107 protein-coding genes and 1 pseudogene (1 of these 108 running past the window's edge) are annotated in these 113,891 nt (G+C 66.6%); 51 read left to right on the top strand and 57 right to left on the bottom strand.

Annotated elements, in window-relative coordinates:
* The 9 genes from N825_RS21470 to N825_RS21430 form a co-directional block, all read right to left on the bottom strand.
* Positions 1–276: the start of an ABC transporter ATP-binding protein gene (locus N825_RS21470; RefSeq protein WP_037456768.1), read on the bottom strand. 435 nt of this gene lie to the left of the window's left edge; the window shows 276 of its 711 coding nt (coding positions 1–276); its start codon is at positions 274–276; its stop codon lies beyond the left edge, outside the window.
* Positions 263–979, bottom strand: coding sequence for an ABC transporter ATP-binding protein (locus N825_RS21465; protein WP_037456767.1), 717 nt, complete (start codon positions 977–979; stop codon positions 263–265). Before N825_RS21465 ends, N825_RS21470 begins: the two co-directional genes overlap by 14 nt.
* A complete protein-coding gene (locus tag N825_RS21460; protein WP_051512727.1) occupies positions 976–1,983 on the bottom strand; it encodes a branched-chain amino acid ABC transporter permease in 1,008 nt (335 codons plus the stop codon). The genes N825_RS21465 and N825_RS21460 overlap by 4 nt, the downstream gene beginning before the upstream one ends.
* The gene (locus N825_RS21455) at positions 1,980–2,879 is read right to left on the bottom strand and encodes a branched-chain amino acid ABC transporter permease (RefSeq protein ID WP_198038811.1); all 900 of its coding nucleotides are present in this window, start codon (positions 2,877–2,879) and stop codon (positions 1,980–1,982) included. Before N825_RS21455 ends, N825_RS21460 begins: the two co-directional genes overlap by 4 nt.
* 80 nt (positions 2,880–2,959) lie before the next feature.
* Positions 2,960–4,147: an ABC transporter substrate-binding protein gene (locus tag N825_RS21450; protein WP_198038810.1), complete on the bottom strand. Its 1,188-nt coding sequence runs from the start codon at positions 4,145–4,147 to the stop codon at positions 2,960–2,962.
* 66 nt (positions 4,148–4,213) lie between these two features.
* Complete coding sequence (locus tag N825_RS21445; RefSeq protein WP_198038809.1) at positions 4,214–5,797, bottom strand: class I adenylate-forming enzyme family protein; 1,584 nt, start codon at positions 5,795–5,797, stop codon at positions 4,214–4,216.
* Positions 5,787–6,542: an SDR family NAD(P)-dependent oxidoreductase gene (locus N825_RS21440; RefSeq protein WP_198038808.1), complete on the bottom strand. Its 756-nt coding sequence runs from the start codon at positions 6,540–6,542 to the stop codon at positions 5,787–5,789. The genes N825_RS21445 and N825_RS21440 overlap by 11 nt, the downstream gene beginning before the upstream one ends.
* Positions 6,503–7,198 (bottom strand): TetR/AcrR family transcriptional regulator, encoded by a 696-nt coding sequence (locus N825_RS21435; RefSeq protein ID WP_063833899.1) that lies wholly within the window; start codon positions 7,196–7,198, stop codon positions 6,503–6,505. The genes N825_RS21440 and N825_RS21435 overlap by 40 nt, the downstream gene beginning before the upstream one ends.
* 103 nt (positions 7,199–7,301) lie before the next feature.
* The gene (locus tag N825_RS21430; RefSeq protein ID WP_037456763.1) at positions 7,302–7,838 is read right to left on the bottom strand and encodes a hypothetical protein; all 537 of its coding nucleotides are present in this window, start codon (positions 7,836–7,838) and stop codon (positions 7,302–7,304) included.
* Between the two features lie 421 nt (positions 7,839–8,259).
* Here N825_RS21430 and N825_RS21425 point away from each other — a divergent pair, with 421 nt between their 5' ends.
* Positions 8,260–9,936, top strand: a complete 1,677-nt coding sequence (locus N825_RS21425; RefSeq protein ID WP_037456761.1) for a methyl-accepting chemotaxis protein — start codon at positions 8,260–8,262, stop codon at positions 9,934–9,936.
* A gap of 72 nt (positions 9,937–10,008) precedes the next feature.
* Here N825_RS21425 and N825_RS21420 read toward each other — a convergent pair whose 3' ends face one another.
* Positions 10,009–11,043, bottom strand: a complete 1,035-nt coding sequence (locus tag N825_RS21420) for an aldo/keto reductase (protein WP_037456760.1) — start codon at positions 11,041–11,043, stop codon at positions 10,009–10,011.
* Positions 11,044–11,154: 111 nt separating this feature from the next.
* On the opposite strand from N825_RS21420, the gene N825_RS21415 reads away from it, so the two are divergent.
* Positions 11,155–11,778, top strand: a complete 624-nt coding sequence (locus tag N825_RS21415) for a TetR/AcrR family transcriptional regulator (protein ID WP_245613192.1) — start codon at positions 11,155–11,157, stop codon at positions 11,776–11,778.
* A gap of 28 nt (positions 11,779–11,806) precedes the next feature.
* On the opposite strand, the gene N825_RS36755 is transcribed toward N825_RS21415, so the two are convergent.
* Positions 11,807–12,652, bottom strand: coding sequence for a FadR/GntR family transcriptional regulator (locus tag N825_RS36755; protein WP_051512724.1), 846 nt, complete (start codon positions 12,650–12,652; stop codon positions 11,807–11,809).
* A 330-nt stretch (positions 12,653–12,982) separates the two neighbouring features.
* Between N825_RS36755 and N825_RS21405 the strand changes: the two genes are divergently transcribed.
* The 5 genes from N825_RS21405 (at position 12,983) to N825_RS21385 (ending at position 17,990) form a co-directional block, all read left to right on the top strand.
* Positions 12,983–13,777 (top strand): SDR family NAD(P)-dependent oxidoreductase, encoded by a 795-nt coding sequence (locus N825_RS21405; RefSeq protein WP_037456756.1) that lies wholly within the window; start codon positions 12,983–12,985, stop codon positions 13,775–13,777.
* Between the two features lie 60 nt (positions 13,778–13,837).
* Complete coding sequence (locus tag N825_RS21400) at positions 13,838–14,803, top strand: TRAP transporter substrate-binding protein (protein WP_037456754.1); 966 nt, start codon at positions 13,838–13,840, stop codon at positions 14,801–14,803.
* Positions 14,800–15,372, top strand: coding sequence for a TRAP transporter small permease (locus tag N825_RS21395; RefSeq protein ID WP_051512723.1), 573 nt, complete (start codon positions 14,800–14,802; stop codon positions 15,370–15,372). The genes N825_RS21400 and N825_RS21395 overlap by 4 nt, the downstream gene beginning before the upstream one ends.
* 6 nt (positions 15,373–15,378) lie before the next feature.
* On the top strand, positions 15,379–16,665 hold the full coding sequence (locus tag N825_RS21390; protein ID WP_037456752.1) for a TRAP transporter large permease: 1,287 nt from the start codon (positions 15,379–15,381) through the stop codon (positions 16,663–16,665).
* 110 nt (positions 16,666–16,775) lie between these two features.
* Complete coding sequence (locus N825_RS21385; RefSeq protein WP_037456928.1) at positions 16,776–17,990, top strand: adenylate/guanylate cyclase domain-containing protein; 1,215 nt, start codon at positions 16,776–16,778, stop codon at positions 17,988–17,990.
* Here the strand turns inward: N825_RS21385 and N825_RS21380 are convergent.
* A complete protein-coding gene (locus N825_RS21380) occupies positions 17,972–18,703 on the bottom strand; it encodes a pyridoxamine 5'-phosphate oxidase family protein (RefSeq protein WP_037456749.1) in 732 nt (243 codons plus the stop codon). The genes N825_RS21385 and N825_RS21380 overlap by 19 nt on opposite strands.
* A gap of 72 nt (positions 18,704–18,775) precedes the next feature.
* Between N825_RS21380 and pdxR the strand changes: the two genes are divergently transcribed.
* Complete coding sequence (gene pdxR / locus N825_RS21375; protein ID WP_198038806.1) at positions 18,776–20,179, top strand: MocR-like pyridoxine biosynthesis transcription factor PdxR; 1,404 nt, start codon at positions 18,776–18,778, stop codon at positions 20,177–20,179.
* Here pdxR and N825_RS21370 read toward each other — a convergent pair.
* The 3 genes from N825_RS21370 to N825_RS21360 all read right to left on the bottom strand — a co-directional run bounded on the left by N825_RS21370 (position 20,172) and on the right by N825_RS21360 (position 23,175).
* A complete protein-coding gene (locus N825_RS21370; RefSeq protein WP_084164943.1) occupies positions 20,172–20,891 on the bottom strand; it encodes an SCO family protein in 720 nt (239 codons plus the stop codon). The two genes, pdxR and N825_RS21370, sit on opposite strands and share 8 nt — an antisense overlap.
* Positions 20,892–20,906: 15 nt before the next feature.
* On the bottom strand, positions 20,907–22,253 hold the full coding sequence (gene mtoX / locus N825_RS21365; protein WP_281174372.1) for a methanethiol oxidase: 1,347 nt from the start codon (positions 22,251–22,253) through the stop codon (positions 20,907–20,909).
* A gap of 109 nt (positions 22,254–22,362) precedes the next feature.
* Positions 22,363–23,175 (bottom strand): class I SAM-dependent methyltransferase, encoded by an 813-nt coding sequence (locus tag N825_RS21360; protein ID WP_037456741.1) that lies wholly within the window; start codon positions 23,173–23,175, stop codon positions 22,363–22,365.
* Between the two features lie 204 nt (positions 23,176–23,379).
* Here N825_RS21360 and N825_RS21355 point away from each other — a divergent pair, with 204 nt between their 5' ends.
* On the top strand, positions 23,380–25,362 hold the full coding sequence (locus tag N825_RS21355; protein WP_051512721.1) for a BTAD domain-containing putative transcriptional regulator: 1,983 nt from the start codon (positions 23,380–23,382) through the stop codon (positions 25,360–25,362).
* Between the two features lie 15 nt (positions 25,363–25,377).
* Here N825_RS21355 and N825_RS21350 read toward each other — a convergent pair whose 3' ends face one another.
* Positions 25,378–26,145 carry an SDR family NAD(P)-dependent oxidoreductase gene (locus tag N825_RS21350; protein WP_063833897.1) on the bottom strand — a complete coding sequence of 256 codons (768 nt, stop codon included), beginning with the start codon at positions 26,143–26,145 and terminating at the stop codon, positions 25,378–25,380.
* Positions 26,146–26,395: 250 nt separating this feature from the next.
* Between N825_RS21350 and N825_RS21345 the strand changes: the two genes are divergently transcribed.
* From N825_RS21345 to N825_RS21315, 7 genes are all read left to right on the top strand, one after another.
* Positions 26,396–27,547: an ABC transporter ATP-binding protein gene (locus tag N825_RS21345; protein ID WP_198038805.1), complete on the top strand. Its 1,152-nt coding sequence runs from the start codon at positions 26,396–26,398 to the stop codon at positions 27,545–27,547.
* A complete protein-coding gene (locus N825_RS21340; protein WP_037456738.1) occupies positions 27,544–29,295 on the top strand; it encodes an ABC transporter permease in 1,752 nt (583 codons plus the stop codon). The genes N825_RS21345 and N825_RS21340 overlap by 4 nt, the downstream gene beginning before the upstream one ends.
* Positions 29,296–29,359: 64 nt before the next feature.
* Positions 29,360–30,919, top strand: coding sequence for an FAD-dependent oxidoreductase (locus N825_RS21335; protein ID WP_198038804.1), 1,560 nt, complete (start codon positions 29,360–29,362; stop codon positions 30,917–30,919).
* Between the two features lie 22 nt (positions 30,920–30,941).
* Complete coding sequence (locus N825_RS21330; protein WP_051512719.1) at positions 30,942–31,901, top strand: TauD/TfdA dioxygenase family protein; 960 nt, start codon at positions 30,942–30,944, stop codon at positions 31,899–31,901.
* 50 nt (positions 31,902–31,951) lie between these two features.
* A complete protein-coding gene (locus N825_RS21325; RefSeq protein WP_198038803.1) occupies positions 31,952–33,301 on the top strand; it encodes an LLM class flavin-dependent oxidoreductase in 1,350 nt (449 codons plus the stop codon).
* Between the two features lie 52 nt (positions 33,302–33,353).
* Positions 33,354–34,415, top strand: coding sequence for an ABC transporter substrate-binding protein (locus N825_RS21320; RefSeq protein ID WP_037456732.1), 1,062 nt, complete (start codon positions 33,354–33,356; stop codon positions 34,413–34,415).
* Positions 34,416–34,489: 74 nt separating this feature from the next.
* Positions 34,490–36,085, top strand: a complete 1,596-nt coding sequence (locus tag N825_RS21315; protein WP_037456729.1) for a rhodanese-like domain-containing protein — start codon at positions 34,490–34,492, stop codon at positions 36,083–36,085.
* 4 nt (positions 36,086–36,089) lie between these two features.
* Here the strand turns inward: N825_RS21315 and N825_RS21310 are convergent, their stop codons facing one another.
* The 3 genes from N825_RS21310 to N825_RS21300 are packed head-to-tail and all read right to left on the bottom strand — an operon-like array spanning position 36,090 to position 38,691.
* Positions 36,090–36,461: a DUF6285 domain-containing protein gene (locus N825_RS21310; protein WP_037456726.1), complete on the bottom strand. Its 372-nt coding sequence runs from the start codon at positions 36,459–36,461 to the stop codon at positions 36,090–36,092.
* Positions 36,461–37,489, bottom strand: coding sequence for a phosphotransferase family protein (locus tag N825_RS21305; RefSeq protein ID WP_037456914.1), 1,029 nt, complete (start codon positions 37,487–37,489; stop codon positions 36,461–36,463). The genes N825_RS21310 and N825_RS21305 overlap by 1 nt, the downstream gene beginning before the upstream one ends.
* Entirely contained in the window at positions 37,489–38,691 is a 1,203-nt protein-coding gene (locus N825_RS21300) for an acyl-CoA dehydrogenase family protein (RefSeq protein ID WP_037456911.1), read from the bottom strand. The genes N825_RS21305 and N825_RS21300 overlap by 1 nt, the downstream gene beginning before the upstream one ends.
* 125 nt (positions 38,692–38,816) lie before the next feature.
* Here N825_RS21300 and N825_RS21295 point away from each other — a divergent pair, with 125 nt between their 5' ends.
* The 13 genes from N825_RS21295 (at position 38,817) to N825_RS21235 (ending at position 51,871) form a co-directional block, all read left to right on the top strand.
* On the top strand, positions 38,817–39,524 hold the full coding sequence (locus N825_RS21295) for a TetR/AcrR family transcriptional regulator (RefSeq protein ID WP_084164942.1): 708 nt from the start codon (positions 38,817–38,819) through the stop codon (positions 39,522–39,524).
* 101 nt (positions 39,525–39,625) lie between these two features.
* The gene (locus N825_RS21290; protein ID WP_037456723.1) at positions 39,626–40,048 is read left to right on the top strand and encodes a GFA family protein; all 423 of its coding nucleotides are present in this window, start codon (positions 39,626–39,628) and stop codon (positions 40,046–40,048) included.
* 144 nt (positions 40,049–40,192) lie between these two features.
* A complete protein-coding gene (locus tag N825_RS21285; RefSeq protein WP_051512718.1) occupies positions 40,193–41,260 on the top strand; it encodes a sensor histidine kinase in 1,068 nt (355 codons plus the stop codon).
* A gap of 213 nt (positions 41,261–41,473) precedes the next feature.
* Positions 41,474–42,031 carry a TRAP transporter small permease subunit gene (locus N825_RS21280; protein ID WP_063833896.1) on the top strand — a complete coding sequence of 186 codons (558 nt, stop codon included), beginning with the start codon at positions 41,474–41,476 and terminating at the stop codon, positions 42,029–42,031.
* Positions 42,028–43,353 (top strand): TRAP transporter large permease, encoded by a 1,326-nt coding sequence (locus tag N825_RS21275; RefSeq protein WP_037456721.1) that lies wholly within the window; start codon positions 42,028–42,030, stop codon positions 43,351–43,353. The genes N825_RS21280 and N825_RS21275 overlap by 4 nt, the downstream gene beginning before the upstream one ends.
* A gap of 69 nt (positions 43,354–43,422) precedes the next feature.
* The gene (locus N825_RS21270; RefSeq protein WP_037456898.1) at positions 43,423–44,511 is read left to right on the top strand and encodes a TRAP transporter substrate-binding protein; all 1,089 of its coding nucleotides are present in this window, start codon (positions 43,423–43,425) and stop codon (positions 44,509–44,511) included.
* A gap of 38 nt (positions 44,512–44,549) precedes the next feature.
* Entirely contained in the window at positions 44,550–46,337 is a 1,788-nt protein-coding gene (locus tag N825_RS21265) for a gamma-glutamyltransferase family protein (protein WP_051512717.1), read from the top strand.
* A gap of 84 nt (positions 46,338–46,421) precedes the next feature.
* On the top strand, positions 46,422–47,039 hold the full coding sequence (locus N825_RS21260; protein WP_063833895.1) for a DUF2062 domain-containing protein: 618 nt from the start codon (positions 46,422–46,424) through the stop codon (positions 47,037–47,039).
* A gap of 129 nt (positions 47,040–47,168) precedes the next feature.
* Positions 47,169–48,212, top strand: coding sequence for an SIS domain-containing protein (locus N825_RS21255; RefSeq protein ID WP_198038802.1), 1,044 nt, complete (start codon positions 47,169–47,171; stop codon positions 48,210–48,212).
* Positions 48,213–48,215: 3 nt separating this feature from the next.
* On the top strand, positions 48,216–49,049 hold the full coding sequence (locus tag N825_RS21250) for a PfkB family carbohydrate kinase (protein WP_245613191.1): 834 nt from the start codon (positions 48,216–48,218) through the stop codon (positions 49,047–49,049).
* Positions 49,050–49,097: 48 nt separating this feature from the next.
* Positions 49,098–50,186 (top strand): ABC transporter ATP-binding protein, encoded by a 1,089-nt coding sequence (locus N825_RS21245; RefSeq protein WP_037456718.1) that lies wholly within the window; start codon positions 49,098–49,100, stop codon positions 50,184–50,186.
* On the top strand, positions 50,183–51,043 hold the full coding sequence (locus N825_RS21240) for an ABC transporter permease (RefSeq protein ID WP_051512714.1): 861 nt from the start codon (positions 50,183–50,185) through the stop codon (positions 51,041–51,043). Before N825_RS21245 ends, N825_RS21240 begins: the two co-directional genes overlap by 4 nt.
* 12 nt (positions 51,044–51,055) lie before the next feature.
* Positions 51,056–51,871 carry an ABC transporter permease gene (locus tag N825_RS21235; protein ID WP_037456715.1) on the top strand — a complete coding sequence of 272 codons (816 nt, stop codon included), beginning with the start codon at positions 51,056–51,058 and terminating at the stop codon, positions 51,869–51,871.
* Positions 51,872–51,891: 20 nt separating this feature from the next.
* On the opposite strand, the gene N825_RS21230 is transcribed toward N825_RS21235, so the two are convergent.
* Positions 51,892–52,743: a sugar phosphate isomerase/epimerase family protein gene (locus N825_RS21230; RefSeq protein ID WP_198038801.1), complete on the bottom strand. Its 852-nt coding sequence runs from the start codon at positions 52,741–52,743 to the stop codon at positions 51,892–51,894.
* A 159-nt stretch (positions 52,744–52,902) separates the two neighbouring features.
* Here N825_RS21230 and N825_RS21225 point away from each other — a divergent pair, with 159 nt between their 5' ends.
* The 3 genes from N825_RS21225 to N825_RS21215 all read left to right on the top strand — a co-directional run bounded on the left by N825_RS21225 (position 52,903) and on the right by N825_RS21215 (position 56,566).
* Positions 52,903–53,958: an ABC transporter substrate-binding protein gene (locus N825_RS21225; RefSeq protein WP_063833903.1), complete on the top strand. Its 1,056-nt coding sequence runs from the start codon at positions 52,903–52,905 to the stop codon at positions 53,956–53,958.
* A gap of 58 nt (positions 53,959–54,016) precedes the next feature.
* A complete protein-coding gene (locus N825_RS21220; RefSeq protein ID WP_037456880.1) occupies positions 54,017–55,342 on the top strand; it encodes an NAD(P)/FAD-dependent oxidoreductase in 1,326 nt (441 codons plus the stop codon).
* A 123-nt stretch (positions 55,343–55,465) separates the two neighbouring features.
* Positions 55,466–56,566, top strand: coding sequence for a LacI family DNA-binding transcriptional regulator (locus N825_RS21215; RefSeq protein ID WP_051512712.1), 1,101 nt, complete (start codon positions 55,466–55,468; stop codon positions 56,564–56,566).
* A 19-nt stretch (positions 56,567–56,585) separates the two neighbouring features.
* Here the strand turns inward: N825_RS21215 and N825_RS21210 are convergent, their stop codons facing one another.
* The 8 genes from N825_RS21210 to N825_RS21175 are packed head-to-tail and all read right to left on the bottom strand — an operon-like array spanning position 56,586 to position 65,951.
* Positions 56,586–57,521, bottom strand: a complete 936-nt coding sequence (locus tag N825_RS21210; protein ID WP_037456712.1) for a phosphotransferase — start codon at positions 57,519–57,521, stop codon at positions 56,586–56,588.
* A 12-nt stretch (positions 57,522–57,533) separates the two neighbouring features.
* On the bottom strand, positions 57,534–58,499 hold the full coding sequence (locus N825_RS21205; protein WP_037456710.1) for a phosphotransferase: 966 nt from the start codon (positions 58,497–58,499) through the stop codon (positions 57,534–57,536).
* A complete protein-coding gene (locus N825_RS21200) occupies positions 58,496–59,791 on the bottom strand; it encodes a Zn-dependent hydrolase (RefSeq protein WP_037456709.1) in 1,296 nt (431 codons plus the stop codon). Before N825_RS21200 ends, N825_RS21205 begins: the two co-directional genes overlap by 4 nt.
* Positions 59,784–60,545: a DeoR/GlpR family DNA-binding transcription regulator gene (locus tag N825_RS21195; RefSeq protein ID WP_037456707.1), complete on the bottom strand. Its 762-nt coding sequence runs from the start codon at positions 60,543–60,545 to the stop codon at positions 59,784–59,786. Before N825_RS21195 ends, N825_RS21200 begins: the two co-directional genes overlap by 8 nt.
* Positions 60,542–62,449, bottom strand: coding sequence for an ABC transporter ATP-binding protein (locus N825_RS21190; RefSeq protein ID WP_084164939.1), 1,908 nt, complete (start codon positions 62,447–62,449; stop codon positions 60,542–60,544). Before N825_RS21190 ends, N825_RS21195 begins: the two co-directional genes overlap by 4 nt.
* The gene (locus tag N825_RS21185; protein ID WP_037456704.1) at positions 62,446–63,369 is read right to left on the bottom strand and encodes an ABC transporter permease; all 924 of its coding nucleotides are present in this window, start codon (positions 63,367–63,369) and stop codon (positions 62,446–62,448) included. Before N825_RS21185 ends, N825_RS21190 begins: the two co-directional genes overlap by 4 nt.
* A 13-nt stretch (positions 63,370–63,382) precedes the next feature.
* A complete protein-coding gene (locus N825_RS21180; RefSeq protein WP_037456701.1) occupies positions 63,383–64,363 on the bottom strand; it encodes an ABC transporter permease in 981 nt (326 codons plus the stop codon).
* A gap of 4 nt (positions 64,364–64,367) precedes the next feature.
* On the bottom strand, positions 64,368–65,951 hold the full coding sequence (locus N825_RS21175; RefSeq protein ID WP_037456700.1) for an ABC transporter substrate-binding protein: 1,584 nt from the start codon (positions 65,949–65,951) through the stop codon (positions 64,368–64,370).
* A 268-nt stretch (positions 65,952–66,219) separates the two neighbouring features.
* Here N825_RS21175 and N825_RS21170 point away from each other — a divergent pair, with 268 nt between their 5' ends.
* The 7 genes from N825_RS21170 (at position 66,220) to N825_RS21140 (ending at position 74,630) form a co-directional block, all read left to right on the top strand.
* Positions 66,220–67,410 (top strand): NnrS family protein, encoded by a 1,191-nt coding sequence (locus N825_RS21170; RefSeq protein ID WP_037456698.1) that lies wholly within the window; start codon positions 66,220–66,222, stop codon positions 67,408–67,410.
* A gap of 76 nt (positions 67,411–67,486) precedes the next feature.
* Positions 67,487–68,197 (top strand): Crp/Fnr family transcriptional regulator, encoded by a 711-nt coding sequence (locus tag N825_RS21165; RefSeq protein WP_051512711.1) that lies wholly within the window; start codon positions 67,487–67,489, stop codon positions 68,195–68,197.
* Positions 68,198–68,327: 130 nt separating this feature from the next.
* Positions 68,328–69,581, top strand: a complete 1,254-nt coding sequence (locus N825_RS21160; protein WP_051512710.1) for a paraquat-inducible protein A — start codon at positions 68,328–68,330, stop codon at positions 69,579–69,581.
* A 3-nt stretch (positions 69,582–69,584) separates the two neighbouring features.
* Positions 69,585–71,276, top strand: coding sequence for a PqiB family protein (locus N825_RS21155; RefSeq protein WP_063833894.1), 1,692 nt, complete (start codon positions 69,585–69,587; stop codon positions 71,274–71,276).
* A gap of 2 nt (positions 71,277–71,278) precedes the next feature.
* Entirely contained in the window at positions 71,279–71,878 is a 600-nt protein-coding gene (locus tag N825_RS21150) for a PqiC family protein (RefSeq protein ID WP_245613190.1), read from the top strand.
* Between the two features lie 89 nt (positions 71,879–71,967).
* The gene (locus N825_RS21145) at positions 71,968–73,683 is read left to right on the top strand and encodes an IlvD/Edd family dehydratase (RefSeq protein WP_037456692.1); all 1,716 of its coding nucleotides are present in this window, start codon (positions 71,968–71,970) and stop codon (positions 73,681–73,683) included.
* Between the two features lie 269 nt (positions 73,684–73,952).
* On the top strand, positions 73,953–74,630 hold the full coding sequence (locus N825_RS21140; protein ID WP_037456691.1) for a LuxR C-terminal-related transcriptional regulator: 678 nt from the start codon (positions 73,953–73,955) through the stop codon (positions 74,628–74,630).
* Positions 74,631–74,656: 26 nt separating this feature from the next.
* Here N825_RS21140 and N825_RS21135 read toward each other — a convergent pair whose 3' ends face one another.
* From N825_RS21135 to N825_RS21115, 5 genes are all read right to left on the bottom strand, one after another.
* Positions 74,657–75,415 (bottom strand): SDR family NAD(P)-dependent oxidoreductase, encoded by a 759-nt coding sequence (locus tag N825_RS21135; RefSeq protein ID WP_037456689.1) that lies wholly within the window; start codon positions 75,413–75,415, stop codon positions 74,657–74,659.
* Positions 75,412–76,308, bottom strand: a complete 897-nt coding sequence (locus N825_RS21130) for a PCC domain-containing protein (RefSeq protein ID WP_084164937.1) — start codon at positions 76,306–76,308, stop codon at positions 75,412–75,414. The genes N825_RS21135 and N825_RS21130 overlap by 4 nt, the downstream gene beginning before the upstream one ends.
* A 4-nt stretch (positions 76,309–76,312) precedes the next feature.
* On the bottom strand, positions 76,313–77,329 hold the full coding sequence (locus N825_RS21125) for a DctP family TRAP transporter solute-binding subunit (protein WP_198038800.1): 1,017 nt from the start codon (positions 77,327–77,329) through the stop codon (positions 76,313–76,315).
* A 66-nt stretch (positions 77,330–77,395) separates the two neighbouring features.
* A complete protein-coding gene (locus tag N825_RS21120; RefSeq protein ID WP_037456686.1) occupies positions 77,396–78,727 on the bottom strand; it encodes a TRAP transporter large permease in 1,332 nt (443 codons plus the stop codon).
* Positions 78,720–79,232, bottom strand: coding sequence for a TRAP transporter small permease (locus N825_RS21115; RefSeq protein WP_051512707.1), 513 nt, complete (start codon positions 79,230–79,232; stop codon positions 78,720–78,722). Before N825_RS21115 ends, N825_RS21120 begins: the two co-directional genes overlap by 8 nt.
* Before the next feature lie 232 nt (positions 79,233–79,464).
* On the opposite strand from N825_RS21115, the gene N825_RS21110 reads away from it, so the two are divergent.
* Genes N825_RS21110 through N825_RS21100 form a run of 3 tightly spaced genes read left to right on the top strand, consistent with a single transcriptional unit; the run spans position 79,465 to position 83,127 of the window.
* Entirely contained in the window at positions 79,465–80,349 is an 885-nt protein-coding gene (locus tag N825_RS21110) for an IclR family transcriptional regulator (RefSeq protein WP_063833893.1), read from the top strand.
* A 4-nt stretch (positions 80,350–80,353) separates the two neighbouring features.
* Positions 80,354–81,526: an acetyl-CoA acetyltransferase gene (locus N825_RS21105; RefSeq protein ID WP_037456683.1), complete on the top strand. Its 1,173-nt coding sequence runs from the start codon at positions 80,354–80,356 to the stop codon at positions 81,524–81,526.
* Positions 81,526–83,127: an acyl-CoA synthetase gene (locus N825_RS21100; RefSeq protein WP_037456680.1), complete on the top strand. Its 1,602-nt coding sequence runs from the start codon at positions 81,526–81,528 to the stop codon at positions 83,125–83,127. The genes N825_RS21105 and N825_RS21100 overlap by 1 nt, the downstream gene beginning before the upstream one ends.
* 7 nt (positions 83,128–83,134) lie before the next feature.
* On the opposite strand, the gene N825_RS21095 is transcribed toward N825_RS21100, so the two are convergent.
* The 5 genes from N825_RS21095 to N825_RS21075 all read right to left on the bottom strand — a co-directional run bounded on the left by N825_RS21095 (position 83,135) and on the right by N825_RS21075 (position 90,757).
* Positions 83,135–85,783 carry an MHYT domain-containing protein gene (locus tag N825_RS21095; protein WP_037456677.1) on the bottom strand — a complete coding sequence of 883 codons (2,649 nt, stop codon included), beginning with the start codon at positions 85,781–85,783 and terminating at the stop codon, positions 83,135–83,137.
* Positions 85,784–85,925: 142 nt separating this feature from the next.
* Complete coding sequence (locus N825_RS21090; protein ID WP_037456675.1) at positions 85,926–87,494, bottom strand: DHA2 family efflux MFS transporter permease subunit; 1,569 nt, start codon at positions 87,492–87,494, stop codon at positions 85,926–85,928.
* Complete coding sequence (locus N825_RS21085; protein ID WP_037456671.1) at positions 87,487–88,725, bottom strand: HlyD family secretion protein; 1,239 nt, start codon at positions 88,723–88,725, stop codon at positions 87,487–87,489. The genes N825_RS21090 and N825_RS21085 overlap by 8 nt, the downstream gene beginning before the upstream one ends.
* 132 nt (positions 88,726–88,857) lie before the next feature.
* Entirely contained in the window at positions 88,858–89,631 is a 774-nt protein-coding gene (locus N825_RS21080; protein ID WP_037456667.1) for a terminase small subunit, read from the bottom strand.
* A gap of 292 nt (positions 89,632–89,923) precedes the next feature.
* On the bottom strand, positions 89,924–90,757 hold the full coding sequence (locus tag N825_RS21075) for an alpha/beta fold hydrolase (RefSeq protein WP_063833901.1): 834 nt from the start codon (positions 90,755–90,757) through the stop codon (positions 89,924–89,926).
* Between the two features lie 607 nt (positions 90,758–91,364).
* On the opposite strand from N825_RS21075, the gene N825_RS21070 reads away from it, so the two are divergent.
* A complete protein-coding gene (locus tag N825_RS21070) occupies positions 91,365–91,748 on the top strand; it encodes a nuclear transport factor 2 family protein (RefSeq protein WP_037456852.1) in 384 nt (127 codons plus the stop codon).
* 591 nt (positions 91,749–92,339) lie between these two features.
* Here N825_RS21070 and N825_RS40415 read toward each other — a convergent pair.
* A pseudogene (locus N825_RS40415) lies at positions 92,340–92,489 on the bottom strand (zinc-binding dehydrogenase); the annotation flags it as partial.
* A gap of 15 nt (positions 92,490–92,504) precedes the next feature.
* Complete coding sequence (locus tag N825_RS21065; protein WP_245613188.1) at positions 92,505–93,353, bottom strand: NADP-dependent oxidoreductase; 849 nt, start codon at positions 93,351–93,353, stop codon at positions 92,505–92,507.
* A 90-nt stretch (positions 93,354–93,443) separates the two neighbouring features.
* On the opposite strand from N825_RS21065, the gene N825_RS21060 reads away from it, so the two are divergent.
* Both N825_RS21060 and N825_RS21055 read left to right on the top strand, forming a co-directional pair.
* Positions 93,444–93,995 carry a TetR/AcrR family transcriptional regulator gene (locus N825_RS21060; protein ID WP_037456665.1) on the top strand — a complete coding sequence of 184 codons (552 nt, stop codon included), beginning with the start codon at positions 93,444–93,446 and terminating at the stop codon, positions 93,993–93,995.
* Positions 93,996–94,186: 191 nt separating this feature from the next.
* Positions 94,187–94,738, top strand: coding sequence for a DUF2087 domain-containing protein (locus tag N825_RS21055; protein ID WP_037456663.1), 552 nt, complete (start codon positions 94,187–94,189; stop codon positions 94,736–94,738).
* A gap of 76 nt (positions 94,739–94,814) precedes the next feature.
* Here the strand turns inward: N825_RS21055 and N825_RS39055 are convergent, their stop codons facing one another.
* Positions 94,815–94,994, bottom strand: coding sequence for a hypothetical protein (locus tag N825_RS39055; protein ID WP_157619462.1), 180 nt, complete (start codon positions 94,992–94,994; stop codon positions 94,815–94,817).
* Positions 94,995–95,153: 159 nt separating this feature from the next.
* On the opposite strand from N825_RS39055, the gene N825_RS21050 reads away from it, so the two are divergent.
* Together N825_RS21050 and N825_RS21045 are read left to right on the top strand one after the other, a co-directional pair.
* Positions 95,154–96,281, top strand: a complete 1,128-nt coding sequence (locus tag N825_RS21050) for a THUMP domain-containing class I SAM-dependent RNA methyltransferase (protein WP_037456660.1) — start codon at positions 95,154–95,156, stop codon at positions 96,279–96,281.
* An 88-nt stretch (positions 96,282–96,369) separates the two neighbouring features.
* Positions 96,370–97,008, top strand: a complete 639-nt coding sequence (locus N825_RS21045; RefSeq protein WP_084164935.1) for a DUF1003 domain-containing protein — start codon at positions 96,370–96,372, stop codon at positions 97,006–97,008.
* 22 nt (positions 97,009–97,030) lie between these two features.
* Here N825_RS21045 and N825_RS21040 read toward each other — a convergent pair whose 3' ends face one another.
* From N825_RS21040 to N825_RS21020, 5 genes are all read right to left on the bottom strand, one after another.
* Positions 97,031–99,295 (bottom strand): xanthine dehydrogenase family protein molybdopterin-binding subunit, encoded by a 2,265-nt coding sequence (locus N825_RS21040; RefSeq protein WP_037456655.1) that lies wholly within the window; start codon positions 99,293–99,295, stop codon positions 97,031–97,033.
* 13 nt (positions 99,296–99,308) lie between these two features.
* Positions 99,309–99,755 carry a (2Fe-2S)-binding protein gene (locus N825_RS21035; RefSeq protein ID WP_037456653.1) on the bottom strand — a complete coding sequence of 149 codons (447 nt, stop codon included), beginning with the start codon at positions 99,753–99,755 and terminating at the stop codon, positions 99,309–99,311.
* A 105-nt stretch (positions 99,756–99,860) separates the two neighbouring features.
* On the bottom strand, positions 99,861–100,793 hold the full coding sequence (locus N825_RS21030) for a GlxA family transcriptional regulator (protein ID WP_037456652.1): 933 nt from the start codon (positions 100,791–100,793) through the stop codon (positions 99,861–99,863).
* A 132-nt stretch (positions 100,794–100,925) separates the two neighbouring features.
* Positions 100,926–101,138: a hypothetical protein gene (locus N825_RS21025; RefSeq protein WP_037456651.1), complete on the bottom strand. Its 213-nt coding sequence runs from the start codon at positions 101,136–101,138 to the stop codon at positions 100,926–100,928.
* A 2-nt stretch (positions 101,139–101,140) separates the two neighbouring features.
* Positions 101,141–101,332, bottom strand: a complete 192-nt coding sequence (locus N825_RS21020; RefSeq protein WP_037456649.1) for a hypothetical protein — start codon at positions 101,330–101,332, stop codon at positions 101,141–101,143.
* Between the two features lie 294 nt (positions 101,333–101,626).
* Between N825_RS21020 and N825_RS21015 the strand changes: the two genes are divergently transcribed.
* On the top strand, positions 101,627–101,992 hold the full coding sequence (locus N825_RS21015; protein ID WP_063833892.1) for an ArsR/SmtB family transcription factor: 366 nt from the start codon (positions 101,627–101,629) through the stop codon (positions 101,990–101,992).
* A 4-nt stretch (positions 101,993–101,996) separates the two neighbouring features.
* On the opposite strand, the gene N825_RS21010 is transcribed toward N825_RS21015, so the two are convergent.
* Together N825_RS21010 and N825_RS21005 are read right to left on the bottom strand one after the other, a co-directional pair.
* Entirely contained in the window at positions 101,997–103,103 is a 1,107-nt protein-coding gene (locus tag N825_RS21010; protein ID WP_037456646.1) for a sensor histidine kinase, read from the bottom strand.
* A 41-nt stretch (positions 103,104–103,144) separates the two neighbouring features.
* Positions 103,145–103,495 carry a hypothetical protein gene (locus N825_RS21005; protein ID WP_157619460.1) on the bottom strand — a complete coding sequence of 117 codons (351 nt, stop codon included), beginning with the start codon at positions 103,493–103,495 and terminating at the stop codon, positions 103,145–103,147.
* Positions 103,496–103,826: 331 nt separating this feature from the next.
* Here N825_RS21005 and N825_RS21000 point away from each other — a divergent pair, with 331 nt between their 5' ends.
* A complete protein-coding gene (locus tag N825_RS21000) occupies positions 103,827–104,141 on the top strand; it encodes a hypothetical protein (RefSeq protein ID WP_037456640.1) in 315 nt (104 codons plus the stop codon).
* A gap of 7 nt (positions 104,142–104,148) precedes the next feature.
* On the opposite strand, the gene N825_RS20995 is transcribed toward N825_RS21000, so the two are convergent.
* Complete coding sequence (locus N825_RS20995; RefSeq protein WP_037456637.1) at positions 104,149–104,718, bottom strand: hypothetical protein; 570 nt, start codon at positions 104,716–104,718, stop codon at positions 104,149–104,151.
* A gap of 65 nt (positions 104,719–104,783) precedes the next feature.
* On the bottom strand, positions 104,784–106,397 hold the full coding sequence (locus N825_RS20990) for a M20/M25/M40 family metallo-hydrolase (RefSeq protein WP_037456634.1): 1,614 nt from the start codon (positions 106,395–106,397) through the stop codon (positions 104,784–104,786).
* Between the two features lie 136 nt (positions 106,398–106,533).
* On the opposite strand from N825_RS20990, the gene N825_RS20985 reads away from it, so the two are divergent.
* Complete coding sequence (locus tag N825_RS20985) at positions 106,534–106,731, top strand: hypothetical protein (RefSeq protein WP_037456630.1); 198 nt, start codon at positions 106,534–106,536, stop codon at positions 106,729–106,731.
* A gap of 307 nt (positions 106,732–107,038) precedes the next feature.
* Here the strand turns inward: N825_RS20985 and N825_RS20980 are convergent, their stop codons facing one another.
* The 4 genes from N825_RS20980 to N825_RS20965 all read right to left on the bottom strand — a co-directional run bounded on the left by N825_RS20980 (position 107,039) and on the right by N825_RS20965 (position 109,845).
* Positions 107,039–107,707 (bottom strand): Crp/Fnr family transcriptional regulator, encoded by a 669-nt coding sequence (locus N825_RS20980; RefSeq protein ID WP_245613187.1) that lies wholly within the window; start codon positions 107,705–107,707, stop codon positions 107,039–107,041.
* Positions 107,708–107,865: 158 nt separating this feature from the next.
* Complete coding sequence (locus N825_RS20975) at positions 107,866–108,054, bottom strand: hypothetical protein (RefSeq protein WP_037456627.1); 189 nt, start codon at positions 108,052–108,054, stop codon at positions 107,866–107,868.
* Positions 108,055–108,184: 130 nt separating this feature from the next.
* Positions 108,185–109,084 carry an NAD(P)H-hydrate dehydratase gene (locus tag N825_RS20970; RefSeq protein WP_037456624.1) on the bottom strand — a complete coding sequence of 300 codons (900 nt, stop codon included), beginning with the start codon at positions 109,082–109,084 and terminating at the stop codon, positions 108,185–108,187.
* The gene (locus tag N825_RS20965) at positions 109,081–109,845 is read right to left on the bottom strand and encodes a histidine phosphatase family protein (protein ID WP_037456621.1); all 765 of its coding nucleotides are present in this window, start codon (positions 109,843–109,845) and stop codon (positions 109,081–109,083) included. Before N825_RS20965 ends, N825_RS20970 begins: the two co-directional genes overlap by 4 nt.
* A gap of 197 nt (positions 109,846–110,042) precedes the next feature.
* Between N825_RS20965 and N825_RS20960 the strand changes: the two genes are divergently transcribed.
* Complete coding sequence (locus tag N825_RS20960) at positions 110,043–110,312, top strand: hypothetical protein (RefSeq protein WP_037456617.1); 270 nt, start codon at positions 110,043–110,045, stop codon at positions 110,310–110,312.
* 29 nt (positions 110,313–110,341) lie between these two features.
* Here the strand turns inward: N825_RS20960 and N825_RS20955 are convergent, their stop codons facing one another.
* The 3 genes from N825_RS20955 to N825_RS20945 all read right to left on the bottom strand — a co-directional run bounded on the left by N825_RS20955 (position 110,342) and on the right by N825_RS20945 (position 113,815).
* Positions 110,342–112,018, bottom strand: a complete 1,677-nt coding sequence (locus N825_RS20955) for a methyl-accepting chemotaxis protein (protein WP_037456614.1) — start codon at positions 112,016–112,018, stop codon at positions 110,342–110,344.
* Positions 112,019–112,399: 381 nt separating this feature from the next.
* Positions 112,400–113,101 carry a transposase gene (locus N825_RS20950; RefSeq protein ID WP_037456611.1) on the bottom strand — a complete coding sequence of 234 codons (702 nt, stop codon included), beginning with the start codon at positions 113,099–113,101 and terminating at the stop codon, positions 112,400–112,402.
* An 87-nt stretch (positions 113,102–113,188) separates the two neighbouring features.
* A complete protein-coding gene (locus tag N825_RS20945) occupies positions 113,189–113,815 on the bottom strand; it encodes a TetR/AcrR family transcriptional regulator (protein ID WP_037456608.1) in 627 nt (208 codons plus the stop codon).
* Positions 113,816–113,891: the final 76 nt, after the last annotated feature.

The raw sequence follows: 113,891 nt of genomic DNA, 5'->3' as shown, positions 1-113,891 counted from the left end.
CGTCATGTCTGGAAAGACCTGACGGCCCTCGGGAACCAGCGCCACGCCACGCTTGACCCGTTCGGACGGATCGAGCCGGGTGATGTCGGCGCCATCCAGGAAGATGCCGCCGCCGCGCGCCGGGATCAGGCCGGTGATGACGCGGCACAGCGTCGTCTTGCCGGCGCCGTTGGCGCCCAGCATCACCGTCGGGGCGTCCCGCTCGACCGAGAAGCTGACGGCGTGCAGGACCTCGAGCCGGTCGTATCCGGCGCTCAGGTTGTCAATGCGCAGCATCGGCGTGCCTCCTGCCGAGATAGACGTCGATGACTTCCTGCCGCTCCTGGCATTCGGCGGGTGTGCCTTCGAACAGCACGGCACCCCGGTCCAGGACCGCGACCCGGTCCGACATCTCCATCAGGAACCGGACGTTGTGTTCGACCAGCAGGACGGTGATGCCGCTGGCGTGCCAGCGCCGGATCAAGGCGCCGAGCCGTTCGACCTGCGCCGCCTCCAGCCCGACGGCGGGTTCGTCGAGCAGCAGCAGACGCGGCTTCAACGCCAGTGCCAGCGCGATGCCAAGATGCCGGAGCGTCGCGTAGGGCAGATCGCCGGCGGTGCGGTCCAGGACGGGGCCAAGCCCGCAGGCGTCGACCAACTCCTCGATGCACGAGGGGTCGGGTGACGAGACGGCGGCGATGCGCAGGTTCTCCCGCACCGTCAGACCCAGGAACGCCCGCGTCTGCTGGAAGGTGCGGACGATGCCGCGCGACACCGACCGGGCGATCGGCCAGGGTCCGCCGTCCTCCCCGGCGAAGGTCACGCTTCCGGCGGTCGGCTTGACCAGACCGGACACGACGTTGATCAGCGTGGTCTTGCCGGCTCCATTGGGGCCGATCAGTCCGAAGATCACCCCTTCGGGGATGTCGAGCGTGACGCCCGCCAAGGCCACGACACCGCCGAACCTCGCCTCCACCCCCTTGATCTCGAGCAGGCTCATGATGTCACCTCCCGGCGCAGCGGTGTCGCGTCGGGCGCTGGTCGCGGCGCCTTGCGAAAGCTCTTCAACGCCGCCTTCAAGAGGCTGGCGATGCCCTTGGGCGCGAAGATCACGAAGACCAGCAGCAGCACACCGTAGGCCAGCAGGCTGTAGGTCGCCGCCACCCGCAGGGCTTCCGGCAGGGCGGTCAGCAGGATGGCGCCGACGATTGGCCCCCAGAGGGTTCCCATGCCGCCGACGACGACCAGCGCCACGAGTTGGAAGCCCGTGCCGAGCACCGTGAAGCTTTCAGGTGCTATGAAGTTGGACATCGAGGCGAACAGCGCCCCCGCCAATCCCGCGAAGACCGCGCTGAACGTGAAGGCCGCCAGACGCGCTCCGGCGACCCGGATGCCCAGGGCCCGCGCCAGCGTGATGTCCTCCCGGATCGCGAGGCACGCGGCCCCGAGTTTCGAGCGGACGAAGGCCGCCGCGGCGACGAAGGTGACCCAGAGCAGCCCCAGGGCCAGCAGCGCCGAATACGCGGTCGGCGATACCCTCAGCCAGTCCGGCTGTTCCGGTCCCGGAATTCCGACGAAGCCGCCGACCCCGCCGGTGACCTCGTCGAACACCAGGAACAGCTGGTGGCCTATCAACCCGATGCCGAGCGTCAGCACCGCGAAGTACAGGCCGCGCGTCCGGAACGACAGCAGGGCCACGATGGCTCCCACGGCGCCGGTGATCAGGCCCGCGATCGGCAAGGCCGTCCAGAAGCCGAAGCCGTGGTTGGCGGTCAGCACCGCGCAGGAATAGGCTCCCAGCCCATACAGCGCGCCATGGGCCAGCGACAGGTAGCCGGTGTAGCCGAGCAGCACGTCGAAGGAGACGGCGAGCACCGCGAAGATGGCGCCGATGGTGACGACGTAGAGGTAATAGTCGTTGAGCTGGAGCGCCACGGCGCAGGACGCGATGAACACGGCGGAAGCGGCGATCACCGTCCGGGGAAAGCTGTTGGAGCCCGTCATCGTTCCACCTGCGCCCGTCCGAAGAGCCCCTGTGGCCTGATCAGCAGGACGGCGACCAGGATCAGGAAGGTGCCGATGTCCTGGAACTGGCTGGAGCCGTAACCAGCCACCATGACTTCGACCATCCCCAGCACCAGACCGCCGACGATGGCCCCGGGCAGGCTGCCGATGCCGCCGATCACCAGGACGACGAAGGCCTTGAGCACGGGATTGACGCCCATCGACGGATATATGGGGAAGGTGGCGCCGAGCAGGGCTCCGGCGACGGCGCCGAGGGCGGCGCCGATGGCGAAGGTGGCCAAGCGGACCCGCGTCATGCTGATGCCCATCAGCAACGCCGCGTCCCGGTTCTGCGAGGTCGCCCGGATCGCCAGACCCAGCCGGGACCGGTGGAGCACCAGCCACACCGCGGTCCAGGCGACCGCCAGGGTGGCGATGATCGTGATCTGGAGATAGGTGATGGTGAACAGCGAGGTCCGGACCATGCCCGTCATCGGCGCCGGAATGGTGCGGGCCTCCGTCCCCCAGATGATCGTCGCGAGCTGCTGGAGGATGATCGATCCGGCCAAGGCCGAGATCATCAGGCTCAATCCGGAGCCATGCCCCCCCGAATCATGTCCAGGGGCCGCGGCGACCGGTTGGAAGACCACGCGATCCACGATCCAGCCGATCAGGACGACCAGCACCACGGCGGTGGCCATGGCGAGCCAGAAGTTGAGGCCCGTCGCCACCAGCGCGTAGGTGACGAAGGCGCCGAGCATGTAGAATTCGCCATGGGCGAAGTTGGGGATCAACAGGACCCCGAAGATCAGGGTCAGACCCAGCGCCACGAGGGCATAGGTGCTGCCGAGAGCGAGCCCGTTGGCAAGCTGTTGAGGCAGGAGTTCAAGCATCATGGCTCGTCTCCGATCATATGGAAGACTGGTCGGTCGGAAGGCTGGTCTTTCAGGCTGGGAGCGACGTCCGGTCCGTGCCCTCAGTCCGTGAGACGCGCCGGCTCCCAGGCCTCGCCGCGCCAGACGCTGACCTCGCCGCGCAGGTCGACCTGACCATCCGCCGCGAACAGGCGTCCGTCGGGCTGCGGCGTGTAGCGGGTGACCAGTTCGGGAATATCCGAGACCATGAGGGCGGCCATCGCCTTGTTGACGGCTGCGTTGTCCAGTGACCCGGCCTTCTCGAAGGCGGCCTTGAAGATGTATACGGCGTCGTGGCTGAGCGCCGTCAACTCGCCCGGACCTTCGTTGTGCTTGGCGCGATAGGCCTTATCGAGCGCTATCGCCTTCTCGTCGCCCAGCTTGACGTAATCCTCGGTGGTCGGCGGAATGCAATTGTACACGCCTTCCATCTCGGCGGCCGTGATGTTCTTCAACACGGTGGATGGCGGCGAGACCATCTCCCAGACCACTTGGCCGGTGAAGCCGAGCTGGCGGGCCTGCTTGGTGATCAGGGCGCCCTCGGCGGGATAGCCCCGGATCAGCAGCACCTCGGCGTTGCGGCCGCGCAGGTTGGTCAGCGCCGCCGAGAAGTCGGTGTCGCCCAGCTTGTAGTAATCCTCGCTGGCGATCGAGACGCCCAGTTCCTTGAGGTTCCCGGCGAGATCCTTTTGCGAGTTCATGAAACCGGCGTGGAAGCGGTCGGTCATCATGGCGACGGATGGATATTTCTTGGCCTTGAACAGCTCCGCGACGGCGACGTTATAGCCGCCGACGGTCGCCTGATTGCGGAAGATGTTCTTTCCGTTGGTCATGTTCTCGGCGATCGTGCCATCGATCAGCTGGGTCAGCTTGTCGTTTCGCTCCACGATCGGCTTCAGCGCGGGGGCGACGCCGCTGGCCAGCGGCCCGATGATGAAGCGAACATCGGCCGACACCAGCTTGCGGAGCGCCGCGACCCCCACGGTCGGGCTCGCCTGGTCATCCTCGGTCGCGATGCGGATCTGGTATTCCTTGCCGCCGACCTTGACGCCGCCGGCCTTGTTGATGTGCTCGGCGGCGAGTTGGACGCCGCGGCTCTCCGGCAGGCCGTAGAACGTGGCGGGGCCCGTGATGGGATGGATCTCGCCGATCACGATCTCGTCGGCCGCCTTGGCGCCGCCGCCGATCATCGGCAGGATGCCCAACCCCAGGATCAGACAGGTCGCGAGACTTGGACGCAAGTTCACCATTGCCGTTCCTCCCACTTGATTTTTTGGCGTTTGTTCTTCGCTTTGGGACGAGGTCTCGAAGGCCGCTCAAGCGGCTGGTTCGGCCAAGCTCTTCTTGATTTCGTGCTTCTTGATCTTGCCCGCCGGGGTCTTCGGCAACTCGTCCAGGAAGACCACCTGACGGGGAGCCTTGAAGCCGGCGATCTTCTTCCGGACATAGGCGGTGAGCGCCTCGCCGGTGATCTCGGAGGAGCCGTCACGGACGACGGCGGCCACGACACGCTCGCCATAGTCGACGTCCGGCAAGCCGAAGACCGCGCAGTCCCGCACCTCGGGATGGCCGATCAGGACCAGTTCGACCTCCTTGGCGAAGACGTTCTCGCCGGCCGAACGGATCATGTCCTTCTTGCGGTCGATCAGATGGACGAAGCCGTCCTCGTCGATCCGGCCGAGGTCGCCGGTGTGGAGCCAGCCGCCGGCGAAGGCTTCCGCCGTGGCCTCGGGCCGGTTGAGATATCCGCTCATCAGGGCGGGCCCGCGCACGCAGATCTCGCCAAGTTCGCCGCGCGGCACCTCCGCCATTTGGTCGTCAAGCAGGGCGACCTGCAGGCCCGGAACGGGAACCCCGATCGACAGCGGGCGTTTCAGGGCGTCCTCGGGCCGGTTGATGCAGATGTAGGGGCCACCCTCGGTCAAGCCATAGGCGTTGGCGATACCGAGGTTGGCGGCACCCCGCTCCCGGAAGGCGTCGACGATCCGCAGGATCAGGGTCGACGGGTCGTAGTTGGCGTAGGCGATCAGCCGCATCGACGACATGTCCGACGTGGACCACGCCTTGCTCTCGACCATCTGACGCAGGACGAGGGGAACGCCGAACATTCCGTTGCAGCGGTGCCGCTCGATCTGGGTGACGGCGCTTTCCGGCTCGAACCGTTCGGCGATGACGGCGCCGCCGCGTTGCATGAAATAGAGCTTCAAGTAATCCCAAGCGCCGGTGTGGAACAACGGCATGTAGCAGAAGAACCGCTCGAATTGCTTGATCCCGAAGACCGGCAGGGCGTTGAGGGCGTCCAGCACCGAACGCCGGTGCGATATGATGGCGCCCTTGGGCCGGCCCGTGGTGCCCGAGGTGTAGAGCACGAGATGGGCGTCGTCCCAGCTTTGGGCGCGGGAAACCTGCTTGCGGCGGGGTGCGTCCAGCAGTTCCGGCCACGCGACGCCGTCGCCGTCACCCGCCGTGGCGTTTCTCAAAACGAAACGCGGCTTCTCCTGTAGCGTCTCGACCGCCTCGCGGGCGGCGGCCAGGAACTCGGCGCCGACGACCAGCAGGAGCGGCTGGCAGTTGTTGAGGATATACGCGATCTCCGCCGGACGCAGCCACATGTTGACCGGCACCAGCACCGCTCCCATACCGGCCAAGGCGTAGCCCAGCAGGACGTAGTCGTCGGAGTTCCGGTCCAGGACGGCGACGCGGGTTCCCCGGACGACGCCCTGTTCGGCCAATCCTTGCTGGATCCTGGCGACCTTGTCGCCAAAGCCGGCCCAGGTCAGCGTCCGGTCGCCGAAGATCAGCGCCGGCTGGTCGGGCACCCATCGGACATTGTCGGCGACGACATCGGAGAGCAGGTACGGAAGCCCCGCCGTTTCAGGTTGTCCCCTGTCATGCGGCACTGAACCCTCCATCGACGACGACCGTCGAGGCGGTCGTGAAGCCGGAGAAATCGGAGCAAAGGAACGCCGCCGTGCCGGCGATGTCATCCGGCCTGCCGAGACGGCCGATCGGCAGGACGGCGGGCTTCGAGTACGCCAGCACCTTCTCGGTCATCGGCGTCTCGATCACGCCGGGGCAGATGCAATTGACGCGGATGTTCTTGGGTCCGCATTCGATGGCGAGCGCCCGGCTGAGCGACAGCACGCCGCCCTTGGACGCGGAATAGGCGTTGAGCTTTTCCCAGCCGGTGATGGCGACGACCGAGGCGATGGTGACGATGCTGCCGGACCCCTGCGCCTCCATCAGCCGGACGGCCGCCCGGCAGACATAGAAGGTGCCGGTGAGGTTGACCGAGATCACCTTGTCCCAGATGCCATCCTCGACCCGCGTGATCGGGCCGTCCTTGGTCGGATACCAGATGCCGGCGCAGTTGACGACCGCGTCGAGACCGCCGAAGGTTTCCGCCGCTTGGGCGAAGGCGGCATCCACCGAGGCGGATGACGAGACATCGCAGGGAATTGCCGTATGGGACGCTTCCCCGGCGGGCAGGCTTTCCGCCATCTTGGAGGCCGCGCCGCCGTTGAGGTCGGTGACCGCCACCCGGGCGCCCGCCGCCGCGCAGACCGCCGCGACGCTGGCGCCGATCCCGCTGGCGCCGCCGGTGACTAGGACTCTTTTTCCTTCGAGCAGTTTTGGAAATCGCACGTTTCTTCTCCCATGACGCGCCGTTCCGGCGCTTTTTCTTCCGTCATGCCGACCAGCAGCAGGTCGGCGATCTCGTCGGCCACATCCTCGGGCCGGCGTTCCGTGTAGGGTGCCCAGCGATGGACCGTGGACAGGAGGCCAAGGACGCCGAACGCGGCGGTCCTGGCGTCGGCCCGGCGGAACTCGCCCGACGCGATCCCCTCCTCGATGATGCGCATGACCCAGGCCTCGAACTCACGCTCGCGGATGGCCAAGGCGGTTCGCGACAGCTCGTCGAACTCGTGGCGCTCGCGCCAGAAGATGGTCAGGAACCGGCGGTTCTCGATGTTGTGGAGTGTCTGGAGCCTGATCAGCCGGCGTAGTCTCGCGTTGGCGTCGCCCGTGGAGTGGGCGAGCTTCTCCATCGTTCGGAAGAACTCGGACGTGATGGATTCATAGAGCATCTCCAGGAGATGCGACTTGTTGCGGAAGTAGTGGTAGATCGCGGGTTTGCTGACACCGCAGGCTTCGGCGATCTCGTTCATCGAGGTGCCGCGGAAGCCCTTGACGTCGAAAAGATCGATGGCCCGTTCGAAGATGATCTGGCGGATGTTGTCGGCGCGGCCTGGATCGCCGCCCCGGGGAACCGATTTGATCGCGACGCTCTTTCGAACCATTCCATCCTCCGTGAAACAGATTGTTACTTACCGGTCGGTAAGGTGTCAAGCGGTGAATCGGAGAGCGTCGTGGGAAACGCGGTGATGACGCCGTACGGGCGCGTCAGTCCGGGAGGGAGCCGGTCACCGCCGCCAGATCATCCACCCATTCGCTGCCGAAGCGCACCAAAGGCCGCATCATTCCGCCACGCTCTACCAGCAGGGTGACGAGGATATGCCGGTCGTCGGGACCGCGCGCACCGCAGACCATCGCGAAACGACGGTTGGCGACGACATGCTGGAATTTGGCGGCGAGCGCCTCCTGGGTCATGGGGGCGATGGTGGCCGGGAGCGTGGCGGTGGCGCTGCGGAAGGCGTAGCCATGCTCGCCCTTGTGGTTCTGGTGCTTGCCGAACCGTCCCAGTTCGGGGACCGCCAGCTTCAGCAGGTCGCCAAGGTCGGTCAGCGCCGCCGCGTCGAAGGGATCGCCGCAGGCGTGCCATAGTCCGCCCGCCCCTTCCAGCAGGGTCGCGGCGCCGGCCGCGTGGGCGGGATCGGTGGCGTCGACGCCGATCGCGAAGTGCTGCCCGGTCGCGGTGCCGGTGTATGAATTCGCCAGTTGGGCCGTGCTGACACGGATGTCGTGGTCGGTTTGCGTCATGGTCGTTCCTCCAGTTCCGCCTTGGCCGGCGGTGATGGGCCCATTGGGCGATTGTCGATGATGCGCCTGTTCCTTCCGGTTAGCCACCATCGTCGGATCTATCCGCCTTAGCACCAAGGGCATGGATGGGCATAAGTCCGGGAATTTCAATCCGATGAATTAGGCATAACTATCTTACTAACAAATTCAACTTCATTTATATCTGAATTTCTTTATATTGCTTAGTGGAAGCAATAAACCGCGAAGTCGGATTATCCGACCTGATGATACTTCGCTTCCCAAGATGAGCTGATATCGATTTTGCAAATATCCAGCCGCCCAAAACTGTCGAACCAGTCGGTGGCGAGATATCACTTCCTCGCCTGATCCGTCCTGGTGCGATCTGAAGACGAAACGGGGATTTCAGGTGGAGGTGGAGAGTATGATTCTTCGTAGACTGTCGCTGTCGACCAAAGTAGCCACCATGGTCATCGCCGCCCTGGCGACGCTTGGCTTCGTCATCTACCTATTCAATGACAAGGCGCAACGCGATTACGCCGAGGGCCTCGCACAAGACAGGCAGGAGTCGACCATGCGCGTGGCGTGGGACGTGCTGCGCCAGTATGGGAGCGAGTTCCAGGTCAAGGACGACAAGCTGCTGGCGGGTGACACCGCCTTGAATGGCTTCTTCGATCCGGTCGATCGCGTCAAGAGTTTGGTCGGCGGCACCGCCACGATCTTCCTGGGCGACACGCGGGTGGCGACCAATGTCCAGAAGTCCGACGGCACCCGGGCGGTCGGAACCAAGCTGGCTCCCGGTCCCGTTCATGACGCGGTGCTGAAGCGCGGTGTTCCCTTCCGGGGCGAGGCCGATATCCTGGGCACCGCCTATTTCACCGCCTACGACCCGATCAAGAACGCCAAGGGCGATGTGATCGGCGTGCTCTATGTCGGTCTGCCCAAGGCGGACTTCTTCGCCGAGGTCGACGCCACCAGCGAATGGGTGGCCGCCATAAGCGCCGTCGTCACGGTGGTGATGGCGTGCCTCTGCCTGTTGCTAGGACGCATCCTGTTCCGCCCCCTCAAGGCGATCGGCGTAGCGATGGAGCGGTTGTCGGAGGGTGATCTGACGGTCGATGTCGCGTGGACGGACCGGGCCGACGAGATCGGCGCCATGGCCCGTGCCGTACGGGTCTTCAAGGAGAATGGGCTCGACAAGCGGCGGATGGAGGCGGAGCGGGATTTGGCGAAGGCCGAGGCGGAGCGCGAGGGCAAGGCCGCGATGGCACGGATGGCCGATCGGTTCGAGGATAACGTGAAGGGCATCGTGGAGGCCGTGGCCTCCGCCGCGACCGAAATGCGGAACACCGCGACCGTGATGACCGACACCGCCGACACGACCAGCCACCAGGCGACGGCGGTGGCCGCGGCGTCGGGACAAGCCTCCGCCAATGTCCAGACCGTGGCGGCGGCGACCGAGGAATTGTCGTCCTCCATCGCGGAGATTGGCCGCCAGATCACCATATCCAGCCAAGTCGCCAGCGAGGCGGTGACGCGGGCCGAGCGGACCAATGGGACGATGGGGTCGCTGGTGCGGGCTGCGGATGAGATTGGTCAGGTGGTGGAGCTGATCAACAGCATCGCGGGCCAGACCAACCTGCTGGCGTTGAACGCCACGATCGAGGCCGCGCGCGCCGGAGAAGCCGGCAAGGGCTTCGCCATCGTCGCGAGCGAGGTCAAGACCTTGGCGACCCAGACCGCCAAGGCGACCGAGGATATCCAAGCGAAGGTCAAGGAGATCCAAGGCGCCACCGGCGGCGCCCAGGTGGCGATCGAGGGCATCGGCAAGGTCATCGGCCGGATGAACGAGATCACCACGACCATCGCCTCCGCGATCGAGGAGCAGGGTGCCGCCACGCGGGACATCTCGTCCAACATCGGCCAGGCGGCGCGCGGCACGGAGGAGGTCTCGGCCAATATCGGCGGCGTGACCGAAGCCGCCAGCGAGACCGGCACCGCGGCCTCCCAGGTCCTCGGGGCGTCCGAGGGACTGGCGCGGGAGGCGGAGAAGCTGCGGGCCGAGGTGGCCAACTTCATCGCCACCATCCGGGCCGCCTGAACTTCCGAAGCCGCGGCTTTCATCGGTGGCCTCGCGTGAGGGCGCCGAGGAAGTCGCGGCCATCCGCCCGCGTCAGGCGGCCGCCCGCTCCACGATCGGACGACGGCGTGATGCCGTCTGGATGATCGATGGCGGCGAGTAGGCCGCTCTCTCGAGCGGAGCCACATCGACACCCGGCGGCACGATCCCGTCAATCCGATCCAGGATCTCGTCCGTCAGCACCACCTCCGCGCCGGCCAGCAGGCCGTCGAGTTGCTCCAGGGTGCGCGGGCCGATGATCGCCGCGGTGAGCGCCGGATGCGATACCACGAAGGCCAGCGCCATGTGCATCAGTGAGATGCCAGCGCTTTCCGCCACTGGAATCAACTTCTCGACCGCGTTGAGGCTTCCTTCGTCGGACATCGCCTTCGGGAAGAACTTCACCCGCAGCGAGTCCGGCTGCCGCTCGCCCTTCCGGTACTTGCCGGTGAGCATGCCCTTCGCCAGCGGGCTCCAAGCCATCACGCCCATTCCGAAACGTTGGCAGGTCGGAAGCACCTCGCGCTCGATCGACCGGTTGAGGATCGAATAGGGCGGCTGTTCGGTACGGAAGCGCGCCAACCCACGGCGTTCGGCGATCCACTGTGCCTCCACGATGTCGGACGCGGGAAAGGTCGACGCCCCGAACGCGCGGATCTTGCCCGCCCGCGTCAGGTCGGTGAGCACCGACAGCGTTTCCTCCACATCGGTTTCCGGCGACGGCCGGTGGATCTGGTACACGTCGATATGATCCGTCTGGAGGCGTCGCAGCGAATCCTCGACGGCGCGCGTGATCCAGCGCCGCGAACCGCCGCACTGGTTCGGATCGTCGCCCATCGGCAGGGAAGCCTTGGTGGCGAGCACGACATGATCCCGCCGTCCCTTCAACGCCTTGCCGACGATGACCTCGGAATCACCCTGGCTATAGGCATCGGCGGTGTCGATGAAGTTGATGCCGAAGTCGAGGGCCTTGTGGACGATGCGAACGCACTCGTCATGATCGGCGTTGGCCACTTTCCCGAACATCATGGCGCCTAGGCAATAGGGGCTGACATGGATGCCGGTGCGGCCGAGCGGGCGGTGACGCATGGTCTTCTCCCTGGGGGCTGGCGGAGTTCCAGCAAACCCTCTATATGTGAAGCGGAACTAGCGTCCGTTTATATGGAACGTTGTTCCATTTAGCAAGGGATAGTTTTGGTGGTGGAAAAAGATTCCGAGTCTCCGGAGGCGCGGGACGAGCACGATCGACCGATGCGGGCCGATGCCCGCCGCAACGTCGATGCCCTGCTTCGGGCGGCCCTGACGGTGTTCGACAAGGTGGGAGTGGATGCGCCGATGCGGACGATCGCGGCCGAGGCGGGCGTCGGTGTCGGCACCCTGTACCGGCACTTTCCACAGCGCTCGGACCTGATCAAAGCCATCATCCAGCGCGAGGTCCACGACTGCGTGGAGGCGGCCGCGACGCTCGGCAAAACCCAGCCGCCGGGTGACGCGCTGGCGGCCTGGGTTCAGCGCCTCGTGGATCTCGTGGGCACGAAGCGCGGCCTGGGGTCAGCGCTCCACTCGGGCGACCCCGCTTACCAAGCGCTGCCGAACCATGTCCTGGGCCAGCTGACGCCCGCCTTGCGCGGGCTGCTCGACGCCGCGGTGTTGGCCGGAAAGATACGCTCCGACGTGGACGCCCGCGAGTTGCTGATGGCGGCGATGCGGCTGGCGGCGCCCGCGAGCGATGGTGACACCGCGGAGGCGCGGCGTATGGTGGCGTTGCTTGTCGATGGCCTGCGCTTCGGGGCGCGCGTGCCGGCGAAGTCCCCGGCCGGGTGAACACCACCTCGCTGGCGCGTCTTGTTCCTTAGGTCAGCGGAAGCCGTTGGCGTGTCCTCGGGGGGCGGCGTCCCGGCCGGGTGGCTTGGTCTTCCCCCAGGGTCGCCACTGGGGGTGCCACTGGGGGCGCCACTGTAGTCGAGGTGTCGAGGGTGAGTTGGAAGTCCTTCAGCCCGTCGGCCACGGCGCGGTCCGAGACCGCTTCCCGCGCGCCGTTCTGGTTGCGCGCCTCTATCATGCCTATGACGAGGTCATGGTTGCGCGCCGCGCGCTCGCCTCCGCCGCGCCGCAGGCTTTCCCGGATCCAGGGTGACGCCTCGGTCGTGACGAAGCGGCCAAGTGATGCCACGAGGTGGTTGCCGCAGATGTCGTAGACCGTGTGATGGAAGGCGAGGTCGGCGGCGAGCAGGTCATCCAGCGGGGCGGCGGGGTCGGCGGACTTCCGGCGCAGGGTGGCGTTGACCTCCTGGAGGCGCGCCAAGTCCGCCTCCGTGCGGTTGCGGGCAGCCAGCTCCGCGGCGGTGCGCTCCACCATCAGCCGGGTTTCCATCAACTCGGCCGGGGTGGTGGCGCGGAGATGCGATTGGAACACCAAAAGCTGTCCCAGCGCCCCCGCGGCTTGCGGCCGCATGAAGGTCCCGATCCCGCGCCGGATCTCCACGACGCCCACCGCCTCCAGGGCCTTGATCGCCTCGCGGACCGGCGTGCGGCTGACCCCCACCGCGGCCGCGATCTCACCTTCCGTCGGCAGCTGGGCGCTGGACGGCAGACTGCCGTTCCGGAGGCCGTCCTGGATGAAGGTTAGGACCGCCTGGACCGCCGAGCCTTTGCCAGTGACCGGTGTGGCCGAGGCCATGACGTCATCCACGCTCATCGTCGGCGTCCCGATTTCCTGGATTGATTGGGCTATCGAAGCATTAGTGATGCTGTAGAATCCGGCTTGACCCGCCACGAGGTATGATGTCTCTTGCCATTTAACGCCGTCAAGGCGAAAGGGCGGCACCAAGCCGAGGCATGGTGTCGCGCATGTGAGGGGAGGAAATAGCGGAATGGGCAGAATCATGCCTGCCGCGCGGCTGAACGGCACATTCACATCGCTTATGACATCATATGTCCAACCATATATTTGTCAGATGATCCATGCCGGAGTTCCGTCGCGCCAGCTCCTTCCCGCCCCTCGCGCATCCCAGGGAAAAGCGGAAAGATGACCAACAAACTTCAGGACAAGGTCGCGATCGTCTTCGGTGCCGGATCGGTCGGCGAAGGCTGGGGCAACGGCAAGGCGTCGGCGGTGGCGTATGCCAGGGCGGGCGCCAAGGTCGTCGCGGTGGACATCCAGCAAGCCGCCGCGGATGCGACGCGCGACATCATCGGCTCCGAAGGCGGCGAGGCGATCTCGGTCGGCGCCAACGTGACGGCGCTCGACGACGTGCGGCGGGCGGTGGACGAGGCGGTCAAGGCTTTCGGCCGCATCGACATCCTGCACAACAATGTCGGCATCACCTCGCAGGGTGGACCGGTCGAGACCAGCGAGGAGGTCTGGGACCGCGTCATGACGGTCAACGTCAAGAGCATGTTCCTGACCTGCAAGTGCGTGCTACCGCTGATGGAGGAGCAGGGCTCCGGCGTCATCACCAACATCTCGTCGCTGGCGAGCGTCAGGTGGACCGGCTACGCCTATAGCGCCTATTACGCGTCCAAGGGCGCGGTGAACATGTTCACCAAGGGGCTCGCGATCCAGTACGCGCCCAAGGGCATCCGGTCCAACTGCATCCTGCCCGGCCTGATGGACACGCCGCACATCTACCAGCAGATCTCCGGCTTCTACAAGGATGTCGGCGAGATGGTCGAGGCCCGGCACAAGCTGTCGCCAACCGGACGCATGGGCGACGGCTGGGACATCGCCAACGCCGCCGCGTTCCTGGCGTCCGACGACGCGAAGTTCATCAACGGCATCGAGTTGCTGGTCGACGGCGGCATGCACGTCCGCTGCGGCTGAGCGGCGGTTCCGCTCCGGCGACCCCATCAAAACGAAGAAAATATTTCCCAGGAGGAAACGATGAAACGGATTGTCACGTTCTTCGCGGCGCTCGGCGCCGTGGCCGGCGCCCTCGTGGTCCCGGCCGCCAGCCAGACGCTGCGGATGGCCCACATCTTCACGCCCGGAAACATCTGGTACGAGACGGCGGAGGCCTACGCCAAGGCGGTATCGGAGCGGAGTGGCGGCAAGATCAAGATCCAGATCGCCCATTCCGGCTCGACCGGCGACTGGCCGCAGTCGATCGAGGGCCTGCTGATCGGCACCAACGACATCGTGCTCCAGAGCATCGGCACGCTCGACCGCTACGACCCGTTCGCCGGCATCGAGGCCTATCCGTACCTGGTCCGCGACCTAGACCACTTCCGCAAGGTCTACTACGGGCCGATGGGCGCCGAACTGTTCGACGAGATCGCCACGAAGACCAAGTTCCGCATCATCGGCGCCGGTTATCGCGGCGCCCGGCACCTGTCGACCAACCGGCCGATCACCGACGTCGCCGATCTGAAGGGCCTGAAGCTGCGGGTGCCGCCGATCAAGAGCAACCGCCTGACCTGGGAATATCTCGGCGCCAGCCCCGTCCCGATGGGCGTCGCGGAGTTGTTCACGTCGCTCCAGCAGGGTGTCGTCGACGGGCAGGAGAACCCGCTTGAGATCATCGACAACCTGAAGCTCTACGAGGTGCAGAAGAACCTGGCGGAAACCGCCCACGTGATCGGCGCCTATACCTTCATCTACTCCGACATGCGCTTCAAATCGTTTCCCGCAGAAACGCAGAAGATCCTGAAGGAGGAGGGCGAGAGGATCATGCTGGAGGCGACCGACCGCATGGCCAAGGCCGAATCCGAACTCAAGACCAAGCTCGAGGGCAAGGGCATGAGGTTCAACACCGTCGACCGCGCGGCCTTCCAGGCCAAGCTGGCCGACCTGCCCAAGCAGTTCCCCGAGTTCGGCGACTGGATCACCCGGATCGGTTCGGTTCAATGATCGGGAGGACCGACACCCTGTCCGACGGCTGCGGCGCGCGAGCGCCGTCGCCCCGGCGGGCGCGGGCCGACAGGTTCGCGATCGGGCTGGAGCGGGTGCTGGACGCGCTGGTCGGCGCCATGATCCTGGTCATGGCGGTCACCGTGTGCTGGCAGGTGGTCGGCCGCTACGTGTTCGACAGCGCGCCGGGCTGGTCGGAGGAACTGTCGCGCTACCTGATGATCTGGGTGACCATGATCGGCTGCGCCGGCGTGCTGCGGCGGGGCGGCCACATGTCGGTCACCGCCCTGCTCGACCGCCTGCCCCCGGCGGCGGCCTCCGTCCTGCTGTGGGTGCGCGACATCTGCCTGGTGGCGACCCTGGCGCTGCTGACCTGGTACGGCGCGCAGCTGTCGACCATGATGGGCGCCCAGCAGACGGCGACGCTCGGCATCTCCAAGGGCTGGATCTACGCCGCCATTCCCGTCGGCGCCACCCTGACCGCGTTCATGCTGGTCCTGGCCCGGATCGCCGGCGCTCCCTTCCGCGCCACGGAAGAGGGCACGGAAGATGTCCTACACAAGGAGTGACGACCGATGAGCCTGATCGGAACCCTCAGCGTCCTGCTCGTCATCGGCCTGCTGCTCAGCATGCCCGTGGCCTTCGCCCTGATCATGCCCGCCATGACGGTGGTCTGGCTGATGGGCATCAACCTGATGAGCGTGCCGCAGCAGGTGATGTCGGGGATGGACAGCTTCACGCTGTTGGCGGTCCCCTTCTTCCTGCTGGCGGGTGACCTGATGACGGCGGGCGGCATGACCACGCGCCTGCTCGACTTCACCAACGCGCTGGTCGGCCGTTTCCGCGGCGGTCTCGCCATGAGCAACGTCGTGTCCGCCACCGTGCTGGCCGGCATCTCCGGATCGGCGGTCGCGGACACCAGCGCGCTCGGCAAGGTCCTGATCCCCGGGATGGTGCGGGCGGGCTACGGCGCCGGCTTCTCGGCGGCGCTGACCGCCGCCGCCAACGTCGTCGGACCGATCATCCCGCCGTCGATCACCTTCATCCTGATCGGCGTGCTGACCAGCCAGTCGATCACCAAGCTGTTCCTGGCCGCCGTGATCCCGGGGTTCGTCTACAGCGCCGCCATGCTGGTCATGGCGACCTGGATCAGCCGCCGCCGCAACTATCCGACCCACGCGGCCCAATCTTTCCGCCAAGTCATGACCAGCATGCGGAAGGCCGTCTGGGCGCTGCTGATGCCCCTGCTGATCATCGGCGGCATCCGGTCCGGCGTCTTCAACGTGACCGAATGCTCGGCCGTCGCGATCTTCTACGCCCTGTTCGTCGGCCTGTTCGTCTACCGCGAGCTGAACCTCGAGAAGATCTACGGTTGCCTGGTGTCGGCCGGCCGCTCCACCGCCGTCGTGATGATCGTGCTGGGTGGCGCGCAGGTGGTGTCCTGGCTGCTGGCCTACGAGAACATCCCGCAGACGATGGCCGAGCTGATGCTGTCGGTGTCGGACAACCCGCTGGTCTTCCTGCTGCTGGTCAACGTGCTGCTGCTGTTCATCGGCACCTTCATGGAGAACGCCCCGGCGCTGGTCATGCTGGTCCCCGTGCTCTTCCCGGTGGCGACCACCCTGGGGATCGACCCGGCCCACTTCTCGGTGATCATGTCGGTCAACCTGGTGATCGGGCTGATCACGCCGCCGGTCGCGATCTGCACCAACATCGCCGCGATGATCGCCAAGGTGCCGCTGCGCGTGGCGACGGCGGAGATGATGCCGTTCTTCCTGACGGCGGTCTTCGTGCTGATGCTGATCACCTTCTTCCCGGCCTTGAGCCTCTGGCTGCCCTCGGTGGCGATGGGCCAGCATTGATCCACGCGGCGACCCGATCCCGGCGCTTCGGCGCCGGTGATCTGGACCTGGGCCGCCGTTCGTGATCTGTTGTCGTCTTCTTCGGATCTTCGGGGAGGATGGGCCGCTTGATGGATGCGAGCGAGGGGATCAAGGCCTGGATCATCAAGGCGGGTCTGGCGGGCGTCGGCGAGGGCGAGCTCGTGACGGGATATTGCGAACGGCTGGTCCAAGCCGGCGTCCCGATCTGGCGGGCGTCGGTCGGCGCGGACACGCTCCACCCGCTGATCGACGCCCAGGGCCATCGCTGGTTCGCCGGCATCGGCGTCCACGAGGAGCACTTCCACCGCGAGGAATCGCGCGAGCGGCGGGATAGCTGGCTCAACAGCACGTGGCGCTGGATGATCGAGAACGAACAGCCCGAAATGCGCCGCAAACTGTATCTGGGTGAGGGCGCGGATCAATTCCCCCTCCTGGCCGACTTGGCGGCCCAAGGGGGAACCGACTACTGGTCGATCATCATCGACTATGGCGCCGGGGCGGCGCTGGGCGAGACACAGGGTGTGGCGCTATCGTGGACGACCCGCGACCCAGTGGGCTTCCAGCAAGCCGGGATGGACCTGATCCGCGAGACGATGCCGGTCTTCGCCCTCGCCTACAAGGCCGCCATGACCGTAAACGTCGCCCGCGTCGTGGCGCGCACGTATATGGGCGAGGACGTCGCCAACCGTGTGCTGCGCGGCGACATCGAGCGCGGCAAGGTCAAGACGGTGCGTAAGGTGCTGTGGTTCAGCGACCTGACCGGCTTCACCCGCCTCGCAGACACCTTGCCGCGCGATCAACTGCTGGACCTGCTGAACGCCTACGCCGACTGTCTGGTCGGCGTCGTCCACGGGCACGGCGGCGAGGTGCTGAAGTTTCTGGGCGACGGCATCCTGGCCGTGATCGGCAAGGGTGGCTGCGAGGCCTGCCAGCGCGCGCTTGACGCGGCGTCGGCGGCGCGGGCCGCCGTCGCGGCGCTCAACGAAGCAAGATCGGCGGCGGGGCTTCCGACGACGGGCTTCACCCTGGCGCTGCACGAGGGGGAGGTCCATTACGGCAATATCGGCAGCCGGGACCGGCTCGACTTCACGGTGGTCGGACCGGCGGTCAACGAGGCCAGCCGCATACAGGCCATGAGCCGGTCGCTCGACCAGCCAATCCTGATCTCCGCCACCTTCGCCGCCGCCTGCGGCCCGGAACGTCGCCGCGTCGTCTCCGTCGGCCGCTACGCGCTGCGCGGCGTCGAGCGCCCCCAGGAACTGTTCACGCTCGACGACGGAGCGGTTCAGGACGCCGCCTCGTAGGCCCGCTGGGCGTCACGCAACGCCTGATCGAGCGTTTCGCCGGCCCGGTAGATCGCCAGCTCCTCCGGTCTGGCGATTTCGGGCAAAAGTCGCGGGCAAGGTTGCTCCTCGCCGATGATGGTGCGGATGGGAAGGACGCCGGCCCAGACGGGGTGACCGTAATCCTCCTCTTCGTCGGCCACGCCCTTGGCGCGGATCTTGGCGGAGGCTTGGTCGATCGCCATCCCGATCACGGTGGTGGCCTTGATCTCCTGGGCCGTGATCGGGCGCAGGCTGGCGCTTCGGTCGGGATAGAAGCGGTCCACGACGGCGCGCAGGGCCGCCGCCTTCTCGTCCGGATCTTCGACGATCCTGGCGGTGCCGAAGCACATCGCCGACCGGTAGTTGGCCGAGTGGTTGAAGCCGGAGCGGGCGAGAACCAGGCCATCCAGGTGCGACACCGTCAGGTTGGCCGCAATTCCCTCCTTGAGGTGGCGCAGCATCCGGCTGGCCGACGAGCCGTGCCAATACAGGGTGTCGCCCTCGCGCCAGTAGAGGGTCGGCGTGCAGTAGGGCTGCCCGTCGATCACATAGGCCACGTGGCACAGCATGCCAGCATCCAGGATGGCGTGGACGGCGGCGCGGTCATAGCTTCCCCTCTCGTGCAGCCGCTTGACACGGTTGCGGTCTGAGATGGGGTAGCTTCCGGGATCGGAACTGATATCGGTAGACATGGTCTTGCCTTCTCGCGTTTGACGAGCCTATCCTCCGCCATGGCATTGGTTCGAAAAAGCTCCAATTCATCGGTGAAAATCCAGACCAATTCACCGGATTGGTCGGCGCTCATCCCCGTGCTGCCCAACCAGGGACCGCGCACCGCCGCCCTATACGACGCCATCCGGCGGCTGATCGAATCCGGCGCCGTCCCACCGCGCGGCAAGCTGCCGCCCAGCCGCGATCTGGCGAAGGGGTTGAAGGTCTCGCGCGCCGCCGTGGTGGCGGCGTTCGAGATGCTGATCGCCGATGGCTTCGCCGAGGCGCGGACGGGTTCGGGGACCTTTGTCGCCGCGCAGGTTCCCTTGCTGCGGCGTCCCGCCGCCGACACGGCACCGGCGCCGGAAGCCCCGCCGCCCCTGCCGGGAACGCTGGGCGCCGCCATGGCCGACGATCGGACGCTGAAGACGTTCCGCACGCTGCTGTCGTGGCATCTGGCACGGCCGGGGGCCGAGCACTTCAACTACGGCGATCCGCGCGGCGGCCTGGGCTTTCGGGAGGCGGTCGTCTCCTATCTGCGGGCGGCGCGGGGTGTCCGTTGTGATGTCAATTCGATCATCATCATCTCGGGCACGCAGCAGGGGCTGGACTTGGTGATCCGGAGCGCCCTGCGGCCGGGTGACGCGGCGTGGATCGAGGACCCGTGCTATCCGATGGCACTGGAAGCCCTCACCGGGGCGGGCGTCCGGGTGGTCGGCGTTCCGGTGGACTCGGAAGGGCTCGACCCCGCGCGGGGCGAGGCGCTGATGCCGAAGGCCCGCGCCGCCTATGTCACGCCGTCGCACCAATTTCCGCTGGGCGTCACCATGACGATGCGCCGCCGGCTGGCCTTGATCGACTGGGCGAAACGCAATGACGCGTGGATCATCGAGGACGATTACGACAGCGAGTTTCGCTACGCCGGACCGCGCCTGACCGCCTTGCAGGGCATCGACGACGCCGGTCGCGTCATCTATGTCGGGACCTTCTCCAAGGTGCTGTTTCCCGGCCTGCGGATCGGCTACGCCGTCATCCCGGAGCCGCTGCTAGGCCAAGTCGTGGCATTGCGCAACCGCACCGACCGCTATCCGCCGACCCTGGCGGAGGCGGCGCTGACCGACCTGCTGCGCGAGGGGCACTTCGCCGCCCATATCCGGCGCGCCCGCCGACGGGCGCAGGCGGCCCGCGACGCCTTGGTCGAAGGCCTTCGGTCGGGGCCCAACCCCGGATTGGAGGTCACGGTACCCGACCAAGGTCTTCACCTGATAGCCGACCTGACGACCGGCGCCCGAGACACGGAGGTGGCGTTGGCGGCGAAAAGCGTCGGACTGGCCGCCCGGCCGCTCTCGTCGATGTATGTCTCCGAACCGGCGCGGCAGGGGCTGGTCATCGGCTTCTCCGGCTTCACGGGTGACGACCTGCGTCTGGCCGCCAGCCGGCTGGCGGCGATCATCTGACCGCCGCTTGCCGCCGCGGTTCCATCCGCAGGGTCCGGATGTCCGCCAGCACCAGCCGGGGATCCAGGAAGTCCAGGCTGTAGATGTTGCGGATCCTGTGCTCCCGATCGATCAGGTAGACCCGGAGTTGGTGGGCGAGCGGACCATCGGGATTGACCGAGGTGAGGACCCGCTGGTCGTAGGCGGTCAGGATCTCCCCCAACTCACCCTTGTCGCGGGCGGTCAGGAACGGCCAGTCCGCTCCCTTTTCACCCCGCCCGCCGTCATCCCGAAAGGCCTTGGCCTCCTCGGCCATGACCTCCGGCGTGTCGTGATCGGGGTCGAAGCTCATGGTGATCAGCCGCAAGCCGGCGGCCAGTTCCGGATCCTCGGCGGTCGCCTCGTGCAGGTCACGCATCAACTGGGTGCCGAACGGGCAGATGTCGCCGCACCGGGTGTAGATGAAGCTGAGGACGGTGATCCCGTCCCCCATCAGTTCGCTCAGGTGGCGGACGGCCCCGGTCTCGTCCAGGGCGACGCCATCGGCGGCCACCGCCAAGGGAGGAAGCTGGTAGGTGCCGGGTTTCGGCGGATCGTAGTCGAACCCGGACGGCCGCGGCGGCGCCACCGGCGCGCCGCCACCGTGGCTATGTCCGGAATCCGCCGCGGCCGCCACGGTCAGGGCCAGGGTCAGCCAGGCCAGTCCGGCCAACAGCATCACGGAAGAACGCATGACGATCCCTCCGGTTCAGTTGGTGTAGAGGCTGGCGGCGCCGAAGCGCATGATGTGCGGCCGGCCCAACTTCTTTTCGGTGAAATCGATGGCGAAGCGCTCCGTCAACTCCGTGCCGTTCCAGTCGTAGCCCTTGATGAACTGGTCGTTGTCGGCGCCCTTCTTGTCCCAATTGGCGAGCAGCGAGGTGGTGAAGTAGACGCGTTTTCCATCCCAGGACTGGGACACCATGTTGACTTGGCGGCCGATCGACTTCTCAAGGATCAGCTTGGGCGAATGCGGGTCCCGGACATCGTAGACACGGACCTTGCCATCCATGAAGGTGTCGACGAACAGGGTGGCGTCGTCGGCGCTGAGGCTGATGTCGACCGGCAACGGAATGTCCGAGGGGTTGCCGATGTCGGCGACCGCCTTCGCCTTCCACTCGCCGTCCTTGTCCTCGTAAATCAGCCAGATCTTCGAGGTCAGCGCCGTGGTGGTGAAGGCGTGGTTGTGCTCCGGCCCCCAAGCCCAGCGAATCTCCAGGGGCGCGCCCGGAACGTTGAACACCTTCTTGGGCTGGCGGGCGTGGAAGTCCCACAGCACCACCGTCTGGCCGAAGCGCTTCATCGCTTCGGGGTCCTTGATCACCTCGCCCAGGTCCCGCATGTAGTTCGCCTTGCCGGTGAAGGACGAGGTCAGCATCACGTTCTTGCGCGGCAGGACGCGCTGGTCATAGCCGTAGCCATCCGCGACCCCCTCGACCGTGGCGCCGCGCGGGTCCTCCGCTGTTGGCATCCAGTGGGTGGCGAGGAAGCGGCCATCGTTGGTGTATTCGACCAGGGCCGTGCGTCCGCCCTCGTCCTTGGCGTTGGACAGGCCGGACATCAGCATGCGGCCGGGCAAGGCGTAGGCTCCATGGGGACCGACGACGCCGCCGGTGGCCTGGACGAAATCGTCGATCGTCCGATCCAGCTTCGGATGCGCCGGATCGGTGTGGACGTCGAAAATGAAGATGCGGCTGGTATCCAGGCCGCTGGTCCAGAAATAGCGACGGTCGTCGGTCAACCCGCCGTGATGCGCCTCGTTGCGGCCCCCGACCGAGGCGCTGGCGATCACCTGGCCATAGGTGGCGGATCCTGGACGGACATCGACCGTCACCAGCTTGTCCGATCCGTCGCCCATGCCGTCGACACCCAAGGTCCAGACATAGACGTAGTCCTCTTGGCCCGTGATCTTGGGCATGAAGGGCGACATGCAGGTCTCGTCCGCCCAGACCGGCGCCGTGGCGCCGGTCAGCAGCAATGCCACCGACAGCGCCAGCCCTCGGCCGCGTCCCATGCCCCGCCTCATCAAGGCGAGCGATCGCGTGAAAGCATCCATGGCTTTCCTCCCCAAATCCCGTTTCGCCGTTGCGGCCGCTCTCCCCGTGGGAGTGGCGGCGGACCCAGTTCGCTGGGTGCCGGCCAGTGGAAGTTTACCATGATTTGTCCTACCGGCGTGTGCCAAGCGTGATGACGAAGGTGCGCGGCACGTGGATGCCCTGGCCCTTCCTGAAAGTCTCGTGGAAGGCCACGAAGTCGCGCTTCAGCGCCGCGCGGCGGTCGTCGTCCAAGCTGGCGGCCAGCATGCGCGTCGGGCCGTATCCCGTGATGAAGGTGTTCCAGGCGGCCTCGCCGCCGGTCTCGACATAGTGGCTGGTCTCGGTTGTGATGGTCAGGTCGAAGGCGTCGCCCAGCAGTTCCTCCAACCGTTCGGGGCGGCCCCAGTCGAACGGCGATACCGCCGGTGGCGCCGCCATATAGGGGCGCATCACGCCGAACATCCGGGCGATGGCGCCATCCGGGGTCCAGGTCGCGAGCGCCAATCTTCCGCCAAGCCGGCAAACGCGGGCGAGTTCGCGGGCCGCCGCTTCGGGGCGGCTGACGAACATGACGCCAAAGGTGGAGATCACGGCATCGAAGCTGGCGTCCTCGAACTCCAACGCCTCGGCGTCGCCGATCCGGTAGTCCACCGTGAGGCCGCTGGTCAACTCCCGGGCGGCGTCGAGCAAGCCCGTCGCGATGTCGATACCGATGACGGCGGCGCCGCGCCGGGCGCAGGCGCGTGCGGTGATGCCGGTGCCCGTCGCGACATCGAGGACGCGCTCGCCGGCTCGCGGAGCGAACTTGGCGACCGTGGCGTCGATGCCGTCGTGGACGCCGCGGATGATCTCCTCGTAGTCCCGTCCGCCCGAACTCCAGACGGAGGCGGCGCGCTCGTTATGCGGCTGGATGGCGGGTGTGGCGATCACTTGGCTGGTCATGACGTCTTCTCCATCGCGAGATTTGCCCGAATGGATCGGGCCGCGACGGGAAGGATCCCGGGCGGGCGTCATCCGAAGCGTCAAGAAAACGTCAAAACCCGGCGCTCTCTTTTGGCGTTGATCTTTTGCGGCTGAAGGGAACCCGCCCCGGAGGCCGGATGGTGCTATGGTTCGTCTGGCGAATGGGCTGCGTTTTGGCGCGAGATGGACCAACCAACTCTTCGGCTGATAGGTGACTTCGCGATCACCGGCATGGACGGCCGGATGGTGGCGCCTCCTGGGCGGAAGGCGCGGATGGCGCTCGCCTGGATCGCCCTCAATGGGCCCCGCCCCGTCCCGCGGGAACGGTTGGCCGGTGTCTTTTGGGACGACCGCCCCGATCGACACGCCCGCCACAGCCTGCGCCAATGCCTGCTGGAACTGCGCCAACTGGGCGGAGCGGCGGGTATCGGCCTGATCGATGCCGGCAAGGATACCGTGACCTTCGCGCTGCCGGCCGAGCGGGTGGATGCGTTGGCGATCGAGCGGCTGGCCCGAGACGGCACACTCGCCAGCCTACGCGCCGCGGCTTCGTTGTGCGTTGGCGAGTTGCTGCCCGGCATGGATGGCGACTGCGGGGACTTCGGCGCGTGGCTGGCGGCTGAGCGTGCCCGGTTCTCCCGGATCTCGGCGGGGGTTTTCGCCCGCCTGACCGAACTGTGCGAGGCCTTGGAAGACTGGGACGGCGTCGCGTCCGCGGCCGAGGGTTGGCTGAACCTCGATCCCGCCTGCGAGGATGCCCACCGCGCCCTGATGCGTGTCCACGCCCAAGCCGGCCGGCGGTCGGACGCCGTGCGGCAGTACCAAGCCTGTGCCGAGGCGGTGCGCCGCCGTCTCGACGCCGAACCGGAGGAGCGGACCGTCGACCTGCTGCGCGACATCCGTGGCGGCGGGACGATCATCAAAATGGCGGACCCGCGGGAGCCCGAACCCCGCCGCGTGTCGGCCAAGCCTTCGCTCGCCGTGCTGCCGTTCGACACATTGGGCGATACGCTGGGCGGAACGGTTGATGGCGGCGGCGTCGCCGATGGCCTCTCCCACGACATCCTGGCCCGGCTGGCGCGGCTCCGTTCGCTCTTCGTCATCGCCCGGGGATCGTCCTTCAGGTTTCGGGGTGGCCAGATCGACCCGCGCACCGTGGGCCGGACGCTCGGCGCGCGTTATCTGGTAACCGGCTCGGTTCGCGCCCACGCGGGGCGGCTCCGGCTGACGGTGGAACTGGTGGAAACCGAGACCGCGACCGTCGTGTGGGGCGATGTCTTCGACACACGGCTGGGCGAGCTGTTCGCGGTCCAGGAGGACTTGACCGGGCGGATCGTGGCGGCGCTGGAGATCGAGATCGAGGCGGCGGAGATCCGGCACGCCTTGGCGTGGCCCGTGACCTCGCTGGACGCCTGGGGCGCCTATCACAGGGGCCTCTGGCACATGTTCCGGTTCACCCGCGACGACAACGAGACGGCGCGGGGATTCTTCCAGCAGGCGTTGCGGCTCGATCCGATCTGCGCCCGGGCCCATGCCGGATTGTCGTTCACCCATTTCCAGGACGCCTTCCTGCACCGGACCGGCGATCGCCGGCGCGAGACCGACAGGGCCTATCGCTTCGCCGAGCGCGGCGTGGCATTGGATGAGCGGGACCCGACGTCCCATTGGGCCCTGGGGCGGGCGCTCTGGCTGCTGGACCGCCATGACGACGCGGTCGGGGAGTTGGAACAGGCCGTCCAGCTCAACCCGAATTTCGCGCTGGGTCACTACACGATCGCCTTCGTCCAGGCGCAGGGCGGCGATGCCCACGAAGCACTCGGCGCGGTCGATCTGGCGCAACGTCTCAGCCCTATCGACCCGCTGCTGTTCGGGATGCTGGGAGTGCGGGCGCTCGCCCGACTGGACTTGGGTGATTACAGCGAAGCGGCGGACTGGGGCGACCGGGCCGCCCGCCGGCCCAACGCCCATGTCCACATCCACGCCATCGCCGCCTTCTGCGACGCCCTGGCGGACCGCCACGACCAAGCGGTGGAGCACGCCCGGCGGATCAAGGAGACCGCGCCCACCTACCGTTGCGGCGATTTCCTGATGGCGTTCCACACCCTGCGGCCAAGGGTGGCCGATCTGATCCGTCGGGAAGGCCCCGCGATCGGTATCCCGGTTTGAGCCGCGGGCACCTGGCTAGGGCAGATAGAGCCCCCCATTGACGTGGATGGTCTGCCCGGTGATGTAGGCTCCCGCCGGTGAGCACAGCAGGCGGACCACCTCCGCGACATCGGCGGGTTCTCCCTCGTGCCCGACCAGGGGCTTGCCGCCACCGGGAAACTCGCCCGCCGGCCCGGCGGTCGCGGACCGCGGTCCCCCGATCTTGCCCGGCGCCACGCAGTTGGCGGTGACGCCGGTGCCGGCGAACTCGACCGCGATCGCTTTCGTCAATCCGACGATTCCGGCCTTGGCGGTGGCGACATGGGCGCGCCGGCTGGCTCCCGCGTGGCCGCTCAATCCACCGATCGCCACGATCCGCCCATGGCCGCGCTGGACCATTCCGGGCACCACGGCCCTGCTCAGCAGGAACGCGCCGTCCAGCACGACGCTGGTGATCTCGCGCCATTCCTCCAGGGTCATGCCGCTGAGCGGCGTCTCGCGCCGGATGGCGGCATTGTTGACCAGGATGTCGATGCGGCCATGCCGATCGATGATCGACGAAACGAAGCCGGTTACCTCGGCCTCGTCGGTGATGTCGGCGAGCCTCGCCTCGGCGCCGCCGCCAGCTTCCCGTATGGATGACGCCACGGCCTCTATCTCGGCCGCCGAGGCGCGGGCGTGAGCCACGACATAGGCGCCTTCGGCGGCCAGAGCCAAGGCGATTTCGCGGCCGATCCTGCGCGCTGATCCGGTGACGACGGCGACTTGGCCAGTGAGGGGGAGTTGTCGGGATGGCATCATCATGAGGTTTCTTCGAGCACCACGTTCAGATTTAACAAGTTTCAGTGACACAACTAAGGATTCCACATATTCAAAATGAGTATGTATGCTATCTACATTATCCACCCACCTCAACCTTGATTCTCGACTAAATCGATGGATTAATGAGTGATTAATGGGTGCGCGGTTTACCAACTAAAAATTGGTGAATTCTGGAGACAGCGCCAGAGGAAGCGACCAACAAGACGCGAATGGGCGACTACAGGAGCATGATGTGAACGTGGAGGCTATCGCGCGGCATCCCGCCGCCAGGGACGCGAGGCATTCCCAGGATGAAATCCCAAGACTGCTGATCAAGAACCTCAAGAAGAAGCTTGGTGATACCGCCGCGGTCAATGGCATCGACCTGTCGGTCCGTCCCGGCGAGAGTGTCGTCCTTCTGGGACCAAGCGGCTGCGGCAAGACCACGACACTCCGCATGGTCGCGGGCTTCCTGACACCGGATGGTGGCGAGATCCACCTGGATGGCAAGCTGGTCTCCAGCGCCACGGTTTCGGCGCCGCCCGAGCGGCGCAACCTCGGCATGGTGTTCCAGACCTACGCCGTTTGGCCGCATATGAAGGTCGCGGATAATGTCGGCTATGGATTGAAGGTGGCCGGCGGCAAGCGCGACGACATCGCCCGCGAGGTCGCCCGCATCCTCGACATCGTCCAGCTTGGACATCTGGCGGGACGCTATCCGGCGGAACTGAGCGGTGGCCAGCAACAGCGCGTCGCCCTGGCCCGCGCCCTCGTCACCAGGCCGTCGCTTCTGCTGCTGGACGAGCCCTTGTCCAACCTGGACGCGGCTCTGCGGCAGGAGATGCGGTACGAGTTGAAGGAACTCCATACCAGGATCGGGATCACCACGCTCTACGTCACCCACGACCAGGACGAGGCGCTGGTGTTGGCCGACCGCATCGTCGTGCTCGACAAGGGCCGCATCGAACAGGTGGGCACGCCCCAAGAGATCTACCGCCGACCGGCCAGCCGCTTCGTGGCCTCTTTCATCGGTACGGCCAACCTGCTGGAGGGGGCGGTCTCCAACGTCGACGCGCCCGGGGGCAAAGCCGCCGTGAGGCTCGATGCCGGCGACACGATCTGGACATCCGCCCCAGCGGACTGGCTATCGACCGCCTATGCCGGCCAGCGGGCGACCGTCCTGGCGCGGCCCGAGGACGCGGTGTTCGAGCGGCCGGAAGGCGCGCGATCGGGCCAAGGGATAGGCGTCTACCTACGCTCCGCCGCGTATCTGGGGAACCGGTACGAAATTCAACTCGATGCCGGCGATACCCCGTTGCGGGCGCAGGCGAGGACGACCGACGCGTTCGTCGACGGCACGGCGCGTCTGTGGTTCCGCCCCGACGCCACCTGGGTGGTGGCATGAGCCAGTACTCCGAAAACGCTTTGAGGATCGGGCCGGGTGGAACGGCGGCGCGGACGGCCGGAACCTCGATCCCGCGGGCGTTCCTGACGAATCTCCAGCCGGTCCGCGTGATCGTGATCTCGCTTTCGATACTCATCCTGCTGGCACTGATCGCCTATCCCCTGCTTCTCCTCATGGGCCACAGCTTCATCGGCCCCGACGGCAACCTGACCTTCGAGACGATCACCAAGGCGTTTTCCCGGCGCGGCATGACGCAGGCGACGATCAACTCGGGCATCCTGGTCGTGACGGTCACGGCGGGAGCCTGCGCCATCGGTATCCCACTGGCTTGGATCGTCGCGCGGACCGACACGCCGGGCAAGCTGCTGGTGACATTGTCGGCCGGCGTCGCCTTCGTCATCCCAACCTTCGTCTCGGTGATCTCCTGGATCTTCCTGGCGGCGCCCAATTCCGGTTATCTCAACGCGCTGGCGCTGGAGTGGTTCGGGCTCACCACGGCGCCGTTCAACATCATGAGTTTCACCGGGCTGATCTTCATCGAGACGATCGGCGTCTATCCGCTGGTGTTCTTCGCGGTCGTCACCGCCCTCAACAATGTGGACGCCAGCAACGAGCAGGCCGCCCGCATCCTGGGCGCCGGCAGGGCGCGGACCGCCCTGACCATCACGCTGCCACTCGTGCGGCCGGCCATCCTGACCAGCGTCATCCTGGTGATGCTGGACGCCCTGTCATCGTTCGGGGCACCGGCGGCGATCGGCACCATGGCGAACTTCTCGGTGCTGACGACGAAGATCTACGACCTGCTGACATTCCCGCCCCGGTTCAACTACGCGGCGGCGGTGGCGATGCCGATCATGATCTTCACGCTGATCAGCCTGCTGATCCAAAAATACGCCATCCGCGCCGAGAACTTCCGCACCCTGACCGGCAAGGCCACGCCCGACCAGATCATCCGATTGGGCCGCTGGCGTTGGCTGAGCGCGGGGTTCTGCCTCGTGGTGGCGGCGATCACCGCGATCCTGCCGATCGGAGCGTTGATCCTGCTGTCGGTCCTGCGGTCGTTCGGCTCCGACATCACCGCCGACAACTTGGTTTCGCAGCACTACGCGCTGATCCTCAACGAGAACTTCGTGGCCCGGGGCGCCATCGGCAACAGCCTGCTGCTGGCCGCGGCCACCGCGACCGTCTGCGCCTTCCTCGGATTGATCTTCGCCTGGGTGGTGGAGCGGATCGACTTCATCGGCAAAGGCGCCATCACATTCCTGATCATGATCGCCTACGGCTTCCCGTCGATCGCCTACGCGGTCGGCATCATGATGGGATACGTCGACTGGTTCTACGGCACGCTGACGCTGATCCTGATCGCCTACGCCGGCAAGCTGCTGCCAATCGCCTTCGTCCTGGTTCGGAACGGCATCCAGCAACTCTCGGTCGATTTGGAGGAGGCGGCCCGCATCTCGGGTGCCGGATGGCTGCGCGGGATTGCCGACATCACCTTCCCGCTGATGCGCGGCGCCATTGGCATCGGCTGGGTCCTGGTGTTCTCGCTGAGCCTTCGCGAGCTGTCGATGTCGGCCATCCTCAGCCAAGCCGACACGCAGGTGATGCCCACCGTCGTCATCCAGTTCATCGAGGATGGCGCCATCGAACTGGCGGCCGCGCTGTCCGTGATCATCGTCTCGATCAGCATCGCCATCCTCGTCCTGGTCAAGCGCTTCTCGAGGAAGCCGGCCAGCGCCCTGGACTGAGCGCGTCCTGGCCCAAGGGACAGCAATCCGAAAGACCAAGAAAATGTCGACACATGGAAAAAAGTTGGACGAACACCAGCCGAACCAGCACTTCGACGAAACCTGGGACGTCCTGGTCGTTGGTTTTGGCTTCGCGGGGGGCGCCGCGGCGGTGTCCGCGCATGACGCCGGCGCCGACGTCCTGCTGATCGAGAAGATGCCCGATCCTGGCGGCATCTCGATCTGCGCCGGCGGCGGCATCCGCAGCGTCACCGACCTACCCCGCGGCCGGGAATACCTGCGCCACACCGTGGGGCCCGACGTGCCGGACGACGTGCTCGACGTCATGGCGGAGGGGATGGCGAACCTGGAAGGCTATTTCCGCCGGCTGGCCACGGTCAACGGCGCCGAGATCGTGACACGGGACCGCGGCGGCAACTATCCTTTCCCCGGCCATGACGCGCTGGGCATCGTCGAGGTGGCATCCATTCCCGGTTTCGACGCCCGGGCGGAATACCCCCACGCCCGCGGCCGCCTGCTCGGCCCCAACGTGTTCAAGCTGCTGCACGACAATGTGCGGGCGCGTGACATCGAGGTGCGGCTGGGAACGGCGGCGGAACGGCTGATCCTGGGTCCCACCGGCGAGGTGCTGGGAGCCGTCATCCGGTCGGCGGCCGGAACGCGTCGGGTCGGCGCCCGGCGCGGCGTGATCCTGGCGACCGGCGGCTTCGAGGCCGCCCCCGAGCTTCAGCGGAAATACTGGCAGATCCGCCCAGTCCTGCCGGCCGCGACGCGCGGCAACACCGGCGACGGCATCCGCATGGCCCAAGCGGCGGGCGCCGACCTCTGGCACATGTGGCATTTCCACGGGAGCTATGGCTTCCGCCACCACGATCCGGCCTATCCGTTCGGCCTGAGGGTCAAGCGGCTGCCGGACTGGAACCCCACGGTCAAGGAGCCGGATGTCAGGATGTCGTGGATCATCCTGGACGGCGAGGGCCGCCGGTTCATGAACGAGTACCACCCGTACCTCCAGGACACGGGACATCGTCCGCTCGACCAGTTCGACCCCGTGACCCAGCGTTTCCCAAAGATCCCGGCCTATCTCGTCGTTGACGAGGATGGCCGCCAACTCTATCCGCTGGGACAGGCCGTGCTGAACGACCGGACCGTCGAACCCTATGCCTGGAGCGCCGACAACCTCCAGGAAGTGGAGAACGGTATCCTGAGGAAGGCCGACAGCGTCCAGGAACTGGCCGCGATCGTCGGGGCCAATCCCGCCGTGGTGGCGGCGAGCCTGGAGCGCTGGAACCAAGTGGTCGAGCGCGGCCGCGACGCCGATCAGGGGCGGCCCGGTGGTTCCCTGTTCCCGGTCAGGAAGCCGCCCTTCTACGTCGGCGAGCTTTGGCCCGTCGTCAACAACACCCAGGGCGGCCCCGCCCATGATGCCCACCAGCGCGTGCTGAACAGCTTTGGCGAGCCGATCCCGCGCCTCTACGAGGCGGGAGAGCTCGGCAGCATCTGGGGCTTCCTCTACCTGGGCGCCGGCAACCTCGCCGAATGCTTCGTGACCGGACAGGTCTCCGGCGCCCACGCCGCCGCCCTGCGGCCGTGGATGCCAGCCGTCCACGACTCCGCGGCCTGAACCCCCTTCTGAGGAATTTACGATGTACGCACCGATTTCCCTCGACACGATCACCCTGCTGGAACGCGACACCGGCCCCGTCCCGAACGATGCGGCCAGGCTGAGGATCGTGCCGCTCAGCCCCGGCATCGGCGCCCGGATCGAAGGCGTCGATCTCTCCCAGCCGGTTCCGGACGCGATCAAAGCGGCCTTGCGCCAAGCCTGGAGCGACCATCTGGTCATCCTGTTCCAGGGTCAGGTCCTGACGCCGCGCGAGTATCGCGACGCCGCCGCGATCTTCGGCACGCCACAGGAAGGCGCCAACCGGCGTTATTACCAGGAAGCCGGCCTGCCAACCCAGGATGAGGTCGCCGAGGTCTCGATCCTGTCCAACCTGGGGCCCGATGGCCTACCCGTCCGCGAGAACGATGGACTGGGCAGCCTGGAGGTCGTCTGGCATTCCGACAACTCCTATATCGAGAAGCCGCCGGTCGGCAGCGCCCTCTACGCGCTGGAGGCGCCGGCGGACAGCGGACGGACCTCCTTCGCCAACCAGTATCTCGCCTACGAGACGCTGCCCGAGGATCTGAGGGCGGCGATCGCCGGCAGGCGGGCCAAGCACGACGCCAGCCGCAACAGCGCCGGCGTGCTGCGTCCCGGCATCAAGAAGCCGACGACGGCCGAGGAGGTGCCCGGCCCGTTCCATCCCCTGGTGGTCGTCAACCCGGAGACCGGGCGGCGGGCGCTCTATCTCGGGCGCCGCCGGATCTGGCCGTCCCAATACATCGAGGGCATCGACCACGCCGAGAGCGAGGCCCTGCTCGACCGTCTCTGGGCCCACGCGACCAAGCCGGAATTCACCTGGACCCATTCCTGGACACCCGGCGACCTGCTGGTCTGGAGCAACCGCTACGCGATGCACCATCGGACCCCGATCGACGAAACCCGGCGGCGCGTGATGCTGCGCACCCAATTCCAGGGCGAAGCGCCGACCGCTGGCTGAACGCCGGCGACACCCCCCTAGACGATGCATTCACACGGCAGACCGATAAGATGACACGGACACGAAAGATGGCGCTCGGCGCCTTTCTCTACCCGACCGGCCACCACGCCGCCGCTTGGCGGCACCCCGACGCGCAGGCGGACGCGGGCATCAACTTCAAGCATTACGCGGCGGTGGCGCAAGCCGCCGAAGCCGCCAAGTTCGACCTCCTGTTCCTGGCCGACAGCGCGGGTGCCCGCGGCAAGGACTGGAGCGCGCTGGCGCGGTTCTCGACCCATTACGTGGCGCAGTTCGAGCCGACGACGCTGCTGGGGGCGCTGGCCGCCGTGACCGAGCGGATCGGCCTCGTCGCGACCGCCTCGACCACCTATATCGAGCCCTACCACTTGGCGCGAAAGTTCGCCTCGATCGACCATATCAGCGGCGGGCGCGCCGGCTGGAACCTCGTCACCTCGGGCAACGAGGACGAGGCGTTCAACTTCGGCTACGACCAGCACCCACCGCACGACGAACGCTATGAGCGCGCGACCGAATTCATGGACGTCGCCAAGGGCCTTTGGGACAGCTGGGAGGACGACGCCTTCCTCCGCGACAAGGAGACCGGCGTCTTCTTCGACCTGGACAAGGTCTATACCTTGAATCACCGTGGCCGGCATTTCGGCGTTCGCGGGCCGCTGAACATCCCGCGTCCGCCACAGGGCTACCCGGTGCTGGTGCAGGCCGGATCCTCGGACGCCGGCAGGGCGCTCGCCGCGGCCTCCGCCGAGGTGGTCTTCACCGCCCAGCAGACGCTGGAGAGCGCCCAGGAGTTCTACCGGGACGTCAAGGCGCGGACCGCGGCCAACGGCAGGTCACCCGACGACATCCGCATCCTGCCCGGCATCTTCCCGGTGGTCGGCCGCACCGAGGCGGAAGCGCGGGAGAAGTTCGAGGAACTGCAGAATCTCATCCATCCCTCGGTCGGGTTGTCGATTCTGGAACACCGGCTGGGAATACCGTTGTCGCACCTGCCATTCGACGGTCCCCTGCCCCAGGATATCCCGATCACCAACGCGGCGGTCAGCCGCCAGAAGCTGCTGGTCGAACTGGCCCACCGCGAGGGCCTGTCGATCCGGCAGTTGGCGCTCCGGGTCGCTGGCGCCCGCGGCCACTGGCAGGTCATCGGCACGGCGGCGGACATCGTCGACCGGATGGAGGAGCTGTTCCTCAACGAGGGCGCCGATGGCTTCAACATCATGCCGCCCTTCCTGCCGGGCGGCCTGGACGCCTTCATCGAATTGGTGATTCCCGAACTGTGCCGGCGCGGCCTGTTCCGCACCGAATACGAGGGCACCACCCTGCGGGACCATCTCGGCCTGAAACGGCCGGAGCGCGCCCACCGCCATCACAAGGCCGTCTAAACCCATCGTTTTGGGGCCAACCATCCAGAATCCGTCATCGCGGGGGAATATCATGCTGGGAAAAAGTCGTTCATGGCTTTGGGGGATAGCGACGGCGGTCGCTTTGACCACGGCGTCGCTATCGGCGCTGGCCGACACTCTGCCGGAACGGTTCGGCGATCTCTACGAGGCCGCCAGGAAGGAAGGCCAAGTTGTCTTCTACACGTCCTACCGGCAGGAGACGAGCACCGCCTTGCTCGACTACTGGAGCAAGAACTTTCCGGGCGTCAAGCTCAACATCGTCCAGAAGCAGACCCTGGACCTGATCTCGACCATCGAGGCGGAGAAGGCAGCCGGCCGGACCAATCCCGACCTCGTTTTCATCAACCAGCGATCCATCCTGGAGGACTGGGTCCAGCGGGGCTTCATCACGCCGTACAAGGTCCGCGACTTCGACCAGATCCCCGAGCGGTTCAAGCAGAAGGATGGCAACTACTACGTCGTTTCGGCCTTCATCCTGTCGGCGGCCTACAATCCCAAGGTCTTCCCCGACCCTTCCGTCCTGCCGCGGAGGATCACCGACTTCCTCGATCCAAAATGGAAGGGGCGTCTCGTCTTCTCGGATCCAAAGTCGGCATCCTCGCAGTTGACCTGGTTCCAGGCCCTGCTGTCCAAGGGGGTCATCGACTGGGACACCATCGCCGGCCTTGCCAAGCAGGACATGCTGTTCACCCGCGGCAACGCCGAGTCCGTCCGGCTGCTGGTGGCGGGAGAGCGCGACCTGTCACCCCTGATCTCGTCGCAGAACGTCCTGTCGGCCCGGGAGCGCGGTCAGAGCATCAAACTCTACGTGCTGGACGAAGGGGCCGTCGTCCAGGAAACCTTCATCTCGATCTTCAAGGGCGGGCCCAACCCGGAAGCCGCCAAACTGTTGACCGCCGTGCTGAACAGCCCTGAAGGACAGGAACTGACGGCGGCGTCGGGGGCTTATTGGCCGACCCATCCGAGCGCATCGCCTCCCGCCGGCCTGCCGAGGCTCCAGGACATCAAGACGATCTGGCATGACGAGGATGTCGGCGGCGAGGCCTCGGTCAAGTTCCTGGACCAGTTCGACGAGGTCTTCGACCGCGAGTGAGATTTTCGCACCCCCAATCCTCCCGCGTCACAGGACGCGGGAGTACCATCGACGGACCACGGAAGCATTTCGACATGACCAGGCTATACCCGCGGATATCCGCCGACGACCTCCACGCGCGACTCTTGGGGAACGGCGAGTTGGCGCTGCTCGATGTCCGCGAGGAGGGCGTCTTCGGCGACGCCCATATCCTCACCGCCTCCAACGCGCCGCTCAGCCGCTTCGAACGGCTGGTGCCCGCCCTGGTGCCCCGCGCGGCGACCAACATCGTCCTGGTCGATGATGACGAGACCCTGGCCGAGCGTGCCGCTTCCCTATTGGCGCGGCATGGCTATGGCTCGGTCGCGATCCTGGGCGGCGGGTTGGCGGCGTGGCAAGCGGCGGGACACGCGGTCTTCAGCGGCGTCCACGTACCCAGCAAGGCTTTCGGTGAGTTCGTGGAACTCGCCTATGGGACGCCGCATATCGACGCCCCGAAACTCAAGCGCCTGATCGACGCTGGCGAGGATCTGGTCATCCTCGACAGCCGGCCGTTCGACGAATACACCTGGATCGGCATTCCCGGCGCGCTCGATTGCCCCAGCGGGGAATTGGTGTCGCGGGCGCGGCAAACGGTGCGGTCCGACGACACGCTGGTCGTGGTCAATTGCGGTGGCCGGACCCGGAGCATCATCGGCGCGCAGATCCTGATCGACGCCGGCCTGCCCAACCCGGTCGTCTCGCTGAAGGACGGCACGCAGGGTTGGCACTTGGCCGGGTTCGATGTCGCCCATGGCCAGGACCTCGTCGCCCCTCCGCCGGGCGAGGCGGCGCTGATCTGGGCCAGGAAAGCGGCCGAAGGGCTCGCCGCCCGATTCGAGGTCCCCGTGATCGACGCCGCGACGCTCGCTCGCTTCGAGGAGGAGAGTGACCGTCGCACGCTTTACCGCTTCGACGTGCGCGTGGATGAGGAATATCTGGCGGGGCACCGCGCGGGGTTCCTGTCCGCTCCCGGCGGACAATTGGTCCAGGCCACCGACACCTTCATCGCGGTCCGCCAAGCCCGCGTGGTGCTGGCCGACACCGACGGTGTCCGCGCCCGCGCGACGGCGACGTGGCTGATCCGGATGGGCTTTCCCAACGTGTTCGTCCTGGCGGACGACGCGTCGGCGGATCTCGTGGAAACCGGCCCATCGCCCGAGACCGTCCTGGGATTGGACGATCTGGCGGTCGCGTTCATGACCGCCGGTGAGTTGGCCGGCCTGCTGGAGCGCGGCGCGGCGGCCGTGGTCGATGTCGCTACCAGCCGCCACTACCGCGCCGGCCACATTCCAGGATCGTGGTTCGCGATCCGCGGCAGATTGGCCAACGCCGCCGCCAAGCTGCCCAAGACCCCGCTGCACGTGCTGACGTCGACCGACGCGGTCATCGCCCGTCTCGCAGTCCCGGAACTGGAAGCGGCCGTCGGAGGTCCGGTCAGGGTGCTCGACGGCGGAACCGATGCGTGGATCGCCGCCGGGCTGCCGTTGGAGAGGGACCCCGAACGTCTCGCCTCCCAACCCGACGACGTCCTGCTCAAGGCGTTCGAGCGCCGGGGTGAGCGCGAAGCCGCGATGCGCGAATACCTGAGCTGGGAAGTCGGACTGGTCGAGCAGGTGACGCGCGACGGCACCTTGCGCTTTCGGCTGTGACCCGCTACCCGCGGAGTTGGGACGCCCGAGGGTTGCTCTCGGCCGCCTTGGCGCGAGTGCGCCACCAGAGGTAATCGAAGGCGGCGTCGCGGTTGGGACCATCCTGGTCGAAGGCTCCCTGGCGGATCTCGGACGACAGGCGGGTCTCCAGGTCGGATAACGAGCCATCGTCGTCCGGGTAGATCGCCGCCAGACGCCGACGCGCCTCTTCCAGTGGCGCGTCGCCCGCCTCGACCTGACGCGCCGAGATGGCGATGGCGTTCGCCACCATCAACGCCTCATAGCGGTGCTCGGCGGGCAGCAGCGGCAGCAGCCGCTCGCGGTAGATCTTGAGCGCCGTGTCCAGGAGGTTGGCGGCGGTGGGTTGGTCGCGCATCAGGCGGGCTCCCGCGTCGGGTTCCGTTTGGTCATGTCCAGGATGTCCAGCTCCAGCTCGGGCACGACATGGGCGGTCAGGGCCAATTCCAGGTTGGTCTCGCCGCCGGAGACGTGGCGATCCGCCTGCTGGAGCGCGATCACGGCCCAGCGGACCGTCGCCATGACCTCCCAATAACCGACGATGGCTCGGTCGAGCGGACGGCCACTCTCGGCCTCGTAGGCGCGGTAGAAGTCGTCCCTTGCCCCCACGCCACCAGCCTCGCGGGCACGGGCCCCGAAGCGCCAGCACGGCGCGCAGAACCAGCCGAGATCGGCCATGGGATCGCCCCAGGCGGCGAATTCCCAGTCCAGCACGGCGGTCAGCCCTCCCGCGTCGACCATGTAGTTGCCGGTGCGGAAATCGTTGTGGCAGAGCGCCACCTCGCCGCGCGGCGGGGCGTTCAGTTCCAGCCAGCGCAGGCCCCACTCCAGGACGGGTTTGGAAACGCCAGCGCCGTCGAGCCACGCGCGATAGCGTCCGATGGCGTATGTCGCCGGCGAGCCCTCGGGCATTTCCAGGAAGTCCAGTTCCGCGCGGGGCGGCCGGATCGCGTGGATGCGGGCGAGCTGCCGACCCAGCGCCTCGGCCAGTGCCACGCGTCCGCCGCCCAGGGTGTCGTCCTTGACCAGCCGGTGTCCGGCGGCGACGCCGTCGGCCTTGCGCATCACGAAGAAGGCGCGGCCTGTGACCGTCCCGGTCGGCTCCAGCCACAGCGGTTCCGGCACCGTGACGCCGGCCTCGTGCGCGACCTTGAACAGGGCGAATTCCTGCGCCCTGCCATGGCTGACCGCGACCCCGGACGGGGCATCGGTCCGGATCACGACGGCGTGGCGGCCGGCATGGGGTCCGCCGGCGATCTCCAGGTCGGCGGACCAGTTCTCCTGGATGGCGCCGCCCGACAGCTTGCGGAGGCCGGTGACGGTCACCGCGTCCGCACCGGCCTGGCCGGCGATCCAGGGTTCCAGACGGTCCCGGCGATCCTCCATCAGACGCCCCATTTCCAGAAGTCGCGCCCCTCGCCGTCCAGGAAGCGGGCGAGCACCATCTTGTGGACCTCCGACGCGCCATCGACCAGACGCGCCTGCCGTGCGTAGCGGTACATCCACTCCAGCGGCGTATCCTTGGAATATCCGCGGGCGCCGTTCAGCTGGATCGCGGTGTCGACCGCCTGGTGGAGCACATCGGCCACCACGACCTTGGCCATGCTGACCTCCTTGCGGGCGAAGTCGCCCTGGTCGAGCTTCCAGGCCGCCTTCATCACCAGCAGGCGGCCGATCTCGATCTGCATGGCCGCCTCGCCGAGCATCATCTGGACGCTCTCGCGTTCCGCCAGCCGCTTGCCGAAGGCGTCGCGCCGCCCGACATACTCGCCGCCGATCTCCAGCGCCCGCTTCGCCAGACCGAGCCAGCGCATGCAATGGGTCAGGCGGGCGGTGCCGAGGCGGATCTGAACCGACTTGAGGCCGTCACCCTCGTTCATCAGCATGTTCTCGTGCGGGATCTCCAGCCCCTCGAAGACAAGCTCGCAGTGGCCGCCATGTTCCTCCGGCCCCATGATGGGAATGCGCCGCTCGATCCGCCAGCCCGGTTGGTCCTTGTGGAACAGGAAGGTGGTCAAGCCCTTGCGCGGGTCGTCGCTGGTGCGCGCCAGCAGGATGAAGTGGCTGGCGACACCAGCGCCGGTGATGAACCATTTCCGCCCATTGACGACCCAGGTGTCACCGCGCCGCTCGGCCCTGGTTTGCATCATCCCGGCCGGATCGGAACCGGCGCCGGGGGCGGGCTCGGTCATGACGATCGAGCTGCGGACCTTGCCGTCGATGATCGGCTGGAGCCAGCGCTCCTTCTGCGCCTCGGTCCCGACCCGTTCCAGCAGCACCATGTTGCCGTCGTCCGGCGCCGAGCAGTTGAAACAGACCGGCCCGAAGATGGAGCGGTTCATCTCCTCGTAACAGGCCGCCATGCCGATCACCGGCAGCCCCATGCCGCCGCGAGCCTTCGGCATCTGGGGGGACCACAGCCCCTCGGCGCGGGCCTTCTCCCGCACCCGCTCCAGCACCGGCTCCGCGATGTTCTCATGGGCGTCGTAGGACGCGGGATCGCCCTCCAGCGGCAGGATGTGCTCTTCCACGAAGGCGCGGACACGCTGGCGGGCGGCGTCGATCTCGGGAGGGAGGGAGAAATCCATGGCGACTGGCATCCTTGTACCGGCTGGTGGTGCGACCGATGGCGGGACGGCCGCGTCTTTTTTGTGAACGAACGTTCGCTATTTTTTCATGGCGCTGGAAAAGCGCAAGTGTTTTTCTGGGATCCATGACGAAAACGCTCGACAAGACTGACCGCGCGACCGGCTTCGCCGCCGTCCATGGCATCACGGCCACGGATCTGTGCCGGGGTGTCCATGCCCGCTTCGCCGACAGCATCCAGATCAAGAAACCCCATGTCGTGGCGCCGAACCTGGAACGCATCCTGCTGGTGGCCCTGGATCTCGGCAACCAGAAGGGCTTCCACTCCATGAGCATGAGGGACCTGGCTGACGCCAGCGGCCTGAGCATGGGGGCGCTGTACAACTACATCGAGGACAAGAACACCCTGCCCCGCATGATCCTGGTGGCGGTCTCCGACGCGGTCGATCGGGTGCTGACCCCCGCGGACTCCAGCGAGTGCCACGACCCGCGCGAGCGGCTGCGGGGCTTGATCCGACGCCACGTGCAGCTGACCGAGGCCATGCAGCCTTGGTTCGCCTTCGCCTTCATGGAGGTCAAGGCGTTCGACAAGGAGGCCAGGGAACTGGCGATGGCGGAGGAATTGAGGACGGAACGGCTGTTGTCGGTCGCCATCGCGGATGGTGCCGCTTCGGGGGCTTTCCGCCCGGTCGATCCGACGCAGACCGCCGGACTGGTCAAGCCGATGTTGCAGGATTGGTACCTGAAGCGCTGGAAGCACCGCCGCCGCGGCACCTCGCCCGAAGCCTACGCCGAGACCGTGATCGAATTCGTCGAGCGGGCCATCCTGGCCTGAAAGCCCATCAACACCCTGTCCTTCTTGGGAGACGACACGCGGCATTCCCGCTGGTAACCTCCGTCGACAAGTTCGAATCAACGAACAGGGGATGGAAAGCCATGACGCATGTTGGAAGCTGCTTTTGCGGCGCCGTCAATCTTGAAGTGACCGGGGAGCCAGAGGCGATGGGGTATTGCCATTGCGCCTCGTGCCGGTCGTGGTCGGGCGGTCCCGTCAACGCCTTCAGCATCTGGAAGCCGGAAGCGGTGAGGGTCACGGCCGGAGCGGAGAACATAGCGACGTTCCAGAAGACCGAGATGAGTCAACGCCAGTATTGCTCGAAGTGCGGCGGGCACCTGATGACCAACCATCCGACGCTGGGCGTCGTCGACGTGTTCGCGGCCACCATCCCGACGCTGGAGTTCACGCCGCAACTCCACGTCAACTATGTCGAGACGGTTCTTCCCATGCGGGACGGCCTGCCGAAGCTGAAGGATTTCCCGACCGGCTTCGGCGGTTCCGGCGAGACCGTCCCCGAGTGACGCTGGAGTGGCGCTCTGGATCGCGCCGTTACGCCTAATTCGATTTTCTTGGACGCTTTTTTTTGCGTTGAGAGTAAACTCAGAGAGGTTTTGAAGAAGTTATTAGGCCCCTCAGCCTATGACCAAACATTCGCGGAAACTTTCATGCTGAACTTCAGCAACATCACGTTGGCGAGACTTTCCGCTGGAGCCTTGCTGACGGTCATGACAATGCTCGTGCTGTCCATGGCATGGGAGTTCGGCCTGGAGGAGTGGTTATTTGGGGCTGTGGGATGGCACTACGATGATGACTTCGAAATCGCCGAGCGCTGGCGCTTCGTGGCGACATCCGCCGGGTTCGCGGCGATCTCGCTGGTGGTGCCTTTCATCCTGCTCCACCGCGCCCTGGCGGCGCTGCGCCGGACCCACGACGCCTTGATCCAGTTGAGGATCGAGGCGGAGGCGGCCAATCGGGCGAAGACGGACTTCCTGGCCAACATGAGCCATGAGTTGCGCACGCCCTTGAACGCCATCATCGGCTTCTCGGAGATCATCCAGGGAGAGATGTTCGGTCCGGTCGAAGATCGCTACCGGGACTACAGCGCGGACATCCACGCGTCGGGACTGCATCTGCTCGGCATCGTCAACGACATCCTCGACATCACCAAAGCCGAGACCGACACCCTGAACATGGACATCGAGACCGTCGATCTCTCCACGGTCGTCTGGCGCGTCCATCGCATGACGGTGGGCCTGGCGGAGAAGAAACAGGTCTCGCTCCAGGTGGAGGAAACAGTCAGGCCCTTGGCCAAGGCCGATGAGAAGCGGCTGACGCAAGCGATCGTCAATCTGGTCGCCAACGCCATCAAGTTCACGCCGACGGGTGGCGTGGTGACGATCCGGTGCGGGCACGACCCTCGGGGAGCTACCGCCAACGTCGCCATCATCGACACCGGGATTGGCATCGCGCCGGAGGATATCGAAACGGCGCTGCGGCCCTTCGGACAGATCGAATCGACCATGTCCCGCAAATACGAGGGCACGGGGTTGGGCTTGCCTTTGGCCAAGAAGTTCGTGATCGCGATGGGCGGCGGTTTCACGCTTCGAAGCGAGGTGGACAAGGGCACGGCTGTGTTCATCGACTTGCCGGCGGTGCCGCGTCCGGACAGGGTGGCCGCCAAGATCGAACCCCGCGCCTTGGAATTCCTGGTGGACAGGATGCCACGGCTTTGACCGGCCGAGTTCAAAAAGCAGGCAGAGCCGGATAGCGGAACTCCCGCCCGACCAAATCCGACGGGACCAAAGCGTTGCCGCGCGTCCCTCGGCCAAGGCTCTCCCCGCCTTGGCATATCCCTTGCTGTGTTTCCTGGCAGGTACACGATTTTCTTGCCGAGGGAAGCTGCGGATGACTGGAAGCGGGTTCACCGACGAACGGGATCGGCTCCCATGACGGCCGCGGGGGTGATCCGCGGATGCGAGGCCCTGATCGACGGAGTGGGCCGCGCCGTCTCCTGGGTGTCGCTGGGATTGGTCCTGGTGATGGCCGGCAATGTCCTGCTGCGCTATGGCTTCAGCACCGGCTCGGTCGCGATGCAGGAATTGGAGTGGCACCTGATGTCGCCGATCGCCCTGCTGGGAATGTCCTACGCCATCCAGCACGAGGGCCATGTCAGGGTCGACGTGCTGTACGGCCGCATGTCGCCGGGCGCCAAGCGCGTCATCGACGTGATCAGCTTCCTGCTGGTGGCGATCGTGGCCGCCTTGCTGGTCAAGATATCCATCCCCTATGTCATGCTGGCCCATAGGCTGAACGAAGGCTCGCCCAATCCGGGGGGCCTGCCCTGGCGTTTCCTGCTCAAGAGCTTCATCCCGCTGGGCTTCGCCTTGCTGTTCATCCAGAGCGTAGCCGCCATGGCGCGCGTCATCGCCCTGCCCGACACCCTGCCCGCCTCTGCCACGGCGGCCGCCAGCGCCCGGATTTCGAGCCAGGGAACGCCAGCGTGACGCCGAACGAAATCCTCGCCCTCGCGACGCTTGGTTCCTTCTTCGCGCTGCTGCTGATCGGGGTGCCGGTGGCGCTGACGCTGGCGGTCACCGGCTTCTTCTTCGGCTATCTCGGCTTCGGGATGACGCTGTTCAACCTGCTGCCGGCCCGCGTCTTCGGCGTCGTCTCCAACTACACGCTGATCGCGATCCCGCTGTTCGTCTTCATGGGCGTGATGTTGGAGAAGTCCCGCATCGCCGAGGAGCTGATGGACGTCATCGGCCATCTGGCCGGCGGCGTTCGGGGCGGCATGGGCGTCGGCATCATCCTGGTCGGCGTGCTGATGGGCGCCACGACCGGCATCGTCGGCGCCACCGTCGTGACGCTGGGATTGCTGACGCTGCCGGCGCTGCTGCGGCGCGGCTACGACAAGGGCCTCGCCTGCGGCGCCATCTGCGCGTCCGGCACGCTGGGCCAGATCATTCCGCCCAGCCTGGTGCTGATCCTGCTGTCGGACATCCTGGGCGAGTCGGTCGGGACGCTGTTCGCGGCGGCCGTGATCCCCGGACTGATGCTGTCCGCCATCTACTGCCTGTACATCTTCGCCCTGGGCGTCCTGAGCCCCGGCCAAGTCCCCGCGATCCCTGCCGATGAGCGCGCCGCGATGAGCGGTAAGGACCTGTTGGGCAAGGCGATCCGGGTCGGCCTGCCGCCGGTGGCCCTGGTGGTCGCCGTGCTGGGGTCGATCATCGGCGGGGTGGCGGCTCCCACCGAAGCGGCGTCGATGGGCGCGCTCGGCAGCATCCTGGTGGTGGCCTTCGCCCGAAGACTGACCTGGGAGGTCCTGCGCGAGACGGTCCACGCGACGACCCGGACGACGGCGGCGATGATCTTCATCCTGGTCTGCTCGCAGGTGTTCGCCTTGGCGTTCCGCGGCCTCCAGGGCGAGGCGCTGGTCCACGACCTGTTCGCCTTCCTGCCAGGCGGCGTGCCCGCAGAGGTGATCTTCATGCTGGCGATCATCTTCCTGCTCGGCTTCTTCATCGAGTGGATCGAGATCTCCTACATCGTCGTCCCGATGTTCATGCCGATCCTGGTCAGGGGCGACGTCGACCTGGTCTGGGCGGCGACCCTGATCGCGGTGGTGATGCAGACGTCGTTCCTGACGCCGCCGTTCGGCTGGGCGCTGTTCTTCCTGCGCGGCGTGGCGCCGCCCGAGGTCGGCACCATGGACATCTACCGGGGCGTGATCCCCTTCATCGGCATGCAGATGCTGGCGGTCGCCATCATCTTCGTCTGGCCCGACCTGGCGCTCTGGCTGCCGCGGGCGATCGGCTGGTGATGGCCGCTTGAAATCCAACGTCAAAAATCAAAAACCTCGAACAGTGGAGCCCGAACAGTGGAGAATCCGATGAAGCGGCGTGAATTCATGAGGGCCGGCGCCATGGGTGCCACCGCGGCGGCCACGATCGGAGCGACCGCGGGCATGGTCGCCGCTCCGGCTGTGGTCCGGGCGCAGGACAAGTTCGCTTGGAAGATGACCAACGCCTATGGACCAGGCGCGCCAATGACGACGGTCGGACCTGGAAGCCCCACCCGCTTCGCCGAACTGGTCGGGTCGATGTCGGGCGGCCGGCTGACCTTCCAGCACTTCGCGGCGGGCGAACTGATCCCGGCCTTCGAGGGTTTCGACGCCGTGGTGGCCGGCACCGTCGAGGCGAACGCGGCCAATTCCTACTTCTGGTCGGGCCGCTCCTTCGCCGCCCAGTATTTCACCAACGTGCCATTCGGCATGAGCTTTCCCGGCCACATGGCGTGGCTGTACCACGGCGGCGGCATGGAATTGTGGGACGAGGTCTACCAGCCGTTCGGCGTGGTGGCCTTTCCGTTCAACAACACCGGCACCCAGATGACCGGCTGGTTCCGGAAGGAGGTCACCTCGGTCGAGGACTTCAAGGGGCTGAAGATGCGGATCCCCGGCCTGTCGGGCAAGGTCTACGCCGCCTTGGGCGTCGATGTCCGCCTGCTCCCTGGACCGGAGATCTTCCCGGCGCTCGAACGCGGCGTGATCGACGCCGCCGAGTTCGTCGGCCCCTATTCCGATAGGCGGCTCGGGTTGCAGAAGGCCGCGAAAAACTATTACACGACCGGTTGGCACGAGCCCAACAACGCTGGTGAGTTGCTGATCAACAAGGCGAACTGGGACAGCCTGCCCGACGACCTGAAGACCATGGTCCGCACCGCCGCCATGACCTGCCTCGTGGAAAGCTACACCTGGTGCGAGTCCGTCAACGGCGCGGCGTTGGTCGAGCTGGTCGAGAAGGAGGGCGTCATCGCCCGCCCGCTGCCGCCCGAGGTGATCGCCCGCCTGCGCGAGGCCACGGCGGACACGCTGGCGACCGAGGCCGGCAAGGACCCGCTGGTGCGGAAGGTCCACGACCACTACATGGCCTTCAAGGCCAAGCACGACCGCTGGTCCGAGATCGCCCGGAGCGTCTGAATCCGCCCGTTCCCAACAAGAAACGAGACCTTCGAACCATGACGAGCGAACGGTCGTTCCGGATCATTCCCAACGACGATGTCACCTTTTACCCGCGGGTGTTCGGCCGGCGGGGCGTCGTCGCCTCCCACCACACCCTGTCGGCGGCCGCCGGGCTCGACGCCTTGAAGGCCGGCGGCAACGCGGTGGACGCGGCGGTCGCGGCCACCTTCGTGGAGGGCGTGCTGAACCCCAACATGCACACGATCGGCGGCGAGTGCCCGATCCTCGTCGCCTTGGCCAGCGGCGGCGTGATCTGCGTCAACGGCAACACCATGGCACCGGGCAAGGCGACGCCGGAGACATACCGGTCGCTGGGGCACGACGCGATCCCGTCGGAGGGCATCCTGGCCGCCGGCGTGCCCGCAGCCTTCGGCGCGCTGGTCGTGGCGGCGTCGCGGTATGGCAGGCTGAGCTTCGCCGATCTGGTGCGGCCGGCGCTGGAACTGGCGCGCGACGGATTTCCAGTCCACGCCGGGCTGCTCCGCCAGCACAAGTTCGGCATCGTCGCGAACGCGGATCGGTTCCTGTCGGAATGGGCGTCCACCGGGGCCGTCTACATGCCCGGCGGCGGCGTGCCGGCCGAGGGCTCGCTGCTGACCAACCCGGCGCTGGCGGCGATGTTCGCCCACCTCGCAGCCGAGGAGGTGGCGGCGGGAGGCGGCCGCGAACACGGTTTGCGGGCGGTGTTCGAGAGCTTCTACCGTGGGGATGTCGCACGCGAGATCGTCGCCTTCTCGAAGGACCAGGGCGGCTTGCTGGAGCGGTCCGACTTCGACGCGTTCGAGATCCCGCTGGAGGACCCGGTCTCGCTCGACTTCGCCGGCGCCCGCATCCACAAATGCCCGGCCTGGAACCAGGGGCCCGCCCTGCTCCAGTCGCTGTCGATCCTCAAGGCCCACGACCTGGAGGCGATGGGGCACAACGGCGCCGATTACGTCCACACCGTCACCGAGGCGATGAAGCTCGCCTTCGCCGACCGCGAGCAGTATTACGGCGACACCCGCCATGGAAACATCCCGATCGAGGATCTGCTGGACGACGCCTATGGGCTGGCGCGCGCCGGACTGATCGATCCCGCCGTCGCCAGCGCGGAGCTGCGCCCCGGCGATCCGACCGGCGGGAAACCCTTGCTGGACCCTTCGGACCGGTTCGGGGGGGCTTCCTGGGGCGCCGGGACGGTCCATGTCGACACGGCGGACGCAGAGGGCAACCTCTGCTCCTTCACCCCGAGCGGCGCCTGGATCAAGTCGTCACCGGTGATCCCGGCGCTGGGTTTCCCGCTGGGCAACAGGATCTCCAACTTCCATCTCGGGCCGGCACACCACCCGAACGTCATCGCCCCATTCAAGCGGCCGCGCACGACGATCAGCCCGACCATCGTGACGCGTGGCGACGAGCCCTGGATCGCGTGCGGCAGCATGGGCGGCGACCAGCAGGACCAGTGGCAGCTTCAATTCCTGCTCAACCGCCTGGTGTTCGGCATGCCGCTGCAACGGGCGATCGAGGCGCCGAAGTTCTCCAGCGAGCATTTTCCAGGCTTCTTCGCGCCCCACAGCTTCTTCACCAACCGGTTGCGCGCCGAGGTGACGCTGGGGCCCGAGGTGCTGGCGGAACTGGCGCGGCGCGGGCACGATGTCTCGATCGGTCCCGCTTGGTCGGAAGGCTTCATGCTGGCGGTCGAGCGCCCGCTTTCCGGTCAACCGTCGCCGATGGCGCTGGAAGCCGGATGCGATCCGCGCGGCGCCAAATCGGAGGTCTTTCCGGCCGCAGCCGTGGCGTGGTGAGCGGTCTCCGGCAACCCTTTCTGGCGATTTGGGGTCCCGTCCCCCATATAGGGGAGCCCTGAAGCCGGAGAGGGTAGCCGCCGCATGTTCCAACGTCTCCATCGCCCATCCTGGCCAGCCCGGTTGCGGGAATTCGTCTGGCCGCGCGCGGGCTGGCGGCGGTCGGCGACCTACCTCGCGCATCGGATCTCACGCATTTCGGGCACGCCGCACTGGATCGCCGCCGGATTGGCCTGCGGCGCGGCGGTTTCCTGCACGCCCCTGCCCGGCGGCCACTTCATCCTGGGCGCCTTGGCGGCGCTGGTCGCGCGCGGCAGCGTCATCGCGGCGGTGATCGGCACCGCGTTCGGCAATCCCTGGACGTTCCCGCTCCTGTGGCTGGCGTCATACCGGATCGGGCTGCTGCTGGTGACGGGAACCGTGCCGGACGAACAGCCGCCGCCTGCGGATTTCCTGTCCCTGTTCGCCGACACGACGCGGGCCTTGCTGACGGGAGATGTCGACCTGTTCGTCGGCCGCGTCTGGCCCGTCTGGTATCCGATGATGGTCGGCAGCCTCGTCCTGGCGGTCGTCACCTGGATCGCCATCTATGTGCCGGCCCGCTCCCTGATCACGCTGGCCCAAGAACGCCGGCGCGCGGGCATAGCCGGCCAATCCCGCGCCCTGGAGAAGAACTCCGTGGAGAAACGTAACCCGTACTGATTTCCGCGGGCGGTGAAAAACCGCGTTGACTTCGATATCGTCGTATGAGAACGTTCTCACAATGAGAGCGCTCTCAGGGATAAGACCCGCGCTCTCGGCGGAATTCATCCAAGTCTTGTGGAGTGCGTCGTGCCGTCTGAAAAGACCACCAACGCGGGCCTGCCGTTGCGCCCGATCGAACCCGACTTCGTGCCGACACTACGGGGCGTGCTGGAGAAGAGGGCCCTGGCCGAGCGGATCGCCGGCGACGCCATCGGGCAAGGCGTCACCGACATCGTGTTCGTCGGCTGCGGCGGGTCGTACTCGTCGTCGATCCACGCGGCGACATTCCTGGAGGCGCGCTCGACCAAACTGACGATCCGCAACATCAACGCGGCGGAGTTCCAGGCCCTGCCACCCGCCCGCCTGGGTCCGAAGATGCTGGTCGTGGCGTCATCCCACTCCGGCGGGACGCCCGAGACCGTCGCCGCCGCCAAGTTCGCGCGCGAGCGGGGCGCCCGTCTGGTGGCGGTCAGCCGCGACGACGACAATCCCCTGGTCGGCGCCTCCCACTACTCGCTGAGCTATGGCAGCGAGCGGACGGTGACGTCGGCCAAGCAGATGCTGTTGGCCCAACTGTCCCACGCGTTGCTGGAGGAGACCGGCGAACGGCTGGACCCCGCCACCCGCGCCGCCTTGGAGGCGCTGCCCACGGCCCTGCTCGAGGCCCAGGAACAAGCCGATCCCCGGCTCGCCGAGATCGCCCGCCGGCTCACCGCCGAGCGGCCGACCTACGTCGTCTCATCCGGCCCCACCATGGGCGCCGCCTTCTCGCTCTCGCTCTGCTATTTCATGGAAATGCAATGGATGAACGCCAGCAACATCGACGCCGGCGATTATCTGCATGGACCGTTCGAGATGCTGACCGAGAACGCCTCGCTGATCGTCTTCCAGGGCGAGGACGCGACGCGGCCGCTGACGGAGCGCGTCGTCAAGTTCGCGGAGCGTCACGGCACCCATGTGTTCGTCATCGACAGCCGCGACTTGCCCCTGACCGGCGTCCCGGAGCACCTGCGCGGCGATGTGTCCGCCGTGGCACTGGGCGTGCTGGGCACCCGCTTGGCCGACCATCGGGAGGCGGCGACCGGCCATTCGCTGGACGAGCGCCGGTACATGCACAAGGTCGAGTATTGACCCATGGCGCTGCGTCTCTGTGGCGTCGGCGATAACGTCGTCGACCGCTACCTCCACCTGGACCTCATGTTTCCCGGCGGAAACGCCTTGAACGTCGCGGTGTTCGCGAGACGGGCGGGTGCCGAGGCGGGTTACATCGGGATCATCGGCGACGATGTGTCCGGCATGGTGGTGCGGAACGCGCTGGTGGCCGAGGGGGTCGAGATCAGCCGTCTGCGGGTCAACGAGAGCTTCAACGCCTTCTCGCAGATCGGCATCGACGCGGAGGGGAACCGGTACTTCATCGGCTCGACGCCGCCGCCCTACCGGCTGCGGCTCAACCGGGAGGACTTGGACCATGTCGCCACCTTCGACTTCGTCCATACCGGCGACTATGGTCAGGTCGAAGGGCAACTGGCCGAACTGTCGGCGGCGGCCCGGCTATCGTTCGACTTCGGGTCCAAGCCGGCCGGTTACGCCGAACCCCTGCTGCCCCATGTCCGGATCGCGACCTTCTCGGGTTCCGGCCTGGACGATGCCGGGGTGTTGGCGCTGATCCGCTGGGCACAGGCCCGGGGTCCCGACACCGTGATCGTGACACGCGGTGCGGCGGGATCGACGGTGGCCGCGGGCGAGGCGATCCACCACGAGCCGGCGGTGCCGGTGACGGTGACGGACAGCCTGGGCGCCGGGGACGCCTATACCGCGACCTTCGTCGTGGCGCTGGGCGAGGGAGCGTCCCCGCCCGAGGCGGCGCGGCGCGCGGCGGCGGCGGCGGCCGAGGTTTGCGGACGGCTGGGCGCGTTTGGCCACGAGGCGCCGATGGCTCCGCTTCCCGTTACAGCGACAACGGCCTGACATTTAAGGATCGGCGATCACCCCAGCGGCAAAGGTGCGAGGGAAACCATGGCTTCATCGATAGAAATCGCGGGACTGAGAAAGAACTACGGCTCGCTGAGCGTCCTCGACGACATCTCCGTCTCGATCAAGGCTGGTGAGTTCCTGACGCTGCTGGGGCCGTCCGGATCGGGCAAGACCACGCTCCTGATGACGATCGCCGGATTCGTGCGACCGAATGCGGGCAGCATCAAGGTCGATGGCCGGGAGATCGTGACATTGGCGCCGCACAAGCGGAACATCGGCATGGTGTTCCAGAACTACGCGCTGTTCCCACACATGAGCGTGGGAGAGAACGTGGCCTATCCCCTCAAGCTGCGTGGCGTCGGGCGCGGCGAGCGGGACGACAGGGCCAAGCGCGCGCTGGCGGCGGTCCGAATGGAGCAATACGCCGACCGGCGCATCGACCAGCTTTCCGGTGGCCAGCGCCAGCGCGTGGCGGTCGCCCGCGCCATCGTGTTCGAGCCCAACATCATCCTGATGGACGAACCGCTTTCGGCCTTGGACAAGCGCCTGCGCGAGGAGATGCAGGTCGAGTTGAAGCGCCTTCACGAGACGTTGGGCCGCACGATCGTCTATGTCACGCACGATCAGAAGGAGGCGCTGACCATGTCGGATCGGGTGGCGGTGCTGAAGTCGGGCCGCATCCGCCAGATCGCGTCGCCGCGCGACATCTACGACAAGCCGGTGGACCGCTTCGTCGCCGACTTCATTGGCGACAGCGGCTTCGTGTCCCTGACCGACCGGGGCCGCGGCGTCGATCTTGCGGTCTCCGACGGTTTCCGGGCGGCGCATGTCACCGGCAAGGCCGATCCCCTGCTGCTGCTGCGGCCTGAGAAGATCGAGATCGTGTCGTCGCCCGATGCCCAACCGGACCTGATCCGTTTCGACGGTGTGGCGGATGACGTGCTGTTCCAAGGCGACTTGGTGGTCGTCCACGCCACGCTGGCCGACGGCACCCGCCTGAGATTGCAGCGGGGCACCCGGCAGAACACCATGCGCGACCTGCCCGCCGTCGGCAGCCGGTTCCGCATGGCGATCCACGAGGAGGACGCCTGGGTGGTCAGCGGCGTCCAAGCCGGGGAACACGCGCCATGAGCCTCCAATTGAACGCACGCCTGCTGACCGCGCTGGAAACCCGCGGCAAGGCCGAACTGGCGTTGATGGTGCTGCCGAGCTTGATGATCGTGGCCCTGGTGATCGCCCCCGCGATCTGGCTGGGCGTCTTGTCCTTCTCGGTCGATGGCGCGCCGTCGCTGGCGCACTACCAGCGCATGATCGACAACTCGAGCTACGCCGCGATCTTCCTGACCACGTTCCAGCTGGCCGGGCTGGTGACGGTGATCACCGTGGTGGTGGGATATCCCACGACCTACGCCATCACGCTGCTGCCGCCGCGCCTGTCGGCCTTGGCCCTGGCCTGCGTCGCCATCCCGTTCTGGACCTCGCTGCTGGTCCGGACCTACGCCTGGATGGTGATCCTGCAACGGAACGGCATCCTCAACGGCTGGCTGCTGGACGCCGGGCTGATCGAGCGGCCGCTGCGAATGTCCAACAGCTTCTTCGGAACGACGGTCGGCATGGTCCACATCATGCTGCCGTTCTTCATCTTTCCGCTCTACGCCTCGATGCGCTCGATCGACGGCAACCTGACGCGGGCGGCCCACGGCCTCGGCGCCACGCCGACGCGGGCCTTCCTCGACGTGTTCCTGCCGCTGTCGAAGCAAGGTTTGATCGCCGGGGCGCTGCTGACCTTCGTGCTCTGCCTCGGCTTCTACGTGACGCCGCAGCTGCTGGGCGGCGGCAACGTCACGACGCTGTCGATCAAGATCCAGCAGAACGTCATCGTCTACGCCGACTGGGGCGCCGCCAGCGCTCTGGCGGTCGTGCTGGTCGTGATCGTTGGCCTGATGCTTCTCGCGAGCCGCCTGCTCGGCGGGCGCGGCGCCGACTGAGGAGATTGCCAGATGGAGTCCACGAACGCCTACTTGTCGCCCTGGCGGCGCGTTTGGCTTTACGCGTTGCTGGTGATCGTCCTGTTCTTCCTGGTGGCGCCCGTGCTGGTTGTCGTGCCGATGAGCTTCTCGGCCTCGAATTACCTGGAATTCCCGCCAAGCGAATGGTCGTTCCGCTGGTACGAGACCTTCTTCGGCTCGGTCGAGTGGCTGCACGCCACCCGCACCTCGCTGACCGTCGCCGGACTGACGACGCTGCTGGCGACGCCGTTGGGCGTGGCGGCGGCGGCCGCGCTGTCGCGGAGCCGAGTCACGACCGCGCAGATCCTGAAGGGGGTCTTCCTGCTGCCCCAGGTCGTTCCGGTGATCATCCTGGGCATCGGCGTCTTCTTCCTCTACATCAGGCTGGGACTGGTCAATTCGCTGCCCGGCATCGTGTTGGCCCACACGGCCCTGGCCCTGCCCTTCGTTGTGGTGACGACGTTGTCGGGGTTGAAGTCGTTCGACCATAACCTGGAGATCGCCGCGCAGAGCCTGGGCGCCCACCCGATCCGGGCGTTCCTCGGCATCACCCTGCCGCGGATAAAATTGTCGGTGCTGGCGGGAGCACTGTTCGCCTTCATCACATCCTTGGACGAGGTGGTGATCTCGCTGTTCATCGCGGGCGGCGACAACACGCTGCTGACACGGAAGATGTTCATGTCGCTGCGCGATCAGCTGGACCCGACGATCGCGGCGGTGTCATCGATCCTGATCGTCATGAGCATCGTCGGCGTGGTCATCTTCATGGTGGCCGCCGGCACTGGAAAGGGCGAGCGGCGGTCCTGAGGGACCGCCGCCGTCAGGTGTCAAGCCGCCAGCGCCGAGCGGATGCGGTCGACGCATTGGCGGACCGGCGTCAATGGGTCCAGCGCGTAGCGGGACGCCGAGAACTCGAACGACAGGCGGCCGCCATAGCCCGCCGCCGCGAGATCGTTCAGATACGTCTCCATCGGCAGGTTGCCGTCGCCCCAGGCCATATGGCCGGCGGGATCGCCGTCGATGAAGTGGACGTGACGGATATCGCCGCCGAACGCCGCCGTGTAGTCGGTGACGCCCTCCCCGGCGACCGCCATGGCGACGGTGTCCAGGGCTATCTTGAGGTTCGGCGTGCCGGCGTCGGCCCGCATCCGGATCAGGTCCGCGACCGACAGGACGAGGTTGGACTCACGCGGCTGAAGCGCCTCCAGCACGCCGGTGACACCCAGCGACGCCGCGTGGTCGGCGATCCCGCGCAGCGCGTCGGCGGACCGTAGCCACGCCGGCTCGCGCGGGTGGTCCTGATAGCCGGAACCCGAGGTCAGGAACAGGTGCGGGCATTCCAGCTCCGACGCGATCTCGGCCGCGCGGCGGAAGAACACGATGCTGCGGTCCCGCAGCCAGTCTTCGGCGGACGCGATGTTGATAGGGTACAGGATCTGCTCCGGCGTGAAGCAGGCTAGTTTGAGGCCGCGCTCGCTCAACTGCCCCTTGATCCGCTTGAGGTCCGCCGAGGTGACATGATCGACGTGCAGGTGGGGTGCGACGCCCCAGATCTCCACTGTCTGGAGGTCGAGCGCCACCATGTCGTCCAGGAAGCGTTGGAACGAAAAGCGGTAATAGCTGAAATTGGTGCCGCAAAGCTGGCTGGGGCTGAGCCTGGTGGGGTTTTGGTTGATCAAGAGCTCCTCCTGTCGGGATCGTTGCCACCCACCTTCCCGCTCTTTCGATCAGCGCGCAGGATCGGTCTTGACAGTGACGTCACTGGATGAGAACGTTCTCACACTATGAGAACGTACTCATGGAAAGACAAGGCTCCCGTCGCGGAAAAGAGGAACATCATGACAGCGAGAACCCTGCCTGCCATTTTTCTGCCCGGGCTCTTGTCCGGTTTGCTGGTCGGGACGATCCCGGTCACTGGCGCCAGCGCGCAGCAGCTGACCGTCGCCACCGGCGGCGGCATCATCGCCGACGCTGAACGCGCCGCCTTCTTCGAGCCCACCGCCAAGGCTCTGGGCGTGACGTTCAAGGAGGAGACAATCCAAAACGTCCGTGACGTACGGCTCCAGGTCCGGAGCGGCGCCGTCACCTGGGACATAGCTCAGCTGGGCTTGGACGAGTGCCAGCAGGCCGCCAAGGAAGGCATCCTGGAGAAGATCGACCGGAGCGTCGTCAACACCGACGGCATCGACTCTCCCTCGGACATGGATTACTGCATCCCCGCCTACTACTACAGCACCGTCATCGCCTGGAACACCAAGACGGGCCAGCCCGGCGGCAAGACGATGAAGACCTGGGCCGACTTCTTCGACACCAAGACCTTTCCCGGCGCCCGTTCCGTCTACAAGTTCCCACGCGGCAACCTGGAGATGGCGCTGCTGGCCGATGGCGTGGCACCGGACAAGCTTTATCCGCTGGATGTCGACCGCGCCTTCAAGAAGCTGGAGGAGATCAAGCCGGAGATCGAGGCTTGGTGGGATTCGGGTGCCCAGTCGGCCCAGTTGCTGAAGGATGGCGAGGTCGATTACATCCAGATCTGGAATGGCCGCGCCTCCAGCGTGATGCGCGATGGCGGCAAGGCCGGCTTCACCTTCAACCAGGGCATCCTGACCGGCGACGCCTTCGCCATTCCCAAGGGCGCTCCCCACAAGGATATGGCGATGAAGGCCCTGGCGATGTTCTTCTCGCCCGAGCAGCAAGCGCATTTCCCGCTAACCGTCGACTACGGCCCGGCCAACCTCAAGGCCTTCGACACCAAGGTCCTGTCGCCCGAGCGGATAGCCCAGATCAACACCTCGCCGGAAAACGTCAAGTCGCAGATCAAGCTGGACGAGGCTTGGTGGGCGGCGAACACCACCGCCGTGCTGGAGCGCTGGGACAACTTCATGCAGCGCTGACGGATTGGCCATACCGGTCGATGCGGTGGCCGATCGACGCAATGGAAAGGAACCCCTGATGGGTTTGATCGTGGACGAGGTGACCGCCGACGCCGATTTTCCGACGGAAACGGCAGTTGTGGTGATCGGCGGCGGCATCGTCGGGACGAGCACGGCGCTCTTCCTCGCCCGGAAGGGCGTTCCGGTGGTCCTGTGCGAGAAGGGCCACATCGCCGGGGAGCAATCCAGCCGCAACTGGGGCTGGATCATCACCTGCGGCCGCGACGACCGGGAAATCCCGATCAGCGTGCTGGCGGCCCGGCTATGGGGCGAAATGACGGAAGTGGTCGAAGCCGATATTGGCTATCGCGCGACCGGCATCGCGCGGCTCTACGATACGGACGCCCCCATCGCGGTGGCCGAGGCGTGGTGCCGTCGGGCGGCCCCCCAGGGGCTCGACGCCCGCGTGCTGTCCAGCGCGGAGGTCGCCACCCTGTTCCCCGGCGCCACCCGGCCGTTCAAGGGTGGGCTGTTCGCCGAGGGCGACGCCGTCGCCGAACCACAGCGCGCGGCGTCGGCCATCGCCAGGGCCGCCCAGCGCAAGGGCGCCCGGATCCTGACCAACTGCGCGGTGCGGGCCTTGGATACGGCCGCTGGCCACGTCTCCGGCGTTTGGACCGAGCGCGGCCGGATCAAGGCCGACGCCGTGGTGCTGGCGGGCGGCGCGTGGAGCCGGCTGTTCTGCGACAGCTTGAACGTCAGGCTGTCGCAACTGCTGGTTCAGGCCTCTGTGATGCGGACGGCGCCCCTGGACGGCGCTCCCCTGCCGGCGGCGGTGACCCAGCACTACTCGTTCCGGCGCCGGGCCGATGGCGGCTACACCATCGGCGATCCCTTCAACACTCTGGCCCCGATCACGCCGTCGAGCTTCCGCTTCATGCGCGACTTCACGCCGACGCTGCGCATGTCATGGCGCCGGTTGCGGCCGACCGCCAGCCGGTTCATGACCGAATTGCGGGATGCCCGCCGACGCCCGGCGGACGCCGCGTCGGCTTACGAGGCGACCCGCGTCAACGATCCCGATCCGAACCAGCGCTTCACCGACGAGACCCGCCGCCGGCTGGTCGAGCGTTTCCCGATCTTCGGAACGGTGCCGGTCGAACAGAGCTGGGCCGGGCTGCTGGACGTCACCCCCGACGCGGTACCGGTTATCTCCAGCGTTCCGTCCATCTCCGGCTTCCATGTCGGGACCGGCTTCTCGGGCCATGGCTTCACGCTGGGCCCTGGCGCGGGGCACGTGCTGGCCGATCTCGCCACCAGCGCCAAGCCGGCGGTGGACGTGACGCCCTTCTCGATCACCCGCTTCTCCGACGGCTCCCGCCCGACGCCGCAGGTCGGCTTCTAGGCCCCCACCCAGCGACTGGCCTCGGCGAGTGGCTTTGCCCGTTCGGGAAAGAACGGGTAGCATGCGGCGCCCGGTCGCCCGGGTGGCCGCTTCCGACGCTATCGAAACGAAGAACCTCCAGGCATGGCATCCTCCCCGATTCCCCCCGAGCGCCGCCGCGCCACCATCGCCGACGTGGCCAAGGAGGCGGGGGTATCCTCCGCGACCGCCGGCCGCGCGCTAGGCGACTATGGCTATGTCCGCGAGGAGATCCGCGAGCGCGTCCGGAAAGCGGCCGAGGACTTGGGCTATCGGCCGAACAGCCTGGCGCGCAGCATGATCACCGGCCGCACCAACACGATCGGCGTGGTCGGCGCCGACATCGCCAATCCGTTCTTCGCCAGCGCCATGCGGGGGATCGGCGATGTGGCGCGGCGTGATGGCTTCGGCACCATCCTGACCAACAGCGACGAGGATGTGGCCCTCGAGGGCGAGGCGGTCGGCCTGTTGCTGCAAAAGCAGGTCGACGGCATCATCGTGTCGCCGGCGAGCTCTGTCGAGACCGACCACCTCGCCGAGGCGGCCGAGAGCGGCACGCCGGTGGTGCTGTTCGATCGCGACGTCGTGGGACTGACGGCGGACGCGGTCCTGACCGACAGCGTCGGCGCCAGCCGGACGGCGGTCGGCCACCTGCTCGACCTGGGCCACCGGCGGATCGCGATCATCGCGGAGCTTCGCGCCGCCCTCGACATGGAATGGCGGAACTGGATCGGCTCCGCCCCGGCGCCGGATACCCGGATGCTGATGCCCAGCGGCGCCCGTCTGCTGGGATACATCCAGGCGCACGCGGCGGCGGGGGTGCCGGTCGATCCAGCGCTGATCCGCGGCACCGGGTCATACGATCCCAACGCCGCGCGCGAGCGGACGCTGGAGGTGCTGAGGCTGGACCAGCCGCCGACCGCGATCTTCACGGTGGACAACGTCATGACCCACGGCGCCTACCAAGCCTGCCGAGAGATGGGCATCCGGATACCCGGCGACCTGTCGTTCGTCGCCTATGACGACATGGAGTGGATGACCTTCGTGGAACCGAACATCACCGCCCTGTCGCAGCCGGTCTACGAGATGGGCAAGGTGGCGGCGGAGATGCTGATCCGCCGCCTGCGCTCCCCCGAGGTCGAGCCGGCGCGCCGCCTGCTCGACACCACGCTGATCGTCCGGGGTTCGACCGCGGCTCCCCGCTGAGACCAAGCGGCCATGCCGCTCAGACGTCCCTCAGGAAGGTCTCCCAACGCGGATCGTTGATGATCGACCGGGCCCGCATCAGCTTCCAGATGCCGTATTTGTAGAAGTCGAAGTCCAGCGCGGAGATCTTGTTCTGGACCATCGCCCAAGTGCCCCATTTGATGTCGGCCAGGACCTTGTGGACCATCAGGCGGGCCAGCAGCGTTTGGTCGAACCGGCCGAAATATTCCTCCAGGATCTCGCGGTCGACGCTCTCGGGAAAGAACATCTCGCCGCTCCAGATCGCCAGATCGTAGATCCTGTCGTTGTTGGAGGCGTATTCGAAGTCGATCAGCTTGATCGAATTGTCGTCGCCGATCAGGAAATTGCCGGGCATCGGGTCGTTGAAGCAGGGCACCAGATCGAGCCCGGATGCCTCCAACGCCTGGCGCGCCGCCTTGTACTGCCGGTCGAGGAACGCGAGGTCGTGGGGCGTGTGTCCGCCCAGTTCCGCCACCTGCGCCTTGTGCTCGTCGATCATGTCGAACACGGTCTTGGTCAGCGGCAAGGGCGGAGCCGCGTGAAACCGGCGGTAGACCCGCACCGCCTCGGCCCGGACGGCGGGATCGGCGAAGTCGCGGTGGGTCGAGACGCGCCGTCCCTCGATGAACTCGGCGATCTCGATGTCGCGCCCGGTCAGCCAATCGAAGGTGCGGGGGCCGATGCCGATCGCCTCGGCCTGCCGGCTCGCGGCGTAGGCGGCGGCGCGGTCGATGAACATCTCGGTGCCGCGCCCCGGCACCTTGAGGAAGTAAGCGGTCGGCTCCCCCTCGACCTCGATCCGCCAGTTGGTGTTGGAGATGCCGCCCAGCACCGGCCGGTAGCGCACCGGCCGATCAGTCCACGCGGCGACACCCAGGATCGCGGCTTCGACGGTTTTCTCGGCGTCGGTCCGAGCCATACCCAGTTGGTTCATCGTTGAACTCCGTCAGATCGAGCGGATGAGACCCTCGAAGTCGGGGCGTCCGACCAGCGAGCGGCAGCGCAGCAGCCGCCATTCGGCGAATTTCAGGAATTCCAGGCTCCGGCGCGGCGAGAGCTGGTCAAGGACGAGGCTTCGGAGCGCCCAATAGAGGTCGTCGGCCGCGGCATATAGACGGCAGCGGGCGAACAACGGGTCATCGAACCGGCCCTCGTGCATCTCCAGCAGCGGCTTCATCTCGTCGTCGAACTGGCACAGCTCGTTCATCAGGATGCCAAGCTGGTAATAGGGATCGACATTGGCCGCCATGTCGAAATCCACCAAACGCAGCGCCCCGACGGGGCCGATCATCACGTTGGAGGATTGGGGATCGCCATGTGCCGGCCTGAGGTCGATGCCGGACGCCGCCAACGCGCTCCCAATGGAGTCCACCGTCGCGAACAGCCGGCTGGCGTCGTCCGGCAGGCGGACCTTCGTGGTGGCGAGAACGCCGCGCAAATCCCCGATGCCGTCGAACACGCTCCAGTCGCGCGCCAGCGCCGGACCGGCGCCGATCGATCTCTGCATCTCCACTAGCCTCGCGGGATTGCCGCCGCTCCGGAGATCGTCGATCCGGGCGGCGCGCCAGCCCTCGCCCAGCAGCTCGAACAGGATAGCCCCCTGTTCCGGGAAGGCCGCGACCGGTTTGGGAGCCAAGCCAAGCCCGTGGATCGTTCGGGCGGCGGCGAGGCTGGCCGCCTGGTCGATCAGGCCCGATATCTCGGCGACGGTCACCTTGAGCAGGTACGCCGGGTCCCCGCCGTCCGGGGCCACCAGATAGCTGGCGGACTCGACGCCGTGGTACGAGGGCGAGGCGGCGCCGGGGACCGCCACCCCATAACGCCCCCGCTCCGCGTCGAAGGCGTCCCAGCGGGCCAGCGCCGACTCGGCCAGCCGCTCCTGGGTGTCAGCCGGGCTTCCCAAAGACTTCATTCGCCCCCCTCCTTGCCACCAATCGCCTCCATCCCATCGGATGCCAGTCGGTACAGCATGTCGGTGACCACCTGGGTGCCGAACGCCTGATCCTCCGGCGAGGTGTATTCCGATGGATGGTGGATGACGCCATCCCGGCTGCGCACCGCCAGCACGATGGCGGGGCAGACATCGGACATCGCCACCGCGTCGTGACCGCCGATGGTGTCGAGCGCCCGCGGCGGTTCGCCCCGCGCCGCCGCGCAGTCCGCCGCCAGGGCGATCAGCCCCTCGTCGAAACCGCCCGCCCTGCGCCGGTCGATCGAGCGGACCTCGTGGGTGACCTCCGCCATGGCGCAAGCCCGCTCGACGAAGCCGAGCATGCGTTCCTCCGCCGCCGCCAGGACCTCCGGCGAGCCGGAGCGCAGTTCGATGAACAGCACCGCTTCGGCCGGGACCGTGTTGGGGGAGTTGGGGTAGACCTCCAGCCGTCCGACCGAGGTGTGCAGGTCGAGCCCGTGGTCGGCCACCATCGCCTTGAGGTCGGTGATCAGATAGGCCGCGGCGAGCAGCGCGTCCTTCCGTTCCGCCATCGGCGTCGGCCCCGTGTGGGCTTGGCGGCCGAGGAAGGCCAGCCGGTACTTGGTGGCGCCCCAGAAGCGGGTGAAGGCGCCGAACCGCTGGCCTTCCCTTTCCAGCACCGGAGCCCCCTCGATATGGATCTCGATCAGCGCGTCCGGCACCCCGACGGTATCGGTGCCGGCGTAGCCGATCTCCCTCAGGGCCTCGGCGACGCTGACCCCGGCGCCATCGGTGCGGGCCAGGGCCCAGTCCAGGTCGGCGGCCCCGGCGAAGACGCTGCTGCCGAGCAGGCTCGGCTGGAACCGGGCGCCCTCCTCGTTGGTCCAGTTGACGACGACGAAGTTGCAGGCGGATAGGCGGCCATCGTCCTTGATGCGCTTCGCCACCGACAGCACCGCCTCGCAGGCGGACACCACGCCCAGCGCGCCGTCGAACCGGCCGCCGTTGGGCTGGCTGTCCAGGTGCGAGCCGACCATGATGACCGGCGCGTTCGGCCCGGCGAGGTCGAGCACGCCGAACTGGTTGCCGATCGCGTCGACCTTCTGGACGAAGCCGTTCTCGCCGAACCACGCGCCCAGCCAGTCGCGCGCGGCGCCGTCGGTGCGCGACAGGGTCAGTCGGTTCATCGATCCGTCCGCGCCGCCGCCAAACGCCGAGACGGCCTTCATCATGGCGTCGAGGCGCGCGGCGTCGATCGCCACGGGCGGGTTGGACGAGCTCTTCTCAGGCATTCAGGACTTCCACTTCGGATTGGGAAAAGCGCTCGGCGAAGTCGGGCGCCAAGGGGATGTCGGTGACCAGCACGTCGATCTGGTCGAGGGGAAAGGTGTGGACCGAACCGAGCCGGCCAAACTTGCTGCCGTCCGCCAGCATGATGGATCGCTTGGCCTGGGCACGGGCCGCCCGGCGCAGCACCGCCTCGTCCTCGCCCCGGTCCATGAAGCCGTGCTCGATGTGGACGGTGCCGATACCCATCACGGCCAGGTCGAAGAAATGCTCCCTCAGGCTGGTGACGGTCTCGGGGCCGAACAACGCCTTGTAGTGGGGCGTCAGCCGGCCTCCCAACACGCGGATGTTGGCCTGCGGGTCATCGTAGAAGGCGCCGGCGATGTCGATCGAGTTGGTCAGGATCCTGACGTTCCGGCGCCCGATCATGTGCTGGGCGAAGGCAAGCGTGGTCGTGCCGGTATCGACGAAGATGGTCATGCCGTCCTTCACGAGGGAGGCGGCGATGGCGCCGATCCGGGCCTTCTCGCGGGCGTTGACGCGCAGGCGCTCGACGAAGGGGCGGTCGCCCTTCTGGGTGTCCATGACGGCTCCGCCATAGATCCTCCGGGCGTGGCCGCCCGCCTCCAATTCCTTCAGATCGCGGCGGACCGTCTCCGCGCTGATGGCGAACTTCTCGGACAGGAAACGCACGGTCACCCGCTGCTCCCGCCGCAGTTCATCCAGGATCAGCTGAAGCCGGTGCTCGATGATGCTCATGCCGACTGATACTCCGTCTCCCTCGGCCCCGGCTGACCTCCTGATTGGGAATTGGGCGGGGCCGCTTGCGATGTGACCAGATGGCAGGCGGCGAAGTTCCGGTTGCCGCGCGCCATCAGGCTCGGGCTGATCGTATCGCATTTGTCGAAGGCGAGGGGGCAGCGGGTCTTGAAGCAGCAGCCGGTCGGCAGGTCGATCGGGCTGGGCGGCTCGCCATCCAGCAGGCAGTCCTCCGGCTGGTAGCGGCGGGTCTCCAGCACCGGCATGGCGCTGAGCAGGGCCTTTGTGTAGGGGTGGCCGGGATCGAAGAACAGGCGCTCGTTCTCCGCCAGTTCGACCACGGCGCCCAGATACATCACCGCGACGCGGTTGCAGACCTTCCGCACCATGGCGAGGTCGTGGGAGATGAAGATGTAGGTCAGGTCGTACTCGCGCTGGAGCTTCTGGAACAGGTCGAGCAGCTTGAACTGCTCGGTCTGGTCCAGCGCCGACAGCGTCTCGTCCATGATCAGGATCTCGGGATCGAGCACCAGCGCGCGGGCGACGTTGATCCGCTGGCGCTGGCCGGCGCTCAGCCCCAGCGGCAGTTCCTCGTAAAGCTCGGGCGCCAGGCCGACATCGCCCATCACCTTCAGCACCCGCTCCCGGATCACCTTGCGGTCGCGCCAGCCATGGGCGCGGAGCGGTTCCTCCAGCATCCTGCCAACGGCGGTCCGGGGAGGCAGCGACCCGAACGGGTCTTGCAGCACGAGTTGCAGGCGTTTCCGGAAGTCGAGCAGCCCCTTGCCCCTCAGCTTGCCGATATCGCCGCCGTGGCACAGCAGCTCGCCGGATTCCGGCAATTCCAGCCGGCTGAGAAGCCGCATCAGGGTGGACTTGCCGCAGCCGGACTCGCCGACGATGCCGAAGCTGTCGCCCCGGCGAATGTCGAAGGTGACGTCGCGGACGGCCCGCACCTCGTTAACGCCGGCGAAGCTGTCGCGCTTCTTGACCCGGTAGATCTGCGACACGTCGCGCAGGCTGATCACCACCTCGCGGTCGGAACCGGTTTCCAGGGACTGGGTGGCCTGGGGCTGAGTGGCGGCCCCGCCGCTCCAGATCTTGGGCGTCTGTTCGACCAGATTGACCGTGTAGGCGTGCCGGGGATTGGCGATCAGCGCCTCGGTCGCCTGTTCCTCCACGATCCGGCCCTCGCCCATCACCAGGATGCGCGACGCCGCCTCGCGGGCGACCGGCAGCGAGGAGGAGACGAACAGGACGGCCGTGTCGAAGTCGCGCGCCAGCTCCTTCATCAGGCGGATCACCTGGGCGCCGACCGTCACGTCGAGCGGCTGGGTCACGTTGTCGGCGACCAGCAGCGCGGGATTGGTGATCAGCGCGTCGACGATCAGCGCCCGCTGCATCATGCCGCCGCTGAACTGCGAGGGGTAATCGTGGAAACGGGACTTGGCGGATGGAATGCGAACCGCCTCCAGCAACTCGATCGCGCGACGCTCGGACTCGCGGCGCGACGAGCCCGGCACGACGGCCATCAGCTTCTCGACGATCTGCCGGCCGACCGGCAAGGTCGGGTCGAGCGCCCCCATCGGGTTGGCGCCGACATAGGCGACGCGCCGCCGCAGGCGGCGCATGTCGCCGGCGGCCAAGCCGAGGATGTCGGCGCCCTCGAACCGGACCTCGCCGCCGTCGATCGCCAGGGGCGCCTCCAGCCAATTGACAACGGCCTTGGACAGGACGGTCTTGCCAGCGCCGCTGGCACCCACGATGCCGACGATCTCGCGCGGCATCAGCGTGAACGAGATGTCGTGCAGGATCGGCCGGAAGCCCGCCTGCTGGCGGACGCCGACCGTCAGGCCCCTGACATCCAGGACGGGAAGCGTGGGGGATATCACGGCGGCGGTCATGCCTCGCCTCCATGGATCGAGTTGCGGGCACGCTCCAGCGAGGCTCCGACCAGATTGATGCTGGTCAGGGTCAAGCCCAGGAAGACGCCCGGCATGGTCGCGATCCACCACGCGTTCAGCAGGTATTTGCGGCCATCGGCGATGATGTTGCCGAAGGTCGGCGTCGGCGGCTGCACGCCCAGCCCCAGGAAGCCCAGGATGGATTCGAAGATCATCATGCGGGCGACATCGAGCACGGAGGTGAACAGGATCGGCGGAAGCAGCAGCGGCACCAGCAGCATCAGGATGATCCGAAGGTCGGTGGAGCCGCCCACTTGGGCCGCCCTGACATATTCGCTCCGCCGTTCGGTCATCACGACCGAGCGCATGATGCGGGCGTAGACCGGCCAGTTGGACAGTCCCAGCACCAGGATGATGGCCGGGATGGTCGGGCGCGAGACGCCCAGCACCGAGATCGCCAGGATGATCATGGGGATCGACAGCTGCGCGTCGGTGATCCGCATGATGACCGTGTCGGTCCGGCCGCCGTAATATCCCGCGACGGTGCCAAGCGCGCAGCCTATCGCCAGCGTCACCGCGACCGAGGCGACGCCGATCAGGAACGAGTAGCGCAGCCCCACCAGCGAGCGCACCAGCATGTCGCGGCCGATCTGGTCGGTGCCCAGCGGGTGCGCCCAGCTCCAGTTCGGCCCCAGGAAGACCGGCGGCAGCAGGCGGGCGCGGATGTCCATCTTGGTCGGGTCGATGCCGCTGATCTCCGGATAGAAGATCGCGGCCAGCGCCAGGATCAGGAAGAGCGACACGCCGATCCGGAAGCCCAGCGTGCCCGACGCGCGGTCGAAGACGCGGCGGGGGATCGACCGGGCCAGCAGCTTCAGCTCGGCCGCAGCGGCCAGGGGCGTGGAGGAGACGACTGACATCGGTATTCCAGCCTTAGTATTCGAGTCTGGGGTCGATGGTGGTGGCGACCAGATCGACGACGATGTTGATCACCACGAAGATTGCGCTGGTCACGATCGCGATGCCCTGGATCAGCGGGAAGTCCCGTTGCAGGACGGCGTTGATCGTCAGCAGTCCCAGGCCCGGATAGTCGAAGATGAACTCAACGATGATCACGCCGCCCAGCAGGCTGGAGAACTGCACGCCGAGCAGGTTGAGCAGCGGCACCGACGCGTTGCGGAGCGCATGGTTGGCGACAATGCGGGCGTGACCCAGCCCCCGCACCTTGCCGACCGAGACATAGGACTGGCCCATCTGGCTGGAGACGGAGCTGACCAGGGTCCGGATCAGGACCGGCGACAGCTCGACGGCCAGCACGATGGCGGGCAGGATGGTGTAGGCGAAGCCGTTGTAGCCGATCGCCGGCAGCCAGCCGAGATGGACCGAGAACAGCAGGGCCAACACGATGCCGAGCCAGAAGTTCGGCAGGGAGATGAAGATGGACGAGACGTAGAACGCCACCTTGTCCGGCCATCGTCCAGGCGCCAACCCGCCCGCCACCCCGATGATGGTGGAGAAGACCAGGGCGATGACCAGGGTCACCGCCGCCAGTTGCAGGGTCATCGGCAGCGTCTCGAAGATGAGGTCCGCCACCTTGGCCCGTTCGCCCCGCGTCGCGTCGTTGAAGCTCGACCCGCCCGTCGCGGCACCGTTGGCCGGCCGTACGAAGGACTGGCCGAGATCGCCCTGGACCACGTTGCCCATGTAGCGGCCGAACTGGACGAGGATCGGGTCCCGCAGGCCCATGCTGGTCGCGATCTGCTCGATCAGCGCCTCGGGAGCCATGCCTCCCGCCATCAGGCGGACGGGATCGCCCGGCACCACCCGGAGCAGGGTGAAGATCAGCAGCGAGACCAGGAAGACGATGACGAGGCCTTGGACGAGGCGCCGTGCCAGGAACGCGAGAACGAACATGGGCTCAGGCCATCTTGCGGGAAGCGTCCATCGAGCCGTCCGGATAGATGTAGAGGCCTTCCAGCTCCTTCTTCATGGCGTGGATCATCACCGAGGTGAACAGCGACAGCGCCGGCATCTTGGACGCGATCAGCGGCATGGTCTCGGTCTTCAGGATCTTGCCGCGCTCCTCCAGCGTCGGAGCGCTCCGCTCCTTGTCCAGGCTGGCGTCGATCTCGGCGTCCTCCAGACCGGTGATCCGATGCGAGGTCGAGTGGAAGTGGGTGCGCAGGACCAGATCGGGTTCCGGCGACCCGGTCGACCAGCCGCAATCGACCATGTGGCCGGGACCACCGCCGGGACGGTGGTACAGGCGCTCGTTCCAGGCAGCGGGCTCCAGGACGGTCAGGGTGACGGGGAAACCCTGCTCGGTCAGCATCGCGGTGATGATCTCGCCGTATTCCTTGGTCTTGGGATAGAACCCGACCGAGGTGATGTACTCCAGCTGCGGCAGGCCCTTTCCATTCGGGAAACCAGCCTCGGCGAGCAGGGCCTGGCACTTGTCGGGATCGTAGGCCGGGTAGTTCTCCAGATCGACATAGCCGAACTTGACCGGCGAGACGAAGTTCTCCGACTTGTGGCCTGCGGAGCCGAGCACTTCGAGGATCAGGCTCCTGTCGATCGCGTGGGCAGCCGCCAAACGCAGGCGCGGATCGTTGAAGGGCGGCTTGGAGCAGCGGAACCACAGGTACTTGTTCTCGACCGAGACGACCTTGTTGATGGCGATGGCGGGGTTGCCCTCGATCGAGGTGACCTGCTCGGGCTCCAGCCGCTCGACGATCGAGGCCTGGCCATTCAGCAGCGACAGCATCCGGGTCGTGGAATCCGCGACGAAGCTGAAGTTGATGCCGGGGATGCCGGGCTTGCCCTTGAAATAGCCGTCGAACGCCTCGAGCATGGTGTCGTTGCCGCGCTGGGCGACGAACTTGAATGGCCCCGTGCCGTTGAGCCGCTGCGACAGCGGTCCTCCTGGCCCGGCCGCGATGTCCTTGGCCGACATGATCGGCAGGAAGGCCGCCAGGAAGATGAAGAGGTGGGCGGGATAGCCGCCCTTGGAGGTGTCGACGATGACGGTCAGATCGTCCGGCGTCTCGATCGTCAGGGTTTCGGTTGGTCCCGGATACCATTGGGCGGGGCGGTCCGGCTGGGCGCCGTACTCGAACGTCGCCTTGACGTCCTCCGCCTTGAACGGCTTGCCGTCGTGGAACTTGATGCCGTCGCGCAGGCTGATCTGGAGCCGCGTGGAAGTCAGCAGCTCGATCTTGGTCGCCAGCTCATAGACGACCTCGGACGGGTCGTCCAACCGCATCGGGGTCCGGGTCAGGAATCCCATCACGAAGCCCTCGATGTTCTTCTGTGACAGCGTGGTATGGGCGGTCGGGTCCCAGTTGCCGGTGATGTTCTCGGCCGACAGGAAGCTCATCGGCTTGCCGGATTGGGCGCGCGCCGACGAGATGAGGAAATCCGGATTTATCTGAGCGAAGCCGGCCGCCACGGCCGCCGTGGCGGCACCTTGCATGAAGTGGCGTCGCGTGAGGTTTGAGTCCATGACAGCCCCCAGAAATCGGTCAAAAGCCACAAAGGCCACAAAACAGTCATGGTTAACGTCAGCAAACACCATGCCAACCGGTCAAATCCCACGGACCGGGTGTTTCCTGACGCTCATGGCCGGGGTATGATCAAGGTTTGCGCAGTTTCCTGTTTTGCTGGTGCGGAAATCAGCGTTCGCGCGGATCGACTTGACCACGGTCAAGCCTCCCCCCGTTAATCCAAGCGATGGTGGCGGCCGCAACCCGCCATCACCCGGACATCACGCCATGGCCATGCCCACTCTCGCCAATCCTCACCGGTGCCGCTCGCACACCCTGTTCGCCCTCGGTTTCCGGCCCTTCTACCTGCTGGCCGCCGGACTGGCCGCCGCCTGGATACCGCTCTGGGTCGGTGTCTGGCATGGGCATCTGGAATTGCCGACGGGATTCGGTCCGGTGGCGTGGCACACCCACGAGATGCTGTTCGGGTTCACCGCCGCCGTGCTGGTGGGATTCCTGCTGACCGCCATTCCGAACTGGACCGGCCGCCCAACCGTGACCAGCGCGCCGCTCGGCGGGTTGGCCGCCCTTTGGCTGGTCGGCCGCGTCGCGATGCTGACCGGCGGCGCCTTGCCGTGGCAGGCGGTGGCGCTGGTCGATAGCGCCTTCCTGCCGCTGGCGGCGCTCGCCATGCTGCCGCCGCTGGTGGCGGCGGGCAACAAGCGCAACATCGCCTTCCCCTTCGTGCTGATCGGCTTGGGGGCGGCGAACTTGGCGCTGCACCTGGACGCCGCCGGCGTCATCGCCGCCGGGCCCGAGGTGACGCGTGGCGTGCTGGGCATCCTGACGCTGATCCTCGTCGTGATGGGTGGGCGGGTGATCCCGTTCTTCACCCGCAACCGCCTGCCCGCCGCCGGGGCCGGCACCGACAAGCGGCTGGACAAGCTGGCGATCCTGGCGACGGCGCTGGCGGTGGTCCTGTCGGTGGCCGCACCCATGACCATGATGAGCGGCTTGGCGGCGCTGGCCGCCGCCGTGGCGCTGACCGCCCGCGCGCTGCCCTGGAAGCCCTGGGCGACGCGCGGGGTCCCGATGCTATGGGTGCTCCACGCCGGTCACGCCTGGATCGCCGCGGCGCTGCTGCTGCGGGCGGCGGCTGATTTGGGTTTCACCCTCCCCGGCAGCGCCGCCGACCACGCCTTCACCATCGGCGGCATCGGCGTGCTGACACTGGGCATGATGGCCCGCACGGCGCGCGGCCACACCGGGCGTCCGATCGAGGCCACCCGCCTGATGACCGCGGCCTTCGCCATCCTCAACCTCGCGGCGCTGGTCCGGGTCCTGGGTCCCATGGTCGCCCCGGACGCTCCCGGCGTGATCGGGGTTTCCGGGGTGCTGTGGGCGCTGGCCTTCACGCTCTACCTGATCGAATACACTCCGATCTTGACCAACGCCCGGATCGACGGCCGGCCGGGCTGAAAACGAGGTCGAATCCATCTCGGGATCCTATGCTATAAGCGGGACATACCAGCCGACCCATCCCACTGGGAGCAGCATGCCCGCCCAACTCGCCGATCTGTCACCCCACGACGCGGCGCTGTTACGGGAACTGCCGCTGTTCCAGCAGCTGGCCGAACCAGCGCTGGAAGCCCTGCTGGCCACCGCCACGGTCCGCTCGGTCGAGCGCGGGACCGACCTGTTCGTCCAGGGCGACCCGGCGGACAGGTTCTTCATCCTGCTGGAGGGCTGGGTCAAGCTGTACCGGCTCAACCGCGACGGGGCGGAGGCCGTGGTGACCATGGTCCACGCCGGCGAGAGCTTCGCCGACGCCGCCATGTTCGCCCAGGGGAATTTTCCGGTCTGCGCCCAAGCGGTGACCGACCTGCGCGTGCTGTCGATCACCTCGCAGGCCTTCGCCCGCTGCGTCCAGTCCGATGTCAAGACGGCCTTCGCCATGCTGGGATCGCTGTCGATGCGGCTGCGAACCCTGGTGGGGCAGATCGAGCGGTTGCAGGTCCAGTCCGCTCCCCAGCGGGTGGGCGGCTTCCTGTTGAGCCTGTGCCCGCCCGGTCCCGGCGGGGCGTCGTTCACGCTGCCCTTGGAGAAATCGCTGGTCGCGCGCCGGCTCGGCATCCAGCCCGAGACGTTCTCGCGCGCTCTCGCCAAGCTCCGCCCGATCGGTGTCGAGGTCCATGGCGCCGAGGTGGCGGTGTCGGACATCGACGCGCTACGCGGGTTCTGCCAGGAGGACCCGCCCGAGGAGTGAGGGCCAAAAGGGTCCAGGCTCCGGAACCAGACTTTCGAAAGGGTTGGCACCAGCGGCGCCGCTATTACGTTCATGCCCGGGGCGTCTATTCCTTTATAGTCGCCCCGGTGAACGTGACGGGGCCACTTCGATGCCGACCCATACCCATTCCGTCGCGGCGGGACGGCCGCTCGTGGCCTGTCCCGACTGCGACTTGCTCCACGCCCTGCCGGACATGCGCGGCGGCGAGAAGGCCGTCTGCGCGCGGTGCGGATCGGAGCTTCGCGCCAATCAGGTCCATGGGATCCAGCGCGCGGCGGCCCTGTCGGTCGCGGCGCTGATCCTGCTGGCGGTCGCGACCCTGTTCCCCCTGCTGGTGTTCGAGTTGGAGGGCCGCGAGCAGCCCGGCGGCATCCTGAGCGCCGCCGAGGCACTGTGGAACGTGGGATATCCCATCCTGGCGGCGCTGGTGTTCTTCACCGTGCTGGCGGCGCCGCTGATGAAGATCCTGGCGACGCTCTACGTCACGGTGCCGCTCCTGCTGGGCCACCCCGCCCCCGGCACCGCGTCCGTCTTCCGCTTGCTGGACCACCTCAAGCCCTGGGCGATGGTCGAGGTCTTCCTGCTGGGCCTGATCGTGGCCTATGTCAAACTGTCCGACATCGCGACGGTCGAGATCGGACCGTCGCTGGTGGCGCTGGTCGGATTGATGGTGACGATGACCTGGGCCGAGGCCTCGCTGGACTCCTACGACGTGTGGGACCGGCTGTCGCCGCAGCGGCGATCCGGCGACCCGACGGGTGTCGCTCCGGAACGCCTCGTTCGCTGCCATGCCTGCGCCCAGCTGTCCACCGAGGAACACCTGCCCTGCCCGCGCTGCGGTGCCGCGCTGCACCATCGCAAACCCCACAGCTTCCACCGCACGGCGGCGCTCGCCGTGTCGGCGGCGATCCTGTACATCCCGGCCAACATGCTGCCGATCATGACCGTGGTCTATTTCGGCTCGGGCGAGCCCGACACCATCCTGTCCGGCGTCGAGACCTTGATCGCGTCCGGGATGCTGCCAATCGCGCTGCTGGTGTTCGTCGCCAGCATCGCCGTGCCGGTGCTGAAACTGATGGGACTTGGCTACCTTCTGCTATCGGTCAGGCGCGGCTCGGCGACCCGCTTGCGGGACAGGACGCGGCTATACCGCCTGATCGAGGGCGTCGGCCGCTGGTCGATGGTCGACATCTTCATGATTTCCCTTTTAACGGCGCTGGTCCAACTGGGCGCCATCGCCACGGTCCAGGCGGAACCCGGAGCCGTCGCCTTCGCCATGGTGGTCATCGTGACCATGCGGGCGTCCCACGCCTTCGATCCGCGGCTGATGTGGGACGCCGCCGCCACCCGACAGGAGACTTGAGTTTTGACTGACAGAAACCGGGATGGTGGCACGGTCACCCCGGCGGCGGAGCCCGTGCGCCAGCGGCGCACCCTGCCCCTGATCTGGATCGTGCCCCTGGTGGCGGCGGTGATCGGCGGCTGGCTGATCTGGACCACCGTGAGCGATCGCGGCCCGATGGTGACGATCACCTTCGAAACCGCCGAGGGCATCGAGGCCGGCAAGACCAAGGTCAAGTACAAGGCGGTCGATGTCGGCACGGTCGAGAGCGTGACCGTCTCCGAGGATCTGGGCCATGTCGTGGTTACCGCCAGGATGGTCAAGCAGGCGGCGGCCTATCTGACCACCGGCAGCCGCTTCTGGGTCGTCAAGCCCCGGTTGGGCAGCGGCGGGGTGTCGGGGCTGACGACGATCGTCTCCGGCTCCTATATCGGGATCGACCCCGGCTCCGGCGAGGGCGAGACCAGCTTCACCGGCCTGGAGGAGCCGCCGCTGGTGCAGACCAACACGCCCGGCCGGCGCTTCCTGCTGACCTCCACCCGCCTGGGCGGCTTGGCGCCGGGCGTGCCGATCTATTACGCCGGTATCCAGGTCGGCGAGGTCCTTGGATATGAGTTCACCGAGAATTGGAGCGAGCTTCACATCCCGGTGTTCGTCCATGCCCCGTACGACAAGCTGGTGCGGCCGAACAGCCGTTTCTGGAACACCAGCGGCATCGAGGTTTCCTATGGTCCCGATGGGCCGGCGCTGTCGATCGAATCGCTCCAGACCCTGGTGACGGGTGGCGTCGCCTTCGACACCCCCGGCATCGAGAACCCGAGCGCGTCTGCCGAGGAGGGCACCAGCTATCCGCTGTTCGCCAACCAGCGCAGCGTCGAGGCGTCGCGCTACACCCGCAAGCTGCCGTTCCTGGCCCATTTCGACGGTTCTGTGCGCGGCTTGCGGCCGGGATCGCCGGTCGAGTTCCGCGGCATCCGCATCGGTCAGGTGACCGACGTCAAGCTGGCCTGGGACCAGGCCAGCAACAGCGTCCGCATTCCGGTCACCTTCGAGATCGAGCCGGAGCGGATCGATTCCGCCCCGGTGCCCTCCGATCCCGCGGAGGCGTCCGCCGACTACGCCCGGGTCGACGAGCTGGTCCGGCGCGGCCTGCGCGCCCAGGTCCAGACCGGCAACATCCTGACCGGCGAGCTGGTGGTGGCGCTCGACCTGTTCCCCGGATCACCCCAGACCTCGCTGGATACCGCCGGGCCGATCCCGGAACTGCCGACCGAGCCCAACGTGCTGGACACCGCCACCCGGTCTCTGACCGGGCTGATGGAGTCGCTTTCCAAGGCGCCGATCGGCGAGACCGTCGAGGAATTGCGGGCGGCGGTCCACGCCGCCGGAACCCTGCTCGGCGGCCCGGAGACGGCGCGGGCGGTGGCGTCGCTCAGCAGCACGATGGTGGAGTTGGACAAGACCATGCGGACAGTCAGCGGCGAGGCGGCACCCATGATCCGGGCGCTGCGCCAAGCCTCCGAAAGCGTCGCCGCCATCGGCACCGAGGCCGAGGCCACCCTGAAATCGACCAACCGGGTGATCGGCTCGGCGGCGCCCGTCATCCAGGACATGAATGGCCTGATGCGGGAGCTCGCCACGGCGGCCCGGTCGATCCGGGTGTTCGCCGACTATCTCGAACGCCATCCCGAAGCCCTGATCCAAGGCAAACGATGAAGATGACGAAACTCTCCACTGTCCCGCTAGCCCGTCCTCTGGCTTCCCTGTTCGCGCTGCTGCTGGTCGCCGGCTGTGCCGGGTCGCAGCCCAGCCGCCTGTACACCCTGACGGCGGCCCCGCCGCGTCCGCCCGCCGTGGCGACCAAGCCAAGCCGGGTGATCGGCTTGGAGAGCGTCGGAGTGCCGGACTATCTGCGCCGGCCCGAGATCGTGACACGGACCTCCGCCAACCAGTTGAAGGCCCTGGAATTCGACCGCTGGGGCGGCACGCTGGAGCTGATGATCAACCAGACCCTGCTGCGCAACCTGAACGCCACGATGCCCGGCGCCGAGGTGCTCCAGATGCCGGTCCGGATGGATCTGTCGCCGACCAACACGGTGGAGATCGACCTGGACCGCTTCGAGGCGGAGGAGGCGGGACAGGCCGTGCTGGAAGCCCGGTGGCGCATCTATACCGGCGACCGCCGCCCGCTCCGCTTCGGCAGGACGGCGGTCGCCAAGCCGGTTTCGACCCCGCTGGACCCGGATCAGGTCGCGGCGGCCCTCAGCTTGGCGTTGGCCGACCTGGCGACCGACATCGCCGGCGCGCTCCAGAAGTAGGCGTGGCTTCGGGGATTGACCCGCGTCAGGTCGGCGTTCCACAGTGGGTCGAAGGACGCTTCGGCCCGTGAAACTTGGAAGTCGCTGATATGACGCGTAAACTACGGTCGCAGGCTTGGTTCGGAGGCGACAGCAAGGACAGCTTCATCCACCGCAGCTGGATGAAGAATGGCGGCTTGCCGGACGATACCTTCGACGGACGACCGGTCATCGGAATCTGCAACACCTTCTCCGAACTAACGCCGTGCAACGCCCATTTCAGGCAACTGATCGAGCATATCAAGAAGGGCGTGCTCGAGGCCGGCGGCGTGCCGTTCGAATTTCCCGTGCTGTCCTGCGGCGAGTCGAACATGCGCCCCACCGCGATGCTCTTCCGCAACTTGGCCTCCATGGATGTCGAGGAGTCGATCCGCGCCAACCCGATCGACGGGGTCGTGCTGATGGCGGGCTGCGACAAGACAACTCCGTCGCTGCTGATGGGAGCGGCGAGTTGCGACCTGCCCAGCATCGTCATCTCGGGCGGTCCGATGCTGAACGGCAAGTTCCGCGGCCAGGATATCGGATCGGGCACCGATGTCTGGCGCTTCTCGGAGGAGGTGCGGGCCGGCGTCATGAGCCGGGCGGACTTCCTCGCCGCCGAGAACGCCATGTCCAGATCGCCCGGCCATTGCATGACGATGGGCACGGCCTCGACCATGGCGTCGATGGCCGAGGCGCTGGGCGTCGCCTTGCCCGGCAACGCCGCCTATCCGGCGGTCGACGCCCATCGCGCGCGGCTGGCGCGCATGACCGGCCGCCGCATCGTCGGCATGGTCGACGAGGATCTACGCTTGTCCCACATCCTGACGCGCGACGCCTTCGCCAACGCGGTCAAGGTAAACGGCGCGATCGGTGGCTCGACCAACGCCGTCGTGCATCTGCTCGCCATCGCGGGGCGCGTCGGGACCGAGTTCACCCTCGACGACTGGGACCGCTGGGGCCAGGGCGTCCCGACCATCCTCAACCTGATGCCGTCGGGCCGCTACCTGATGGAGGACTTCTGCTACGCGGGCGGGCTGCCGGCGCTGATGAAGGAGATCGCCGGCCTGCTGAAGCTGGACGCGCCGACGGTTTCCGGCCGGACGGTCGGCGAGAACATCGAAGCGGCGGAGAACTTCAATCCCGATGTCATCCGTCCCATGGCCCAGGCGCTGGTGGCGGAGGGCGGCATCGCGGTCTTGAAGGGAAACCTCGCCCCGGATGGCGCGATCATCAAGCCGTCGGCGGCCTCGCCCCACCTGATGCGCCACGAGGGGCGCGCGGTCGTCTTCGACACCATCGAGGACTACAAGAGGAAGGTCGACGATCCGGATCTCGACATCGATGAGACCTGTGTCATGGTGCTCCGCAACTGCGGGCCGAAGGGCTATCCCGGCATGGCCGAGGTCGGTAACATGGCGCTGCCGCGCAAGCTGCTGGAGAAGGGTGTCCGCGATATGGTGCGGATATCAGACGCCCGGATGTCGGGAACCGCGTTTGGGACGGTGATCCTCCACACGGCGCCGGAAGCGGCGATCGGCGGCACGCTGGCCCTGGTGGCCGACGGCGACATCATCGCGGTCGATGTCGCGGCCCGCACCATCCATCTCCGCGTCTCCGACGAGGAACTGGAGCGGCGGCGGCGGGATTGGCGACCCCCGGTTCCAGCGATGAAGGGCGGTTATCAGAGCCTCTACGTCGAGCGCACGCTCCAAGCCGACCGGGGCGCCGACCTCGATTTCCTGGTTGGCTGCCGAGGGCACGAGATCCCCCGGGAAAGTCACTGATCACGCCGAGATGCTGGCGGCGGCGCTTCCGGGCCTTCGATCCGGTCACCTCCCTGCCTATCGTCATGCCCCCGCCAGCATCCACGTCGGAAAGGCCTAAGACTAATTGTCCTTTATAAAGTGTTAATTTTATCTTTATCAGCTGAAACTTTTCCGGCAGTATCTCTCCAACGCGACAACGAAAGCGGCAGGCTCCAGCGCTTCGGAACATGCCCTGGTTCGATGATGAACGCTTTCGATAGCAACGCTTTTTTTGGAGAGACACTGCCATGACCTCGTCCCGCACCGTTCTGATCGAATCCAACCGGCTGTTCCGTGAGGGCCTGAAGCATCTCCTGGCCGGCACCCAATTCGAAGTCGGCGCGGAGTTCAACACGATGGATCTGGCGATCGAAAGCGCCGTCACCGATGGCAACGCACCGGCCTTGGTGATCACCGGCCAGGCCATCAAGGAAGCCTCCGACCTTCAGCGGCTTCGCGATGTCCATCCCGCCGCCCGCATCGTCATCCTGGCCGACGAGGTCTCGGTCGACACGTTGCGCCAAGCGCTGGGTGGCGGCGCCGATGGTTTCCTGATCAAGAACGTTTCGCCCGAGGCGCTGGTCCAGTCGCTGCACCTGATCATGCTCGGCGAGAAGGTGTTCCCGACCAACCTCGCCGCGATGCTGCTGGACATCGGCAGCGCGCCGTCGCCGCTCAATTCCGTTCGCGGCCTGACCTCGCGCGAGCGGGAAATCCTCCAGTCCCTGGTGACCGGCGCCAGCAACAAACTGATCGCCAATCGGCTCGGCATCACCGAGGCGACCGTCAAGGTCCACCTGAAGACCCTGCTGCGCAAGATCGACGTCAACAACCGCACCCAGGCCGCCATCTGGGCCATGAACAACGGCTTCTCGGGCGAGGACGCGGCCGCCCCGACGCGCCACCTGCAGGTGATTTCCGCCTGATCGGCTAGGTTCCACCTCTCGGGGATCTACCCTTCGGGGGCGAGCAGGCCGCTCGCGACGAAACCGCCGTCGACCGCCAGTGTCTGGCCAGTCACATAGCTGGCGCGGCGGTCGTCGAGCAGGAACGAGATGGTGCTCGCGATCTCGTCCGGCATGCCATACCGGCGCATCGGCACCGTCCGGTGCCAGCCCTCCCTGATCTCGGGCGTGTGGACGGCGGCCACGAGGGGCGTCTCGATCGGTCCCGGCGCCACCGTGTTGACGCGGATCGCGTGCGGCGCCAGTTCCACCGCCATCACCTTCGTCATCGCGATGACGGCACCTTTGGACGCGCCATAGGCGGTGCGGCCGATGTTGCCGATCATGCCGGATACCGACGCGATGTTGACGATCGCGCCGCCTCCCGTTTCCCGCATCGCCAGCGCAGCCGCGCGGGAAACCAGGAACGCGCCAATCACATTGACCTCGTGGATCTGGCGGAACAGGTCGGGCGTGGTGTCGAAGAACGGGATGTCGCGGCCGAAGCCGGCCGAATTGACGACACCGCCAATCGGCCCGAACGACGACGCGGTGTCGGCGACCAGGGTGTCGACCGCCTCCTCGCTGGTGACGTCCAATTCTACCAGTCGCAACTGGTCGGCGGCGGCGGAGAGTTTTCCGCGCGCGTCGTCCAGCGCCGCCGGATTCCGGTCGGCGGCGACCACCCGCCATCCCTCCTCCAGCAGCAGGCGGGTGGTGGCGAGGCCGATGCCGGACGCCCCGCCGGTGACGATGGCCGTCCTCATGCTTCCTCCACGTGGATCTCGAAGGTGACACAGACGGAATTGCGGCCGGGGATCAGCCGCCCCTCGTGGATGACGCCCGCCATGTCGACCATGGCGATCTCCAGCGTGACCGCTCCGTCGGCCTGGACATGGCCCCGGGTGATGAGGATCTCGCTGGCGTGGGAGCCGACGATCCGACCATCCCCGAACTCGGCCCCAACCAGCGATCCGATGCCGCGGACCGTCGCGGAGCCGATCCCGTGCCGGCGGCACAGGGTTTCGACCGCTTCGCAGATGTCCTCGTTCGGGCGGACGCGGGCGAGGACGGCCGACGGCTTTCCCTTGGCTTCCTCGGCTCCGACAGGGTGGAACAGGGTGAAGTTGGTTTCCGAATCGGGTTCCGCCAGGAAATTGGCGTCGGTCAGGCCCCAGGCGCGGGCGGTGACGGGTTCCGCAATCACCGTCTCGAACGGCATCATGTGACCGGCGCGGCGCGAGCCGTCCGGCTCGATCCAGACGCCGTGGCAGTGGATGAATGGCGAGTCCTCGCGCAGCCCGACGCTGACGCTCGCGCGCTCGATCCGGGTCAGCCCCTCGATCACGTGGGGCTGACTGTAATACGCCGCGTGCTTGCCATCCGACGAGGCGGCCGGTAGCACATAGGTGAAGGGCCCGAGGGCACCACCCTCGATCTCGACCACGGCGCCCTGGATCCCGGCATCGAGCAGAGGGCCGGTGATCGCCTCGTTGATGGTCAGGCCCGGCTTCAGCGTGAAAGCCAGCTGTTTGGACCGTCCAGCGCGGCTCTCGACTCGTTCCGGGCCGATAGGCCCGGGATGCGTCAGCGTGCGTCTAGCCGTTTTGGCGGCAGGTGTGGGACTAGGTGCTGGGCCGGGTGCTGGGATCGAGGGCATCGCTTCAGTTCGTCCCGGCGCTGTCGGCCGCTTTCTGGAACGCGGCGGCCAGATCGGGGCCGACCTTGGTCGCCCAGGTGTCGAACGCCCCCTTCGTCGCGTCCTTGAACGCCTTGCGCTCGTCGTCCGTCGGCTCGTAGACCTGCATGCCCTTGCCGCGCAGGAACTCGAGGCCCTTTTCGGTCTCCTCGCGGGTCAGGTCGCGCTGGTAGGTCATGGCCTGCTCGGCCGCCGTCCTCACCCGCGCGCGGGTCGCTTCGTCCCAGCTTTCCCAACGCTTCTTGGAAACACCGAGGAAGACCGGATCGTAGGAATAGTGCCACGTCGTCAGGTACTTCTGGACCTCGTAAACCCGCTGCGGAATGATCACCGCGCCGATCGGGTTCTCCTGGCCGTCGACCACGCCCTGCTGGAGGGCTGAGAAGGTCTCCACCCACTGCATCTGCTGCGGGTTGGCGCCCAGCGCGTTCATCACGTCGATGTACATCGGGCCGGCGACGCGCATCTTCAGGCCCTTGAGGTCGGCCGGCGACTTGATCGGCCGGACGTTGTTGGTGACCTCGCGGAAGCCGTTCTCACCCCAGGCCAGCACGACGATGCCGTGCTTCTCCATGATCCCGGTCAGCATCTCGCCCGGCTGCCCGCTGGTCGCGGCGTCCACTTGGCCATAGGACGAGAACAGGTAGGGCAGCGAGAACGCCGCCATCTCCGGAACGAGCGGCGTCACGTTGATGGCCGACGTGATGACGAAGTCCAGCGCGCCCCGCCCGACCATCTCCGCCTGCTTCATCTGATCGCCGCCGGTCAGCGTGGCGTTGGGGAACAGGCGGACGGAGTCCTTGCCGCCGGACGCCTCCTTCATCAATTCGCCGAACCGCTCGCCACCCTTGTGCCAAGTGGTCGCGTCCGAGGTGTTGTGCGACAGCCGGAACGTCTCCGCCGAGGCGGCGCCGGCGAAGCCGAACCCGAGCACCGCGGAGAACGCCACCGCCTTCAGGGCGTGGGTCAATTTCATCGTCATTATCTTGCTCCTCCCAAAGATCTTGTCGTTACGCCGGGGCCTTGGCGCCCCAGTCACTTCATAGGGTCATTTCATATAGGCCAGCACGAACTGCGAGAACCACGGAAAGATCGACAGGATGGTCAGGCCGATCAGGCTCGTGAACAGGAACGGGATGGCGCCGATGGCGATGCGTTCCAGCGACAGTCGGGTGATGTTGGCGGCGACGAACAGGTTGATGCCAACCGGCGGCGTGAACAGGCCGATCGAGAGGTTGACCATCAGGATCACGCCGAACCAGACCGGGTCCCAGCCCAACTCCTTGACCACCGGCAGGAAGATCGGCAGCGTGATGAACATGATCGTGATCGCGTCCATGAACATGCCGGCGATCAGCAGGATCACGGCGATGACCGCCAGGATGACCCACTCGTTGTGGCTGAGGCCGAGCAGCAGGGTCGAGTATTGGCCGACCACGTCGTCCACCGTGACCACCCAGCCGAACAGGCTGGCGAAGGCGACCACCAGCATGACGACCGCCGACGAGGCGCTGGCGTCGGCCAGGGCCGAGAACAACACCTTGGGCGTCAGGGTCCGGTAGATCACGACGCCGACGAACATGGCATAGACGGTGGCGATGATCGCGGCCTCGGTCGGCGTGAAGATGCCGCCATAGATGCCGCCCAGGATGACGACCGGCGTCAGCAGGCCCCAGATGGCGTCGACGAAGGCGCGCCACAGGCGGGAGAAATACGGCAGGTGGGCGTGGGGTTGCGCCATCAGCCCGGTTCCCGCTGCGCTGCTGGCGGCCAGCGCCTTGGCCCGGCCGCGCGCCGCGTAGGGCAGCGTCGCCAGCATCAGGATGCCCATGATCAGGCCGGGGACGATGGCGGCCAGGAACAGGTCGGAGATCGAGGTCTCGGCGATGACGCCGTAGATCACCAGCCCAATCGACGGCGGGATGACGATCGACAGGGCGGCCCCGGTGCAGACCAGCGCCGCCGAGAAGGCTTTGGGATAGCCGTCGTCGACCATGCTCTTGATGATCAGCGGCCCGATCGCCGCGACCGAGGCCGGGCCGGACCCGCTGACCGCTCCCCAGAACAGGCAGACGACGGTGCCGACGACGCCCATGCCGCCGGGCAGCCCGCCGATCAGCACCCGGAAGAATTGGATCATGCGCTCCGCGATGCCGACGACGCCCATCAGCGCGCCGGCCAGGATGAAGAACGGCACAGCCAGCAAGGAATACTTGGTGATCCCGGTCGTGATCAGATCGCCGACCATCTCCAGGCCGAAGCCCAGTTGCCACATGGCGAAGATGGCGGAAAGCCCCAGCGCGAAGGCGACCGGCAGCTTCAGGAACAGCAGCAGGAAGAACGCCAGCAGCATCTGCGTGCCGACACCGATCTCAGACATGGCTCCCTCCGACCCCGGTTCCGGGCATCGCCATGGGCGGGTCCGCCAACTCCCGCACCGCCCTTCCCGCCTGCTGGATGAAGCGGACCATGACCAGGACGAAGGCGACCGGAACGGCCGCCGTGTAGTACCAGGCCGGAACCTGGAGCGCGTAGGACAGCATGCCGTTGGACAGCTGGTTCGACACCAGTTCAGCCGTGAACCAGGCGGAGGCGCCCAGCAGCACGCAGCCGAGCGCCGTCGAGATCACGATCATCGCGATCTTGCCGCGCCGGGGCAGCAGGTCATGGATGATGGTGACGGCCAGATGATCGCCCCGCTTGGCCGCGATCGCAGCACCCAGCACGGTCAGCAGCAGGAAACCATTGATCAGCAGTTCCTCGGTCGACGCCAGGGAATGGTTGGACAGGTATCGGACCGTGACATTGGCGAAACCCAGCAGGGTCATCGCCATGAAGATCAGGCCGCAGAGCGCTTCCTCGATATTGTCGATGAGGGCTCGCATTGTTCTTGATCGCCTCCCTGTGCATCGTCGCCTTCGACACGGGAGGCCGGCTCCGTCACAAGGTCCATGATATGGACCGCTATTCGGGGCGCCGGTCCATGTCGTGGACCCGAATTTCTTGTTCGCGGGGCGAAGGATATTGATCTTCGCGCGGATTACAATATCCTTCCGCCTCATCGGGCTCGATAAAAACAAACGCAGGTCTACAATATGGATCGCCGGAGGAAAGCCTGTGAGGGAGCGTGACGTCGTCCAGGCGGACTTCAGCGGTGCCCAGAGCGTCGACCGCGCGCTCCGCCTGCTGACGCTGATCGGGCGCCATGGCGATATCGGAATGCCGCTGTCCCGCATCGTCGAGGAGAGCAAGCTCAACAAGCCGACCGCGCGGCGCCTCGTCATGGCGCTGATGCGCGCCGGTCTCGTTTCCCAGGATCCGGAGACCCGGCGCTACTTCCTCGGCGAGGAAACATACGTGCTCGGAACCCTGGCGGCGCGACGCTACGGCATCCACCAGCTGGCGATGGGCAACCTCGTCCGCATCGCCGAGGTGTCGGAGGAGAGCGCCTTCCTGTCGGTGCGGCGCGACACGTGGTCGGTCTGCCTACATCGCGAGGAGGGAGCCTACCCGATCCGCACCCATATCCTGAACGCTGGCGACCGCTATCCGCTGGGCCTGGGCGCCGGTTCGCTGGCCCTGCTGGCGGCGCTGGACGACGACGACGCCGACGCGGTGATCGAGGCGAACCGACAGGTCGTGGCCGAACGCTATCCGCGGTTCCCCTACGACGACTTGCGGGCTACCCTGGCCTTGACCCGCGAGCGGGGCTACGCGGTCAATCCCGGCCTGATCTTGCCAAGCTCGTGGGGGATCGGCGTGGCGGTGATGGGGCCGGACGGCCGCCCCGCCGGCGCGCTCAGCATCGCGGCCATCGCCAGTCGGCTACCGGAGGATCGCCAGCCGGTCCTGGCGCTCCTGCTCCAGCGGGAGGCGCGCCTGCTGGAGGCGAAACTGGCCAACCAGACGGACCCCGCCGGCGGGCCGCGCCGGGCGCAACGCCGCGCCTCGGCCGAACCTCCGGCGGCGAAGACCAGACAGAAGATCAGCATAGGGAGATGAGACCATGACGGGACAAGCGAGAATCGTCGGCTGGGCGCACACCGTGTTCGGCAAGTCGGACGCCCCCGACACCGAGGCGCTGATGGCGCAGGTCACCGGTGCCGCGCTCGAACACGCCGGCGTCGACGCCGGGGATGTCGACGGCATCTATGTCGGCGTCATGAACAACGGCTTCTCCAAGCAGGACTTCCAGGCGTCGCTGGTGGCGCTGGCCGACGAGAAGCTGGCCCACGTGCCGGCGACCCGGCTGGAGAACGCCTGCTCGACCGGTTCGGCGGCGCTCTACAGCGCGCTGGATTTCGTCGAGTCAGGCCGCGGCCGCATCGCCTTGGTGGTCGGCGCCGAGAAGATGACGGCGACGCCGGGCGTCCAGATCGGCGACATCCTGCTAGGCGCCAGCTACCACCGCGAGGAGGCCAGCGTCGAGGGCGGTTTCGCCGGCATCTTCGGCCGGATCACGCAGAACTACTTCCAACGCTATGGCGACCGGTCGGAGGAACTGGCCCGGATCGCGGCCAAGAACCACGCCAACGGCATGGGCAATCCCTACGCCCACATGCGGAAGGACTTCGGCTTCGAGTTCTGCAACACGGTGTCGGACAAGAACCCGTATGTCGCGGCACCGCTGCGGCGGACCGACTGCTCGCTGGTGTCCGACGGCGCCGCGGCGCTGGTGATCGCCGACGCCGAGACGGCCGAGGGGCTGGAGCGGGCCATCGCCTTCCGGGCGCGCCGCCACGTCAACGACTTCCTGCCGCTGTCGCGCCGCGACCCGACCGCCTTCGAGGGCGCCCGCATGGCCTGGAGGAAGGCGCTGGACCAGTCCGGCCTGACGCTGGACGACCTCAGCCTGGTCGAGACGCATGACTGCTTCACCATCGCCGAGATGATCGAGTACGAGGCGATGGGGCTGGCCGAGCCGGGCCAGGGTTACCGCGTCGTCCGCGACGGCACCACCGCCAAGGGCGGCAAGCTGCCGGTCAACGCGTCGGGCGGGCTCAAGTCCAAGGGGCACCCGATCGGGGCGACCGGCGTCTCGATGCATGTGATGGCGGCGCTCCAGCTGATGAACGAGGCCGAGGGCATGCAGGTGCCGGACGCCAAGCTGGCCGGCGTCTTCAACATGGGCGGCGCCGCCGTCGCCAACTACGTCTCGATCCTCGAACGGGTCAAGTGATGTCCGCCCAAGCCGGAACCGTCCTCGGCGGCGTGGCGCCACAGACCACGCGGGTCATGAACCTGTACAACTTCCTGAACCAGGCGGCCCGCCGGCACGGGCCGGATCTCGGCTTCGTCTGGGGCGACAAGGCGTGGACCTGGGCCGACATGCGGCGGCGGGTCGACGCCATGGCGGTGGCGCTGGCCAGGCTCGGCGTCGCCAAGGGCGACCGCGTGCTGGTGCAGTCGAAGAACTGCAATCAGATGTTCGAGTCCATGTTCGCCTGCTTCAAGCTGGGCGCCGTGTGGGTTCCAACCAACTACCGGCAGACGCCGGACGAGGTGGCCTATCTGGCGAAGGCCAGCGGCGCCACCACGATGATCTGCCACGCCGACTTCCCGGACCATATCGCCGCCTGCCGGGCCGCATCCCCGGAGCTGGCCCGCGTCATCACGATCGGGGCGCTGGACGGCCACGACGAGTACGACGCGCTGGTGGCCAGTCACGACGGCGAGAGCGCCCCCGCCGCCGGGGTCGAGCGGGACGACCCGTGCTGGTTCTTCTTCACCTCCGGCACGACCGGCCGCCCCAAGGCCGCCGTGCTGACACATGGGCAGATGGCCTTCGTCATCACCAACCACCTGTGCGACCTGATGCCGGGCACCACCAACGCGGATGTCTCGCTGGTGGTGGCGCCGCTGTCCCACGGGGCCGGCATCCACCAGCTGGTCCAGGTGGCGCGGGCGGTCAAGACGATCCTGCCGACCTCGGAGCGGCTGGATGTCGAGCAGGTCTGGTCGCTGGTGGCGCTGTGGCGCGTGTCCAACATCTTCACGGTGCCGACCATCCTGAAGATGCTGACCGAGCATGAGTCGGTCGACCGCTACGACCATTCCTCGTTGCGGCACGTGATCTACGCCGGCGCTCCGATGTACCGGGCCGACCAGAAGCACGCCCTGCGGAAGCTGGGCCGGGTGCTGGTCCAGTATTTCGGGTTGGGGGAGGTGACGGGCAACATCACGGTGCTGCCCTGCCACCTGCACGAGGAGGAGGATGGCGACGCCGCGCGGATCGGCACCTGCGGCTTCGAGCGGACCGGCATCCAGGTCTCGATCCAGGACGACGCCGGCGAGGAGGTCGAAGCCGGCCAGACCGGCGAGATCTGCGTCTGCGGTCCCGCCGTGTTCGCCGGCTACTACGACAACCCGGAGGCTAACGCCAAGTCGTTCCGGAACGGCTGGTTCCGGACCGGCGACCTGGGTCATGTCGACGCCGAGGGCTTCCTGTACATCACGGGCCGCGCGTCCGACATGTACATCTCGGGCGGCTCCAACATCTACCCGCGGGAGATCGAGGAGAAGATCCTGATGCACCCGGACCTGGCGGAGGTCGCCGTGCTGGGCGTGCCCGACCCGACGTGGGGCGAGGTCGGCGTCGCGGTCTGCGTGCCTCGACCGGGGGCCGAGGTCACCGAGGAGGGCCTGTTGCGGTGGCTGGACGGCAAGTTCGCCCGCTACAAGATGCCGAAGCGCGTCGTCTTCTGGGAGGAGTTGCCGAAATCCGCCTACGGCAAGATCACCAAGAAGATGGTCCGCGAGGAGCTTGAGCGCCGGGGCTGATCGCGCGTCAGACGGCACCCCGGATCCCGTCGGCCGCCGTCAGCGCCGAGCGGAGCTTCTCAGCCAGCTGCTCCAGGGTGAAGGACCTGACCAGGAAGCCGTCGATCGGGTAGTCGGTCGGCACCACCGCCACGCCGGACGACACCAGGATGACCCGGACGCCGAAGTCGCGGTGGAGGCGCCGGCCGGTCTCGACACCGTCCTGGCTGTCCACCGGCCCGGCGTCGACCAGGGCCACGAGACAGTGGCCAAGCGAGGCCGCCGCCACCGCCTCCTCCCGCGAGGCGGCGATTTCACAGTGGCCGAACCCGGCGTTGCCGACCAGCGCCGCCAGCTTCTCCCGGTTGATCGGATCGGGATCGACGACCAGGATCTCGCTGCTGTCGGCGGGAGCTGGGCGGCGTTCCGCCAGCCCCGCGGCGATCTCGCCCAGCAGGGTCTCGTCGGGGTAGGGCTTGGTCAGGTGGCGGAAACGATGGTTCGCCTCCAGGCGTCCAGCACCGGAACCGGCGCTCGACCCGGAGGTCAGGATGACGCCCATCCCCGGATATCGGGCCGTCAGCAGCTCCGCCAGTTCCAGCCCACTGATATGGCCCATGTGGAGGTCGGTGATCAGCAGATCCATCTTGTCGAGGTCGGGCATCTGGAGGGCCTGCTCGGCGTTCTCGCAGTCCAGGACCACGAAACCCCGCTCGCGCAGCAGGGTCGCCGTCGCGTAGCGGACCGCCAGATCGTCCTCCACCAGCAGGATCGAGCCGGGCTGGGCGGTGGGCTCGGCCTGGGCATCCCGGGTCCGCGCCGGCATGGGGACGGCGGTGGTGCGGGGCAGGAGGATGCGGACCGTGGTCCCCTCCCCTTTCGCGCTGTCGATGTCCAGGTCACCGCCGAACTGGCGGGCGAAGCCGAAGACCATGCTGAGACCGAGCCCGGTGCCCTTGCCGCTGGCCTTGGTTGTGAAGAACGGCTCGGCGGCGCGCGCCACCACGTCGGGCGGCATGCCGACCCCGGTGTCGGTCAGGATCAGCGACACGTAATCCCCATCGGGCAGGTGGCTGGAGCCGGGATAGACCCGCTTGACCGTCTCGTTGCCGCTGGCGATCCGGATGGTTCCGCCGCCCGGCATCGCGTCGCGGGCGTTGACCACCAAGTTGAGGAGCGCCGCCTCCAGCATGCCGCGGTCCGCCATGCAGGGCCACAGATCATCCGACAGGTCCAGGTCGACGCTGACCTGTGACGAGAGGGACATCTTGATGAACTGGTCGATGCCCCGGACCACGGCGTTGAGGTCCAGCGGTTCGGGCTCGACCTTTTGCTGGCGGGCGAAGGCCAGGAGCTGCTTGGTGAGGCTGTTGCCATGGGCCAGGGCCTGTTGGGCCAGCCGAAGATGCTCCAGCAGATCGCTGGACGGCAGCCGACGCTCGACCGTCTCCAGGTTCAGCGACACCGCCGTCAGCAGGTTGTTGTAATCGTGCGCCACGCCGCTGGCCATCTGGCCCAGCGCCTCCAGCCGCTGGAACTGGTTGAGGCGGGTCTCGATGCGCTGCCGTTCCGTCAGGTCGCGGGCGCTGATCACGATCGCCCAGCCGCTGTCCGGATCGTCCACCTTGACCGCCCGGCACTCGCACGGGATGTGGGCTCCGGATTTCGCCAGGATGCGGCATTGGATGGTCGAGGGATGGTTGCCAACCTCCGCCTCCAGCAGCCAGCCCCGCACCATCGCGCGATCCTCGGCGGGCAACAGATCGATGAACTTGTGGCCGGTCAGTTCACCCGGCGCGTAACCCAGCGGCCGCTGGGCCGACATGACCTCGCCGATGAAGCGGCCATGGCTGTCGAGCGGCGAGATCAGGTCGGACGACAGCCTGAGCAGGTCGCGGAACCGCTTGACCCGGCCGGCGGCCTCATTCGACCGACGCTCGACCTCCTCCGCGTGGTTGCGGTCCAGGCGCGAGGCGAACAGGACCAGCAGGAGCGCCGCCGACAAGGTCGCGAAGATGGCGAACGCCAGCAATGAGACGGGGATGGGCGCCGCCGCGTGGTCGGCGCCGTGAGGCTCGGCCATCACCATCCGGCACGCCGCCATGGCGGTGTAGTGCATGCTGCTGACCGCGATGCCCATGACGACCGCGCCCGCCGCCGCCAGCCAGGGACTGGGCGACGGCTTGAAGGCGATGAACAGCGCGGCGGTCGACAGCACCACGGCCAGCACGACCGCCAGCCCCGCCAGGAAAGGGTCGTGGGTGATGGTCGCGTCCATCCGCATCGCCAGCATGCCCAGGAAGTGCATGACGATGACCCCAGTGCCGACCACCGCGCCGCCGGCCAGCAGCGCCACGGCGGAATCGCGCCACGCCAGCGCCACGGTGAACCCGACCCAGGTCACCACGATAGGCAGGATCAGGGAGACGAACGTCCACCAGAAGTCATAGGTGACGCTCATCGGCATCCGCATCGCCAGCATGCCGATGAAGTGCATCGACCAGATGCCACCCCCGGCCGCTATGGCCGCAGCGGCGATCCACACCGACCTCATGGAGCCTGACGCGGTACGGGCCCTCAGACAGATGTCATAGGAGATGAAGGACGCGAACACCGCGATCGCTATGGAGATCGCGACGATCCCATAATCGTATTCGAAGGTGATCGCCTGTGGCATCAGGAATGGATCCGGCGCAGTTAGACTACTTGAAAGATAGGAACAAGTTAGTCTTAACGCAGCCGGAGCGGGATTGTTTCAGATCCCATACCAGTATCTTGCGCGGGGCTTCGCCGCTTTCAAGCTCACCGCCTTCGCCGTCTCACTCCATCGCCACGCTGTGATCGACCGCGGTTGGGCTGGCCGGTTTCCGCAGCAGCAGCACCAGTGGCATGACGACCAGCGAGAGGATCATCAGCAGCTTGAAGTCGTCGATGTAGCCGATGATCGTCGCTTGCTCCGTGATCAGGCCGTCGAGCGCCGCGCGGCCCACCGGCGTCGTGGGGTCCAGCGCCTGGTGGACGACCGGATTGTCGAACAGGCGGTTGAACGGTGTCACGTGGCTGGCGATGTCGGCGTGGTTGGCCTGGACGTTCTCGGTCAACAGGGCGGTGACGATCGAGATGCCGACGGCGGAGCCGATGTTGCGCGACAGGTTGTACAGCCCCGTCCCTTCGCCCCGTTTCTCCGGCGGCAGGGTGGCGAAGGTCACCGTCGTCAGCGGCACGAACAGGAAGCCCAGCCCGGCGCCCTGGATGAAGCCGACATGGACGATGGTCCATTGCGACACGTCGGGCGTCCACCCTGTCATGTCGTACATCGCCCAGGCGGTCATGCCGAGACCGGTCAGCAGCAGCCAGCGCGTGTCGACCCGCCCGATCAGCTTGCCGACCAGGAACATGCAGACCATGGTCCCCATGCCACGCGGCCCCATCACCATGCCGGCCGTCACCACCGGATAGCCCATCAAGCCTTGCAGGTAGGGTGTCATCAGCGCCAGCGAGGCCAGATAGGTGATGCCGACCACGAAGATGAAGAGCATTCCGACCGCGAAGTTGCGGTCCAGGAACATCCTGGGATCGACGAACGAGGTCTTGCCGACCGACCCGGCGGTGAAGGTGTGCGCCAGGAAGAGATAGAAGGCGGAGGCCGCGACCACGCTCTCGATCAGGATCTCGCCCGAGTTGAACCAGTCCAACTGCTCGCCCCGGTCCAGGAAGAGCTGGAGCGAGGCGATCGACAGGCTGAGCAGGCCGAATCCCATCCAGTCCAGCTTGGCCGACAGGTCGCTCTTGGTCTCGACCACGAAGGCCGAGACGCCGGCCAGCGCCAGCGCGCCGATCGGCACGTTGATGTAGAAGACCCAGCGCCAGCTGACATGATCGGTCAGCCAGCCGCCGATCACCGGCCCCAGCACCGGACCGACCATGACCGAGACGCCGAACAGCGCCATGGCGGAGCCGCGCTCCTCGGCGGAGTAGATGTCGAGCAGGATCGATTGCGACAGCGGCACCAGCGCCGCGCCGAAGAAGCCTTGCAGCAGCCGGAACACGACGATCTGCATGAGTGATTGCGACAAACCGCACAGGACGGAGGCGACGACGAACCCGACGATCGACACCGACAGGATGCGCTTGCGGCCGAACCGCGTCGCCAGATAGCCCGACGGCGGCGTCATGATCGCGGCCGCCACGATGTAGGAGGTCAGCACCCAGTTGATCTGGTCGGCGCTGGCCGCGACGCTGCCCTGGATATAGGGCAAGGCGACGTTGGCGATGGTGGTGTCCAGCGCCTGCATGATCACCGCGAGGATCACGCAGGCGGTGATGGCGCCGCGGTTCTTGACCGGCGTCGGCACGGCCGGGGTCGCCGCGGCGGTGGTGCTAGACATGGCTGGCGCCGAATAGACCGGTCAGGAACTCCGGCACGCCGCGGGCGTGGTTGGTGTCGACACCGACTGTGACGCTCATGCCGACCCGCAGCGGAGGACGGTCGGCGGTCTGGTCCGCTGGAGTGTCGATGCGGATGCGCATGGGGATGCGCTGGACCACCTTGACCCAGTTGCCCGACGTGTTCTGGGCGGGCAGCAGGGAGAAGCTGGCTCCCGACGCCGGGCTGACGCTGTCAACCGTGCCGTTCCACTCGACGCCGGGATATGTGTCGACCGAGATCGCCACGGGTTGCCCCGGCCGCACGTGGGTCAGTTCGGTTTCCTTCGGCGAGGCGTCGATCCAGACATGGTCGGTGGCGACCAGGCTGAAGGCGGCGGAGGCGGAGGACAGATACTGCCCGACCTGGAGCGACGGCACCTTGGTGACGACACCGGCCATGGGCGCCAGGACGGTGGTGTGGGACAGTTGCCGCGCCATCTCGTCCCGCGCGGCGACGGCGTCCTTGAAGCGCGGATGTTGTTCGACCGGCGCGTCGGGATCGCCATTGAGGCTGGCCGCGATTCCGGCGAGCCGCTGCTTGAGCGACGAGATCCTAAGCTCGGCCGTCTGGACATTGTGCCGGGACACGTCGAAGGTCGCCCGAGAGGCGAAGTTGCTGCTGGCGAGCTGCCGCTGCCGGTCCAGGTCGGTGTTGTAGAACGCGAGGTCCGACTGGGCCTGCTCGATCTGGGCCTGCATGTCGCGGTAGCTGGCCCGCAGCGCCGACAGGTCGTTGCGGACGATGCCGATCTGGGCCTCGGCGCGGGCCAGGGAGAGCCGGTACGGCTGGTCATCCAGGCGGAACAGCACGTCGCCGGCCTTGACCACCTGGTTCTCGTGGACCGCGATCTCCTTGACGATGCCGGAAACGTCGGTCGCGATGCCGACCATGTCGGCCTGCACATAGGCATTGTCGGTCGACATGATCCTGCCGCCCGTGACGTATTCGTAACCGCCCGCCACCAGGGCCACCGGCAACAGCGCGAACAGGACGGGGCGCAGCCAGCGCCGCCTGGGCTTGGCCGGCGTCTCCAGGGTGGCGGTGGCGGCCGCCCGCGGGGTGGCGGTGGGACCGGGAGCGGGGTTGGGTTTTAGGTTGGGGGCCGGGGTCACGCGGTCCTGGACCGGGATCGTCGGCTTGGCGCCACCGTCCCGCGCTTCGGGTTCTCTCAGCATTCTCGCTTCAGCCATTGTCGGAAGGTTCCTGAACAGGCGCCGATTGCCCCGCCGTTCATAAGCAAGCATATAATAAGCACGCTTTCTAGATGCCGCAAGGGAGGGCGTAGGCGGAATTTCGCGGTGGCTCGGCGGGGTGTGGCTGGTTCAGGCGGCGGTGGCTGGCTTGCGGGCGGGCGTGAGGCTGGGCTTGGGACAGGGCTTGAGGCGGTTGGGGTCGAGGAGCGAGGAGAACTCCGCGGTGACCCGGTCGATCGCGCCGGAAAGGTCGGCCAAGGTCAGTCCACCATGCGGGCCGCCGTGGGGAGCCGGGTTCGGGGCTGGGATCAGGGGAAAATCCGCTGGAAGGTCATCATAGGTCATCATCCCAGTGCTTTGGTCATGCTCGGCGGCGGGCGGCTCGGGAGTTTCGGGGACGTAGCCGGGGCGGTAGCGGATGGGATCAAGATCCTCATCGGGGTCGCCGGGAAGATCCTCCAAATCGGCGTCGGGGTGCGGGTGGCTGTCGAGCGCGCCGTGATGGTGATGGTCGATCCGCTTGTCCTGGATGACACCGCGCAGCCTGAGGCGGAATTCGATGGCGCGAAGGGCCAGAGCCGGGCGTTTGCTTTCGAAGGCGTCCTCGATCACCCAGCCGACCTGCTCGTCCGCCTCATCCAGGTAAGCCTGATGCGCGGTCCGCCGCGCGGCCCTGATCTCGTCGATCCGCACGCGGATTTCCGGCTGGCGCATCAGGAAGGCACCGCGCTGTTTCGCGCCACTGGCCGAATACCCCGCCATCCTGGCCGCCTCCGCTCCTCCGACGCCGAACGACATGGCCTCGCAAAACTCCTCCTGGCGGGTGGTCAGAAGGGGCCGCTTGGGGACGGCGGCGGTGTGGGTCTCGTTGGTGGGTGCGGCGGCGGGAGGCGGGGTCTTCATGGCGGGCGCCTTGGGCTGATAGGAATGGTTTTTGATTATTATCCTAAATTTGAGACGCATTGCAATGATTTCGATCAGGGTGGCGGAGGATCGGGGCAAAACAGCCGGTGTTTTTCCCGCCCGGCCCTTTAGGTCATGCCTGCCAAGCGAAATACTGGATCGCAGGATCATGAATGACCAACCGACACCAGTGAGCGCAAACTCACCGAGGACGATAACTGGTATGATAGCGGCAGCAACGTGATGCTGAACGTCGACGCCACCTATGGAGGGACGCCGCAGACATGACTTGTCAGGCGGAATCCAGATGAGGCGACGGGAGTTGCACGCCGGTTGGCAGGGATCTGGCCAAAACCTCGATCAACTTTCGTGGCGCGCTGATATGCGGCAAATGCCCATCGGTATCGAGGATTTCCAACACGCTGCCGCGGATATGGTCATGCATGTACTGCGCGACCTCCAAAGGAACCGCCGCATCTCGTCTGGTCTGAATGATGATCGTGGGAACCTTGACCTCGGCAAGACGATCGCGCAAATCCGATCGCATGATCATGGTCAGGATCGACAGCGCGATGTCAGGCTGTATATTGAGCAGACTGCGGGCGAGATCAATCGAAGTGGGATTTTCCCCGCCATCCGCAGCAATCATCCTTGAGAAGCTATCGACCCAAAGCCGGTAGTTTTCAATCAACGGTTCCAGCATGGCTCCGATTCCATCTGGTGTAAAACCGCCGACGTATCCAGGTCGGTTCAGGTACGATGGCGAAGAGCCGATGAGTACCAGTCGCTCGATTGGTGTGGGATGCGCAAGGCTGGCCAACACACCAATCATCCCGGCTACCGAATGGCCTACAAAGCTGCATTTTTTGACCTGCGCGATCGACATGACCGTCAGCAGATCTTCAGCGAAACTTTCAAGCGAAGCATATGAAACCGCATCATAGTAATATGAGTTCGTTGGAACCGAACCGACCATGTCATAGGTGACGACCGCGTAATGTTCCTCAAGCCACGGCCTCAATTTGGACCATGCGGATTGGTTGGTCCCAAACCCATGCCCCAGCACAACCACCTCATCTCCTTTACCAGAAACCTGAACGCCAAATTTATCAAATTTTTTGCTCATGGCGACCTCCCCAGTCAAATTGACAGAGACCGATTGAGTTTCATTGATCTGTATCATGTAACTGAGTTGGTGGCGACATCCACCTAGAAAGGACATCAATAAGAAAGTGGACGAGGGATCAATATCTTCGGTCAGTTTCCGGGCCTGGCAAAACCTGCCGGTCTTGAAGGCGGAACGACACAGTACCATACGGCTGAACGGGCCGGCGGTTCACTCAACGTCATGCCCCGCCAGGGAAGCTGAAGTGGCGCTTCAAGCTCTCAAGGTATTTATTCGATCGTTGACCGCCGCTCTGTTGTCGGTGGTTGTGAGGGGGCACGGCGGAACATCCGCGCGGGAGCCTCGCTCCAACCGATCGGGTCGGTCCGGTCAGGGTTGAAATCGGATTGCCACCGCTTGGCCACCCTAACGGGGCCAGCCGCTCACCCACGCTCGATGGTGAGGTCCGCGATGGCTGGGGGGCGCTGTTGGCGGAAAGGATCGGGCGATTTTCACTTTAAACCCAATCGTGCGGGTGGAGATCATTTCGTACTGGTCGTCAGCGAAGCGGAGTGAGGTACTGTTCTGATGGGGTTCGTAAGACGCCCCCTGTCACGTGGAGGACGACATGCCCGATCTGGAACGCAACAAGGCGACCGTGATTGCCTTCTACGAATTGATGTTCAACGACTGTGAGCCACGGGAGGCGATCGAGAGATATGCCGGTGCCGACTACGTCCAGCACAATCCGCATGTGGCGACCGGCAAGGCTGGCTTCATCGAATATTTCGAGCGTATGGCGCAGGAGTGGCCGGGTAAGCGCGTGGAGATCAAGCGGGCGCTGGCCGAGGACGATTTCGTCGTCCTGCATTGCCTCCAGCGCTGGCCCGGCGATCATGACTATGCCGCGATCGATATCTTCCGGCTCGATGATGATGGCCGGATCGTCGAGCACTGGGATGTGCTGCAAGTCATGCCTGAAGGCTCGGCCAACCCGAACGGCATGTTCTGAGGCGTACTGGAATGATTTGTTGGTGGGTGAACGGTCAGGCGGCGCTCCCGCATGGTGGTTATTTGGACCGAGTCGGATAGCCGCCGATTCTGTGAGGACTGGGGACCTTCCTGCTCGATGGGTCCCCGGATCATGTCCTTTGAGTGCCGACTTTGTGTGAGTCGTGGCCTGACCCAGGGCATCAATCCTCCAGTATCGTCAGACCCGGACTTGATCCCTTGAGCGCTGACCGAAGGACGCCGCATACGCTTCGCGGGCTTCATCCGCTTTTTTTCGTCATGACCGGACTTGATCCGGTCATCTCCTGGCTTCGGCTGAAGTGGAAACTTCAATGTGGAGTTGGGATTCCACCAAGCGATCTCCCGATGACAGATACCCGGATCAAGTCCGGGTATGACGGAGAGGGGAGCGGGAGACCCCAAGATGGCGCCTGTGGAATCAAATCCGGGCCTGACGAAAGGGGAGTGCGGGGCTTTAAGTTAGCGACCATGTGATCATGTCTGAAGATCCCGGTTATTTGACGCGGATTGCGGCGGAGAAGTTTGGCTAAGTCCTTAGGCTTGCCCTCCGTCATCCCCGATGTTCCTCGCCTCATTCGACCGTGAGGACGATCTTGCCTTGGATGTGGCCTTTGGCAGCTCGTTCGTGTGCCTCGCGGGCGGCGGCGAGGGGGTAGGTGCTGTCCAGGACGACGCGGATCGTTCCGTCATCGAGCAGGCGTCCGACTTCGGCCAACTGGGCCCCGCTTGAGCGGACTTAGGTCGCCGAGACGGTGACGCCCAGCTTTTCGGCGTCTCCCGCGTCGGTGAAGCCGAGGGGGAAGATGGGGAACAGGGCGCCGCCGCGCTTCAGCGTGCGCAGGAAGCGTCCGGTGGTCGGGCCGCCCAGGGCGTCGATGACGAGGTCGATGTCGCGCGCGACATCCTCGGGTGGGGTTTTGGTGTAGTCGATGAAGTCGGCGGCGCCGAGGTCGCGCAGCAGGGATTCATGCTTGCCCGACACCACGGCGATGACATCGGCGCCCTTCAGCTTCGCGATCTGCACCGCGAAGTGTCCCACCCCGCCGGCGGCGCCGTTCACCAGGACGGTTTTGCCGGCGAGCGGCACCGGCTGGTGTCGGTTTGGCTGAAGCGGGTTCGGCTCGTCGTGGCCGAGTTCGATCATGAATTGCCACGCGGTCAGCAGCGACATCGGCGCTCCCGCCGCGTGCGGGTGGTCGATGCCGGCCGGTTTGGGCGCCATTTCCGACGCCGGCACGCTGACGTACTCGGCATAGGCCTTGCTGGGTCCGAAGCTGGGGAACCGGACCATGGAATAGACCTCGTCGCCGATGGCGAAGCCCGCGACATCGTCGGCGACCGCCGCGACCACACCCGAAACATCCGTTCCCAGGATCACCGGGAAGGGCACCTCGGGCCGCCACTCCGGCGGCAGCATCCTGTAACCGTCGCGCAGGTACCAGTCGGGAGGATTGACGCCGATCGCGCGGACGCGGACGAGAACCTCGCCGGACATCAGCTCGGGGATCGGCGCGTCCTCGTAGCGCAGGACCTCAGGGCCGCCGAACGCGTGCTGGCGAACGGCCTTCATCGTGCTTGCCGGCATGGCTTCATCCTTCCGTGGAAATAGGATATGGTTAGCGGAGCGGTGCTCCTGATATAAGTGGAGCACTGCTCCGCTTGTCAAGATGAGCCCATGCGAGCAGACGCCAAAAAGAATTACGACCACCTTCTCGCGGTCGCGCGCGATGTCGTGACTGAACAAGGCGCCGACGCGTCGCTCCGCGACATCGCCCGCAAGGCCGACGTTGGGCTGGGCACGCTGTACCGTCACTTCCCGACGCGGGAGGCTTTGCTCGAGGCCTTGCTGCGGGCGAGCTTCGACGAGTTGACGCGGAAGGCGGGCGAGCTTGAAACAAAAGGCTCGCCCGATGAGGCGCTGCTGGTCTGGTTTCGCGAGGCGGTCTCGGTCTCCCACAATTTCAGCGGCGTCATCGCGTTGATGGTCGCCGCCATCGCGGACCCAGAGTCGGCTCTTCATGCCTCCTGCGTCACGATGCGGTCGGCGGGCACGCGGCTGCTTGTCCGCGCCCAGGCGGAGGGATTGGCGCGGACCGATATCGATGGCGTCGACCTGTTCGCGCTGGTCGGGGCGCTCTCGTGGGTTGGCGACCAGCCCTCGTTGGAGCCCCGCGCGGGACATCTGTTCGATGTCATCGCCAGCGCCATCCTGCCAAATCGGCGCTGATCGATTGATGTTGAAACGGGAATGCCGCGGCTCTAGAAAAGGGGCGGGTCCGCAGTTCACCCAGGCGTCACCGTCCCGCGAGGGAAGCTAAACCTGCTTAGTCCCAAGGACCGACACCAAACCTCGTGCCGTGTCGCAAGCCGGTGACCACGACCTCTCCGTCAGGGGAAGGCACTGTGGAGGATTGGTTGATGTCCAGAACACCCCTGCCCCTGATGGCGAGCGATATTTCCGCGTTCGCCAAATCGCTTAGGGGCCAACTCGCCGGGCTCACGGCAGCACCCAGCCATGTCGAATTGCTCAACATGCTGGCGCGGTCGACCGGATACAGGAACTTCCAGCATTTCCGCGCCCAAGCCATCGCGTGCGGGCGGCTTGAGGAGCAAGCCTCCCCGGATGGCTTGGAGCCAGTGGATTATCGCCGGGTGGAACGCGTCGCCGGTCACTTCGACCAGAACGCCATCTTACTGCGGTGGCCCGCGCGGCGGTCGCATCAGGATCTGTGCCTGTGGGAAATGTGGTCGCGGTTCGAGGCCGGGCGGAGCTATGGCGAGAAGGCTGTCAACGCCGTCCTGGAGGCTCGGCACGGCTTTGGTGATCACGCCTTGCTGCGTCGCGAGCTGTGCGACGCTGGTCTGCTCTCCCGGACGCGCGACGGACGGGACTATCGGCGGGTCGAGGTCAAGCCCTCCACCGAGGGTGCCGCCCTGATCCGCCATCTGGCGGGACGGGGCGGCCTGTGATGTGTGATTGGGGCGAGGTGTGACCTAAGCGGCGCTGGGCGGTGGAGTGGAGACCACCGCCCAGCGCCAATAGGCGTCAGCCGCCGTTGGGGGCGGTGGACGTCGCCGTGCTCGTGGTCGTCTGCGCCGTTTGGGTCGTCGTCGTTCCATTGGCCTTGACGCTCTGGGACCAGGCGCATCCGCCTTCCCCAGCGAGGGCGGGTCCCGCCACCGAGGCGGCGAGAAGGAGGGCTGTCGCGGCAATCACTGTACGCATCTTCGGGAACTCCTACGATGTTACGATCACCCCAAGCGAGTTGTGGCCGCCGGTGCCATGTTCAAGGGGTGCCATGTTCAAGGGGCGATTGACGGTCTCGCTGGATGGTGCGGCGAGAAAGATGTCGATGGCTGGGCGTCCAGGCGATATGTAGGCGGGATGGAACCTGACGGCGATATCGAAATCTTCCTCGTGGCCTCCCCCGGCCTGGAATCCGTGCTGTGCGAAGAGGCTTTGGCCCGCGGCTTTCGCGACCCCACGGTGATCAAGGGCGGCGTGACGATCCGGGGTGGCTGGCCGGAGGTCTGGCGGGCGAACCTGGAACTGCGCGGCGCCAGCCGCATCCTGGCGCGCGTCGCCGAATTCCGGGCCTTCCATCTGGCCCAGCTCGACAAGCGCGCCCGCAAGGTCGACTGGGGCGCCATCCTGCGTCCGGACGTGCCCGTGCGGGTCGAGGCGGCCTGCAAGGGTTCGCGCATCTATCACGCGGGTGCGGCGGCGCAGCGGATCGAGACGGCGATCCGGGAGGAATTGGGGGCGCCCATCTCGGATGACGCCGAGGTTCAGGTCAAGGTGCGGATCGACGACGACTTGTGCACCATCAGCGTCGACACCTCCGGCGAGTCCCTGCATAAGCGCAACCACAAGGAAGCCGTCAACAAGGCGCCGATCCGGGAGACGCTGGCCTCCCTGTTCCTGCGGCGCTGCGGCTATGACGGCGGCGAGCCGGTGGTCGATCCGATGTGCGGGTCGGGCACCTTCGTGATCGAGGCGGCGGAGATCGCGGCCGGGCTCAATCCCGGACGGTCGCGGCGCTTCGCCTTCGAACTGCTGGCGGGCTTCGACGAGGCGGCTTGGGCGGCGATGCGCGGTGCCGGGGGTGAGGGCGTCGATCCAGCCCAGATCACGTTCCGGTTTTACGGCAGCGACCGCGACGCCGGCGCCATCGCGATGAGCCGGGCCAACGCGGAGCGCGCCGGGATCGCCGGGTTGACGGAGTTCCGGCAGCACTCGATCAGCGACCTCGTCCCGCCCGACGGCCCTCCCGGTCTGGTCATCTGCAACCCGCCTTATGGCAATCGGGTGGGTGACAAGAACAGCCTGTATCCTCTCTACGGAGCGTTCGGGCGGACTCTGCTGTCGCGTTTCGCCGGCTGGAGGGTGGGAATGGTGACGAGCGAGCGGGGGCTCGCCGCCGCCACCGGCCTGCCCTTCGCGCCGCCGACGGCCCCCATCTCCCATGGCGGCGTTCGCATCATGCTATTCACCACGGAAGCTCTCGCCTGACGGGAACGCAGCGGAACCCGCGCCGGTTGTAGCGTCGTCCCACCCGGGAGTACCGCCGGGCTCATGGGGACGGCATGGGGAGCGGCGCATGGACGGAAGTGGCGAGCGGGTTGACGGCAGCGTGACGGGCGGTAGCGCGGCGGGCGGTGGCGTCGTGGGTGCTGGTGGGGAAGCGGCTGGGAGGAAGGGGCCGACCTACCCGCCGCCGACGGCGCGGGGTATGAGTTCGGCGTTGGAGCGCAACATCCAGGCGTTGCGAAACCGCCGAGAGCGTGACGAGGCGGAGGCGACCCTGCAGGAGCGGATCGCGGAGGCGATCACCCGCTTCACCGGCAGCATGACGTTCGTCTACCTTCATCTGGCGACGTTCGGATCGTGGATCGTCGCCAACCTGGGTTGGATCCCCGGCGTGCCCCAATGGGATCCGTCCTTCGTCGTGCTGGCGATGATCGCCTCGGTGGAGGCCATCTTCCTGTCCACCTTCGTGCTGATCAGCCAGAACCGCATGGCGGCGTCGGCGGACAAGAGGGCCGACCTGGATCTCCAGATCAGCCTTCTCGCCGAGTACGAGGTCACCAAGCTCGCCACCCTGATGGCGGCCATCGCCGACCGCCTGGGCGTGGAGACGTCGATGGACGCCGAGTTGGACGAGATCCAGCGCGATGTCGCCCCGGGGGCGGTGCTGGACGAAATCGAGGCCTCCAACTCCGCGCCGGCGGGCGGCTGACGCGGGGTTGGATCGGTTCGGATCAGACGCCCGACAATCTCGTCTTCGAGATGGGCAGGCTCCTGATCCGCTGGTTGCCGAACGCCGCGATGGCGTTGGCCACGGCGGGCGGCACGCCGGGAAGGCCCGGTTCGCCGACGCCGCCCATCGGCGAGCCGCTCTCCACGATGCGGACATGCACCGCCGGCATGTGATCGCGGCGGAGGATCGGATAGCTGTCGTAGTTGCTCGATTGGCGGACGCCGTCCTGGTAGACGACCTGCTCGAACAGGGCTGACGACAGCCCGAGGGCGGCCGCTGATTCGACCTGGGCCTTGACGATCGCCGGGTTGACGATGCTGCCAGGGTCGATCGCGATCCAAAGATTGTGGACGCGGGCCTCGCCGCCGTCGATCGAGACCTCGGCGATGGTGGCGGTCTCCGAGCCGAAAGGCGAGGCCATGGCGACGCCACGCGCCCGCTTGCCACCTTTCCCATTTCCGTCAGGCGCGTCGTAGGGACCACGCCTCCAGCCGCCGGACAGGTCGGCGACGGCCTGGAGCAGGGCCTTGTGGCGCGGCTTGTCCTTCAGCAGGTCCATGCGCAAGGCGAAGGGGTCCTTGCCGCCGGCCTCGGCGATCTCGTCCAGGAAGCCCTCGTAGAAGAAGTCGTTCATGGAATGGCCGACCGAGCGCCAGAACGCGATGTTGACCGGGTGCGCGACCTTGACGAACTCCATCCCCCGGTTGGCGATGGCGTAGGGCTTCTCGATGATGCCCTCCACGGCGGAGCTGTCGAGCGGACTTTTGAAGACCGCGCCGAACCAGCGGCCGATCGGTCCCTCGCCCACCGTGCGGACCTCGATCGCGGTCGGGTGGCCCTGGGCGTCCAAGGCGGCGCGGAAGCGGCTATGGCTGAGCGGCCGCAAGGCGTCGTTCAGGAACTCCTCCTCGCGCGACCACAGCACCTTGACCGGCCTGCCCGTCGCCTTGGCCAGCAGGATCGCCTGCGGGAACGGGTTCGCCGTCATGTACATGAAGTGCCGGCCGAAGAAGCCGCCCAGCAGGGGCGAGTGGATCGTCACCCGATCCGGCTGGAGACCGGCGGTCTTCGCTGCCATCGCCTGGAACAGCTCGGGCATCTGGTTGGGCAGCCAGACCTCAAGGTCACCCTTGGAATTGAACCGGGCGATCGACGAGGGTGGCTCAAGCTGGGCGTGGGCCAAATAGGGGGCGTCGTAGTCGGCCCCGATGATCTTGGCGGCCTTCGCGAAGGCGGCGGCGGTATCGCCCTCCGTCTCGGCGGACAGGCCCTTGCCGGTCGCGGATTTGAGGGCCGCGAGCATTCCATCGGACGAGAAATCGGCGGCGATCGTCTCCAATCCGGAGGGCGCCGGTTTTGACCAGCGGACCTCCAACGCCTCGACCGCCTTGCGGGCGCGGTACCAGCTATCGGCGGTGACCGCGACCGCTCCGGGCAAGGTGTGGACGGCGTGAACGCCGGGCATTGCCTTGACGGCGGACTCGTTCCCGAAGCCCTCCGGCTCCGTCCCGAAATGGGTGGCGTGCCGGACGGCGGCGTAAAGCATGCCGTCAACCTTCTGGTCGATCGCGTAGACGGCCTTGCCGGTCGACTTGTCGCGCACGTCGAGCCGCGCGACCGGTTTCCTGATGTAGCGGAAGGTGGCGGGGTCGCGGAGCGGCACGTCCTCGCGCGGCTTCAGCGTCAGGGCGTCGGCGGCGAGATCGGCGTAGGCGAGCGAGCGGCCCGAGGATGCGTGGATGACCCGGCCGTCCTCGGTCGCCAGCTCGCCATCCTGGACCTTGAGCCGGGCGGCGGCGGCGCGGATCAGCATCTCGCGGGCGGTGGCGCCAAGCCGGCGCATGACGGCGTAGCTGGAGCGGGTGGAGAAGCTGCCTCCCGTCAGGCGCAGCCCGTTGACGATGGCGTAGTCCGGTCCCGGAGGGGCGCATTCGACGACGAAGCGGGCGGGATCTACGTCCAACTCCTCGCCGACGATCTGCGCCAGCGTGGTGTTGATCCCCTGCCCGCCCTCGATGAATGGGCTGAGCAGCTTGACGGTGCCGTCGGCGTTGATCTCCAGAAAGGCGGGCACCCGCGTGCCCGGCTTGGGCGCCACGGCCCCCATGCCTTCGGCCTGCCCGCGGGCGAAGCCGGTCGGCAGCAGCACGCCAAGCACAAGGGCGCCGGCGCCGACCCCCAGGCTGGCACCGAGGAAGCCGCGGCGGGATAGGTTGGCGATGGCCGGGGTATGGGGTTGGGTGGTGTTGGGGAACAGGTGGTTCATGGCGCGCCCGTCCTCAAGCCGACGCCTGCCGCACGGCGGCGGCGATGGCGTTGTAGGTGCCGCAGCGGCACAGGTTGGTCATGGCGTCGACGATGTCCTCGTCGGTCGGCTTCGGCGTCTCCTTGAGCAATGCCGTCGCCGCCATCACCTGGCCCGACTGGCAATAGCCGCATTGCGGCACCTGGAGCGAAACCCAGGCCTCCACCACCTTGCGGCCGATGTCGTCCCGCTCGATCGCCTCGATGGTGACGATGCTGGCGTCGGCCACGCTGTCGACCGGCGTCTGGCAGGAGCGGGTCGCCTGACCATCGATCATCACCGTGCAGGCGCCGCATTGCGCGATGCCGCAACCGTATTTGGTGCCGGTCATGCCGAGCGTATCGCGGAGAACCCACAGCAGGGGCGTGTCGGGTTCGACATCGACCGGGTGGGACTGGCCATTCACGGTAATGGTGATCATCGCGGGTTTCCGAACAGGGGAACGTTGAACGACGGAGCGTAAGTCGATCGGCCCATGGCTCAAACGTCGAAAAAACCCCTTTTCAGGACATCGTTGTCGCCGTGATCAGGCCCGGGCGCCGCGGCGGATCGCCTGGGGCGGCTGGCCCAGCGCGCGCAGGAAGGCGCGCCGCATGCGCTCGCGGTCGGCGAAGCCGGTTTCCCGAGCCACCGTGTCGATCGGGTGGTTGCCCTCCTCCATCATCACGCGCGCCGCCTCGATGCGCAGCAGTTCCACCGCCTTGGCGGGGGACTGGCCGGTCTCCTCACGGAAGACTCGGCTGAACTGGCGTGGGCTGAGGCGGGCGGCTTCCGCCAGCTCCTCGACCGACAGGGGATTGCGGAGGTTGCCCTTGGCGTGGGCCAGCGCGCTCTGGACGCGGTCGGACTTCGGGGCGAGGTCGAGCAGCGCGGAAAACTGCGACTGGCCGCCGGAACGGCGGTGATAGACGACGAGTTTCCTCGCGACCGTCTTTGACGTTTCCTTACCGAGGTCGTCCTCGATCAGGGCCAGCGCCAAGTCGATCCCGGCGGTCATGCCGGCCGAGGTCCAGACATTGCCGTCGTTGATGAAGATCTTGTCCTCCTCGACCCTCACCTTGGGATAGAGCCGCTGGAGGTTGCGGGCGTGGGCCCAGTGGGTCGTGGCGCGGCGGCCGTCGAGCAGCCCGGCTTCCGCCAGGACGAAGGCGCCGGTGCAGGTCGAGGCGACACGGCGCGAGGTTTGGCTGGCGTTCCGCAGGTGGCCGATCAGGCCGGGCGTCGAGGGGCCAACCACCATGGCGCCGACGATGATGGTGGTGTCGTGCCGCCCTTGGCCAAACGGTTTGGTCTCGACGCCCACGCCGATCGAACTGGGCACCGGCCCACCATTCTCCGAGAGCAGATGGAGGTCGTAGACCGGCTCACTGGCGACGTTGTTGGCGAGTTCGAACGCCGCCAGCACCGACAGGCTGAGCATCTGGAAGCCCGGGAACAGTGGCAGGCCGACGCTTCGCATGATGGCTCTCTCCTCGAAATCCCGTGTCGCTCATCTGGCTGACGATGGCCGGAAAGGTGGCATCCGGCAGATATGGGATATCGCGAGGAAGCCGGCGCGGTCAAGCACCGCGCCGGCTGGTCGGTGATCGGGTCAGGATTTGGTGTCTGGATCGTGGGTGTGGTGGCGGTCCCGCTCGCCGCCGCCGGTACCGACCCAGCTGCTTCTGGAATTGGTCGGCTGGCCGGGTTCCGGATGTTCCGCCGCCGGCTGGTTCTTCGGGTCGTCGGCCGGTTTGTCGGCGTTCTGCTGGCTCGATCCGGGTCCACCCTGATGACGGTTGGTGCCGGCGATGTTTCTCGACATGATCAACGATCCTGCTGGTGGCCCTTGTTGGTGGTGTTCTGCTTGGTGTTGCCCTGGCGGTCCTGTTCCTTCAGGTTCGCCGGCGTTCCACCGCCATCGGGGGCGTCGGCGACGGGATTACCCTCGTGGAGGGATCCGCCGGGTCCCTTGCCGCTGCGGCCCGCTGGCGGTACCGGAGGTGGTTGGTTAGCCATGTCGATGGTCCCTCCACTGGTTGTTTCCTCTGTCGAGAACAGGCGCGCGCGCGGGACGGTTCCACCTTCGGCGCACCCCGCCTTCCTCGCCGGTACGATGGCCAAGGGATGCCCTTACCCCGTTCTCAACAGTGTGGTATCTCATGCGGGGGATGGCACGGCGGAACGACGCTCGGAACGAACCAACGCGACGGCTTGTTTCCGCGTTCCAGCACCAGACCGGGTTCGGCCGAGGGGCTGGTCGGATGAAGACCGCGGCACTGTGGACCAATTCTTGGAATTCCAGAATCAATCATGAGCTTCGAGTTCAAGCAGTTCCACACCGACCAAGCCAGCGCCCTGCTCCGCGCGATGGGAAATCCGCAGCGCTTGCGGATCCTGCTGCTCCTGGCGGAACGCGAGCGGTCGGTCATCGAACTCGAGTCCCTCGTCGGGCTTAGCCAGTCCGCCGTGTCGCAGCACTTGGCGAGGCTGCGGCAGGCCAATCTCGTCCGGTTCCGGCGCGACGGGCAGATGACGTTCTACGCGCTGGATGGCGCCGAGGTGCAGAGCATCCTGGTGACGCTGCACCTACTCTACGGGGGCGACAGGGCACCCAACACACCCGCGGTCAAGCTGGACGAGCCGGCGACCTCCGGCCGGGCGGAGGCCGACCAATAGACCGTCAGGTTCGATCGCCAATCGACCTTGGCCGCTCGCGGGTGGCTTCGCGGAATTCGCCGCCGGGCAGCGTCAAGGTGTAGCAGGTGCCATGGACGTGGGTGACCGACAGGGTCGCTCGCAGGCGCCGAACCATCAGCGCCACGATATGCATCCCCATCCCGATCCCGCCGGAGAAATCCACGCGTTGGGGAACGCCCTTGCCGTCGTCGGCGACGACAAGCTTCAGCTTGTCATCGGGCACCCGGCCGAACTGGACCCAGACCGTTCCCTCCCCCGAACTGTCGAAGGCGTGACGCAGCGCGTTACCCACCAGTTCGGTGACGATCAAACCAAGGGGGAAGGCGAGATCGGCGGACAACTCGACGGGCTCGACCTCGATCTCCAGCGTTTGCGGTGAGCCCCGCGTGCCGGTCTGACCGCCGATCGCCTTGGCGATCTGCTGGCACATCTCGCCAAGGTACCTGTCCATCCTGACGCGGCCCGAACCACCGCCGGTGAACAGACGGTCATGGACTTGCGCCACGGCTTGGACACGCGCCTCGGCGGTCTGGAGGGCCGCCTGGACGGATGGATCGACGGAGCGGTCGGCTTGGATGCGGATCAGGCTCATGACGATGCGCAGGCTGTCGCTGACCCGGTGCCCGATCTCGTTGAGGAACTGGTCCTTGCAACGAAGCAGTTCGTCACGTTCGGCGAGGGCGAGTTCGAGATGGCGGGTGCGCTCGGCCACTTGCTGTTCCAACGTCTCATTGACCAGCAGCAGCGAGGAGTTGGTTTCCTCCAACTCCTCCACCGTGACCTGCAATTCCTCCAGGGAGATCTGGAGTTCCTCGTTGACGATGCCTAGCTCTCTCTCCAACCCGGAGAGGGGCCGGACGGGGCGTTTCTCAGCCGAAACCTGCGCCTCCAGCAACCTGGAATATGATTGGGCGAGCAGATGGCGCAGACGGGCGTTCTCGGCGGCCATCCGCGACTTTTCCGCTTCCAGTTGTCGGTTTTCCTCGACCGCCAAATGGAGTTCCGTCTCCGCGGTTTCGAACGCGGTCTGAAGCTGTTCGTATTCGAGGTCCCGAAACTTGGGCCCGGAGCAAGTCCGCTCGTCCGCCATGTTCAGATCCAGCTCACTTCAAGGGGACACGCAGTCGAGGATCAGGATGCGGCGCCGCCCTGGCGTACCGTTCTTTCGATATTCTGAAGCACGAGTATGCATTGTCCCCGGTTGTTCTCGGCATAATAACTTTGGGCTTGATCGAACATCATGTCGACGCGGCCGCGCTGATCCGGCGGCAGCCGCTTCGCGTCCTCCTGGAGCCCGGCCCACTCGGTCGGTTCGCAAGCCCCGACTGATTGGAAACGGCTGGGAGGTTCGTTTCCGCGCGATACGCCCACTCCTTGGCCCGCGGATTGGGAGGCGCCGCTCCGCGATGGATCGGGGGATTGGGCACAGGCCGCCAGCACGAGAACGGCGGCGATCGTCATCAGCTTGTCCAAGGGTGGCATGTTCAAGGCTTCCAGCTCCGTTGCTCCCCTGTGCAACAGCCGAGGGAGCCGATTAAACCCGTCTGTGCTGATGAATAGGGAAACCCGGAAGAGATATTTCACCCACGACGAACGGCATATGCATGGTCACCGCCAAGCATATCCATCACATCATCCATGCCTTCCCGCGCCTCCCCGCCATATCGGATATGACCCGAAGACGAAACAAACCCATTAGAGAAATGCGATGAATCGGGTTGGCGGGCGTTGTTCTCTCCATGAACGATTGGAAACGCGGGCGGGACGTCGCCGGGCATGCGTCATCGGCCTTTCAGGTGATCAGGAGGGAAATATGATCCGTGAATTCTACGTCACCTGCCGTGTCGAGAAGTGGTTCGTGGACGAGGGCTGCGAGACCCACGGACCGTATTTGAGCAAGCATGACGCCATAGCGGACGCGATCGAGGCCGCCGAACTGTTGGCCAAGCCAAAGAAGGCGATCAACGTCGTCCTGAAGCTGCGGGGAGCCGGCGCCGAGTTGATTTGGACGTCAAAGAAGCCCCGGATCGCCAAAGTCCTCGAGGATGTGGATGCGGTGGGCGGAGAGGACGCGGATCATCCGGACCTTCAGCCGAAGCCGGCCGGATTGGCGGAAATGAGGGTCTGAGCACCCGTCAGATATTGGTCGAACCAGCCGCCCACGCGTCCAGGCGCGTCACGTCATCCTTGGCCTCGGACCAGCCGTTCTCCCAGGCGATGTGCATCGACGTGTCTCGGGAGTGCGGATTGTCGTTGATGTCCAATCCCTCGCGGAACGCGACGAACCCCTGATCGAACTCGACGGGACGGGGATCGTCACCGGGTGGGTTCTTGTCGCCGACGGTCTTCATCGGGTGCCCCGCCCGCGCCTTGATGAAATCGCGGAACTCCGGATAGGCCATCAGCACGCTGTCGTCGATGCCGCTGGGATGCTCGGCCAAGGCTCGTTCGCCGCGCGGCGTGATCGCGACGCGGCCATGCTCGAATTCCTCCAGCAGCAGGGCCGCGATCAAGTGCTCCCGCATCCGCGACAGGTGCGGCAGGATCTCCGCGTCGGTCACGGGGAACGTCCCGCCAACCGAGGCGAGATTGGTCTTCAGCCGGTCGAGCGCGTCGTCCAACGTCGCCGGACCCTTTGCCGCGACCCTCAGCAGGGTCAGCATCATGTCGGCTTCGTGCAGCAGCGGATAGTCCGTCAAATCCATCTCTCGTCTCCCCTGTCGCTCTCCCAACCGCCGCGGCGCCAAGGGGTTCCGTGGATCTTATCGCCTCACGACAGGACCCGCCGCGCGATCTCGCCCACCAGATCGGGCAGGACCTCGAAGGCGTAGGGCATGTGCAGGCGCTCCAGCCGGGTGTGATAGTCACGACCCCAGGGACCGGCGTTGACGATCGGGACGCCGCCCAGCGCCCGCCCCTCCGGCCAAGCGATCCCGGCACCCCAGGGTGGCGTGTTGGCCGCGATGACCGGGATGGCGGTCTCGTCCGCCTGGCCCAGGAAGCTCATGTCGGAGATGCCGGGGAAGTAGCGCGGCAGGCGGATGGAGACGCCATGCCGCTCGGCCACCACCAGCGCCGCCGCCTCGCAGGCGATCTCGAGCCGGCGCGCGTCGCCGTCCTCCCCGAGGCTGGTCGCGAGGTACGGCATCGAGGCGAAGCCGAGGACGATCGCCGGGCCGGATCGCCCGCTGAGATCCCAGGCGCGCTCCGTTATGATCCGGCTCTGCTCCGGCAGGTCCACGTTGGCCGCCGCCGCTTCCCGGGCGCTGGCCGTCAAGGCTTCGGCCACCGTCCCTCCCCTCCCTTCGACCTCGCGCCGCAGGGCTTCGAAGGTCACGACCGGCACTTCGCCCAGCGGTGATCCCAGGCGGTCGGAAAGCCTCGCCACAAGCCCCCGCGCGGCGCGGTCGACCAGGCGCCCGACCGTCTCCAGGACATCGGCCGGGCCGCGCCGCTGGGTCATGACGTTCCAGAACATCCAGACGCGTTCGGGCGTCGTCACGTTGTAGCCGAGCTTGGTGTCCTTCATTCCGAGCAGCGTCACCCCGGCGGTGGTCTCGCCGCCCGTCCGCTCCAGCAGTTCCGGAGCCCATTCCAGTTCGGCCGCCAGTGCGCCGGCCAGAGCGCAGGCGCCCAGCCCCCGGAAAGAGTCCGACGCGTGGGTCGCCCGGCCGACCACCAGCGCGCTCGGCAGCAGCTTTCCGATGGTGCCCAGCGCCACCGCGCGGCCGACACTTCCGTCGCCGTCCTCGACCAGGGCGTCCAGGTTGATGGCCGCCACGATCTCCAATCCCCGGCTGGCGCCCAAATCGGACAGGATCGCCGCCGCGGCGCGCGCTCCGGCGGAGTTGACCTCCTCGTCGGGAACCGCGAGGAACAGCAGGTTTCCGGCACGCTCGGGATCGGCGGCGGCGCTTTCCAGGGCGGCCAGCCCTGCGGCGAGCCCCGCCTTCATGTCCAGCAGGCCGCGGCCGGGCATGAAGTCCAACCCCTCCAGATCGTCCAGGGCCAACCGCTCGGCCGGCACGGAGGCCTCGGCGCGCAGGAGATCGGCCAAAGCCCGCTTCAGCTCCAGCGGCTTGCGGGCCAGCGGCGCCAGATCGCCATAATCATCGATGCCGACGGTGTCGAAGTGGCCGGTCAGGACGACGGTCCGGGCGCCTTGGCCCCGCAGCAGGGCACAGACGCAGGAGCGTTCGTGCGGACCGTCGGGAACGGGGATCGTCCAGACGTCGTCAGGCCGGGTGGCGAACAGTGGATCGGCGCGCAGCAGGTCCACGAGGCGTTCGGCGAACCCGGCCTCGTCGGCGGTCCCCGTCACGCTGGGGATCTCGGTCAGGGCGATGGCCCAGCGGGCGGCGGTCGTGCCGGGAAGTGTGCTCATGACGTCGGCTCCGGCTGGAGGGTCGAGGATCGCGCGGCGCCAACCATGGCGGCACGGGACGCCGCTCGCCCAAGGGGGAACCGATGGGAGTAGCGCCTGTTGCAATTGTTCCTCAACCTATTTCGGGAGCGAAACCATGGCCGATAAGTCGGACGAATTCCACAAGGTCGGCGGCAACACCGATCCCAAGGCGAACCCACCGTCCAACGAGGGCCCGGACGCCGTCCACAATCCGGTCGAGATCAACCGCGGCAACAAGCCCGGCCAAGTCGCGCAGGAGGCCGGCACCACCGAGAAGCCCGAACCCCGCACGAATTCCGGGAAGCCCGGCTGACCAGCCAGCCGGCACGTCTGGCGCGGTGCGCCGCGCTTGTTCGAGAAAACGTGAAAAACCACGGCCCTATGGTCTTGCAACAGTTCCGGAAGGCTTCTACATTACCGGTACTGTCTGCAACAACAGAAAGGAGGTGATCTTGTGTCTAATTGTTCCAAGCCGCTCTCGGGTACAGTGACCAGGGTCTCCGCCTTTGGCGAGATCCACGCGTGATACCACGTCGTAATCGTGGTCCTGTATCGGATCGTGGTTTGACAATTGAAAGGCCGCCCCTCGGGGCGGCCTTTCTTCTTGCGCGCCCGCTGGGTTATCCGAGCAGTTGCTTGAACTGGCGCTCGACGTTGGCGTAACATTCGCACGCCGCCTGTTCCAGACCCGCGCGGTCCAGGACGGTGACCTCGCCGTTCGCGTAGTGGATCAGACCTGCCCGTTTCAAGGTGCCGGCGGTGATCGTGACCCCGGCGCGGCGCACGCCCAGCATCAGCGCCATGAACTCGTGCGTCATCGAAAATTGGTCACCGCCCGCCCGGTCCTGGGTCATCAGCAACCAGCGGGACAGGCGTTCCTCCAGCGTGTGATAGCTGTTGCACAAGGCCGTTTGGGAAACCTGGCTGTGGAGCGCCTGCATGTAGCGCATCAACAGGTTCCGCAGCGCCTCGCTCTCGCCGAACGCCTGCTTGAGCGCTGGTGGGTTGATCCGCAACGCCGTACCGGCTTGCTGGACGATCGCGCCGAAGGAACCGCTGTCGACACCCAGGACGATGGGCAACCCCACCATGCCTTCCGAGCCCACGATGCCGACTTCCACGGCCTCGCCGCTCTCCAGATAGGCGAGGTACGAGGCCATGCCCGTTTCGAGGAAATGGGCGATCTCGATCGGCTCCTCCGCCTCGAGCAGCACCTGCTTGAGGGGCAGGTCGACCAGTGTCAGCGCGGGTGCCAGCCGCTCGAAATCGGCGGCCGGAAGAGACGCCAAAAGGCGGTTTCGAATTTGGGATTGATCGATCCGAGACATTCCCGTCTCCATCATGCTGGATGGGGGCACTCGCGTCGCTCGGTCATCCACCGCCAGGACCCTCTTGGACACCAAGTCTAGAGGGGGAACTCCAGCCAACGACGCAAGGCCCCGATATATTATGCCGGCATCTCCATCTCCGTTCCCTCATCGCCAAGCGGTGGCTTTCCATGACGCGCCGCCGAGGTTTCGGCCCTGATCCTGCGCGACTCCGCTATCACTTGGCGCGACCGTTCGAAAACCTTTCTGGCCCTTTCAATCAGGTCCCCCAACCGGTCATCGTGCTTTTCAATTTTCTTCTCGACCATCGGCCCTCTCCACATCGATGGTTGACGGATAGGGCTGGTGCCACGAGGGTGTCTGTACACTATCGAACATCACCGCCGATTATCCGCCGGCGCGAACAACTGGCGGCATGGGCCAGCGGGTTGCGACGGGCTAGCGCGAGAACTCCGCCATGATGCCAGGGATCTCGCCGGGCAGTTCGCGCGCCAGGAAGCCCAACGGGCCGCGGCTGTGGGCCAGACGCCTGCCGGCTTGACCATGCATGAAGACGCCCCAGATCGCCGCCTGGGCCGGAGTGGCGCCCCGCGCGGCGAGACCGGTCACGATGCCGGCCAAGGTGTCGCCCGAACCGGAGGTCGCCAGCCCGGCGTTGTCGCTCTCGAAGGCCCAGCACTCGCCATCGGGGTCGAGGATGTGGGTGCATTCACCCTTCATCACCACCACCATGCCGAACTCGGTCGCGACCCGATGGGCGACCCGGATGGGATCGGCCTCCACCTCGTCGCGCTCGATCCCGAGCAGGCTGGCCATCTCGCCGGAATGGGGCGTGATGATCGTGCGGCCCTGCCGCCGCAGCAACGGCTCGCGCAGGCCATCCAGGCAAACCAGGGCCTCGGCGTCGAGCACCAGCACGGGATCGGCGAACCGCTTCACCAGTTCCGTGGTCAGGGCGGCGACGGCGTCCTTGTCCATCATGCCCGGCCCCACCAGGACCGCGTCGTTCCGTTCCGCCCGCTCGCACAGCACATCCGCCGCGTCCGGCGAGATGCCGCCCGCCGGTGTTTCGGGCAGGCCGATCACCAGCGCCTCCGGCACCGCCAGCCCCATGTGGGGAGCGACGCTGGAGCAGGTGGCGATCTGAAGCTTGCCGGCGCCCGCCCGCAACGCGGAGGTCGCCGCGAGCAAGGCGGCACCCGGCACCTCGACACTGCCGGCGATGACGAGAACGCCGCCCCTCGCCTTCTTGTCGACGGCACCGGAGGCCCGGTCGGCGGGGTTCGGCAGCGGCATCGACCGCAGCAGCTCCCCCGTGATCCGAGTGGCCGCGGTCATCGCGCCGCCGTGGGCTGGTCGGACTCGGCGGTGACGGCAGCCCCCGCCTCGCGCAGCGGCGCCACGAAGTTGTAACGTCGCAGTTCCATGCCGCCGATCTTTCCAATGTCCGGACTGTAGCCGTATTCGGTGAGGGAGCAATTCGCCACGTCGCCCTCGCGGTCGATGGCGAGGATCTGGTCCTCGGTCATGTTCTCCAGCAGATAGCGCAGGCACAGCACGACGACCTGATGGCCAACCACCAACACCCGGCGCTCGCCATGATGCAGGCTTATGGTGTCGAGCGCGCTGCGCAGCCGCAGGATCACGTCGCACCAACTCTCCCCGGCGGGGGGCCGGTGATAGAACTTGCCGAGGAAGCGGCGGAATTCCGCCTGCTCGGGAAACTCCTGCTGGATGCCATGCCGCGTCAGGCGGTCGAGCACGCCGAACTCCTTCTCGCGCAGCCGCTCGTCGATGACGAAATCGGCGACGTCGACATGGAGACCGCCGCTGGCCTGGATGATCTCCGCCGTCTGCCGGGCGCGCAGGTAGGGCGAGGTCAGCACGACATCGGGCCGTTCGCCCTCCGGCAGTTCCAGGAACCAGTCGCCCAGCGCCCGCGACTGATCCTCGCCGCGCCTGCTGAGGGGAACATCGACATCGCGTTCCGCGATGTCGATCCGGCCCGCTCCGGCGGCATCGGCCGCGTCGCGGGCGACGTTACCGGCGCTCTCGCCGTGACGAACGATCCAGAGTGTCTGTGGCCACCGCTGCCGCATGTTAGGAACCATCCCGGTTGTTCAGAGACACGATCCCTTGTCAACCGCGGCCGACGCCGATCGTTTCGCCGATCGTTGCAAGGCGAAACCAGTGAAACGGTCGGCTTCCGGTCCCCACTTTGGAACCGCCGCCGCACCCCGCCCGTTGGAGTGCGACCGCCGTGGGATGCCCCATGGGATTACCGAGGAGACACACGATGAGCATCCGGTGCCGCTGCCTGCTCGTCCGCGAGGACGACAAGCCCGTCTGGAGCGACAAGGCCCTGAGGCTCGAACCGAGCGTCGGCCAGTGGATCCAGTTCGAGGAGAACGACGCGCTCTCGACCTTCAAGATCACCGAGGTGATGCACACGCCCAGCCTGGAGGGTGTGGACTACGCCTTGGTGCTGGCGGAACACCCCGGCTCACGTGGCAAGACGCTGCGGGAACTGCTGGAGGGATGGGCGGCGTCCGGCCCGACCCGCTGAACGCCGCTTTCCTCTCCGCGCGACCTGGATCACGCCGCCCGGATGCCGGCCAGGAAGCGTTCGACCTCGGACCGCAGCAGTTCCGACTGCTGGGATAGTTCGCCCGCCGCACCCTGGACTTGCGTCGCCGCGGTGCCGGTCTGGGCCGATGCCTCGGTCACCTGGATGATGGTGCTCGACACCTCCTGGGTGCCGGCGGCGGCCTCCGTCACGTTCCGGGAGATTTCGGCCGTCGCGGCGGCCTGCTCCTCGACCGCGGCGGAGATCGCCGTCGTGATCTCGTTGATCGAGTTGATGGTGGCGCCGATGCCGCGGATCGCGGTGACGGCGCCGCCGGTGGCTTGCTGCATGGAGGAGATCTGGGCAGAGATCTCCTCGGTCGCCTTGCCGGTACGGGTGGCCAGGCTCTTGACCTCGGACGCCACGACCGCGAAACCCTTGCCGGATTCGCCGGCCCGCGCCGCCTCGATCGTCGCGTTGAGCGCCAGCAGGTTGGTCTGGCTGGCGATGTCGGCGATCAGGTTGACGACCTCGCCAATCCGGTTGGCGGCGTCGGCCAAGCCCTGGATGGTGCTGTTGGTCTGATCCGCCTCGGCCACGGCTTGGTTGGCGATGCCGGTCGAGCGGGTCACCTGACGCGAGATCTCGCCGAGCGATCCGCTCATCTCCTCGGCCGCCGCGGCGACGGTCTGGACATTGGCGGAGGTCTGCTCGGCCGCCGTCGCGGACGCCGTCGCCTGCCGGCTGGTCTCCTCGGCGATGGCCGCCATGCTCTGGGCCGTGCTGTCCAGTTCGGTCGCGGCGGACGAGACGGTCCTCAGGATGCTTCCCATGGTGCCGTCGAAGCCGGTGATCAGGCGGTCCATCGTCTCCATCCGCTTCAGCCGCGCCGACTGCTCCTCACGCTCGCGCGCCTCCAGCCGTTTCCTTTCGTCGGCGTTCTCCTTGAACACCTGCACCGCCTTCGCCATGGCGCCGATCTCGTCGTCACTCTCGCGCCCCACGACCTCTACCGTCAGGTCGTCGGCGGCGAGCCGCGTCATGGTGGCGGTGATCCGCGTCATGGCGGCGGCGACTGATTTCTCGAAGAACAGAACGACGCCAGCCAGCGCCGCGATGACCAGCGCCAGCACCGCCAGGACGATCATCCGGGAGGTGTCGTAGATCGCGTCACCCGTGGCGCTCGCCACTTCGCCGAGCTTGGTGTTCAGATTGACAAGTTCCAGCAGCTCTTTGGACAGACTGTCGTAGATCGGCTTGGTCTCGCGGAAGAGCGCGGTGGCGGCATCGTTCTGGTTGCCGCGCGACAGCGAGATGATATCGGCGCTTTTCTGGAGATAGTTCCGCCAAGCGCCTTGCACCTCGGCGATGCCCTTCCGCTCCTCCGCGGTTAGATCCATGCCGGCATAGCGACCGAACTGGTCGCCGACGCTCTTCCGAAGCGCGTCGAGTTCGCCCTCGATCGCTCCCATGGCCGCCGAGTCGTCGTTGATGATGTGGGTGGCTTCCACGATCCTGTAATTCGCCGCCGCCACGCTGGCCGCGTTGACCAGATTGGAGCGTGGCATCCGGATTTCAGCGAGGATGCTCGATTGGTCGTTGATCACGGACATCCGCTGGTTGGTAAACAGCCCCAACGCGACGATGAGGACGGCGAGACCAGCCAAAGCGGCGCGCATCTTCGCGCGCAGGCTGAGGTTCTTCATTGGTCACCTGAATTCGTCTAAAGCCAAGATTTGGATGAATGCCAGCCGCCCATCGAAGGTTGGTGCCCTTTTCAAATCGCCCTCTGAAAGGCGGTCCTTGATGATGAAAGTGACACGGAAGAACCTCTTCCAGGCTTGGATCGGAGATTTTCAGAAAATGATTACAATAGTATTTATTCCTGCCGGCGGGCGGGACGTGGAGAACGGTGGGGTCAAGGAATCCTCCGCATTCACCGGCCATGAACAAACCGGGGACAGACCACCTTTTCCGTGCGGGCTCAGTCCGTTCCTACCGGGCGCTTCGCCGGCCTGCCGGGGCTACCGCGCCACGTCCTCCGCCCCGTCATACAAACCGGGGACAGACCACCTTTTCCGTGCGGCTCAGTCCGTTCCTACCGGGCGCTTCGCCGGCCTGCCGGGGCTACCACGCCACGTCCTCCGCCCCGTCAGTGCCGCGACACGCTTCTGGAACGCCTCAGCCCCCAAAGCGAACCCGCCATTGAGGGCATCGCGGATTTCGCCGATCCGGTCCGCCTCCATTCCCCGCTCGAAAAACTCCCGGTACGCCGCCCGCCGCGCCTGCGCTGTCGGGCCTAGCGTCTCCAGGATGCCGTGGGGCGTGATCAGCGCCGATGTCTCGCCGAAGGCGTTGGCGCGATGGCTGGACCAGCGGTGGTCGGCCGGGTCGGCCACCATGCCCGCGCGCACCGGATTGAGTTCCACGTAACGGTAACAGGCCAGCAGATACGAGTCCTCATCGACCGGGCAGGACCGGAAACGCCCCTCCCACAATGTCCCGGATCGCTGATGGGATCGGTTCACGTACTGCACATACCGCTGTCCCAGCCGCTTCATGACACGCGAAGGCGCGTCGGCATCCGTCGGGGTCAGGAGCAGGTGGACATGATTCGTCATCAGGCAATAGGCGTGGAGCGCCACCCCATTGGCTTGGCAGGCGTCGCCCAATTCCTCCAGGTAGACGCGGTAATCAACGTCGGCGAAGAAGCAGTCTCCCCGATTGTTGCCACGCTGGATGAGGTGCAACGGGATATCGGCGAGGCGGAGCCTGGGACGACGCGGCATGATGGGGGCTCGCGGGAGGTTGGCAAGAAAGCCAAACCTGCCACGAAAATGGTGGTCTGTCCCCGGTTAAGCTGGGGATATGGCGGATCATTCCGCGAGGGTTGCCAACAACTCCATTCGTTCATCAGCGCCGACGAAGCCAAGAAGAATCGCGGCAGCCGCCGTGCGAGCGCGGCGGCGCAGAGCTTGGTCATCGTACTCCCCCGCCGTCCAGAACGAGAGGACACCCCTGAATGCGACGGCAAGCTGATCGGGAAGCGTGGCGAGCGCCAATTCCCGCGTGGCATCCGCGAGCCCATCACAATCCTGGAGCGCCTCGGCCCACAGCGCCCTCGATTGAGACGAGACGTTGCCTGGTTCCTCGCTCGGTGCGCCGATCGCCCCCATCACGATCCGGTTCACCGCCGGCGCTTCCAGCATGACCGAGACGGCGACATCCACCGCCGCGAGGACGCGGGCGACCGCGGTTGCGAGACGCGGAGCCTGATCCAACCGCTCCTGCATGAGATCGATCCGGCGTGCGGACAGCGCCAGCATGATCGCTCCCTTATTGCCGAACTGGTTGAACGGCGTGGCGAAGCTCAGCTTCGCCTCGGTAGCGAGATCCCGCATCGAGAAGGTGGCGTTGCCTCGCACGAGCAGCCGCTCCGCCGCGTCCAGTACACGCTCGCGGGTAGATGTTTTCTGGGACGAGGGGGTCTTGTCATCAGTCATAGCTTTTTATATCTTGATATAATAACGAACTCCAAAGGAAACCATCATGTCAGCTTCCAAAACGTTTCTCATCACC

Origin of the sequence: Skermanella stibiiresistens SB22, from assembly GCF_000576635.1 — a bacterium.
Taxonomy (GTDB): Bacteria; Pseudomonadota; Alphaproteobacteria; order Azospirillales; family Azospirillaceae; genus Skermanella; species Skermanella stibiiresistens.
The sequence above is the reverse complement of the archived record's forward strand: the minus strand, read 5'-3'. Positions and strand labels throughout refer to the sequence as shown.

Coding starts and splice junctions, on each gene's coding strand:
- N825_RS21465 (WP_037456767.1), bottom strand. CDS start 979: ATGAGCCTGCTCGAGATCAAGGGGGTGGAGGCGAGGTTCGGCGGTGTC.
- N825_RS21460 (WP_051512727.1), bottom strand. CDS start 1,983: ATGACGGGCTCCAACAGCTTTCCCCGGACGGTGATCGCCGCTTCCGCC.
- N825_RS21455 (WP_198038811.1), bottom strand. CDS start 2,879: ATGATGCTTGAACTCCTGCCTCAACAGCTTGCCAACGGGCTCGCTCTC.
- N825_RS21450 (WP_198038810.1), bottom strand. CDS start 4,147: ATGGTGAACTTGCGTCCAAGTCTCGCGACCTGTCTGATCCTGGGGTTG.
- N825_RS21435 (WP_063833899.1), bottom strand. CDS start 7,198: ATGGTTCGAAAGAGCGTCGCGATCAAATCGGTTCCCCGGGGCGGCGAT.
- N825_RS21430 (WP_037456763.1), bottom strand. CDS start 7,838: ATGACGCAAACCGACCACGACATCCGTGTCAGCACGGCCCAACTGGCG.
- N825_RS21425 (WP_037456761.1), top strand. CDS start 8,260: ATGATTCTTCGTAGACTGTCGCTGTCGACCAAAGTAGCCACCATGGTC.
- N825_RS21420 (WP_037456760.1), bottom strand. CDS start 11,043: ATGCGTCACCGCCCGCTCGGCCGCACCGGCATCCATGTCAGCCCCTAT.
- N825_RS36755 (WP_051512724.1), bottom strand. CDS start 12,652: ATGAGCGTGGATGACGTCATGGCCTCGGCCACACCGGTCACTGGCAAA.
- N825_RS21405 (WP_037456756.1), top strand. CDS start 12,983: ATGACCAACAAACTTCAGGACAAGGTCGCGATCGTCTTCGGTGCCGGA.
- N825_RS21400 (WP_037456754.1), top strand. CDS start 13,838: ATGAAACGGATTGTCACGTTCTTCGCGGCGCTCGGCGCCGTGGCCGGC.
- N825_RS21395 (WP_051512723.1), top strand. CDS start 14,800: ATGATCGGGAGGACCGACACCCTGTCCGACGGCTGCGGCGCGCGAGCG.
- N825_RS21390 (WP_037456752.1), top strand. CDS start 15,379: ATGAGCCTGATCGGAACCCTCAGCGTCCTGCTCGTCATCGGCCTGCTG.
- N825_RS21385 (WP_037456928.1), top strand. CDS start 16,776: ATGGATGCGAGCGAGGGGATCAAGGCCTGGATCATCAAGGCGGGTCTG.
- N825_RS21380 (WP_037456749.1), bottom strand. CDS start 18,703: ATGTCTACCGATATCAGTTCCGATCCCGGAAGCTACCCCATCTCAGAC.
- N825_RS21370 (WP_084164943.1), bottom strand. CDS start 20,891: ATGCGTTCTTCCGTGATGCTGTTGGCCGGACTGGCCTGGCTGACCCTG.
- mtoX (WP_281174372.1), bottom strand. CDS start 22,253: ATGGATGCTTTCACGCGATCGCTCGCCTTGATGAGGCGGGGCATGGGA.
- N825_RS21360 (WP_037456741.1), bottom strand. CDS start 23,175: ATGACCAGCCAAGTGATCGCCACACCCGCCATCCAGCCGCATAACGAG.
- N825_RS21355 (WP_051512721.1), top strand. CDS start 23,380: ATGGACCAACCAACTCTTCGGCTGATAGGTGACTTCGCGATCACCGGC.
- N825_RS21350 (WP_063833897.1), bottom strand. CDS start 26,145: ATGATGATGCCATCCCGACAACTCCCCCTCACTGGCCAAGTCGCCGTC.
- N825_RS21340 (WP_037456738.1), top strand. CDS start 27,544: ATGAGCCAGTACTCCGAAAACGCTTTGAGGATCGGGCCGGGTGGAACG.
- N825_RS21330 (WP_051512719.1), top strand. CDS start 30,942: ATGTACGCACCGATTTCCCTCGACACGATCACCCTGCTGGAACGCGAC.
- N825_RS21325 (WP_198038803.1), top strand. CDS start 31,952: ATGACACGGACACGAAAGATGGCGCTCGGCGCCTTTCTCTACCCGACC.
- N825_RS21320 (WP_037456732.1), top strand. CDS start 33,354: ATGCTGGGAAAAAGTCGTTCATGGCTTTGGGGGATAGCGACGGCGGTC.
- N825_RS21315 (WP_037456729.1), top strand. CDS start 34,490: ATGACCAGGCTATACCCGCGGATATCCGCCGACGACCTCCACGCGCGA.
- N825_RS21310 (WP_037456726.1), bottom strand. CDS start 36,461: ATGCGCGACCAACCCACCGCCGCCAACCTCCTGGACACGGCGCTCAAG.
- N825_RS21305 (WP_037456914.1), bottom strand. CDS start 37,489: ATGGAGGATCGCCGGGACCGTCTGGAACCCTGGATCGCCGGCCAGGCC.
- N825_RS21300 (WP_037456911.1), bottom strand. CDS start 38,691: ATGGATTTCTCCCTCCCTCCCGAGATCGACGCCGCCCGCCAGCGTGTC.
- N825_RS21295 (WP_084164942.1), top strand. CDS start 38,817: ATGACGAAAACGCTCGACAAGACTGACCGCGCGACCGGCTTCGCCGCC.
- N825_RS21290 (WP_037456723.1), top strand. CDS start 39,626: ATGACGCATGTTGGAAGCTGCTTTTGCGGCGCCGTCAATCTTGAAGTG.
- N825_RS21285 (WP_051512718.1), top strand. CDS start 40,193: ATGCTGAACTTCAGCAACATCACGTTGGCGAGACTTTCCGCTGGAGCC.
- N825_RS21280 (WP_063833896.1), top strand. CDS start 41,474: ATGACGGCCGCGGGGGTGATCCGCGGATGCGAGGCCCTGATCGACGGA.
- N825_RS21270 (WP_037456898.1), top strand. CDS start 43,423: ATGAAGCGGCGTGAATTCATGAGGGCCGGCGCCATGGGTGCCACCGCG.
- N825_RS21265 (WP_051512717.1), top strand. CDS start 44,550: ATGACGAGCGAACGGTCGTTCCGGATCATTCCCAACGACGATGTCACC.
- N825_RS21260 (WP_063833895.1), top strand. CDS start 46,422: ATGTTCCAACGTCTCCATCGCCCATCCTGGCCAGCCCGGTTGCGGGAA.
- N825_RS21250 (WP_245613191.1), top strand. CDS start 48,216: ATGGCGCTGCGTCTCTGTGGCGTCGGCGATAACGTCGTCGACCGCTAC.
- N825_RS21245 (WP_037456718.1), top strand. CDS start 49,098: ATGGCTTCATCGATAGAAATCGCGGGACTGAGAAAGAACTACGGCTCG.
- N825_RS21240 (WP_051512714.1), top strand. CDS start 50,183: ATGAGCCTCCAATTGAACGCACGCCTGCTGACCGCGCTGGAAACCCGC.
- N825_RS21235 (WP_037456715.1), top strand. CDS start 51,056: ATGGAGTCCACGAACGCCTACTTGTCGCCCTGGCGGCGCGTTTGGCTT.
- N825_RS21225 (WP_063833903.1), top strand. CDS start 52,903: ATGACAGCGAGAACCCTGCCTGCCATTTTTCTGCCCGGGCTCTTGTCC.
- N825_RS21220 (WP_037456880.1), top strand. CDS start 54,017: ATGGGTTTGATCGTGGACGAGGTGACCGCCGACGCCGATTTTCCGACG.
- N825_RS21215 (WP_051512712.1), top strand. CDS start 55,466: ATGGCATCCTCCCCGATTCCCCCCGAGCGCCGCCGCGCCACCATCGCC.
- N825_RS21210 (WP_037456712.1), bottom strand. CDS start 57,521: ATGAACCAACTGGGTATGGCTCGGACCGACGCCGAGAAAACCGTCGAA.
- N825_RS21205 (WP_037456710.1), bottom strand. CDS start 58,499: ATGAAGTCTTTGGGAAGCCCGGCTGACACCCAGGAGCGGCTGGCCGAG.
- N825_RS21200 (WP_037456709.1), bottom strand. CDS start 59,791: ATGCCTGAGAAGAGCTCGTCCAACCCGCCCGTGGCGATCGACGCCGCG.
- N825_RS21195 (WP_037456707.1), bottom strand. CDS start 60,545: ATGAGCATCATCGAGCACCGGCTTCAGCTGATCCTGGATGAACTGCGG.
- N825_RS21190 (WP_084164939.1), bottom strand. CDS start 62,449: ATGACCGCCGCCGTGATATCCCCCACGCTTCCCGTCCTGGATGTCAGG.
- N825_RS21185 (WP_037456704.1), bottom strand. CDS start 63,369: ATGTCAGTCGTCTCCTCCACGCCCCTGGCCGCTGCGGCCGAGCTGAAG.
- N825_RS21180 (WP_037456701.1), bottom strand. CDS start 64,363: ATGTTCGTTCTCGCGTTCCTGGCACGGCGCCTCGTCCAAGGCCTCGTC.
- N825_RS21175 (WP_037456700.1), bottom strand. CDS start 65,951: ATGGACTCAAACCTCACGCGACGCCACTTCATGCAAGGTGCCGCCACG.
- N825_RS21170 (WP_037456698.1), top strand. CDS start 66,220: ATGGCCATGCCCACTCTCGCCAATCCTCACCGGTGCCGCTCGCACACC.
- N825_RS21165 (WP_051512711.1), top strand. CDS start 67,487: ATGCCCGCCCAACTCGCCGATCTGTCACCCCACGACGCGGCGCTGTTA.
- N825_RS21160 (WP_051512710.1), top strand. CDS start 68,328: ATGCCGACCCATACCCATTCCGTCGCGGCGGGACGGCCGCTCGTGGCC.
- N825_RS21150 (WP_245613190.1), top strand. CDS start 71,279: ATGACGAAACTCTCCACTGTCCCGCTAGCCCGTCCTCTGGCTTCCCTG.
- N825_RS21145 (WP_037456692.1), top strand. CDS start 71,968: ATGACGCGTAAACTACGGTCGCAGGCTTGGTTCGGAGGCGACAGCAAG.
- N825_RS21140 (WP_037456691.1), top strand. CDS start 73,953: ATGACCTCGTCCCGCACCGTTCTGATCGAATCCAACCGGCTGTTCCGT.
- N825_RS21135 (WP_037456689.1), bottom strand. CDS start 75,415: ATGAGGACGGCCATCGTCACCGGCGGGGCGTCCGGCATCGGCCTCGCC.
- N825_RS21130 (WP_084164937.1), bottom strand. CDS start 76,308: ATGCCCTCGATCCCAGCACCCGGCCCAGCACCTAGTCCCACACCTGCC.
- N825_RS21125 (WP_198038800.1), bottom strand. CDS start 77,329: ATGACGATGAAATTGACCCACGCCCTGAAGGCGGTGGCGTTCTCCGCG.
- N825_RS21120 (WP_037456686.1), bottom strand. CDS start 78,727: ATGTCTGAGATCGGTGTCGGCACGCAGATGCTGCTGGCGTTCTTCCTG.
- N825_RS21115 (WP_051512707.1), bottom strand. CDS start 79,232: ATGCGAGCCCTCATCGACAATATCGAGGAAGCGCTCTGCGGCCTGATC.
- N825_RS21105 (WP_037456683.1), top strand. CDS start 80,354: ATGACGGGACAAGCGAGAATCGTCGGCTGGGCGCACACCGTGTTCGGC.
- N825_RS21100 (WP_037456680.1), top strand. CDS start 81,526: ATGTCCGCCCAAGCCGGAACCGTCCTCGGCGGCGTGGCGCCACAGACC.
- N825_RS21095 (WP_037456677.1), bottom strand. CDS start 85,783: ATGCCACAGGCGATCACCTTCGAATACGATTATGGGATCGTCGCGATC.
- N825_RS21090 (WP_037456675.1), bottom strand. CDS start 87,494: ATGTCTAGCACCACCGCCGCGGCGACCCCGGCCGTGCCGACGCCGGTC.
- N825_RS21085 (WP_037456671.1), bottom strand. CDS start 88,725: ATGGCTGAAGCGAGAATGCTGAGAGAACCCGAAGCGCGGGACGGTGGC.
- N825_RS21080 (WP_037456667.1), bottom strand. CDS start 89,631: ATGAAGACCCCGCCTCCCGCCGCCGCACCCACCAACGAGACCCACACC.
- N825_RS21075 (WP_063833901.1), bottom strand. CDS start 90,757: ATGAGCAAAAAATTTGATAAATTTGGCGTTCAGGTTTCTGGTAAAGGA.
- N825_RS21070 (WP_037456852.1), top strand. CDS start 91,365: ATGCCCGATCTGGAACGCAACAAGGCGACCGTGATTGCCTTCTACGAA.
- N825_RS21065 (WP_245613188.1), bottom strand. CDS start 93,353: ATGCCGGCAAGCACGATGAAGGCCGTTCGCCAGCACGCGTTCGGCGGC.
- N825_RS21060 (WP_037456665.1), top strand. CDS start 93,444: ATGCGAGCAGACGCCAAAAAGAATTACGACCACCTTCTCGCGGTCGCG.
- N825_RS21055 (WP_037456663.1), top strand. CDS start 94,187: ATGTCCAGAACACCCCTGCCCCTGATGGCGAGCGATATTTCCGCGTTC.
- N825_RS39055 (WP_157619462.1), bottom strand. CDS start 94,994: ATGCGTACAGTGATTGCCGCGACAGCCCTCCTTCTCGCCGCCTCGGTG.
- N825_RS21050 (WP_037456660.1), top strand. CDS start 95,154: ATGGAACCTGACGGCGATATCGAAATCTTCCTCGTGGCCTCCCCCGGC.
- N825_RS21045 (WP_084164935.1), top strand. CDS start 96,370: ATGGACGGAAGTGGCGAGCGGGTTGACGGCAGCGTGACGGGCGGTAGC.
- N825_RS21040 (WP_037456655.1), bottom strand. CDS start 99,295: ATGAACCACCTGTTCCCCAACACCACCCAACCCCATACCCCGGCCATC.
- N825_RS21035 (WP_037456653.1), bottom strand. CDS start 99,755: ATGATCACCATTACCGTGAATGGCCAGTCCCACCCGGTCGATGTCGAA.
- N825_RS21030 (WP_037456652.1), bottom strand. CDS start 100,793: ATGCGAAGCGTCGGCCTGCCACTGTTCCCGGGCTTCCAGATGCTCAGC.
- N825_RS21025 (WP_037456651.1), bottom strand. CDS start 101,138: ATGTCGAGAAACATCGCCGGCACCAACCGTCATCAGGGTGGACCCGGA.
- N825_RS21020 (WP_037456649.1), bottom strand. CDS start 101,332: ATGGCTAACCAACCACCTCCGGTACCGCCAGCGGGCCGCAGCGGCAAG.
- N825_RS21015 (WP_063833892.1), top strand. CDS start 101,627: ATGAGCTTCGAGTTCAAGCAGTTCCACACCGACCAAGCCAGCGCCCTG.
- N825_RS21010 (WP_037456646.1), bottom strand. CDS start 103,103: ATGGCGGACGAGCGGACTTGCTCCGGGCCCAAGTTTCGGGACCTCGAA.
- N825_RS21005 (WP_157619460.1), bottom strand. CDS start 103,495: ATGCCACCCTTGGACAAGCTGATGACGATCGCCGCCGTTCTCGTGCTG.
- N825_RS21000 (WP_037456640.1), top strand. CDS start 103,827: ATGATCCGTGAATTCTACGTCACCTGCCGTGTCGAGAAGTGGTTCGTG.
- N825_RS20995 (WP_037456637.1), bottom strand. CDS start 104,718: ATGGATTTGACGGACTATCCGCTGCTGCACGAAGCCGACATGATGCTG.
- N825_RS20990 (WP_037456634.1), bottom strand. CDS start 106,397: ATGAGCACACTTCCCGGCACGACCGCCGCCCGCTGGGCCATCGCCCTG.
- N825_RS20985 (WP_037456630.1), top strand. CDS start 106,534: ATGGCCGATAAGTCGGACGAATTCCACAAGGTCGGCGGCAACACCGAT.
- N825_RS20975 (WP_037456627.1), bottom strand. CDS start 108,054: ATGGTCGAGAAGAAAATTGAAAAGCACGATGACCGGTTGGGGGACCTG.
- N825_RS20970 (WP_037456624.1), bottom strand. CDS start 109,084: ATGACCGCGGCCACTCGGATCACGGGGGAGCTGCTGCGGTCGATGCCG.
- N825_RS20965 (WP_037456621.1), bottom strand. CDS start 109,845: ATGCGGCAGCGGTGGCCACAGACACTCTGGATCGTTCGTCACGGCGAG.
- N825_RS20960 (WP_037456617.1), top strand. CDS start 110,043: ATGAGCATCCGGTGCCGCTGCCTGCTCGTCCGCGAGGACGACAAGCCC.
- N825_RS20955 (WP_037456614.1), bottom strand. CDS start 112,018: ATGAAGAACCTCAGCCTGCGCGCGAAGATGCGCGCCGCTTTGGCTGGT.
- N825_RS20950 (WP_037456611.1), bottom strand. CDS start 113,101: ATGCCGCGTCGTCCCAGGCTCCGCCTCGCCGATATCCCGTTGCACCTC.
- N825_RS20945 (WP_037456608.1), bottom strand. CDS start 113,815: ATGACTGATGACAAGACCCCCTCGTCCCAGAAAACATCTACCCGCGAG.